Below are 106,335 nucleotides of genomic sequence, written 5' to 3' on the forward strand. Positions count from 1 at the left end.
GGCCCGGCGCCGCGCAAAGCGCGGCGCCGGGCCCAAATTCCGAAAGTGGAATCGGCGCAGCCGATTGCATGTATCGGGTGCGGGAGTGTTCGCTCACCCGCAGTGCTTAGACCTGACGGACGGCACCTTTTGCGGCACTGGTCGTCAATTTGGCATAGGCTTTTAGCGCGGTGGACACTTTACGCTTACGTGGTGCAACGGGCTGCCAGCCCTTCTCGTCCTGCTCTTCGCGCCGCGCGGCCAGGTCTTCGTCGGAGACCGCCAGATGGATGCTGCGGTTGGGAATGTCGATTTCGATCGTGTCGCCGGATTTCACCAAACCGATCTCACCACCTTCCGCTGCTTCGGGCGAGACGTGGCCGATTGATAAGCCCGAGGTGCCACCCGAGAAACGACCGTCAGTCAGCAGCGCGCAGGCTTTGCCCAGCCCCTTGGATTTCAGATACGAAGTCGGATACAGCATTTCCTGCATTCCCGGCCCACCACGCGGGCCTTCGTAGCGGATCACCACCACGTCACCTTCCTTGACCTTGCCGGTCAGGATGTCATTGACAGCCTGGTCCTGGCTTTCGCAGACATAAGCTGAGCCTGTGAATTTCAGGATGTTCTCATCCACACCCGCAGTTTTCACGATACAGCCGTCGCGCGCGATATTGCCAAACAATACTGCCAGACCGCCATCCTGGCTGAATGCATGCTCTTTCGAACGGATCACGCCGCCTTCGCGGTCAGTGTCCAGCTCCTTGTAGCGATTCGACTGGCTGAAGGCTTGTGTAGTACGCACGCCGCCGGGCGCCGCTTTGAATAGGTCCTGAGCCTTCGGGTTGTTGGCGACTTTGATGTCCCAGTTGGCAATTGCTTCGCCCATGGTGCCCGAATGCACTGTATGGCAATCCTCATGCAGCAAGCCTGCGCGGCTGAGTTCACCAAGGATCGAGAAGATGCCACCAGCGCGGTGGACGTCTTCCATGTGCACGTTTTCGATGTTGGGCGCGACTTTGCACAAACAGGGCACTTGGCGGCTCAGGCGGTCCATGTCGGACATGGTGAAATGCACTTCACCTTCGTGCGCGATGGCCAGCAAATGAAGCACCGTATTGGTCGATCCACCCATTGCGATATCCAAGCTCATGGCATTTTCGAACGCGTCGAACGTGGCGATTTCACGCGGCAGGAAGCCTTTCTCGTCTAGATCATAGTGGCGCTTGGTGATCTCGACGATGCGGCGACCAGCTTCCAAGAACAACTCTTTACGGTCGGCATGTGTGGCCAGGGTCGAGCCATTGCCCGGCAGCGCCAGACCCAGTGCTTCCGCCAGACAATTCATCGAGTTCGCGGTGAACATGCCCGAGCATGAACCACAGGTTGGACAGGCGTTTTCTTCAATGTGTTGCACCTGCTCATCGGTAAATCGATCATCCGCTGCGGCAACCATCGCGTCGACAAGGTCGATCTTCTTGGCGTCCAGATCGGCGATGTCGATCTTGCCCGCCTCCATAGGTCCACCCGAGACAAAGATCGCAGGGATGTTCAGACGCATGGCCGCCATCAACATGCCGGGCGTGATCTTGTCGCAGTTCGAGATACAGACCATAGCGTCCGCGCAGTGGGCGTTAACCATGTATTCAACAGAATCCGCAATCACCTCACGCGAGGGCAGCGAATACAGCATCCCGTCATGGCCCATGGCGATGCCGTCATCGACCGCGATGGTGTTGAACTCTTTGGCGACACCGCCAGCGGCCTCAACCTCACGCGCAACCATCTGTCCCAGGTCCTTCAGGTGGACGTGACCGGGTACAAACTGGGTGAACGAGTTGACGATGGCGATGATCGGTTTGCCGAAATCGTCGTCTCCCATACCGGTGGCGCGCCACAGGCCGCGGGCACCGGCCATGTTACGGCCATGGGTGGAGGTTCTGGATCGGTACATTGGCATGATGCTGTATCCCTATTGCCCAAACTGCGATATTGGGTGTGTACGTTATAGCGCACGTACCATATGTACGTTATAACGCACAAGGCAAATCGCAGGGCGCGGCTATGGAATCGGACGAACTAACGCTGAAACTAAGGGATGTGCGGGCGGCATCAGGGCTGAGCCTGTCAAAAGTCGCGGAACTCACCGGGGTCAGCAAAGCTATGCTGGGCCAGATCGAGCGTGGCGAATCAAGCCCGACCATCGCAACCCTGTGGAAGATCGCGAAGGGTTTCCAGCTCCCGCTGAGTGCTTTGATTGGCACTGCTGCAATGCGTGACACGACAGATGCCGATGTGTTCAGTACCGTGAGATTTCCGGGAAGCATCGAAGTCAAGATTGTCTTTCCTTTTGATCCCGCATTGGGGGCCGAAACATTTCATGTCGAGTTGTCACCCAATCAAAGCCACGAATCTCCGGCCCATGCAGCAGGCGTAACCGAAGAGGTTTTTGTTCTGAGCGGAGCTTTGGACGTGCTGCGAAATGGAAACTGGGTTCCGCTACAATCCGGTCAAGGGTTGCGATTTTCTGCGGATGTGCCGCATGGATACCGCGCTGGTGATCAGGGAGCTGCTTTTCTAAATATGCACCACTATTCGCAACCAGCGGAAGTTTCAGAATCGGAAAGCCCCATACAATGACCGCACTACTGGACAGTTTGACCGTCGTCGATGCCATCGGCTCATTCGGGGCTTTGATCGTTGTTGCGGCATATTTTGCGACCCAGATGCGAGTGATGAACTCGGAGGATCTGGCCTTTCCGCTGGTGAATCTTATCGGTTCGGTGCTGATCGTGTTCTCACTGCTGCAGAACTTCAATCTGGCGTCGATGCTGATCGAAGGCTTCTGGATCATCATCAGCGTTATTGGGATCATCCAGTATTATCGCCTGCGTCGTTTGCGATAAATCCAGTGTGGTCGGGACGCTAGCGCTATCCAGCCTTGAACCTGCATCCTGCCAAGTATAGGGAAAACCCAAGCTCGCTTAGGGGAGGCATAGATGCAGGACGATCCAAAAACCCTCGTTTCTACCGAATGGCTTGCCGCACATCTCAAGGATCCGGATCTAAGGATTCTGGATGGGTCGTGGTACCTGCCGCAGCAAGCGCGAGACGCCAAGGCAGAGTATGACGCTGCCCACATCCCTGGTGCGCGGTTCTTTGATATTGATGAGATATCCGACCATCGTTCCGACTTGCCGCATATGGCACCTCCGGTCGAGAAGTTCATGTCGCGCCTGCGCGCGATGGGCGTTGGCGATGGCCATCAGGTCGTGGTCTATGACGGTGCGGGGCTGATGTCGGCGGCGCGGGTCTGGTGGTTGTTCCGTCTGATGGGACAGGACAATATTGCCGTTTTGGATGGTGGACTGCCAAAATGGCAGTCCGAAGGGCGCGAGATCGAAGACCTGCCCCCCATTATTCGCGACCGTCATATGACGGTGCGGGTTCAGAACCACCTTGTCCGCGATGTGACGCAAGTTTCATCAGCCGCGAAGCTTGCGGATCACGAGATCATCGATGCCCGTTCGGCGGCCCGTTTCTTCGGGACCGAAGCCGAACCGCGCGAGGGGTTGCGCTCGGGTCATATCCCAGGCTCGCGCAACGTGCCTTTTGGAATGCTGTTGAACAAGAATGGCACGATGAAGTCGCCCGAAGACTGCCGCGCGGTTTTTGAAGATGCCGGCGTCGACTTATCGAAACCCGCGATCACATCCTGTGGCTCTGGTGTGACTGCCGCAATTCTCAGCCTTGCATTGGAACGCATGGGCAAGAAAGACCACGCGCTTTATGACGGCTCCTGGGCTGAATGGGGTGCCTTCCCAACCCTGCCCGTCGCAACCGGAGAGAACTGATGTTCGAGAACCTTAAACCGCAGCCAGCAGACAAGATTCTGGCATTGATGCAGATGTACCGCGACGACCCACGTGATCACAAGATCGATCTGGGCGTTGGCGTCTACAAGAATGCCGAGGGGGTCACTCCGGTGATGCGCGCGGTGAAAGCAGCTGAAAAGCGTATTCTCGAAGAGCAGGAGAGCAAGGCTTATACCGGTCTGGCTGGTGATCCAGCCTTTGCGGACGCGATGATCGACTTGATCCTCGGAAATTCTGTCCCGCGTGGCAACATTGCAGCCGTAGCCACCCCCGGTGGTACCGGAGCCTGCCGTCAGGCGTTTGAGATGATCCGTATGGCCAACCCCACCGCGCGTGTTTTCGTGTCGAACCCCACATGGCCGAACCATTTGTCGATCCTGAACTATCTAGGGATCGAGACAGTCCAATACCGTTATTTCGACGGAGAATCGCGTGGCGTCGATTTCGACGGTATGATCGAGGACCTGAAAACTGCCAATGCAGGCGACGTGGTTCTTCTGCACGGCTGTTGCCACAACCCAACGGGTGCCAACTTAAATATGGTGCAATGGCAAGAGGTCGTGAGCCTGATCAACGCGCGTGGCCTCGTCGCAATGATTGACATCGCCTATCAGGGCTTTGGCGACGGTCTGGAAGAAGATGCGCAGGCAACCCGTCTGGTCGCATCGTCAGTGAAGCGCTGCCTGATCGCGGCGTCTTGTTCGAAGAACTTCGGCGTCTACCGCGAACGCACCGGCCTGCTGATGGCGATCAGTGACGATCCGGCACAGACTGCACTGAACCAGTCTACGCTGGCATTTCTGAACCGCCAGAACTACTCATTCCCGCCTGATCACGGCGCGCGGGTGGTGACGACGATCCTGAATGACGATGCTCTGCGGGCAGATTGGGCGACCGAATTGGAAGATGTCCGCCTTTCCATGCTGGGCCTGCGTCAGCAACTGGCTGATGAGCTGCAGAGCCTTAGTGGATCGGATCGATTTGGATTTATCGCCCAGCATCGCGGCATGTTTTCGCGACTGGGTGCCGCGCCAGAACTGGTTGAAAAGCTGCGTGCCGATCACGGCATTTACATGGTCGGTGACAGCCGCCTGAACATCGCTGGTTTGAACGCCAATACTGTGCCCATTCTGGCGCAGGCGATTGTAGATGTCGGCGTCTGAGCGATATCTTTGAATGAAGGAAAACCCGGGCGCGAACGCCCGGGTTTTTTTGTTTTTACTTGGTTGGCTATTAGCCCTTGGAGAATTCCGGATACGCTTCCATACCCAGTTCAGCCATGTCGAGGCCGTTGATCTCGTCCTCTTCGCTAACACGGATACCTACGGTGGCCTTCAGGATCGACCAAAGGATAAGAGCAGCACCAAAGGTGAAGACACCATAAGCAATGATCCCGGTCAGCTGAGTGATCAGGCTGGCTTCGCCATAGAAGATCACGGCGATGGTGCCCCAGATGCCAGCGAACAGGTGGACCGGGATGGCGCCGACTACGTCGTCGATCTTGAACTTGTCCAGCATCGGAACCGCGAAGACCACGATGATACCGCCCACAGCACCGATCCACAGAGCGCCGAACAGGGTTGGGGCCAGCGGCTCAGCAGTGATCGACACCAGTCCCGCCAGCGCGCCGTTCAGCACCATGGTCAGGTCGGGCTTTTTGTACAGCAGCTGTGTCATGATAAGGGCGGCAACGGCTCCAGATGCAGCAGCCATGTTGGTGTTGGCAAAGATGCGCGATACGTCCGAGACATCTCCTACAGTGCCCATCGCCAGCTGCGAACCACCGTTGAAGCCGAACCAACCCAGCCACAGGATAAAGGTACCCAGAGTGGCCAGAGCCAGGTTCGAACCAGGCATCGGGTGCACTTTACCGTCCTTGTACTTACCGATACGCGGCCCAAGGATGAGAGCACCTGCCAGAGCCGCCCAGCCACCGACCGAGTGCACGATGGTCGAACCAGCGAAGTCCGAGAAGCCTGCTTCGGACAGCCAACCACCACCCCACTGCCACGAGCCCGAGATCGGGTACATGATGCCGGTTAGGACAACAACGAAGGCAAGGAAGGGCCACAATTTGATCCGTTCAGCCACCGCACCGGACACGATCGAGGCGGTCGCTGCGACAAAGACCAGTTGGAAGAAGAAATCCGAACCGATTGAGGCGTAGTCAAGCGCCGCAGCATCTGCACCGACACCCACTGGGTCAAGCACGGTGGTCGAGAAGAACGGGCCCAGCCAGCCAGAAATGGTCCAACCATCACCGGGGTACATCAGGTTGAAGCCGATCAGCCAGTACATGATCGCGGCGATTGAAAACAGCGCGATGTTTTTGGTCATCTGCATCGCGACGTTCTTGGACCGCACCAGCCCGCCTTCGAGCATGGCAAAGCCTGCAGCCATGAAGAACACCAGGAAACCGCCCATCAGGAACAGCAGCGTGGTGAAGATATATTGGGTGTGTTGCGCGGGCTCTCCGGTAGCGGCCTCTTGCGCAAGACCCATCTGCGGCAGTGCGACGATCGCAGCAGCAGGGATGAGAGATTTCATCAGGTTCATTGTTAGTCCTCGAGTGATTGTGAGTAAGCGCGCTTAAAGCGCCTCTTCGTTGGTTTCCCCGGTCCGCACGCGCAGGGCTTGCTCGACATCGAGGACGAAAATCTTGCCGTCGCCGATCTTGCCGGTCTTGGCGGTTGTGGTGATGGTTTCGACGATCTGGTCGGCCATGGTGGCGGGCACCACGATCTCAAGCTTGATCTTGGGAACGAAATTCACGGCGTATTCGGCACCGCGATAAATCTCGGTGTGACCCGATTGCGAGCCAAACCCTTTGATCTCAGTCACCATCATGCCGCGCACGCCTGCATTGGTCAGCGCTTCGCGCACCTCCTCAAGCTTGAACGGTTTGATTGTCGCAATGATCAGTTTCACGTCTTTCCCCTCTACTACTCCGGGCGGCCCGGTATTTTGCATCTGCAGAAAAATGCGCGACGGAGGTTCAGATGGAACGTTTTCGGGGGGTAAATGAGGGTAAAAAATCAGCAATTATGCACAATTTTTGCACAAAACACGCTATTTGGTGAAAATATAGGCAAACTTGTGAGGGGAAATACGGGTATTTCACACCTCTACATGGCCGTTCCGGCGGGGTATGGTGCCCCAAAAGCATAACCGGGCAGAGTTTGAGCATGACTGAGTCCAACCGTCGCAAATCGCGCCTTGTCGCGGATAAAAGGTACCCGTCCAAAGGTCGAAAACCTACGGCGACCAAGCGGGCTGCAAAACCCGCTGGTAAGAAGTCGACGGCCCGAAAAGCCGCTCCGCGCAAAACGGCGCGGAAGAAAACGCGGCGCAGTTCTGGTGGGAAGGGCGGTGGCATTTTCCGCCGGCTGTTCCGCTGGCTCTGGCGCATAATTTGGGGGATCACTTGGAGGGTCGGCGCAGTGGCGGGGTTGCTGTTGGCGCTGGCGGTGGGTGTTGTTTACACCTCATTGCCGGATGTCGATGCCCTGCTTGATGGGCGGGCACGTGGTTCGGTGACCTTGCTGGATCGCGACGGCAAGGTCTTTGCCTGGCGCGGCGATCAGTTTGGCGGCGTGATTACGGCGGATACAGTTTCGCCGCATCTCAAGAACGCCGTGATCGCAACCGAGGATAAACGGTTCTACCGCCATTTCGGCGTCAGCCCGCGCGGTGTCGCCAGCGCGGTACGCATCAACCTGAGTGAAGGACGTGGACCGCTGTCTGGTCACGGTGGTTCAACGATCACCCAGCAAACCGCGAAACTTCTATGCCTGGGTGTGCCTTATGAGCCCAGCGAATGGGAGTCTGAGGCTGCATATGAAGCCGATTGCCGTCAGGGTTCGCTATGGCGCAAGGCGAAAGAGGCAGTTTATGCCATTGCGATGGAGGTCAAATACTCCAAGGATGAAATTCTGACGATCTATCTGAACCGCGCCTTCCTCGGTGCGGGAGCCCGCGGCTTCGAGGCCGCCAGCCAGCGGTATTTCGGTATTTCAGCAGCCGAAGTGTCTCCGGCCGAGGCAGCAATGCTGGCAGGTCTATTGGTGGCCCCGACACGCTATGCGCCAACGAACAACCTGCAACGTTCACAAGATCGGGCACGTTTGGTGGTTGGGCTGATGGAGGCTCAGGGCTATCTGAGCAGCGCGCAGGCCAGCGAGGCCCGCAGCCGTCCGGCGCAGTTGTCCGAGGCCGCTGCCGCGCGTGCTGGTGGTTACTTTGCCGATTGGGTCATGGCCAGCGGGCCTGAGTTTTTCACACGTAACACAACCGAGGACGTGGTGATCCGAACCACACTGGACCAGCGCATTCAAACGTCAGCGGAAGAGGCGCTTAAATTCATCTTCCAGGAGAAAGTGCGCGAAGGCTCCAAAGCACAGGCCGCTATTGTGGTGATGTCAGCGGATGGCGCGGTTCGAGGTATGGTCGGTGGGCGCAAGACCCGTGTTTCGGGGGCGTTCAACCGGGCTACGCAGGCTCTGCGTCAAACGGGTTCGTCGTTCAAACCGTTTGTCTATGCGACGGCCTTGGAGTTGGGATATTCACCGCTGGACACGGTGATGGATGAACCAACTTGCTGGAACATCGCAGGTTCAGGTCAGTGGTGCCCGAAGAACTACACCAATAAGTTCTATGGCCGGGTGACATTAGCAGATGCGTTGAAGAATTCGTTGAATATTCCCGCAGTGAAAGTGGCGGATATCTCGGGGCTGGACAACGTGCGCACGGTTGCCAGTGGTTTCGGCCTTTCAAGTGATCTGGCCGAGGGACTCGCGCTGGCGCTCGGCGCATCGGAAAGCACGCTGATAGAGATGACGGGCGCTTACGCCGGTATCTTGAACGGCGGTTCAGCGGTGGAACCCTATGGTCTGACCGAGTTGAAGCTGCTTGGTGAGACCGATCCAGTTATGATCACGACAACCGGTATCGGTGAACGCGTCATCAACGACAAGGCCGCCAAACAACTGACCTGGATGATGGAGCGTGTGGTCTCTGAAGGTACGGGTGGGCGCGCGAAGCTGCCGGGCTGGCAGGTGGCGGGCAAGACCGGCACGACCCAGGCCGCGCGGGATGCCTGGTTTATCGGATTTACCGCGGACTACGTTACGGGCGTTTGGATGGGGTATGATGACAATACGCCGTTGTCAGGTGTCACGGGTGGAGGCTTGCCGGCGGAGATATGGAAAGAGACCATGCTGCGCGTGACAGAAGGGATGACGCCCACGCCGTTGCCCATGTTGGCGCCGGACCCACCGGTTAGAACCGCGCAGCCGCAGCAACAGCGCCGTAAGAATCAAACCGGTTTGGACCGTGCGATCAACAACCTGCTAAACAACATCTTCGGAAACTGACGAACAAAAAAAGGCGGTGCGCTGGGCACCGCCTTTGCTAGTCTGAATGATCGTAAGATCAGACGCTTTCGTCTAGCGCTGCCAGAATTGCATCACCCATTTCGCTGGTCGAAACCGGCTCAACCCCTTCTTCGGCCAGCAGGTCAGCTGTGCGAACGCCGTCGGCCAGAACCTTCTCGATCGCCGCTTCCAGACGATCCGCTTCGTCGCCCTGATCAAAGCTGTAGCGCAGTGCCATGGCGAAGCTGAGGATACACGCAATTGGGTTGGCCTTGCCTTGACCTGTAATATCCGGGGCCGAGCCATGAACGGGTTCATACATGGCCTTAGGGCGGCCATTCGCCATCGGTGCGCCCAGCGAGGCAGACGGCAGCATGCCCAAAGACCCGGTCAGCATCGCTGCGCAATCGGATAGTACATCGCCAAACAGGTTGTCGGTGACGATCACGTCAAACTGTTTGGGCGCGCGCACAAGCTGCATCGCGCCGTTGTCTGCATACATGTGTGACAGCTCGACCTCGGGGTATTCCTGACCGACACGTGTCACGACCTCGCGCCACAGGATGCCCGATTCCATCACATTGGCTTTTTCCATCGAGCACAGTTTCTTATTCCGGCGCATCGCCAACTCAAACGCGGAACGTGCGGCGCGTTCGATCTCGGATTCGGTGTAGCGCTGGGTGTTGATGCCAACGCGCTCATTGCCTTCTTCAAAGATGCCGCGCGGTTCACCGAAGTACACGCCAGATGTCAGCTCGCGCACAATCATGATATCGAGGCCAGCGACCACATCCTTCTTCAGCGACGAGAAATCCGCCAGCGCGTCGAAGCACTGAGCTGGGCGCAGGTTGGAATACAGGTCCATTTCCTTGCGCAAACGCAGCAGTCCGCGTTCGGGTTTCAGGCTGAAATCCAGATCGTCATACTTAGGGCCGCCAACAGCCCCCAGCAGCACAGCGTCGACCTCTTGTGCCTTGGCCATGGTCTCATCCGATAGGGGCTTCCCGTGCGCATCATAGGCAGCGCCGCCGACCAGATCCTCGCTCACGTCAAATTGAAGACCGCGATTGGCGCCGAACCAATCGATGATTTTGCGCACTTCGGCCATAACTTCCGGGCCAATTCCGTCTCCGGGCAGGATGAGGAGCGAGGGGTTGGACATCGACAGTCTCCTTGCGTTTTGTCGCACAGGCCCTAGCGTTTGCGGCGCATCGGGTCAATGAGACGAACCCATCAAATCACGAGGAAACCACATGCTGACACCCGGAAATCCGGCCCCATCGCTAAAAATCGAAACAGTAAGCCATGGCACCTTTGATCTTGAGCGCGACACTGGCGAAAACGGAACGCTGGTGATTCAGTATCGCGGTCTGCATTGCCCGATCTGCGTTCGCCAAATGGGTGAGGTCGAGGCTGCGCTGGATGAATTCGCCGAGCTGGGGATTGAGGTGATCATGATCACCACGGATACCGACGAACGTGCGGCCGAGACGGTTGAGAAGGCCGGAGTGTCGAAGCTGCGCGTAGGATACGGCCTGTCCATGGCCGACGCGCGGGATGTCTGGGGCCTGAACATCTCGGTGGCTCGTGAAGGTAGTGCCGAGCCAGCGTTGTTCGCTGAGCCGGGACATTTCTATATCAAACCTGATCAGACCCTCTATTACGTCTGGCAGCAGACAACGCCTTTTGCGCGGCCGCCGATGTCGGACATCGTCGGCGGTTTGAAATTCACCTTGGCCAATAACTATCCTGCGCGCGGCACCTATACCGGCGCGCTGTAGGCGGTTTTAAAGCCGGGCCTTCAACCCGTCGGCCAGCAGATCCCAGACTCTGCGAATGCGCGGGGTCTGTCGCATCGCCTGAGGGGCAGCCAGCCAGACCGGCAGCACCGGTATCTCGACATCAATATCTAGCACTTCGACCAGAGGATCGGACTGCGCGATGCTGAGTTGGCTGAAGCCAACACCACACCCTGCGCGGATCAATTCCCAGTAGGCAGTCTGGTTGTCGCATCGCGTGGCAAAGCTGTCCCGGCTGGCAGGCCAGCCCTTGTTCCGCATAGCGGTGATAATGTCTTCATTGGTGTCAAATCCCACAAGGTCGTGCTGCATCAGCTCTGTCGGCGTTGTTGGTCGCCCCGCACGATCCAGATAGCTTTGGGCGGCGCAGAAACATAACGGCACCTCGCCGATATGCTTTGCCACGATGTCGACCTGTTCGGGCCGATACATGCGCACGGCAATATCGGCCTCGCGGAACAGCAAGTTTTCGCTGGCATCCGAGGCGACCAGATCAAGCTGAATCGCCGGTTCTGCCTCACGGATTGCGGCAAGTATCGGCGGCAACAGGTGATGCGATACAAATACCGAAGCGGTGATCCTGACCGACCCTTCCAGCTGTTGCGCCTGACCCGCTGCCGTCAGCCCCAGGGCATTGACTGCGCTGTACATCTGCTGCGCCATTGGCAGCACTTGCTGCCCCACCTCGCTGAGCGTCAGTCCACGCGCGTGACGATCAAACAGCGAGACCCCCAATTCTTCTTCCAGCGCATGCACCTGACGACCAAGCGTCGGCTGGCTGCGACCCAGTTGCTTTGCGGCTGCGGATAGTGAGCCGGTTTCGGCAACCGCCAGAAAGCTTTGAACTAAGGACCAGTCGGATAGTTGGAGTGTTTTAGCCATTCAAAAACGAATACATAATCTGCGATTTTTCGCAATTTCCAAAACATCGTGAATGAATAGATTGATCCGGAACGGAGGGATCAATGCCACAAACGGTACTTATTCTCGGGGCCACCGGTCGATTTGGACGCAACGCTGCAAGAGCTTTTTCGGATGCGGGATGGATTGTGCAAAAGTTTGATCGACGCAGGGAGGAATTGCGCGCGGCGCTACATGGAGTAGACGTCATCGTGAACGCCTGGAACCCGCTTTACCCCGACTGGGCGGAGCAGGTGCCAGAGTTGCATCGTCAGGTAATCGCCGCTGCATCAGAGCGTGACTTGACGGTCATTGTCCCGGGGAACGTTTATGTTTTCGGTGCGGATACGCCCGGCCCCTGGTCTACCAGGACACCGCATCTTGCGCGAAATCCGCTGGGACGCATTCGGATCGAGATGGAAGAGGCTTATCGTGCCTCGTCGGTTCGGACCATCATGTTGCGGGCAGGTGATTTCATAGATACCACGGCTTCTGGCAATTGGTTCGATCAGATTCTCATCAAACACTTGCGGCGCGGGCGCTTTGTGTATCCCGGCAATCCGGATATCGAGCATGCTTGGGCCTATCTGCCCGATTTAACTCGCGCTGCTGTGGAATTGGCAGAAATGCGCAACCTGCTACCGCGTTTCTGCGATGTCCCCTATGCTGGATACACCTTGACCGGCAATGAAATGGCATTGGCGCTTTCGCAGGTTGTGGGGCGTGAGCTTACCCTTAAACAGATGGCGTGGTGGCCCCTGCAACTGGCCCGCCCGTTCTGGCGGATGGCACCGCATTTGCTCGAGATGAGGTATCTGTGGGACACACCGCACCGGCTGGACGAGCACTTCTTTGATGCGCTGCTGCAGGAATTTACACAGACTGATCTGAGCGAGGCGTTGAGGAACGCCGTTCCCGCACCCGTGTCTGCTGAATCTCCCCAACGAATGGGCACAGCGTTGCGGTCATGACCGTGGTCTAATTGTCGATCAGATCGACCCAGACAAGCCGGTGACGGCTTGCGGCAACAGCCGCGTCACGGGATGCAGGTTCCGGCCAGTAGATGCCCGCATCGTGCACGCGCCAATCCGCGGAAGGCAGGACATAATCCACTCTCATCTCGCCAACGCCCTTCCACAAAACTGTTGAAGTTGACCCCGCAGGGTCAACAGGCATCGGATCCTGCAGTTGCGGATTGGCCAGAAGATCACGGATTGCCGATTTGCGACCCTCGCCATTGTAAGGATCCTGGTTCGCATCACCTGCGATGACAAAACGCTCCATAGGTTTCTTACCCAGATCACCGTTCAGCAAAAGCGACCAGAGCCGAATTTCATCCCGGTTGCGCAGTCCGTTCCGATCTTCAGGTCCATCAAAGACAGGCGGGCTGGCGTGAAACGTCATCAGGTTTAGGCGACCACTCGGGGTGTCGACCGGAACGACCCAATGCGATGTAGAAGACAGCCGCTGAACAGCCTGCGCTTGTGGTGATGGGAAGGGCTCTCCATCCTCGGCTGGCAGCTGGGCATTCGGCAAGTCGCGCCACCGCAACTGGGTGAATGACCGCACTTGATCGTTAGCGATAGGATAGCGGGACAGCACTGCCAGCCCATTCTGGCCGGTGAACCGCCCCCAGCCTTGTGCATCGCCCGGGCCGCCCGTCTCGCCGTCCCCATCCAGATCCAACGCGGTTTCGATCCCGGAATTGGGTTGCTCGGCATAACTGTATCGATAATCCAAGCCGTTGCTTTTCAGCGCCTCGACCAGCGCAGCAAGGGCAAGCCCGTCTAAATCCCAATCGATGCCTTGCAGCGCGACGATATCGGGACGGGTTGTCATCAGCACCTCGATCACCGCAGCGACCTGAGGGTCGTTCCGCCGAATATCACGCAGCAGCAGGCCGGGACCTTCGCGACTGAGTTCCGTATTGAAACTTGCGATGCGCAATGTCTCTGCCTGTGCCGTAAACGGCAACAGCAACAGAACCAGCAGTCGGATCATGCGATCTGAGTTGACTCGGAAGTTGAGTATGCGCGGCGCTTCTCAACGATCAGGCCGGCAATGCGCAGTGTCGCCATGCCTCGCATGATCATGCTGGCAGGCAGGAATGCCCATGCGCAAAGGGTCCAGATCAATGTCTGCGGATTGCTGAGCGCGATCGGCGTGATGAAAGCAGCCATCAGTTTGATCAGGGCGGGAATCAGGAAAGGCAGCAAAGCCCCAATTGCGATGTTGAGCCGCCCGTCACGCTGCAGACGGGTGACCACATCACCACCCTTGGTTGGGTCAAACAGCGGTAGATTGGTCCAGACGTTGAACGCGCCGTTGCCTGTTGGCCATCCCCGAAGCTTCACTGCATAGGCAAAGCTGGCGATGGTAACCAAGGCCGCGACATAAGCGACGCTGGCGGAGATACGCACCAAATCTACGAGGGGCTGGCTGGCATCGGCGGGCAGCATCAAAACCACAAGACGAACGGGGGAGTAGGGGAAATCCACCACATTCGCGACCATCAGGCCAACTGAATAAAACAGGCCAGTAAGTTCCGAGGGGGCATAGGCGTTTTTGCAGATCAGCGTCAGGAAGGTAACCATCGACATCAAACCGACAAAGCGCAGCCTGTTCACAGGTGGTGCGTCACGAAACTCGATAAAGCTTGGAAAGGCCGAGTTGTATTCCGAGAAAGTCAGGATAAACGCAAGGATCGCCAGAAAGACGACAATCTCAGTCCCATTCGACGTCGATGTAGGCAGGTACAACGCAGGGGTAAGCACCATAAGTGCTACCAATAATCCACGTATCGCCGCCCCCGTTGTGCGTGCAATCACAATCCGAACCCTTTTTCAAACCGGCGTAGTCGATTCTGTGCCGACTTATCGTCCAACTTGTGCTCACCGCTCGTTCGTTGGCGGCTACCTCATGGGTGCCAACTTTGCCGATAAGCGGTATTTCGCTCAAGCCAATGAGCAAATAACACGCAATTTCGGGCAAAATGATGGCGCAACTGGTGCGGGATTGCATCAATTTCGACGCAAATCCGACGTGTATCTCAAATTGATACCTACATGTTGTGGTGCTCTGGGTTTTTGCCCCAAGAATGCGAACAGGGCCGCGCTTGCGACCCTGTTAGGTTGAGTATCAACAGATTCGTCCCCAGAATCATACCCAGGGGCGGGCCTGACTCGCATGATCTTCGAACTTGTCGATGTGATGGTCTTTTTCCATCGTCAGGCCGATATCGTCCAGACCGTTCAGCAGGCAGTGCTTGCAGTGTGGGTCAATGTCGAACTCGATGACCATGCCATCCGAAGTGGTAATCTGCTGATCTTCCAGATGCACGGTCATGCGGGCGTTTTCACCCTTGTGCGCGTCATCCATAAGAATCGCGTGATGCTCTTCTTCGACTACGATGGGCAGGATGCCGTTCTTGAAGCAGTTGTTGAAAAAGATGTCGGCGAAGCTGGTCGAGATCACCACCTTGATGCCGAAATCCTTGATCGCCCATGGCGCATGTTCCCGCGACGAGCCGCAACCGAAATTGTCGCCGGCCACCAGAATCTCGGTGTTGCGATAAGCGGGTTTGTTCAGAACGAAATCTTCGTTCTCGCCGCCATGATCGTGATAGCGCATCTCATCAAACAGCACGACACCCAGGCCAGAGCGTTTGATGGTTTTCAGGTGCACTTTGGGAATGATCATATCGGTGTCGATATTGATCAGTGGCATTGGGGCGGCCACCCCGTGGACTTTTTCGAACTTTTCCATTTCTACACTCCTGCGGGGTAGGGCCGCGCCCGTGCTCCGCGTTTAAGCTTCTTTCGCTTCTGTTGTTTCGTCCTTGGGTGCGTTCTTGACGAAGAACGCCATGAAGACCAATCCGAATCCGTTGAACAGCATCTCAATGCCCAGGAAGATCCCGAGTATGCTCAGCAGAGCAGCCGGTTCCTTGCCCACATAGGTCCAGATGATGCCGGCGAGGATGATCGACAAGATGCCCGAGATCATCGTGGGCCAGAAAAACTGCGTTCCTTTCATCTGGAACGACAGAATGACCCGCGCGATGCCGCCTGCCATGAACAGGATCAGCATCACAGTTGCCAGCGTCAGCGTGCCCTGCAGCGGGTGATCCAGAAAGGACCAGCCCAGAAACAGCATGACCGCACCCATGATGAGTGACAGGATCTTGTTGCCAGTGCCTTCAACCGTGAAGCCACCAACGATCTGCATTCCGCCCGCAATCAATAGCAACACACCGGTTACTACTGTTACGGCAACGGACGCCACGACCGGTGCGCCCAATACGAACACCCCGAATGCTATGGACAAAAGTCCAAGCAGTAGCCATTTGACCCAATCACTCATGTTAGTCTCTCCATCAAATATCTAGATATGAGAGACTCTTACATCAATTCACGGACGTCTGTCAGCCGTCCTGTGATTGCCGCAGCGGCAGCCATTGCAGGGCTCAGCAGATGGGTACGCCCACCGCGACCCTGACGGCCTTCGAAGTTGCGGTTCGAAGTCGCGGCACAGCGCTCGCCCGGTTGCAGCTGGTCGGGGTTCATCGCCAGACACATTGAACAGCCCGCAAGACGCCACTCGAAACCGGCATCTTTGAAGATCTCGGCCAAACCTTCTTCTTCGGCCTGTGCACGCACCAAGCCCGAGCCTGGTACGACCATGGCGCGCATGCCGTCCTTGATCTTCTTGCCTTTCAGGATTTCCGCCGCAGCGCGCAGGTCTTCGATCCGACCGTTGGTGCAAGAGCCGATGAAAACAGTGTCGATTTCAACATCGCTCAGCTTTTGACCGGCTTCCAAGCCCATATACTCGATCGAACGGCGGGCCGCGTCGACTTTACCGCCTTCGAAATCTTCGGGATGCGGTACGGATGCGGTGATCGGCAGCACATCTTCGGGACTGGTGCCCCAAGTGACGACCGGCGCGATATCTTCACCACGCAGCGTGATGACTTTATCGAAATGCGCATCTTCGTCGGTGTAAAGCGTCTTCCACCAGTCCATCGCGGCTTCCCACTGCGCGCCTTTGGGGGCATGCGGGCGGCCTTTGACATATTCAAAGGTGGTCTCATCCGGCGCGATCAGGCCAGCGCGGGCACCGCCTTCGATGGCCATGTTACAGACGGTCATGCGCCCTTCCATCGAAAGATCGCGGATCGCTTCGCCGCAATACTCGATGACATAACCTGTGCCGCCAGCAGTACCGGTCTCGCCGATCACAGCCAGAGTGATATCTTTGGCGGTCACACCCGGCTGCAGTTTGCCGGTGATTTCGACCTTCATGTTCTTGGACTTCTTCTGGATCAGAGTCTGGGTGGCCAGAACGTGTTCAACCTCGGATGTGCCGATGCCGTGCGCCAGAGCGCCGAATGCACCATGAGTCGCCGTGTGGCTGTCGCCGCAAACAACGGTCATGCCGGGCAGGGTCCAGCCCTGTTCGGGGCCGACGATATGCACAATGCCCTGACGGACGTCGTGCACAGGGTAATAGTGAATGCCGAAATCCTTGGCGTTCTTGTCCAGTGCCTCGACCTGAATGCGTGATTCCGGGTTTTCGATACCATTCACACGGTCCGGCGTGGTCGGAACGTTGTGATCCGGCACGGCGATGGTTTTTTCTGGCGCGCGCACCTTGCGGCCCGCCATGCGCAGGCCTTCGAACGCCTGTGGGCTGGTCACTTCGTGAACCAGATGGCGGTCGATATACAGCAGGCAGGTGCCATCATCGGCCTCGTGGGCGACATGGGCATCCCAGATCTTGTCATAGAGTGTTTTGGGGGACATCGGTCCTCTCCCGTATGTAATGAGAAATAGCTGGCGAGTTGGCTTAGGCCGCCGATAGGCGGGCCAAGACCGTGCGGGCAGCCCCAAAGAACCGTTCACGCAGACGCGCGCGATCTTCCAGATTCTGTTCTTGGGCCACATTGAGTCTCATACGCACCAGATATAACGGGCATTCGTGTCAATCAAGGTTCAATCCCAACCGTCTCACTGCGGGCTTGCATCATCCAGCATCGCTGTCCAAGCTGACCTGCAGGAGAGGTGAATGAACCAGGATTTACTACCGGAGACGCTCTCGGAGCTTTACGCCAACATGACGGCGGCGTTTTCCTCGCAAATTGAAGGTCTGGTCGAGTTGATCGTCACCCCAGGATGGCGGCAGTATCAACTCATCATCATCCTGTTTCTCTGGGCAATCTCATTCTTGCTGAAACTGCTGACGCAGGGCCGATGGGAAACCTGGGCGAGGGCCCGGGTGGGATGGCCGAAATGGCGTCTGCGGATATTGATACAACTGATGCGCCGTCTGACATTGGTCTATTTTGTGTTGCTGTCTGGTGGGCTTTATCTGGTGATGCAACAGGTCACATGGCCGTCGCGGAGCTATATACTTGGTGTCTTCGCAACGCTGGCTGTTGCATGGCTGGCCATCGCGTTGGTTTCGCGATTGGTGAGAAACCGGACGCTGCGACAAATATTTAAATGGTCTATGTGGGTCTATGCCACGCTGATTGCGTTGAACCTGACGGATGATGTAGCCGGTTTCCTTGATGGCGTCGCCATTTCAATCGGTGATCTTCATATCTCGGCGCTGGGCATCATCAAGGCTGTACTGCTGATCGGCGTCCTGCTGACTTTGGCGCGTGTCGGCACACGCGCGGCTGAGCGCGGCCTTACGAACAATCAAGACATAACCCCATCGATGCAGGTTCTTCTGGCCAAGGGTATTCAGGTGCTGCTCTACGGGGCGGTGTTCATGGCGGCGATCCGCACCCTCGGGTTTGATCTGACTGGCATAGCGTTGCTGTCCGGGGCCATTGGCGTCGGGATCGGGTTTGGCCTGCAAAAAGTGGTTTCGAACCTGATCTCAGGCATTATCATCCTGATGGACCGGTCGATCAAACCGGGCGACGTGATTTCACTCGGGGACACATTTGGTTGGATTAACGCGCTGGGCGCGCGCTATGTCTCGGTGGTTACGCGGGATGGTCGGGAATATCTGATTCCAAACGAAGATCTGATTACCAATCAGGTTGTAAACTGGTCGCATTCCGACCGTTTCGTGCGGTTGGATCTTGATTTCGGCACCAGCTACGACGACGACCCGCACAAAGTCCGCGCGACAGCGATCCGTGCCGTCAAGACGGTTGGTCGAGTGCTGAGTGGAGGCAAACATGAACCTGTCTGCCATATCACTGGTTTCGGTGACAGCAGCGTGGACTATGTGTTGCGCTTCTGGATCAGTGATCCGAACAAGGGTCTGACAAACATTCGAGGCAATGTCTTCCTGGCGCTGTGGGATGCGTTCAAGGTCGAAGACATCTCGCTTCCGTTCCCGCAGCGTGAAATCCGTGTATTGGGCGGCCTGGAGGCCGACGCCGAGGCGCAACATCTCGCCAAAGATTGACTGGATGTGGGGCGCAGCGTCGGCCCTTTCATTGAAATGTTGCAATCCCCTTGTTACCTTATTAGTACCCCGGCGCCGGGGTTTCACGGCGCGCAGCAAAGGAGGACTATGTCCTGTCTCTACATACACAGGCGGGTTTGCCCGCCGATGATGGGGCCGGTGTAATGGCCCACTCTCAGTCAATCAGCGACAAGCTGCTTGAACGTATCCTTTCCTCACTTTCCGATGACAAGGCCGAAGACGTCGTGCAGATCAACCTGCAAGGTAAGTCTTCTGTTGCGGATCACATGGTGATTGCCTCGGGTCGGTCGACCCGCCAGGTCTCGGCCATGGCGGAAAAGCTGACGGATCGCATCAAGCAGGAATTCGGTTTCACCTCGAAGGTCGAAGGCAAGGATGCCGGCGACTGGGTGCTGATCGATACGGGCGACGTGGTCGTTCATATCTTCCGCCCCGAAGTGCGTGAATTCTATCAGCTGGAAAAGATGTGGCTGCCTCAGGGCGGCAGCGCCTCGGCGAATTGAGGCGCTATCCCGGCCTGTATTGAGGGGTCGGAGGCGAGAGAGACATGCGTATCAGCATCGTTGCGGTCGGGCGATTGCGCGCCGGACCGGAGAAATCCCTGCTTGACGACTACCTGACCCGATTTGACAGGACCGGCCGCGCGCTGGGCCTTGGTCCTGCGAAGGTGATCGAGGTCGAAGACAAGAAAAACGCAGGCATGGGGGCCGAGGCGGCCCTGCTGCGCAAGGCGCTGCCTAAAGGTGTGGTGATCTGTACGCTAGATGAGCGCGGACGGGTGTTGTCCTCGCCTGAATTTGCAAAAAAGCTGGGTGGATGGCGCGACGCGGGCCGACAGGATCTGGCGCTGATCATCGGCGGAGCGGACGGAATAGACCCTAATCTGCGGGCGGAGGCTGATTTTTCCCTATCCTTTGGGTCAATGGTCTGGCCCCATATGTTGGTCCGTGTGATGCTGGCCGAGCAACTTTACCGGGCCGCGACCATCCTTTCAGGCGGCCCTTATCACCGGGTCTGACATGGCGCAGCTATTGATCGTCTACCACTCGCGCACCGGCGGCACCCGGCAAATGGCTGAAGCCGCAGCCGAAGCAGCGCGGGATGAAGCGAACACCATCCTGAAAACCGCCGATCAGGCCGGGCCAAACGACCTGCTGGCCGCCGATGGCTATATCTTCTGCGCACCCGAGAACCTGGCTGCGATTTCGGGTCTGATGAAAGAGTTTTTCGACCGCTGTTATTATCCTGTGCTGGGGAGGATCGAAGGTCGACCCTATGCGCAGATGGTCTGCGCCGGATCAGATGGTGAGAATGCCGCGCGACAGATGGCTCGGATCGCAACGGGGTGGCGGTTGAAAGAGGTGCAACCGCCCCTGATCATCTGCACTCATGCGCAAACACCCAAAGCGATCTTGGCCGAAAAGATCATTCCTGGAGAACAACTTGAAAACTGTCGTGAGGTTGGAGCGGCCTTGGCCGCAGGTCTCAGCCTCGGGGTGTTCTGAGGGTCAGTTCAGATCGACCACGGTCGTGTCTTCGCTCCAACCACCGACATTGTCGCGCGCCTGAATTTGCACCTGCGTGGTCCCGTCCGGAATCACCACCCCGCCAAGTGACCGTGTAAAGGGCTGCTCATCGACATGAGGGTGATGCAGCACACGCATCCCCAGCTCGTTCCCCTGCATATCCAGAACACGCCAGCCATCGGCATAGTCATCCCATCCGGTGTCGGAGTGGCGGATCGTGACGTCGAACCGCCAGGTATCCCCATTTGATTGGGCTGAAACCTGTTCGACCATCGGAGGGTCGGCGAATGCGGGGCTGGCCAGTAAGGCGCTGAGAATCAGATATCGCATGGGGTCAAACTATGCGCTCGCGCATCGCATCGCGATCACGACTCTGTGTTTGGTGGCGCAGTCATGATTACGGTGCGTGAATGCGAGGCGAATTCGCGACGATAGAGCACACCGAATGTGACGATTGAGCTTAGGATCAGGGCTACCGGTCCAAGTATCCATGCGATTGAAGCCAACGCAAAATATGTCGCCCGCAACGCGCGATTGAAACTACGAGCCGCCGTGATGCAGATATCAGCAGATTGTGTGGCGCGTGGATAGGCCTGTGGATCATCGGGATCATTTGGAACAGCGGCCATCAGAATTGCGCAATACCCAAACAGGCGATGCGACCAGACAAATTTCAGAAAAGCGTTCGACAGAAAAAGCAGAATAATCAGTATCTTGATTTCCCAAACCATGGCAGGCGCACGGCCGATGGCAAGATCTTCAGCAACCCCAGCAAGGCGTTCGGTATTGCCAAGCAATGCCAAGCCGCCGCCTATTGCAATCATGATTGTCGAAGCGAAGAACGTGCTGCCCTGGCGCATGGCCGAGATCACTTGTGCATCGAACACACGCGGCTGGCGCGTCACCATTTCACGCATCCAGACCTTGCGGAAATCATCCATCATCAATGAAACCGACGGTTTCTGAGAGGACGGATTTTCGATCCTCCATCCAATCCCTAGCCATGTCGCGAACAACAGCAAAACGGCAGCATAGTCCAGCGAGGAAAACAGTAATGTGCGGTCGATCCAGGTCATGCCGCGACACTATTGTTGGATTCGGCAACTTGCCAGTCGATAAAATTGGTAATATAATTTTACCAAATGGAGGATCAGCGATGGAAATGCCCAAGCCAAATCCGGATGTCTTAGCACGCAAGCAGGCATTGGTTGCGCGACTACAGCAAGTGCTGCCGAAGTATGCTGTTATCCATGAAGAGGCCGAGACCAGGGCTTATGAATGTGATGCGCTGACCGCCTATAAATGCCCGCCAATGCTGGCTGTACTGCCTTCGACCACGCAGCAGGTTTCCGATGTCTTGCGCATTTGCCATGAACTGGGTGTGCCGGTTGTACCGCGCGGCGCGGGCACGTCATTGGCCGGTGGCGCCCTGCCGACGGCAGATTGTGTGATTCTAGGCGTTGCACGGATGAACGAAGTTCTGGAAATCGATTACGACAACAGGTTTATCAAAGTGCAATCCGGCCGAACCAACCTGAGTGTAACCGGTGCCGTTGAAGAAGAGGATTTCTTTTACGCTCCCGATCCCTCATCCCAGCTTGCCTGCGCCATTGCCGGGAATATCGCGATGAATTCCGGCGGCGCGCATTGCCTGAAATACGGGGTGACGACCAACAATCTGATGGGTGTGACTATGGTTATGATGGATGGCAGCGTGGTCGAAATTGGAGGTGCCTATCTGGACGCTGGCGGGTTGGACCTGTTGGGTGTTATCTGCGGATCCGAAGGGCAATTGGGTGTCGTAACTGAAGCAACGTTGCGCATCCTGCGCAAACCTGAGGGCGCGCGTCCCGTTCTGATGGGCTTTGACGATAATGAAGTAGCCGGTCAATGCGTCTCTGACATAATCAAATCGGGCATATTGCCTGTCGCGATCGAGTTCATGGACCGCCTTTGTATTCGAGCCTGCGAGAATTTCGCCCAAGCGGGTTATCCTGATTGCGAGGCGTTGCTGATTGTCGAAGTTGAAGGATCAGAGGCAGAGATCGATAGCCAGTTGTCGAAGATTATCGAGATCGCCAAGCGGCATAATCCGGTTGAGCTGCGAGAAAGCCAATCGGCTGATGAAAGCGCCCGTATCTGGCTGGGGCGGAAATCGGCCTTCGGCGCGATGGGGCAAATCAACGATTATATGTGTCTGGATGGGACGATCCCGGTCTCATCGCTACCCTTCGTCCTGCGCCGGATCGGGGAGCTGAGCAAAGACTATGGCCTGCCAGTCGGCAATGTGTTCCATGCTGGTGACGGCAACATGCACCCCTTGATCCTGTTTGACGCCAACAAACCCGGCGATCTTGAGAAATGTGAGGCGTTCGGGGCGGACATCCTGAAGCTTTGCGTTGATGCGGGGGGCTGCCTGACTGGTGAGCATGGGGTCGGCATCGAAAAGCGTGATCTGATGACACACCAATATGAACCACAGGATCTTGAGGCGCAGATGGCGGTGAAAGATGTGTTTGACCCGAATTGGCTGTTGAACCCAGCCAAGGTGTTTCCGCTAAAGGCGTCTGCCACGCGCAGGATGGCCGCGGAATAGATGAGCCTTCCCCATCAATACCCAGAGTATTTGCGAAAAGATGAAGTGCCATGACACCTGAAACCGAGGCTGAACTTGCGGACATCGTTGCCGGCCTGGATGGCCCAGTGCATATTGCCGGAGGCGGCACGCGCGGCCTTGATGGGCCCGAGCCTGTGCTGAACCTGTCAGGACTGCACGGAATTACACAGTATGAGCCGGGCGCATTGACTCTGGTCGCGCATGCCGGGACTCCAGTGACTGAGATCGAAGCGGCTTTGGAGGCCGAGGGCCAGCAACTGGCGTTCGAGCCGATGGATCATCGCGGTTTGCTGGGCACCACGGGGGAACCGACAATCGGCGGTGTTGTCGCGGCCAACATCTCGGGGCCGCGTCGAATTCAGGCTGGCGCGTGCCGAGATTTCCTGTTGGGCGTACGTTATGTCGACGGGTTGGGGCAGGTGATCAAGAATGGCGGGCGGGTGATGAAGAATGTCACCGGTTACGATCTGGTCAAGCTCATGGCGGGTTCCTGGGGCACGCTAGGGGTGCTGTCCGAGGTCTCACTGAAAGTGCTGCCTAGACCTGAGATCGAGACCACTCTGGCAGTCGGGGCCGCTGATGTAGGAACCGCAGTTGATCTCATGTCCACTGCCCTGAAATCCCCCTTCGAGGTGAGCAGCGCAGCCTATGATCCACTGGGTGGGCAGGCGCTGTTGCGGATCGAAGGATTTGCCGACTCGGTTGCCTATCGGGTAGGTCGATTGCGCGAAATCCTTGGGGGCGAATGCACCGAGTTAGAGAATTCGAGGAACCGCTGGGTCGATCTGCGTGATCTGCGTGCGTTTAAGGATCTGCAAGGTGATGTCTGGCGCTTATCGGTGAAACCCGGCGATGCAGCCAGCCTTGCAGAACGGATAGACGCGGATCGAACCCTATTTGACTGGGGCGGGGGCTTGATCTGGGTATTGGTGCCAAAGGGCACCGATCTGCGTGCACGACTGGGTCACTTTGAAGGACATGCAACGCTGGTACGTGCAGAGGCTGACACCATTGTTGAATTTGGGCGGTTCCAACCGGAGAGCACGCAGATTCAGGCTCTAACAAAGGCAATTCGGAAGAGATTTGACCCTCGGAACGTGTTCAATCCGGGTCTGATGGGGTAGGCGATGCAGACGAAATTTACCGAAAAGCAGTTGCAAGACCCAGCGATTCAGCGATCCAACGAGATACTCCGAAATTGTGTTCACTGTGGTTTCTGTACAGCAACCTGCCCGACTTATCAGGTGCTAGGCGATGAGTTGGACAGCCCTCGCGGGCGCATCTATCTGATCAAGGACATGTTGGAGAATGAGCGTGTTCCGGACGAAAAGACTGTCAAGCATATCGATCGCTGCCTATCCTGCCTCGCCTGCATGACCACGTGCCCCTCGGGCGTGCATTACATGCACCTCGTGGACCACGCACGGGAATATATCGAAGACAACTACCAACGCCCGTTCTCGGATCGGGCTCTGCGCTGGATATTGACCAGAATCCTGCCTTATCCGGCTCGCTTTCGCTGGGCTCTAATCGGGGCAAAGCTGGGTCGTCCGTTCCGGTTTCTGATGCCGGATGCCCGGCTAAAGGCGATGCTGGACATGGCGCCGAGATATATTCCACCAGTCAGTCGCAATGATGACCCTCAGAGCTTTGCAGCAAAAGGCGCTAAGAAGAAACGCGTCGCCCTAATGACGGGCTGTGCGCAAAAAGCGCTGAACACCGACATCAACGACGCCACGATTCGCCTGCTGACCCGATTGGGCTGCGAGGTCGTTGTCGCCGAAGGTGCCAGCTGTTGTGGCGCATTAACCCATCACATGGGTAAAACCGGTGAAAGCCATGCGTCTGCTGCAGCCAATATCCGGGCTTGGACACGCGAAATGGATGGTGATGGTCTGGACGCGATCGTGATCAACACCTCGGGGTGTGGTACCACGGTCAAAGATTATGGGCACATGTTCCGCAGTGATCCGCTGGCGGCGGATGCGGGGCGTGTATCCGCCCTGGCGATGGATATCAGTGAGCTTTTGGTGCAGCTGGAGATGCCGGACAGCGACAAGAAAGAACTGGTTGTTGCCTACCACGCGGCGTGTTCATTGCAGCATGGGCAAAAGGTTACCTCTTATCCCAAGAACCTGCTGAAATCTGCTGGATTCACAGTGTTAGAGCCTAAAGATAGTCATTTGTGCTGTGGCAGTGCAGGAACCTACAACCTGATGCAGCCTGAGATTTCGGGTCAGTTGAAACAACGAAAAGTGCGCACGCTTGAGGCTAGGAATCCTGATGTTATCGCGGCAGGTAACATCGGATGCATGATGCAAATCGGCTCTGGGACTGACACGCCCGTTGTCCACACAGTCGAGTTGCTGGACTGGGCCACCGGAGGGCCGGAACCGCGCGCATTGCGCGGCGGCATGGCTGGGGTACCCCAACTGCGTTGATCGATTGCTGCACCCGCGCATCAGGTCCGGTTGAATTTCATCCAAGGGGCAATTGCCCTATTTTCGCCGCACCAACGGCATACGAATCTTGGTCGGACCCCATGACCGGAGACCCGCGTGCGCAACTGGATCACGGCTATTGTCTTCAGCTTGCTGCCCTTGGCAGGACAGGCGCAGGATACTGGGCTTAGGAGCCTGGAAACCACCGATGCTGGGCGCGAGTGGATGGCAGTTGGTCGGCTGGATATCGACGGCACCGGGTTTTGTACCGGATCGCTGATATCTCCGACTCTGGTACTGACGGCTGCGCATTGTCTGTACGACAAGACCACGAAACAGCGAATTAATCCGGCCCGGATAGAGTTTCTGGCCGGTTGGCGCCTCGGTTCCGCCTCGGCTTATCGTCCGGCGCGTCGAACAGTGGTTCACCCCGACTATGTTTATGAAGGCAATGTTTCAGCAACGCGGGTGCGTCATGATATTGCGCTGATCGAGCTGTGGCAGCCGATCCGCAACACCTCGGTCATTCCTTTCGAAACCGGACGCCGTCCTACCCGCGGTCAAGAGGTGGGGGTTGTCTCGTACGCGCATGACCGCGCCGAAGCGCCAGCATTGCAGGAAGTCTGTTCCGTCATTGGGCGACAGGCTGGAATTCTGGTTATGTCCTGCAACGTGGATTTCGGGGCATCCGGCGCGCCGATCTTTTCGTTTGACGGTGAGCGGCCCCGCATTGTGTCGGTCGTTGCAGCGAAGGCCGAATTGCAGGGTCAACGCGTTGCGCTGGGCACCGCCTTGGATGAATCGCTGGAATTGTTGCGGGCCGAGCTTTCGCAGGGGCGGGGTATGAACGCCACATTGGACAACAACACCAAAAACCTCGGAGCAAAGTTCCTTAAGCCATGATGCGTGTTTTTCTAAGTATCACCTTGCTTGTTTCTATTCTCGTAACTGCCGCGCAGGCCCAGACCAGTAGCAAGCGCCGACTGACGGATCGCGATGATCTGTATGGGTGGGAGGCGGTCGGACGTCTGGATATCGGCGAACAGGGCTTTTGCACCGGTACTTTGATCGCAAAGGACATCGTGCTGACAGCGGCGCATTGCGCTGTGAGCAAGGCCACTGGAAAACCCTATGCCCCCGGTGAATTGACCTTTCGCGCCGGTTTGAGCGACGGTCAGGCGCTTGCGGATCGCAAGGTCATCCAGATTGCGACCCATCCCGATTTTGTTGCCAATGCGCCGGTATCGGCGTCACGTGTTCGAATTGATGTGGCTCTAATGCGGCTAGAAGAGCCGGTTCCCTATTCGATTGCTGATCCGTTCGCCCTGCACAGCGGCCGCGTCAGCGACAGCGAAATCAGCGTCGCCTCGTATGGTCGCGGTCGGGCCGAGGCGATCACGCGCCAACGCTCTTGCCGCATCCTGCAACGCGGGCAGGGGCTGATCAGCTTTGATTGCGATATTACATTCGGTTCGTCGGGCTCCGCTATTTTAGCAAAAAAAGGCCCGCGTTGGCAGATCCTGTCGGTTGTTTCGGCGGGCGCATCGGATGGTCAACGCAAGATCGGCTACGGGATGGAGCTGTCGGGGATTGTCTCGGAACTCAAGGCGATATTGCGTCGTGACGCGCCCCGACCCACGGCAACAATCCGCAGATTGCAGCCGGGTTCAGCCAAGTCCAGTTCGGGTGCTAAATTCCTCAGCGCGGGCGGGTCTTGAACCCAGTCCTTTTACTTCCCATCTGAGTTTTACTGGATCGCCAAAGCTGGGGTCCGGCATAAATCACCGCCCGTCCATTTCGGAGGGCAATTTCGTGAATCGCTCAAAGATGAGGATACGACATGCGTACATTTGACTTCGCACCACTTCACCGCGCAACCATCGGTTTCGACCAGATTGCAGACATGATGGACCGGGTTTTGACCAATGACGTGGCTCAGCCCAGCTATCCCCCTTACAACATCGAAAAGACCGATGCTGATACCTACCGCATTTCGGTCGCTGTTGCAGGGTTTTCCGAGGCCGATCTGTCGGTTGAGGTAAAGGAAAATTCTCTGGTGGTTTCCGGCAAGAAAGCTTCGGACGAAAAAGAGCGCAGCTACCTGCACCGTGGCATCGCCACCCGCGCGTTCGAGCGCCGCTTTGCTCTGGCCGACCACGTTCGTGTCACCGGCGCGAGCCATGAAAACGGCATGCTGAACATCGATCTGAAGCGCGAAGTGCCAGAAGCGCTGAAACCGCGCCGGATCGAAATTTCGTCTGGCAAGGCCATTGAAAAGGACGTGGTTGACGCCAAAGCCGTGAACTGAGGCTGTTGATCACTTAGCGACAGTCCCGCCTCTCTGGATTGTCGCACCACACGCCCCGCGTTCCTCCAGGCGCGGGGCGAAGTTGTATCCATCGCAACAAGGACTTGGTGGGCAACACGTTTTCACGAAAATCTGGCAATAGTTTAGGTCGTCAGGCTAGTCTCTTCTGGAACACTTCAATGAACTGAATTTTGTTCACTGCCTACAGAGGGAGACGAAATAGATGCGAATGAAATCCGTTTTTGCCGCTATAGTCTGTGCCGTTGTTGCATCGACCACACTGACCGCGACACCAACCCGTGCCAACGATACCGGAGCGCTTATCGCTGGGGTCGCGTTGGGTGTGCTGGGAGCGTCGATCGCCAAACACCATCACAAGCACGGATCAAAATACCAGAAGCACCCGCACGTTTCGCCCGAGGAGAATGCGATCGGGCTTTGTATGCATCGGACCCACACCGCCATGAGCAATCAAGGCTACTATGCCGTCGATTTTGAGCGGACGCTTTCCTATACGACGAATTCTGATGGCATCGATCTGATTGATTTGGAGGTCGCGCGCTCAAAGGACAGCAATGATGCGCGGAGCCACATAAAAGCCCATTGCGCTATTCAAGATGATTCTGTGGTTAATTTCCGGTATTCGAACTACTGAGCTTGCCCATCGGCAGCTTCAACTTAAGAAAACCAAGCGCTTCTATTTTCCCTTCTGAAAACCAGCAGGCAATGTGTCTCGGCCTTGTCTCTGCGTCTATCTTTTTGGCGTCGAGTTTGTCACAGTCTTGGTGATTTGGAGACCCAAGGGGATGTAAATTGCCATAACATTCTCTATGTCATTGGATGATAAGAAGAATAGGGATAGCAGATGTCGAACCAGCAATTCGAAGCATTGATTCAAGAGACGCAACAGAAAGTCCGCGAAAGCCAGTCGCAGATTGAAGGCTTGACCTCACGGATCGAAGCGGCGCGTGCCAAGATCGGAACCGCAGAGGCAGATATCGACATTGAAAATGCCACTTTGGAAGATGTGCACGCCCATACCGAGGTGATGAACGCCAACATCGCTGAGCTGATCATGGGGCTCGACGACGTGACCAACGCGTTTTCCAAGGATTTCGACGAAATGCGTTCGAAAACCGGGTGGGAGTCGTTCGTCGGCATCTTCGCCAAGGCCAAATCCGAGTCCATGCGGCAGGAACGCATGCGCACCGCCAATATTGATGACAAGCTGCAGGACCTGATCGCCAAGTCCGATGTGATCGTAAAGTTGCTGGAAGGGCAGTTGTCGGTACTGGAGGAACAGCGCGTCAAGGTCGAAGACAACCTGACTGTCACTCTGGATGACCGTGAGGCTACGGTGGCCGAGTTGGAAGCACTGCGCGCCGAGATTCAGGGTATGGACCCAACGATCATTACTCTGGAAAACAAGATCAGCGTTGAACAGGACGCCGCCGCGCGCACCCAGCTAGAAACCGAACTGGCCGAGTTGAACAAGCAATACAACGCCAAGGTTCAGGAAGAGCAGGTCAAGTTGGCCAAATCCCAGACGCTGGAACGCTATATCGAAAAGGGCAAAACCTGGGTCGACTCACTGCAAAACCAGGCGGCGACGCAGATGGTGCTGATCAACAAGCTGCAGACAGACACGCAACAACGCGTGGTGCTGTATGATGCCCTGACCAAGTCTTTGAAAACCGCGCAGCAACAGGACGTGGCCCACCGCATCAACGAGATCGGCGTACAAACCGACCAAGAGGCTCAGACCGCCATGGCCGCCATCGGCACCGCGACCAACCAGAAAATGGCCGACATGCTTGAGGCACATGAGGACCACATGGTCTTTGCCCGCGACGTGCTGGAGAAAAAGGCCAAGGCGGATGAACGCTTTGCCCGCCGGTTCGCCTCGATTGTCGAGAAGCATGATAAGAATTTGTATGGGGGTTGAGGAAAGGGTCGGGAGTTACAATGAAAACAACGACTCTTTTGCTTGCGACGGTCCTGTTTCTGACGGCGCTAACATGCCTGGTAGTAGGTTTCGTGACTTATCAATCTGCAGGTTCCCCCAATTGGCAACTTGTTCAGATAGTTTCGGCTATTGGGTTGGGACTGCCGATATTCGTATGGCTTTGGGTTAGGATGGTCAACGTATTCTTCCCGCTACTTCTTTGGGTATCTTGGAAATACTTCTGTCTGATCGAATGGGCCTTCGGAATTCGAATTGGGGCTTGGTTCGGCAAGCAACTCATTGGCGATCCAATGATCCAAGGTAACGAAAGAGGATTCTGGCCTTTTTTGCATCGAGAAGTAGCGGGACCATTTGAGCCAAAAGAATCGCATGACTGACCCCACCCAAGACCATATCGGCCTGACCGACACCTTCGCTTCGCGCCGTTATTTCCGCAAATTCGAGGTGATCACCGTCCACCTCCTGCGCGTGGCCGCGACGATGGAGGCTGAGGGTGCCATCTCGAAGCAAGAGGTGCGGATCGTGTCGCGCTACCTCTCGGGGCTGCTCTACACCTTCCGGGCGCTCAGTATGAAATACCTGCTGGTCGGGCGCGATACGGGGCGGTTCTTTGGCAGCCTCGCCATGGACAAGCGCGACAGCGGATTTCCGGTTGCGGCCGAGCTGTTGACGATGGCCAATGACGCGCAGCAGGCGCAGGTGCATCTGGCGAATATGCCCTCCGAGGATGATCTGAAAACCGACATGGTCCGCACGATCATCGGTGATCAGGAGATCCCGACCAAGCTGCAATTCGCGCTGTCCCAAAGGCTCTATTATGAGGAATTGCTGAAGGGTCAGCTGTTCTGGGCCCGCAATGATCCCGAATGTCACTGGATCGGGAATGAGGGCGAACGGCGCAAGTTCATGATCCACTGGGCGGTCTATGACAGCCAGATCAACCTGCCGGTCATCTATCTGATGCAGTTGGAGGACAGCGGCAAAACCGCCCTTCCCAAAGACCAACGCCGCTGGCCCGAAGTGCAGGCGCATCTGATGGCGCAGTCTCTGGGCGGGTTGAAACTGGTGACCATAGCCAAAGGGTTCGATCAGGATTTCGACGACCTGCACCCCAAACACCTGCGCCGCATTCATGTGGGGCCAATGTATTCCTCGGCCTATACCGAACAATCCGGCCCCCTGCGGCAGGTGCTGGAGGATGCGCAATCTCCGCAAGGTCAGGATTGGGCGCTGGCCTGGACCACGGAAGAGCTGGAAAGCGAAGATGTGATCGAAGAGCGGGCCGGATGGTTCTCGACCGTCGAACGCGAGGTTTTTGCCTTGGATCCGTTCGGCGGGCAGGGGGCCGAAACCGGCGCTACCCGTACCCAGCGGTCGATCATCCTGCCCCAGCGTCCGTTTCAGGTGCTGGCCGAACGCAATCCGCTGGGTTTTGCCGATGTGCGCAAGTTCGTGGTCAGCAAGGCCGGACAGGTGTTGAGATATTGAGACCAGAGGCGGGCTGAAGCCCGCCCTACGTGATAAGAGTAGGCCGGGCTTCAGCCCGGCATTGCGAGGAAAAACATGAGTTTGACGTCAGATCAGATGGAATTGCGCGAAGACGACATTCGTAAGCACTATCCGGCAGCGACCGCTTTGCTGAGCGGTTTCGAGCACGCTCCGCGTATTGCCAAAGCGGTTGAAACGACTGTCGAACGATCCCCTGGTGTCTCTACCGGGCGGCGGTTTCGGTCGACGACGCCGGGTCTGGTGACACGCCGTACTGCCCGCAGGGACGGGGTGCATCTAGGCGAACGGATCGAAGCGTCAGATGACGGGGATACTCTGGTCTCGCCGCCACAGGCGACTTTGCAACAGGCGATACGACGTGCCATCGCAATCGCTCTGGCCGTGGCCGAGGCTTATGCGGAACAGACTCCGCTGGCGGATCTGAAGCGCGCGAATTTGGCCGGAGATCTACCTGCCGCCCGCAAGACCGAATTCTCGGAACTGCTGACTGCCGAGGCTCTGATCACCTCGCACACCTTCGGCAATGCGCTGGCGTACTTGATCTCCTCGCATCTGGGAGAGACCACTGTCGATATCGGTGAGATCGAAGAGGTCCTGACCGACAACGGCCAACTCGCCTTGCACGGCGCGCTGTGGGAGTTGGACCAGACCATTGCCAAACACGCCCCCGATGATGCCCAACTGATCGCGGCCACCAGCGCCTATGCCGAGCAATTGATGGAGAAAGCCGCCCTGCGCGCGCAATCGGCCGGCCATCTAGCCCCGTTCCAGAATGCCGCGTGGCATATCGAGGCCGATGACCTGACGATCCGAGGGTTTGAACCGGCCTCCAAGGCCAAATCCACCACTCTGACCATGACGTTCAAGAAACCGAACGAGGTGGTGGGCAACCATATCGCCAAGTATCAGGCCATGAAGCTGGCCAAGATGGTCATGGCCTATGATTTCGACCGCCGCCTGAACCCGTTCGCCGAGCTTGGCGGGTTCATCTTCACCTTCATGGGTGACGGTAAACCGGGCACCGGTAAAACCACGCTGATCCAGATGATGGCCGGGCTGATCAACGACTATTGCCAGAACGCGGGCTATCCGTTCCGCTACCAGAACCTGAGCACCGACAACATCGACAGCTATCAGGGCAAATCCGGCCAGAACGCCAAGGCATTCATAAATACGATCATCGACCCCTCGGTCATCGGTTTCGGCACAATCGACGATATCGACCAGCTTGCGGGCAAGCGCGGCGATCGGCAGTCGTCAGCCGGGCAGCTGGAAATCACCGCCGTGCTGATGGAGAGCTTTGCAGGCGCCAACACTGTCGTGCGCGGCAACTGCACCTTTGGCATGTTCTCGAACTACCCCGAGAATGTGGATGACGCCCTACGCCAGCGGGCGGGCGCGCGGTTTCTGGTGGACGGGCCGCAAACGCGCGAGGATTACATCGACATCCTGCACCTGCTGATGGGCCGCAACCACGACATCCCGCTGGGCGAGCACGAAGCCTATGCCGCGCAGGAAATCAAAAAGGCCGTCGCCGCCAGTTTCGAAAGTCATTCCCGCCCGCATGAGGACGCCTTGTTGCAGGTCTATGACCGGGTGTCCGGCGACATCGGCCAGATGGACACGATCGCTAAGCTAGGCACCTACCTCAAAGCGATCCAACAGGCGGATGAGCGGTTCACCGGCCGCGCCATCAAGAACATCACCGACGCGGTCAAGGTCCGCGCGATGGATTTCGAACTGCCCGACGAGTGGATGGAAAACCCCGACCTGTTCCTGTTCCGCGACTACGACACCAAGAAGGCGATGATCGACGACCTGCGCCAGCCGATCACGGTGGAAATGGTAATCCAGGAGATCAACCGCTACGCCGACAGCGAATTCCGCTATGCCGACAAGAGTGACGAGGTCGCCATCGAAAACGCAGTGCGTGAGATGGGTCGGATGGAAGAGGCCAAGCGGCGGTATCTGGAGGGGAAGGGGTGAATTATTTGATCGCTATAGGTCTGCCTCTTCTACTGAGCACTGTGGTTGCTATTCCAATAGGGTTCCGAGCCTATCGAACATCTCGTGCGGCTAAAGAAAGCGGAAAGAAATGTTTTCTTCCTTTCTTCGTATATGGCGCGGTTTGCGCTGTTCTGGCAATTCTTACCAGCTACACTTTGATGGATTTTTTTGTCGACCGATTTGCCGTGGACGTTGGCAACGCAAATCCCGCAGATGTAATGGTCTATTTTCAGCTACAGTTCTGGTTGATTGCAGTACCCCTTGGTTTCGCGATCATTTTTGCATTTGCAAAAGGACTGCGAGCATGAGTTTCGAATTCTTGGAGTACAGGTTTCTGTTTGAGAGTGATATCGCGGCGCAGCCGCGACGCGCCCGACCCGGCCCCCAGGGCGGGCGCGTTCCGCACCCACCCTCAGGCCGGGCGCATCGCTACCGTTGCGCGGGAAGGCAATTGTTATGATCCGCCTCATCGAAAAAGGCCTGATGTTCGGCAATCTCATCCACATCTCCAGCCCGGCTCTGGTCAAGCGGTATAACCGCGCGCTGCAGCATCTGACGGGCAAGACTACGGCGTTAACGGATTTCCATGTCGATATCTCGGGCTATTCGCCAGAGGTGGGGATTGAGCTGGAGGATGAGCTCTACCTCAACCCCAACGGGGTTAACCGGCAGTTCATCCTGCTGACGACCGAGCAGAAACGCGCGCCTTTGCTGAACGTCAAATTCTCGACCTCGCGCGATATCCTGCGCGAATTCATCGATATGAACGAGGCGCAACTGTTTGCCTTGACCGCCGCCGATGCGGTGGCCGGAGAGCTGGTGAACTCGGTCATCAAACTCAGCACGCCGCGCGACCTGTTGAACCTGAGCAAGATCGAGATCGAGGCCGACACCGCAGGCGGCACCCTACGCAAGGCCCAGCAGCTAGCGGGCATGGTCGAACGTTTCAAAACCGAAGAGGATGCATGGTTCGACGATGTGCTGATCGCCAAGATGATCGAAACGGCCAAGGAAACCGGCGACGTCACTCGCAATCCCGTTCGCCTGCGCCATACCGCATTCGAGCAGCGTAATTTCTGGACGGCACACTTTGGCGGGCTCTACCTGTTCTCGGATATGGATCACCCGGCGGCGATTTGCATGGGCGAAAAGCCTGACGATATGCCGATCAAATATGTCTTTGGCCCGTCGCAGCGGAACCAGATCGCAAAGTTTCTGGACTACAACGATCTGGTTGAACCGATTGTCAAAGCGCGCGGCGTGGATGCTGCTGCGATACTGCAGCAGAAAATGGACTTTCTGACCATTGCTGCCGCAGCAGATGCCGATGTCGATCTGACCGGGTTGGATCGCAGCGATATGCGCCGCCTCGCCCGCAACCACTCGGACCGGCTGCCCGAAGCCTATCACGGCCTCGCGCAACTGTTGCGCTGGGCGACGGATGGCGGGCGCTGGCCACGCATCACCTCGGATCATCCCGCTTATTTCTACACATTGCGCGCAGCCGATACGCCGAACCGCGATCTGGTGAATATGCTGTTGACCGAATTGGCTCCGCTGGATCCGCGGCAGATGTTCATCTGCCACAAGGAATTGTTTTATAGTACTTACAGGACCTGGCCCGAGACCAAGAAAGCCTATGTTGCCGACTTCCTTGCCCGCGAGTATCAGGTGGACAAGGCAGGCGCGCGGGCGGCTCTATTTGGTCATGAACCGGACATGACCGGCAATGACCGGGTCAGCGAAACAGTGATCGCACGGGTCGGCCCTTGGGGCGCGGTCAGGAGAGATTAAGATGTTCGGAGCGATGCGCCTGTTTCTGATCCTGCTGGTGATCCAGACGATTGCCTATTTCGCGCTGTCCTTTTATTCGCGAGGAGTTAGGCGGCGAAAGTTGGAGACGTGGTGGGACGAAAAGGGCAAAACCGGTAACAAAGAAGCGTTTGTTGCGCGTGGTTTGCACGTCTACGACAACTCATTCCGGCGCAAACTGATTTTGGGTGTCTATATTGTACCTTGGGTGGCGATTGGCGCGCTGATCTACATCGTGAATTACATGTGAGGGTTAAGGCATGGCCTATGTGAAATGGGCGTTCATTATCATCTTCTGGGGCACGATCGCCGTGATCTTGCAGTATTCCCTACCGCAGCACGATGTGGTGCGGATCGTCAACACCTATGAGGAACGTCAGGACCTGACGGACTGGACGCGAATTTTCTGGTCCGAGCCTGAAGATCAATCCACCAGCCTGTCAAACCGCGATGTACAGTTCATTCAGGCCGTACGCGCCAACGGGAAGCCCATTGTCTATCGCAACGAAGACACCGGTTGGGGCTGGCCGCCTTATTTCAAGTTCGACACTGCGAATCTTTACACCGAGGCCAACGATGCCAAGTCGACCAAAGATAACCCCGATTGGGTGGTCGTAACGCATTACGGCTGGCGCAATGAGTTCATGTCGATTTTTCCCAACGCAATTTTCATCCGGCATGTCGAGGGGCCGGATGTCCGCATCATCCCGTGGTTCAATATCGTCTTCCTAACTGTGTTTGCTGCGCTGGTTTGGGCCATCTGGGTTCGATGGCGGCGGTTTCGGCAAAAGAAGATCGATCCTGTTTTGGAGAACATGGAAGATGGTCTTTACGCCGCTGGTGATGCAATAGATGAAAAGCGCAAGGGCTTTCGCCGCTGGCTGGACAGTTGGAAATCCAAGTAAAGTGGTACACCAAAAGGCGTGCGCTGTGGTCTGACTGCTCATCTCACGATGAACTCTGCATGAAGTGCCCCGGCAGCTTTGATGGTTTTCAGGATGTCGATCATATCGCGTGGCGACACGCCCAAGGCGTTCAACCCGGCGACCACTTCGGACAAGGTGGTTGCCTCGGGGATTTCTGCAAGCCCCGTTCCTTCTTCCTCTTCGATCCCAGCGTAGGTGCGCGGAACAACGACTGTTTCGCCTCGCGCAAACGGATTTGGCTGAACAGCAATCGGGGCTTCCTCGACTGTGAGGGTCAAGTTGCCCTGCGATACCGCGACGCGTGAAATCCTGACGTCCCGACCCATAACAATTGTGCCGGATCTCTGATCCACCACGACGCGGGCCTTGCTTTCGGGTTCGACCAGTATGTTTTCAATACGTCCAATCGCATGCGCGGTTGATACGGCCCGCGTCGCCTCAATGCTCAACTCCACAGTGCCGGAATCGCGCATGAGTGCGACGGCGCGGTTGAATTCTCTGTTGATGGCGGCCTCAATGCGGCTTGCGGTCGTGAAATCCGGTTCTCTCAGCGCCAGTCTGAATTGAGTCAAATCAGCAAGCTGAAAATCGATCTCGCGCTCCACACGCGCGCCCGAGGGTATGACGCCCGATGTCGGCACCCCGCTTACAACCGACGCTGCTTCGCCTTCAACCGCAGCGCCTCCGGCTAGCACTGTCCCTTGCGCCACGGCATAAATCTGACCATCTGCTGCATTCAGGGGTGTCATGATCAATGTCCCCCCAAGAAGTCCTTTGGAATCTCCAATGGCAGAGACGGTGACGTCAATCTGACCGCCGACGCGCGCGAAGGGTGGTAGGGTGGCGGTGACCAAAACGGCGGCGACGTTTTTGGGGCGAAAATCTTCGCCATTCACGTTTACACCCAGCCGTTCGAGAATGTTGGACATAATCTCTTCGGTGAACGGAGAATTGCGCAAGCCGTCGCCGGTGCCATTCAGGCCAACCACAAGGCCGTAGCCAACCAGATCATTGCCGCGGACACCGTCGAAATCCACCAGATCTTTCAGGCGTATTGCCCCGGCATTGGCAATGCACGGTAAGACTATCAAAAGGAATGCGAGTATCTTCATCTTAAGAAATTCACCAGTGACAGGTTGGCATTGCGAACGGTCACGGAATACAGACTCTCCAGTTGGAACTGCACGGTTTGCAACTGTGCCGCAGTCTCATAGGGATCTGCAGCGATCAACGCATTGCGCGCATGCTCAGCGCTGGTCTTTGCGGCGGCGTTGCGCGTTGCGGCTTGCTCCACACGCGCCTCAGCCGCGCCGACCTGGGCGCGCAAATTGACCGTCGCATCCTGTGTATTGGCCAGCTCAACACCAAGCTGCGTGAACATTGCGGTTCGTAGATCAGGCGTCCATCCAAGCGCATCATTTGTGGCCAGAGCCGCAACCGCAACATCGCGCAAAGCGTCCTTGAGCGCGGGGTCTGTCGCAATGATCGGAAGCGTGATCCGCTCGTTCTCGGAAATCTGCATCGGAGCCAAGGTGCCCGTACCACCTTGATATATCACCGCATCAAATCCGGCGGGGTCGTTGAACCAATCCTCAGCGGCCTGTTGGATATCTGTTAGGGAGGTCAGCCCTATCAATTCGGCCTGCAGCGCTGTCAATAATGTTTCAGCGGAGGTCAGAGGTGAGACGTCAGTCGATGTTCCAGAATACAGGCTGCGCCCTCCCGCCCGCGTATTCAGGGCTGAGATCATTGTGTCGAGCTCATTTCGTGCCTGAACCGATGCTTGTTCATGTGTCACGGTCTGGTTCGCCGTGCCGAATGATAGCAGCGACGCTGACATCTCGGCGACCGAGCCGCTTAGCGTTGTCAAGCTCAATTGCATTGCGTCCGTGAATAGCTGCGCCTCGGCGGTGGCGATGGAAAGCGCGTCCAACCGTTCCAGGCTGCGATCTAGATCCAGTAGGTGCGAGTAATCACCACCAAGACGACCCGAGATATCCTGTACCTTGCCGGTGGACATCTCATACGACAGTGTTTCGATTTGTGATTTGATCTCGGCGCTGCGAGTTCTGAGGGTAAGGCCGCGGGCCAGATCCCCGATCGAATTCAGTGTCATGTTCATAACCTCAACAGGGTATCCATCAGTTCATCCACGACAGCGACGATGCGTGCGTTTGCGGCATAGGCCTGCTCGATCTGCATCAAGCGCTGCAGTTCCGCGTCACTGTCAACACCTTGCTCCGCGACGACTTTTTGCATTTCCAGCTGCGCGTTTGCTGCAAAACTGCTGCGCTGGTCAGCTGTGTGTGCGTTTGCCCCGGCTTTGGAAAGCAACGCCTCGGCGATCTCGGCCGCGCGCATCGTGCCTGTCCCAAATCCCACGCTGGGGGCCGGGCGTGAGTCGGTCAGAACGGCCCCAAATGCTTGCAACTGGCTGGCATCACCCGGCGCACCGGGGGTCAAAGCCTCCAGACCCGCGCGCAGTTTCCAGCTGTCACCCCCTGCATCCGGGTCGACCACAACATTTAGTGAGATGCGCGACGCAAGACCGGTTTCAGAAACCGGATCAAAGCGGCTGCCGTCATCCGTGAAGACGCCCGGATCGGTCGCGGCAGCGGTCGGGTCCAACCCGGTGGTTTCAAACCGCTCGATTAGGTCGCGGGCGACGGCGTCCAGATCGGCTTGCGCTTCGACGGTTAGTTCGTCGCGGACCGAGAACTGGGCCATCAATGCGCCGCCTCGGATTTGGGCGAACTCTCCGCTCACGCGAACGGGTCGGCCGTTGATCTCAAGCCCGGACAGCAACCCGTTGCCAACGGTCATATGCGGCATGGTATCGCCTGTGGTCGAGAACGAAAACTCGGCCGCGGTTCCTTCCAGCAGGATCAACCCGCCATCGGAATAGAGGGAAATCTGATCATTATCGCGCGCGATCGCGTTGACAGGCACCAACTCGTTGACTTGATCGACCAGAATCTGACGATGATCCAACAGCGCGCCAATATCACCGCCCGAATTGCGGACAGCGGGGATACGAGCATTCAGTTTCTCGATGTCTTTCAGAGTCTGATTCAGCGTATCGACCTGTTTGCCTATCGTGCGATCCGCATCGGATCGCATTTGCCGCACCCCTTCGGACGCTGTATTGAGCGCTGTGCTCAATGTACCGCCTGCACGGGCGGCATGATCCAACCGTTGGGCTGAGCCGGGCAGGCTTGCAGCTGTAATCAGGCTGCTTTCGAATTGGGCCAGTCTGGCCGAGATCGAAGTGGCATCGTCGGCTGCCCCCAACAGTTTCTCGTAACCTGAATGAAATTGCGCCACGGTTTTGGCTGCCATCAGGTCTGCATCGGTCGCACGGCGGTTTGCGATCAGTACCGGATCCTGGTGCCGAGTGATACCAACGACACGAACGCCATTACCGGAAACTGTGCTGGTCGCCAGTTCAAGCGATCTGCGGGCATATCCCGGGGTCAACGCGTTGGCGATGTTTCCTGAAACCACCGCCGCACCACGGCTGGCTGCGCTCAGCCCGCCCAGAGCGTTGTTCAGTGCTGTCGACATATTCATCGGACGCATCCCTTTCGTTGATCAATCATCAGATCAGCGTTTGATATTAGTGGTTTCCTGCAGCATCTCATCCACAGTCTGAATGACCTTGGCGCTTGAGGAATAGGCCCGCTGGGTCTGGATCATTGAGGTCAACTCGGTGGCGACATCGGTGGTCGATTCCTCGCGTGCAAAAGAAACAAGATCTCCTGTTGGACCTTCACCCGCGTTCCATAAGAAAAAGGTGCCGCTGTCACGCGAGGGGGCATAGGTCTGACTGTCCAACGCCGTCAGACCGTTTGGATTCGGTACATCGGCCAGTGGAATCTGGAACATCCGGCGGCTGACCCCAGTATCATAGAAAGCATAGACATAGCCGTTCTCATCAACCTGTACGCTTGTCATCGTGCCAACGGCCGAACCATCGCGTGTGATCGAAACCGGAGCAAAGGTATCGGAAAGCTGTGTAATGCCGTCCGCATCGCCGATCTGGCCGATGTTGATCTCCATCGGTCCGCCGGCGACGTTGACGACAACGCTGCCGTTTGCCGGGTCATAGGCACCGCCGGTCACGGCGGTGACGCTGGCTAGTGTACCACCGGCTGTACGGCTATCGGTGAAGGTCAGGGTATATTCTCCGATGACAGCGCCGCCCGAGGCTGAATCGCGCAATGTCATGGTCCATTCATTGCTGCTGCCGGTTGCAGGAACGGTGGGGACCAATTCGATATCGACGCTTTCAGACTTGCCCAAATTGTCAAAATACTCGACCGACAAGGGCTGCGTGTCACCCGGAGCACCGGCGTCGGTCGCTGTTGCAGGCAGGTTCATCCGCAGGTTCATGGATGTTGTGGGGGCGCCCGAAAGTTGATTAACGCTTAGCTGAATGGGTTCCAGAGCGGCGGGCGTATCCCTCGGGACGCTGGGGATCGAGCCATCTGGATTGGCACGCCAGCCAAGAAGTACAAGGCCGGATTGTGTGACCAGATACCCCTCCTCATTGGTGCGGAATGAGCCTGTCGTGGTCAGCAGCATCTCATTTGAACCTGACGCGATCTGCGAACTGGGATGGACAGGCAGCATGCCTCTACCGCGCACGGCCAGATCGGTTGAATTGTTGGTGGTTACCAGCGATCCGCGCTGATCTATCAGGCGTTGGCTGGTGGTTCTGACCCCGCCTGCCGAATAGCTGCCGCCCTGACCAGATGTGACCATGGAGTGAAAGTCGGTCTCGACCCTTTTATAGCCAAATGTCGATGAATTGGCGATGTTGTCAGAGATCGTGGCCAGCCTGTTGGCGTTGGCCTTCAACGCTGCCACACCGGCATTCAGCGAAGAGGATATGGTCATCGGTACGCCCTTTTGTTGCGTCATTCGTTGATGCAACACGTACCGCACTGGCCCTTAACAGCCGGCTAACAGCTAAAATGCTGTCTATCCTTTACCCCCTAAGGGTTGCGTAAAAAGATGATCTCAATCCGATTATTGCGTACCGCCATGGGGTTTTTATCCGAAAGCTCTCGGTCCGCGTGCCCAGTCACGCGGTCCAACCGCTGTGGCTGGATGCCTTTGTTCTGCAGCAGTTGGCGGGTGCTTTGCGCCCGCGCGGTCGACAGATCCCAGACCGGGTTATTCGCCAACACGACGGGCGCAGACCGCACATGCCCTTCAACCGCGATTGCGTTTGTCACCAGGTCAGAAGACCGCGCTACCAAAAGGGTCAGCGCGCGCATCATTTGGGTTGGCGTGTCTGTCCCCGATTCGAACAACGGTTGATCCTCAGTGGCGAACAGCTCGACCACCAGCCCTTCGTCGGTGACGCGGGTCACGATGTGCTTGCGCATCTTATCGGACACCAGGCTTTCCCCAGCGCGCCCCAGCAACTGCGCCTCGAGCGACGAGAAATCTTCGAACGCACCCTTACCGCCGCCTTTCGCATCCACGCCGGTTGATCCGCGCGCCTGTTTCGCCTCGGTGGGGTTCCGATTGCTGGCACCTGATCCATCCATAACCATGGTTTTTTCCGAAAACATGTTGTCACCGCCGAAGGCACCATCGCCGCCGCCCGAGACCGGATTGACCGGAATCGTGGGCGAAAAATAATCCGCCAGACCCTTGCGTTGCGTCTCGGTCGTTGCATTCAGCAGCCACATCAACATGAAGAACGCCATCATGGCAGTGACAAAGTCCGCATACGCGACCTTCCACGCACCACCGTGGTGAGCATCGCCACCCGATACACGTTTCTTCTTGATGATGATTGGCGCCACATTGGATTGCGCACCCATCTCCACCACCTTCTATTCACCCGCTTACTGGCCTAGCAGGGCAGGTGTTAAGGTGGGCTTAACACTTAAAACTGTTCTGAATTCTAAGACTGCGACACCGGGTTTACACCAGCGCGCCTTAAAATCAGAGATAATCGATTAAAGCTGTTTTCGATACCATCGGGATCAGCCTTCGCAAAAAAGCTATCTAGCTCTTCGTGGACCCGGACGGCGCGATCCAACAAAGGATCTGTTCCTTCGGCATAGAGACCGGCTTTGATCATCACCTCAGATTGCTCATAACTGCCGACCAGCTTGCGGGTTTCTGTAATCAACTGGTTCTCATCTGCGGTCGCCGCACCTGGTAGGCTGCGTGATACGGATCGGCTGAGGTCAATCGCTGGGAAGCGCCCGCGTTCGGCGATGTCTCGGCTCAGCACGACATGTCCGTCCAAGACGCCGCGCAGAATGTCCGTAATGGGCTCGTCCATGTCAGAACCCGCGACAAGAACACTGAAGACTGCGGTGATGTCACCTTGATCGGCAGTTCCGGGACCCGCCCGTTCGCACAGGTTTGCAATCAGCGGCTTGACCGATGGCGGGTAGCCACGTAGCGATGGGGCCTCACCCATTGCGGCGGCAATCTCGCGATGCGCTTCGGCAAAACGAGTAACTGAATCGGCCAGAAACAGAACGTTTAACCCTTGATCCCGCAGGTATTCCGCCACCGACATGGCCGACCATGCGCACCGTCTGCGTATCAGGGCCGATTGATCCGAGGTTGCGGCCACGACGACGGATCGTTTCAGACCTTCGGCACCCAGGGCGTTCTCGACAAACTCATTCACTTCGCGCCCGCGTTCGCCCACCAATGCAACGACCACAGCATCCGCCTGGACTGAACGGGCAAGCGTCGCCAGAAGTGTTGATTTGCCAACGCCTGAACCAGCGAACAGGCCGATTCGCTGACCTTGGACAATGGGCAGCATCGTATTGAGGATGGCCAACCCGGTTTCCATACGACAGCCCAGCGGCTTGCGCGATACCGCAGATGGCGGGGCCTGCATAAGTTCACGTTCAAGCGTGCCAGGCAGCAGGGGCTTGCCGTCCAGAGGTTTGCCAAACGGATCGATTACCCGCCCAAGCCAGTGCATTCCGGGCGCAAAGGCAGGCATCTGGTCGAGAGAGACCTGATCCCCTAGGCTCACGCCATCGGGCGCAGTGGCAGGAAGCATATAAATAGCGCTCGTTTCGACATTCAGAACTTCGCCCGGCAACTCTGGACCGCATCGTCGGTGTAGGGTCAGATGATCCCCGATCCGGGCTTGCGCGGCCAAACCGTCAATTTCAACCACGCCGCGCGCTACACTGGTTACACGCCCGATATGGTGTACCGCCGACATCCTATCGAATTCGCATTTCAGACGCATCGGATCGAGATCGGCCATCGCAGGTCCTCCAAATAGATTTGTTGAAAACGGTTTCTAAAGGAATCGGGGTTAAGCCTTGATTGAAATTGATCGAGGGAGAAGCCCCGATGTTCAATGACCTGAACGTCTTTAAGACTGCGTACGCAATGGCAACCCATGCCGGACAACGGCAAGCGGTTGTCGCGCGCAACATGGCCAACGCGGATACGCCGGGATACAAGCCCCGCGATATTGAAGCCTTCCAGACAGCGTTTGAAAACACGAACCGAGAGGTCGCGATGACCGCGACTCGGACGGGTCATCTGAATGGTGATGTGCGCGCTCAGCCTTGGGCTGAATTCACGTTCGCGGCTTCGAGCGATCCGAATGGCAATGGTGTTTCATTGGAGGAAGAGATGCTGAAAGCTGTCGAGGTCAAGCGACAACATGACCGGGCATTAGCGATCTACAAGTCTTCAATCGGTGTGCTGCGCACGAGCCTGGGCCGGGCATAGGGGAATTCACGATGAGCGATTTTTCCTACTCGTTGGACGCGTCGGCTAGCGCACTGCGTGCGCAAGCAGCGCGGTTGCGTCATGTGTCCGAGAACATCTCGAACGCCGATACGCCGGGATACCGGCGTAAGACAGTCCCGTTTGAGACAGTCGAACGGGACGGAAAAGAGATGGTTCAGGCGGGGCGCGTCAAACTCGATCGTCGCGACCTGAGCCGAATTTATGATCCTGGCCACCCTATGGCTGATGAGACTGGCCATTACAGAGGATCAAACGTCGATCTGATGATCGAAATAGCAGACGCCCGAGAGGCGCAGCGCAGCTATGAAGCCAACCTCAAGATGTTCGACCAGACCCGGCAGATGTCATCAAGTCTGATGGATCTACTCCGAAAATAAAGGAATACCAGAATGGATGTTCGCTCACTTACCGCCGCACAGAACTATACGGGTGCGCGCCCTGCAACGCAGGCCGACCCCGAACATCAGGGGACAGCGCAAGGGCTGCGATCCTCGTTTCAGGATTTCGTGGCGACGCTGAAACAAAGCGAGCAAGTCACGCAATCTTCGATGGTTGGGCAGGCCGACCCGCACGCTTTGGTTCAGGCGCTGGCGCAGACAGAGTTGGCAGTGGAAACGGCTGTGATTGTTCGGAACAAAGTCGTTGAAGCCTATCAGGAAATCTTGCGGATGCCGGTCTGAACGATGCTGAGCGAAGGTCTGTTCTACGACATTGTGCGCCAGGCGCTTTGGGCTGCAGTCATCACGTCGGTTCCGATTCTGGCGGTGGCGCTGATCTCGGGCCTTACAGTTGGTTTGTTTCAGGCCCTGACCTCGGTTCAGGAGATGACTCTGACCTTCGTGCCTAAGCTGATTGCAATCGTGGTCGTGTTCTGGATGTCGATGGGCTTCATGACCCAGACCCTTGTTACGTTTTTTACCGGGACATTGGTCCCGCTTATTGCCGAAGGTCGCTGATGGACACCACTTATGTCACCTTGTCCCGCCAATCCGGTCTCATGGATGAGATGCGAATGGTGGCCAACAATATCGCCAATGCCAACACGACCGGGTATCGTCAGCAGGGGTTGGTTTTCTCCGAATTCGTCCGGGATATGCCGGGCAATCCTTCACTATCGCTCAGCCGTGCGCAGGTTCGAAACACTTCTCTGCAACAAGGTGTGCTGACCGAGACAGGCGGGTCCTTCGACTTTGCAATCGAAGGGGACGGGTTCTTTATGATCGAAACGCCCGCAGGGAACCGCCTGACGCGTTCCGGTAGTTTTTCACCCAATGCTGAGGGCGATCTGGTGACGATGGACGGGCACCGGGTTCTGGACAGCAATGGCGCGCCGGTCTTTGTCCCGCCCGACGCCGCAACGATCGATGTTGGCAGCGACGGCACGATGAGCGTCGATGGACAACTTCTGAGCCAGATCGGTGTCTACAACGTCGCCGATCCCGAAAACCTGGTGCGCGAAGGAAGCACACATTTTCGTGCAGGCGGGCAGGTGGAACCGGTGGGCGAGCCGGTCGTGCTGCATCGGTTCCTCGAAGGATCGAATGTCAATGCCATTGGTCAGGTGACCCGGATGATTGAAATTCAGCGGGCCTACGAGCTCGGGCAAAGTTTTCTTGAGGCCGAAGACGAACGGGTTCGCGGGGCGCTTAAGGCATTGATGCGCTGATTACCGGAAGGAGAATACGACATGCGAGCATTGAAGATCGCGGCTACGGGCATGACCGCACAGCAGATGCGGGTTGAGACAATTTCAAACAACCTCGCGAATATGAATACAACCGGCTACAACACCCGCCGGGCCGAGTTTGCCGATCTGCACTATCAACAGATGGCGCGCGCCGGGGCGGTCAATGCCTCGGATGGAACGGTCCTTCCGACAGGTATTCAGTTGGGGTTGGGCGTGCGCCCTGCCGCCGTCACCGTACAGCTGGAACAGGGCGGGCTTTCGGCAACAGGCAGTGATCTGGATGTCGCCATCGAAGGGCGGGGTTACCTTGAGATCACCATGCCGAATGGCCAATCCGCCTTTACCCGAGACGGAAGCCTGAAACGTTCGGCCGAAGGTCTGATCGTAACTTCTGATGGGTTTGCCGTTGCCCCTGAAATTACCATTCCAGACGATGCCAGATCGATCTCGATCAATGCGGCGGGTGAGGTCTATGCCTATTTCGATGATACGGCCGAGGGGCAGTTGCTGGGCGAGTTTACGCTGGCCAGCTTCTCGAACGCCAAGGGTCTTGAGGCCATTGGTAGCAACCTCTTCAAGGAAACCGAAGCCTCGGGTGCACCGGTGGTCGGCACCCCGGGCGAAGATGGGCTGGGCACATTGCGGCAGGGCTATCTTGAGGACAGCTCAGTCGATGCGGTGCGCGAGGTCACGGAACTGATCGAAGCGCAGCGTGGCTATGAAATGAACGCCAAAGTTATTTCCGCCGTCGACCAGATGATGGGCGCGACCACGCAGGTCCGGTGATGCGCCTGTTAACCCTCATACTATGCATGATGCCGATGCCAAGCTTGGCCGAGATCGTTGTGCCGACCCGCACGATCCGCGCCAAAGAGGTCATTGTCTCATCCGACCTCGAAATCAAAACCACTGAGGTCAATGGGGCGGTTCGTAGGCCAGAGGATCTTATCGGTCAGGAGGCACGTGTTGCGCTTTATCCAGGTCGGCCAATCCGCCCTGCCGATGTCGGTCCGCCTGCGATCGTGGACCGAAACGATCTGGTGACGCTGGTGTTCGATCACGTCGCGCTATCGATCACTGCCGAAGGCCGCGCGTTGGGCCGGGGCGCAGCAGGCGAGCGTATCCGTGTCATGAATCTGGCGTCTCGCACAACAGTAACGGGCGTAATCCGTCCCGATGGACAAATTGAGGTTAAATGATGCCGAGCCTTTCGAAACCCCTGCTATTTGTCGTTCTGAGTGTTGCGGCGTGTGGACGATTGGACCACCTTGGCAAGCCGCCCAGCCTGACACCAAACACGGAATCGCCCGAACATGTTGCCATGCTGTGGCCCGGGCTTCCGCTGCACAGCCAGCCGCAGCGAACGGTCGACCAGTCCTCTTTGTGGAGTGGCGGTCAGCATTCCTTGCTTGGGGATCAGCGCGCGATGAAAAAAGGCGACATTCTAACGGTCGTGATCGAGCTGGATGAAAAGGCCGAAATTTCCAACGATACCAATCGATCGCGCGCGGGGTCGGAAAGCCTTGCAGTGCCGGAACTCTTCGGCCTGCCGCAGCGTGCGGGTGAACGCCTGCCGGAAGGCGCCTCACTTGATGATGCCGTTTCAATTGACTCGGCTTCGGTCAGCAAAGGGAAGGGATCGGTCAAACGCAAAGAGAAACTGACCTTGCGCGTGGCGGCAACGGTCGTCGACGTGCTGCCTAACGGTGTGCTTTCGATTTCTGGATCGCAAGAACTGCGGGTGAATTTCGAACTTCGGGAACTGCTGGTCTCGGGCTATGTCCGCCCCGAAGATATCTCGCGCCAGAATGAAATCACCTATGACAAGATCGCGTCAGCGCGGGTGTCTTATGGTGGCCGCGGGCAGATCACGGATGTGCAGCAACCACGCTATGGACAACAGATACTTGATACCTTGCTACCTTTCTGAGGGCTGCGCTGATGGGAAAACTACTACCGATCGTTTTTCTGGTTTTCGGCCTGGCTGCCGGTGCGGGCGCCCGGATCCTATTGTCCCCTTCCGGGGAAGCTGAAGATCTTGCGGAGGCTGGGCAAAAACCCAATGAAGACAAGAAAAACAAAACTAAACCCGGCAAAGATGATCAATCAGAAACACATGAGTATTTGAAACTCACCAAACAGTTCGTGGTCCCCGTGGTTTCCGAGGACGAGATATCGGCGCTCGTCACCATGTCCCTCAGCCTTGAGGTGAGGCCGGGGATTGCCGAAGCGTTTTATGAGATCGAGCCAAAATTAAGGGACCGGTTTCTGCAAGTTCTGTTTGATCACGCCAATATCGGCGGGTTTGACGGCGCATTCACGCGGTCAGACAACCTGACGGCTTTGCGCAATGCGTTGCTGGAGGTTGCGAGAAAGGATCTGGGCGAAGATGTCTCGCAAGTTCTGATCATGAGTGTCAGCCGACAGGATACCTGAACGGGTTGGGGTTACGATTCCTGAGCTTTAGATTGTCGCACGCGTCGCTTGTGTTCCTGCAGGCGGCGCGACAGATCGGCAACGGCCAGTTTGCGCCCAAATGCCCCACGCAATTCTTCCATTGCCGCAAGCTTTTGTGATCGCAGGCGCGCCAACTCGGTGTTCAGGTTGCGCCGTGTCAAAGATTCCCAGCCGTGCCACAACAGGTCTGCGCCGGTGACCTGATAGCCATCCGACTGTGAACTCGTCGATTTTACTTCGGCTAATTGAGAATCCAGACGCGTCAATTGCTGAAGCAACTGGGCTTCGCGCTGCAACAAAGGGTGCAATTTTTGGTGTTCCCGTTGATAAACAGCTTCGGCGACGGTCAAAAGGTTGCCCATGCGATCTTGCGTCATCCGACCTGACCCTTCGCTCGTTTGCGCATGGCTTCGGCAAACCGAATAGCTGCTGCAACGGGTCGGTAGTATTCTTCGGTAATTTCCTGTCCGATCCCGACGGTCGCGTGCAATGCGCGTGCTGTTGGTGGATCGGAATGAATAGGAATGCCTGCGTCTCCGGCCGTGGCCCTGATTGTTGCCGCGATTTCATCTACCCCTTTGGCGACGCAAACCGGAGCGCTGCCATTTGCTCGCGACCATTTCAGCGCCACCGCATAATGCGTCGGGTTGACGATCACCACATCGGCCTTGGGCACATCCGCCATCATCTGCTTGGTTGCTATGTCCTGCGCGCGTTGGCGACGCTGCTGTTTGACGTGCGGATCACCCTCGGAATCCTTGGTTTCATCCTGAATTTCTTTGCGTGACATTCTGTTTTTGCGAAGGTGTTCGGCATGTTGCCACAGATAGTCTATCACGCCGATCGCCAGCGCGATCATTATGACGATAAACAGAAATTGGCTGAGTAAGTTCATCATCAACAGAATTGAGGATCTCGGGGCGGCTGCACTGGCTGTCAGAATCTCGGGCAGGTGGGCGTGCAAAAATAGGGTCAGGCATGTTCCATAGATCAACAATTTAACAAAGCTCTTGGCGAATTCGAACAACCCGCCCCGGCCAAACTTGTTCTTTGCGTTTGAGACGATCGAGATGCGTGAACCGCGTGGTTTCAGCTTTTCCGGCGCGAAGATCAGTGCGCGCTGGGCGATCAGGCTGAGCAACACCGCGACTGCCGGAACGATAAACAATGCGGCGATTGGTGCCAGAGTTGATCTCAGAATCCCAGCGACGGTGCATGTCGCGGGTCCGACGGTCAGCAAGCTTGCGAATTGATCTGATTGGTCGATCAAGACCACGAACACAGTCCCCAGATGCTCTGCCGTGAATTGCCCCGTGAGCAAAAGTGCGACGAGCAGTCCCATGTATGCAGCCACCACCGACAGATCATTGGACTTCGCCACCTCGCCTTTTTTGCGGGCTTTTTCCAGCTTTTGCGGGGTCGCCTCAAATGACTTATCACTGTCGTCGTCTGATGCGCTCATCGCAGCCCTCCAAGCGGGTTTTGGAAAAAGGTGAACAAAGCGTCAGACCAGGTTGCCAGGATCAATGGTGCCCCGGCGAAAAGCAGGAAAAGGCCTGCGAAAGTGATTGCTGGGGCACCGACAAAAGCGACCATGAGCTGCGGCATGGCGCGGTTAATTACGCCCAGTGCGAGGTTGTAGATCAGCGATGCGATGACAAAGGGCATCGCCAGCGCAAAGGCCAGTCCAAAGCTGCGGGCGACTTGCGCAACGCCCCATTGCGATAGATCAGGCGCAGTTGGTAGCGCGCCCATCGGAAACAGCATATAGCTGTGGATCATGAACTGCGCTGCACGGATATGAAGGCCAAGCAATACCGCCAGCGCCAAGCCGGCCAGCGTCAGCAGATACCCCATCGCCGGGACAGGTTCTGCGGCCGCTCCGCCAAGGATCTGAGACAAGGATGTCGCTTGCGCCGCGATTGAACCTGCAGTTTGTAGTGCAAGGACAAACAGGCGCAACCCGATGCCGAGCATAAGACCGATCAAGACTTCGATGGTGATTAATCCAATCATTTTGTGAAAGCCCGGCATAACACCCGATGCGGGTATGGCGGGAATGACAATCATTGTGAAAGCAACTGACACGCCCAGTTTGACCCGCACAGGGACGCTGCGTTCACCAAAGGCCGGTAGTAGCGAAACCAATGCGGACACACGAAGAAATACGGCAAACAGATGCCACAGGTTTTGCCCCAGATGTGGCCAAAGCTCTGACGGGACTGAGATCACGCGGGCACCGTTCCGACCAAGGCGGGGCGCGCCTCAAGCCCGATCTCTTCAAAAGACAGGACGGGGTTGGCGACGCCGCGCGCGTGCATAATGGTCCTGAGCAATCTGCGTCGGCGGGTCGTGGTTACGACCGCCGGGAACAACCCGTGATCTGCTGATTTTGCGACGCTATCGACAACTCCATCGGCCAGCTTATTGAACAGGTTGGGCGGTAGTGCCACGTCGATACCGGCGTTCGCGGCGTCGATCTGGTAGGTGGCAAATGTGTCCTCCCATTCCGGCGCGAGTTGGATCAGAGGGATCGAGCCGTCCTCGCGCTTCATGTCGGCAACCAGTTGAAAGCCCAGCCGCTGGCGGACCAGTTCGCAGATCCCTTCGGGCTGGGTGGTGGTCAATCGTGCTTCGGCCACGCTTTCAAGGATCAGCGCCATGTTTCGGATCGAGACCCGTTCGTCTAGCAACAGCCGCAGAACAGCATGCAGTGTGTCGATCGGCACCTTGTCCGGGATCAATTCGTCCAGCATTTTGCGGTTGGCTTCAGCTCGGGTCGGATCGCTGAGCCGCGTCATCTCGGACAGCAGGCGGCGAAGGGATTTCAGGGTCATAAGGCGCGAGAAATTCTGTTTGATGATCTCTAGCAGATGGGTCGCCAGAATTTCAGGAGGGGTGACGATGGTGGCCCCATTCAGTGCGGCGACCTCCTGGTCCTTGGGCAATATCCAGCGCGCCGGGGCACCGTAGACGGGTTCGGTCACATCGGTGCCATCAGGTAGAAAGTCGTGCCCGTCCTGTACCAGTGCGAGCACGAGTTCAGAATTCAGAACACCACGCGCCTGTTCGACCCCTTGTACTTTGATCACATAAGTTCCGGTCGGAAGATCGGCGCGGTCAGTCAATCGAATTTCGGGCAGGATAAGCCCAAAGCTTGAGGCGACATAGGTCCGCATGTTGGCGATCCGCGCGTCAAGGCCGGTACCGGGATTCAGCACCATGCTGACCAGATCGGGGGCGAATTCCAAGTGAACGTCGTCGAGGTCAAGGATATCACCGATGGCCTGTGAAACCGGAGTGTCAGACTCGGCCTCGGGGGTCTGAGCCTCTGCCTCGCTGGCGTTGCGTTTTCTGAGGCCTGAATAAGCCGCATAGCCCAGCACCCCGGCCCCAAGAATGAACGGTAAGAACGGCAAACCGGGCACCAGGGCGAACAGCACCATTAGAACCGCTACGGTGCCCAACGCCGCCGGGTGGCGTCCAAGCTGCGAGAAGATCGCATTGTCAGTTGCACCCTGCGTACCGCCACGCGCCAACAGCAAGGCAGACGCAATCGAGATGATCACTGCTGGTATCTGCGATACCAACCCGTCCCCAACGGTCAGGATTGCATAGGTTTCGAAGGCGGACGATACCGGCATCCCATGCACGATGACCCCCATGACCAATCCCATCACGAGGTTGAGAAGTGTGATGAGCAACCCGGCAATCGCATCGCCTTTGACGAATTTCGACGCGCCGTCGAGCGAACCAAAAAAGGTGGTTTCCTGCTGCTCGCGCTCGCGTCGTTCTTTGGCTTGCTGGTGATCGATGGCTCCAGCCGACATGTCACTGTCGATGGCCAACTGTTTGCCCGGCATCCCGTCCAGCGCGAACCGGGCACCCACTTCGGCCATGCGGGCCGCACCCTTTGTGATGACCATGAAGTTCACGATCAGCAGAACGCCAAACACCACAAGGCCCAGAAAGATGCTGCCGCCCATGACAAACTGGGCGAAACCTTCGATCACGTCACCAGCGGCGTTGGTGCCGGTGTGCCCCTGACCGATGATCAGCTTGGTTGAGGACACGTTCAGCGACAAGCGCAACATCAGTGAGGCCAGCAGGATCGTCGGGAAAGATGAAAAATCCAGAGGCCGCTCAATGAACAGCGTCAAGGTGAAGATCAGGATCGCCAGCGCAAAGGACGCCGCCAGCCCCACATCCAGGACCCAGGCTGGCATGGGCAGGATCATCATCACGATGACCGCCATCAGCGCCAGCGCCAGCAATATGGTCGGAGTGAACAAGGTGCGGGGATCGATACGGGGCACTATCTGCTCCTAATTGAAAGCGATAAAGGCGGTGGCTGTAGAGGTTTCGGGAACCAGTGACCCCAGCGCGTTCTGGCCGACCGGATGAGCGTTCAGCGGGATGAGTGGGCTGGCAGATGCGGTGAATGGATCGCGTTCGTGGGCTGTGCCCGAGCCATCCAGCTGCGCCAGGACGGTCTGAAAACGGTCAGAATATGAGGCCGCAAGGTGCTGCGTGCGCGAGTGGTAGGCCCCGGCAGCGGCAGGCCATGATCCAAGTTCCGCATAAAGCTGGGCCAGAAACCGTGCTGCATAGGTTGCGTTTTCATCCGGATCGAACATCGCGTCGATCGAGCGAAAAGCCTTACCATGCCAACGATAATTGATCTGAAAGCAACCGACATCAAAGCTGCGTACACCGGATTTGAAGATGTCGAACACGTAAGACTTTGCCTCAACCTCGGAGGCAAACCAATATCCCTGTCCTTCACGATTGACGGTCCATGGCCAGGGTTCCAGTAATCCGTTCTGCGTGCGGCCTGTTTCTACGCGGGCAATTGCCTTGAGAACATCGAGCGGGACGCCTTCGGCCTGCGCAGCCCGCCGGGCCGCTTGATCACACAGCGCCGATGTTGGCGATGCGTATCCGGCCTGCGCCAGAAGGGCCTGCGCCAAGAGCGCGGAAACTAGTAGGTTTTGAGTTGGCATTCTGCCGGTCCGGAATTCTAATCAGTCCGGGCCAAGCTATCCAATCATCTGTTTACAGAGAGTTAGCGCGCCTTAGTTTCGATCAATCTTTCGGCCAAAAACCACACTGGTGTTGGTACGCAATACGCCGGGGATGCGCGCAAGTTCGTCGACCAGAATGTCGAGATCTTCGATCCGTGGCGCTTCGGCGGAAAGCAGCAGGTCAAATTCGCCATTGATTGATAAACACAGTTTGACCTCGGGATAAGCTTCAAGCCGCTTGATGATCCGTGTGGTTTCTTTCTGCTGCACTTCAAGCAGAACGATGATCTGAACGCGTGGCGTATCTTCGGTTTCGCGCAAGACAACCGAGTACCCTGCTATAACGCCTCGCTCCTCCATGCGATTGATGCGTTCATGCACCGTTGTTCGGGCGACGCCAAGCTTAGAGGCGATGAGGGTCGTCGAATCGCGTGCATTGTGTTGCAAAGCGGCGATGATGCGTCGGTCAAGCTGGTCCATTGCGGCTCCGGGTTCAGGCAACTTCGCCTCGGTTTAGGGTAGTTTGGTGTTCGGGCTCAAGGCTGGTGCGGATAACGGGGATGCAGTTCATCAATGATGATCGGATGCGCATGAGGTTTTGGCCCAGACAGGTGGGGGTGATCCTGTGGGAGGTCAGGGTGGCCGTGAACCACCGCATTGTCTTCGCGCCGTGGCCAGGCAATGAGCACAAGAACCAGACCCAGAATCGCTGCGGTCGCCATTCCGGCCATGGCCACAGTTACGCCAAAGCGGGTCATCAGCCACCCGGCCAGGGGATAAAGCACCAGCCAGCAAGCATGAGACAGAGTGAACTGTGCGGCAAACACAGCGGGTCGATCTTCGGGGTGGGCGGATCGGGTCAGCAGGCGGCCCGAGGGCGTCAACGTGCTGGAGTATCCAAAGCCGACCAATAGCCAGGTCGTTGTCAGTAAGCCCAGCGTCATCGGTAGGGTGGCAGATAGCAGCGCCGCTGCTGCCATGGTGCCCGTCGCCAATGATGCACCTCCCAGCATGACGCGACGCTCTGGAATGTGATCCAGAAGGCGTGGCAGTGCAAATGCTGCGAGCATCGAACCGCCACCGAACCCGGCCAGCGCGACGGCAACGGCGCTTTCAGAAAGACCAAGATCGCCGCGCACGATCACGACCGTGTTGACGATGACCATCGAACTGAGCGCGGCCGCGCTCCAACTCAGCGCCAGCAGGCCGCGCAGGCGCGGGGTTTTAAGGTAAATTCGAATGCCGCGCGTTGTGCGGTCATAGATGCCACGCGGCTGGGATGGTTTGGGTGAGGGCAAAGTTGCAGACACCACAAGCAGGGCCGAGGCGACAAAACCGACACAGGTGCCCAGAAACAGGCTGTCGAAACTGACGAACAGCAGCAAGGTGGCGGCCAGCATCGGGCTCAGCAGGCTTTCCAGATCGTAAGCCAGCCGCGACAGGGACAAGGCTTTGGTATAGTCCTGTTCGTTGGTCAGCACATCCGGGATGGTGGCCTGAAACGCGGGTGTAAATCCGGCTGAGGCGGATTGCAGCACAAAGATCAGCACGTAGACCTGCCAGATTTCGGACACGAAAGGCAGGCAGAGCGCAACCACAGCGCGCACCAAATCCATTGCGACCAGCATCCGACGACGATCCAGCCGCTCGGCAAAGGCAGCAGCAAGCGGGGCAACGGTGACATAGGCGATCATTTTGATCGTAAGAGCGGTACCAAGGACCATCCCGGCGGCCTCTCCGGCCAGATCAAAGGCTAACAGCCCCAAGGCAACCGTCGCCAGCCCTGTTCCGGTCAGCGCCACGATCTGCGCGGCCAGCAGATGTCTGTAGGTACGGTTTTTCAGGATGCTGAGCATTGTCGGAATTTCTCAATCGCGGTGTCGCATCCATAGTTCTCGTGTTGGCCATAAGGTCAAGGGTGCCGCTTTTCCAAGGACGGCGTTGAGTTTGCGGGCCAAACCGCCTATCTCGGGGCCGAAAGCGCACAAAGGACATTTCCGTGGCGAACCACTTGTATAAAAATGACCTGCCGGACGGGCTGGATCTGGGCCCGGTTGTGGCCATTGACTGTGAAACCATGGGGTTGAACCCGCATCGAGATCGCCTGTGCGTGATCCAGATGTCAGGAGGGGACGGCAACAGCCATATCGTTCAGGTCGAGATTGGGCAGACGCAGGCGCCGAACCTCTGTGCGATGCTGGAAAACCCGAATGTTTTGAAGCTGTTCCACTTTGGCCGCTTCGATATTGCTGCGATGTATCACACCTTCGGCGCTTTGGCCGCCCCGGTCTATTGCACCAAGATCGCCAGCCGTTTGGTGCGCACCTATACTGATCGTCATGGTCTTAAGAACCTGTGTCAGGAACTGATTGGCGTCGATATCTCGAAGCAGCAGCAGATGAGCGATTGGGGCGCTGAAACGCTGACTGATGCCCAGTTGGACTATGCGGCATCGGATGTTTTGTACCTGCACCAACTGCGGGATGCACTGGACGGACGTCTGGCCCGCGAAGGCCGCACCGAAATGGCGCAGGCGTGTTTTGACTTCCTGCCGATGCGTGCGAAGCTTGACCTCGCAGGCTGGCCCGAAACTGATATTTTTGCGCACTCATGACTGACACCGAAGCATTCCTCAGAACCGCCCGGCAGGTCGTTACCGACGAAGCCCGCGCATTGGAGGTCCTTGCCGAAAGCTTGGACGAGCATTTCGCCGAAGCCGTGCAACTGATCCTGCAGGCCACTGGCCGCATCATTATCAGCGGTATCGGCAAATCCGGCCATATTGGCCACAAGATCGCGGCGACTCTGGCCAGCACTGGTACGCCCGCCTATTTTGTTCATCCCGCCGAAGCCAGCCATGGTGATTTGGGCATGGTCTCGAAAGGCGATGTGGTCCTTGCGATCTCGAACTCAGGTGAAGCGCCGGAACTGGCGAACTTGTTGGCCTTTACGCGTCGCTTTGGAATTCCGCTGATCGGGTTGTCGAGCAAGCCGGAAAGCACCTTGATGAAACAGGCGGATGTGCACCTGCTTATCCCGTCACTGGGAGAGGCCTGCGGCTTTGGGATGGTGCCTTCAATTTCGACGACGCTGACCCTTGCGATGGGCGACGCGCTGGCGATTGCGCTGATGAAGTACCGGGATTTCAAACCCGAAGATTTCCGCGCTTACCACCCCGGTGGAAAGTTGGGGGCGCAACTGTCAACTGTGCGTGATCTGATGCATGAAGATTTGCCCTTGGTGACCGCTGGCACCCCGATGAGCGAGGCGCTGCTGGTCATGAGTCAGAAGAGCTTTGGTGTTGTGGGAGTCACTGATCAGGCAGGTCGTTTGCTGGGTATTGTGACCGATGGCGACCTGCGCAGGAACATGGACGGGCTATTGAGCAAAAACACCGAAGAGGTGATGACCGAAAATCCAATGACCATTGCGCCAAGTGCTATGGCGGAGGAGGCGGTTGCAATCATGAACGATCGCAAGATCACGTCACTCTTTGTGGTTGATCCTGACACAAATGGCCCAGCCTTGGGTCTGCTGCACATACATGACTGTCTGCGTGTAGGATTGGGTTAAGACGATGGCTGAGGTTGATCGCCATTCCCGATGGGTACAGTTCCTGAAGGTGCTGTTGCCGCTGGTGGCGATTTTGTTGCTGTCTTCCGTCTTTCTTCTTTCCCGCAGCATCGACACCAATGTCTCGGTGCCGTTCGGCGATCAGGATATTGGCGACCGGCTGACAGATCAGGTGGTCACGCGACCCGACTACAAAGGTGTCACTCGCAAGGGCGAGGAAATCCGCGTCGAAGCCCGACGGGCCAGTCAGGGTGGCGATGGCGACACGCCGACCGCTGCCGAAGTGCAGGGCCGCTTTGGACTAAGCGATGGGGGTGAGATTACGCTCGAATCCAATACAGGGATCATCAGGCCAGACAAAGGGACCGCAACCTTTGTTGGGGATGTGGTCATCACCACCCGGGACGGCATCCAGGTCACCACCGAGCTGTTGAATACATCGCTGGATGAAATACGTGGTGATAGTCCCGGCCAGATTGACGGAACCGGTCCGATTGGCGACTTTACTGCGGGGCGAATGACTTTCGGAACCGAAAAAAAGGACGGTCCGGTTCATATTCTTTTTACAGGCGGCGTGAAGTTGATATATGAGCCGCAAAAAGCAGAAAGATAACTTGTGTTCGATTTACGTGTCGCCTTTTTGTGTCTAGCCGTGGCTGTCGGAGCCACACCTGTTTCTGCACAAGAGGCTCAGGTGGCGTTCGGCTCGGTCAATGCCGACCCGACGCTGCCGGTCGAAGTGACGTCCGAGACATTGAACGTGAATCAGGAAGATGGATCGGCCGAGTTTATCGGCAACGTCATTGTCATCCAGGGTGAGATGCGCCTGACGGCAGACCGGGTTCTTGTCATCTATAACGAAGAACGCTCGGCCATCGAACGGATGGAGGCCACCGAAAACGTGGTTCTGGTCAGTCCGCCCGACGCAGCCGAGGGCGATTGGGCAGAATACACCATCGACTCCGGCGTGATTGAGATGAAGGGCAACGTGTTGCTGACGCAGGGCCCAAGTATCATCAGCGGCGACGAGATGATTGCAAATCTGACGACGGGAACCGCGACGATGTCAGGGCGTGTCAAAACCATTCTGCAACAAGGTGGCAACTGATGAACCGGCCCGAACTCTCCATCGCTGAAGGTTCTTCCGGTCTGAAGATCGAAAAGCTACGAAAGTCTTATCGCAAGAAGACCGTCATTCGCGATGTGTCCATGGAATTGAACCGCTCCGAGGTCGTGGCGTTGCTAGGCCCGAACGGATCGGGCAAGACCACCACTTTTTATTCTGTCGCGGGTCTGGTTTTCCCCGAAGCAGGCACGGTCACGATTGATGGGCAGAGCGTCACGACCCTGCCGATGTATCGTCGTGCCCGGATGGGGATCGGATATCTGCCGCAGGAGATGTCGATTTTCCGCGGGATGAGCGTTGAAGACAACATCGCTTCGGTTCTAGATATCACGGTTAAACATGCCCATCGCCGCAAGGAGCGGCTGGAAGAGCTGCTATCGGACTTTTCCATCGAACACCTGCGCCGAGCGCCTGCATTGGCATTGTCCGGCGGAGAACGCCGCCGGGTCGAAATAGCGCGCTGTCTGGCCGCCGATCCGAAATATCTGCTGTTGGACGAACCATTTGCGGGTGTCGACCCGATCAGTGTCGGTGATATCCGGCATCTGGTGGCCGATCTGAAAAAGCGTGGCATCGGAGTGCTGATCACGGATCATAACGTCCGGGAAACGCTGGAGATTGTGGATCGGGCCTATATCTTGCATGACGGCCAGGTTTTGATGTCAGGCACGCCCGACGAAGTTGTCGAAAACGAAAATGTTCGCCGGGTCTATCTGGGTGAAAACTTCCGTATTTCATAAGGTTGTGCGGAGATGCGCCTGACGCATGACGGAAATCACGTATATACACACCTGTTTTGATTGACTCTTCCCTCACCTCTTGGCTCAATTGGCATATGGCATTTCTTCGGTTCCAAACTGGATCTCGATCTCCCTTCGTTGAAGGGCCGGGCCAACGGCAACCGCAGAACATGCCGATACCCCCCACCCGATAAAAACAAGTCAGTCGCGTTACGCGACGTCAGAATGGGTGTGAATTGTGAAGGAGATCACATGCGTTACCAAATCAGCGGAAAACAGATCGACATCGGTGCGGCCCTGCAGACCCATGTGCAGACCGAACTGGGCGAGGTCGTGGGCAAATATGCCCAGCGGCCTACAGACGCCAACGTCGTCTTTTCCCGTTCGGCGCATGAATATGTATGCGAAACCACCGTGCATCTGTCGACCGGCCTGACCGCACAGGCCAAGGCGCACGCGACCGAGATCTACGCGGCATTCGAAGGCTGCTGCGACAAGATGGAGACACAACTGCGACGCTATAAGCGCCGCCTGAAAGACCACCATAAGGATCGGTCCGAGCCGGTTGAACTCTTTGGCGCGTCCTCTTATATCCTCGCCTCTGACGAATCGGAGACGGCAGACGAACCCGAATCGCTGCAGCCTATGATCGTGGCTGAGATGGAAACCAAGATCCCATCGCTCAGTGTTGGTGAAGCCGTCATGCAGATGGAACTCGCTGGTGCTCCGGTACTGGTGTTCCGAAATGAGAACAAGGACGGATTGAATGTCGTTTATCGCCGCGAGGACGGCAATATCGGTTGGATCGATCCGTAACAGGCAAGACAAATCGGCCTGCCCCCGAATAGCCGGGGGCACGGCTTAGGAGCAAAATGATGGAGCTTTCGAGCATTCTAAAGCCAGAAGCGGTGCGTGTACTGTCCGCTGCTTCCAGCAAGAAGCGTTTGTTTCAGGAAATTGGCGATGTGGGCGCCGCGACGCTTGGGCTGGATGCTCAGACGATCGTAGACAGCCTGCTTGAGAGGGAGAGCCTTGGCCCAACTGGTGTTGGACATGGTGTTGCACTTCCGCACGCACGGCTTTCCGAACTAGAATCGGTTTCGGGTGTGTTTGTCATGCTGGAAAAGCCCATCGACTTCGGCTCGGTCGATCGTCAGCCGGTCGATTTGGCGTTTTCCCTGTTTGCGCCAGAAGAGGCGGGGGTTGAACACCTTAAGGCGCTGGCGTTGGTCTCGCGCACGCTGCGCGAGCAATCGGTCTGCGCCAAGCTGCGGGCCAACCCTGACCCGGTAAAGCTGTATGCCATTCTGACTGAAGCGCAATCGATGCAAGCTGCCTGATTGGCCCACTTATCAACAAAAAAAGCCCCCGATTTGTCGGGGGCTTTTTTTGTTTCTTTAGCTGGCGTGATCAGCCGCCGGATCCCATCTCCAGCGTCCACCAGATCTTGCCACCGCCTTCTTGGTGCCAGGCGAATCCCATCTGGGTGGCGCGCGGGTCCATGATCACAGCACGAGGACCGGGTTCCTGCATCCATGCGGCCAGCGTTTCGGTCTCGGTCTCAAAGGTTTCCGAGATCGCTTCACCCAGGAATGTACCGAAGTAACCGGCGCGCGCCGCGCGATCCAACGGAGACGAACCGTCCGAACCGAAATGCCATGGCCGATTCTGTCGCGCCATGTCTTTCGCATGAGTGGCGGCAGCTGCATTCAGTTGCGAGTTCAATTGGACCTGTTGCAGGCCAGATGCTTGCCGCAAGGCATTCACCGAATCCAGCATTCTGAACTGCAGCTTTTCAGGGTTGCCACGAATTTTGTACACAGATGGCAGCGGTCTGCCATCGGCGCCAATAGCGGATGTGCCCGAATCGGTACATGCCGCAAGTGCGACAAAACAAATCGCTAGTAGAGAAAGAATACGTGTCATGATCGGCCTAAATATTGTGTCGAGAAGGGAAATAGCCTGCTTGACCGCCCGGAGCAAACCTACAATGCCCCAACCTTGCGTGATTCTGCCGGTTTGATTTGCGACTGAAGCATTCTGGCCATAAAATGCCTTAGATTTTGCATTTGCTGTTAGCAGAGGACCGATCTCCATGGTCAAGAAACATATTCTTACATCGACGCGCCGGGGATTCCTGGCCGGTGCAACCGCCAGCTTGGCCTCGCCTGCGTTGGCTCAGTATATTCCGGGCGACCCGCTACGCCCCGCCCCGGAACCGGAAGCTCCGGTACGCCGCAATGTGTCGGGATTCCGTGCGCTGGACTGGCAGCCCTATTTTTCGAACACTCGAAACGGTGCTATTCTGGTGGATACCGTATCCAGAGCGCTGCATTATTGGTCAGATGATCAATCCGTATACAAACTGTACCCCTCTTCGGTGCCTCTGACCGAGGAATTGACCCGTCGCGGACGCACCAGTGTCATTCGCAAGGTGGAAGGCCCAAGCTGGTCACCGACGCCATCGATGAAGAAGCGCAACCCTGAATGGCCGGATTATATTCCGCCGGGTCCTGATAACCCGCTGGGAACACACGCTTTATATCTGAGCTGGAAGTATTATCGCATCCATGGCACCCACGATACGCGTAAAATTGGACGCCGGTCGTCGAACGGGTGCATTGGCTTGTTCAACGATGACATCGCCGAACTGTTTTCTATGGCTAAGGTCGGCACGCAAGTGTTGCTAATTTGACGACATTTTCGCGCACGAACCCGCTTGCGGGACAAGTTGCAATTGCAATCCGCCTGCATTGCTGATTAGAAAAACTCACGAGGTAAGTCTTAGATGCGTGGTTTCGCTATTGGGAATCGCGCAAATTCTGGAGGTTAATATGAAGAAACTCGTTCTCGCTGCTGCTCTGACTGCTGCTGCTTCGACCGCATATGCTGGCAATCTGGAAGAGCCGGTTGTTGAAGCACCTGTTGTTGTCGAAGAGACCCAAGGTTCGTCGCAGGGCATCATCCTGCCGCTGATCCTGCTGGTTGTTGTTGCCGCAGCTGTTGCAGCAAGCTAAGTCGACGAGACTTTATGCACTTAAAAGGCGGTGGTGCAAACCACCGCCTTTTTTCGTGTCTGGTGAAAGCGCGATTAGTCTAACCAACCACGCAGATTGTCTTCGATCACCTTACTCAGCGCGGCGATATGCGAATCATCGTCGTTAAGGCAAGGGATATAGGTGAACGATTCACCACCTGCCTCTTCGAAGCTCTCTTTGATCTCTTCGTTGATCTCTTCCAGCGTCTCAATGCAATCGGCAGAGAAGGCAGGTGCGATGACGGCGATGTTCTTCTTACCCTGACGCGCCAGATCAGCCACGTGATCAACGGTGTAGGGCTTCAGCCATTCTTCAGGTCCAAAGCGCGATTGAAAGGTCGAGATCAGCTGATCATCCGTCCATCCCAGACGCTCTTTCAGTAGCCTTGATGTTTTCACGCATTGGCAGTGGTAGGGGTCCCCTTGCTGCAAATAGCGCTGGGGCATCCCGTGATACGAGCAGACCAGGACATCCGGTTTTGTCTCCATATCTGCATAGGCGCGCTCGACAGAGCTCGCCAACGCATCGATATAGGCAGGTTCGTCGAAATAGGCCGGAACAGTTCGGCTGGCAGGCTGCCATGTCTCTTTCATCAACGCGCGGAAGAACTGATCATTTGCTGTAGCAGTCGTGGCACCGGCGTATTGCGGGTAGAGCGGGAAGAACAGGATGCGATCACAGCCTTCTTCTACCATCTCTCGGACCTTCGACGGAGTTGAAGGATTGCCGTAACGCATGCAAAAATCCAGCATCACCCGATCGCCATACCGCTGCTGCATCGCTGCGCGCAGCTTGGCAGTCTGATCTTTGGTGATCGTCATCAACGGGCTTTCGCCCTTATCGTGATTCCAGATTGACTTGTACGCCTCACCCGAACTGAAAGGCCGCTTGGTCAGAATGATGCTTTGCAGAATCGGCTGCCACTTCCACGCCGGGTAGTCGATCACGCGCTTGTCCGACAGGAACTCGTTCAGATACCGCCGCATAGGCCAATAACTGTAGTCATCTGGAGTTCCCAGATTAGCCAGCAGGATGCCGACGCGGCCCATCTTGACCTTGGGATGGTCTGCAGGGGCATGGGTTGGACGAGTGGCATCAAACATTGAAAGCTTCCTGATTTGTGGTGTCTGGCCTGAGATATAGGGAAAAGGCCGGTCGTCAATCGGGCAGTTTGCCCTCATCCGTACCTAGCGCATCAGCCAGCCGCATCTTGGCGGATCCCGGACGCAATGGTTTGAGTTGGCTGTCATCGGGGGTCCAGCCCGTCAGACAGATCAATTCAAATGTTGCCGTCAGGCGGCCCTGTGGCGATTTGTAATGTCCGGCATAGATGTCTTGCGCTTTGTCAAAAACAGCACGTCGGGTCGCGTGTTTCAGGCGATCGGCCAATGCGTTGGTTTCTCCCATTGCACGCAGATCACGCATCAAATGCAGCAGATCGCGGTATTCCGCAGACAGTGTCGCCTTGTCGGCGACGGGTAAAGCCAGCCCGGCCCGCTGCAGCAGCCCCCCCAGATCACGAAGCTCGGCCATAGGAGCAATACGGGGGCTGAGACCGCCAGTCACCTCGATCTCGGCTTGACCCAAAGCCGCGCGTAATTCCTTAAGGGTGTCGCCCCCTAAACATACCGCTAACAGCAATCCGTCGGATTTTAGGGCGCGATGGCATTGGATCAGTTGGCCGACCGGGTCGTTTGCCCAATGCAGTGCCATCGCATGTATCAAGAGATCATGCGCTCCTGGAGTTAGGTCGAGAACATCTTCATCCCTGATCACCCGGGCCTCGGGCCACAACCCCTCCCAGATATGAGGGAAGGGGGTCACGACGGCGGGGGCCTTAAAGGTTTTGTTAACCATGGACAGACGATCCTGCACTTCGTCGACAGCGACATGGTGCAGGAAAAGCGCGTCGTCCCGCGCGCGGCTGCGGTGAAGCGCAAGGACGGCGCGGTCAAACAGAGAGGGTGTAGTGTCGGACGGAAGCTTCATAAGCCGCAAGTATCGCATTCGTCAGGGGATTCAAACCGCTGTCGAGATGATCTACCCACCGCGTTGCCTGTCCTGCGGAGCACTGACCGAATCCGATTTCGGCCTCTGCGGCGCATGCTGGCGCGACACGCCGTTCATCGGTGGCACCGTCTGCGAAAGCTGCGGCATGCCACTTCCCGGCGCGCGGGACGGACACCGGATTGAATGTGATGACTGCCTCAGGGCACCACGCGCGTGGCAGCATGGTCGGGCAGCGTTGCTGTATCAGGGGCGCGCGAAGGCACTCATACTTGCCTTTAAGCACGGGGATCGGCCTGAGTTGGCCCGCCCTGCCGCACGCTGGATGGCTCAAGCCGGGCAAGAGCTGTTGCACCCGAACATGCTGATCGCGCCGGTTCCGCTGCACTGGACCCGGCTGATCAAGCGTCGCTACAATCAATCGGTGCTGCTGGCGGGGCATCTGGGCCGGGAAGCGGAGTTGAGCGTCTGCCCCGATCTTCTGGTACGCACGGTACGCACCCCTGTTCTGGATGGAAAAACTGCGGTTGAGCGATCCCTTGCGCTGTCCAACGCCATATCTCTGCATCGAAAACGTGCACCCATGATCAGAGGCCGGGATATTCTTCTGGTCGATGATGTTATGACCTCGGGTGCGACGTTGGACGCCTGCGCGCGTGTCTGTCGCGCGTCAGGGGCAAATCATATTTTCGTGTTGGTACTGGCGCGCGTTGCCAAGGATGCCTAATTCGCCCAAGAATGTGCGAAACCCAAAGGGACGGAATATGAAGCCGGTAGAAATCTACACCTCGCCGCTGTGCGGCTTTTGTCATGCGGCCAAGCGGTTGTTGAAACAGAAAGGCGTCGAATTCAAGGAAATCGACGTGCTGATGCATCCGAAACGCAAACCTGAAATGATCCAGCGCGCGGCAGGAAAACGCACTGTGCCGCAGATTTTTGTGGGCACCACCCATGTTGGTGGGTGCGACGATCTTTACGAGCTTGAACGTCAGGGCAAGCTGGACCGCCTGCTGGCGGCTTGATGAAAACCGCTTTGCTGCAGATCACCGCGTCGGATGATCCGGCTGAGAATCTCGAGATGGTGCGTGCCATGATGGCCCACGCGGCAGCGCAGGGTGCGCAGTTCATTCTGACGCCCGAGGTCACGAATTGCGTCTCCACCAGCACCACACGCCAGCACGAGGTTCTGCAGCACGAAGAAGATGACATTACTTTGGCGGGTCTGTGCGAACAGGCCGCCAAATTGGGTGTCTGGCTGCTGATCGGGTCACTTGCGATCAAAACGCATGACTCGGACGGGCGCTTTGCCAACCGTAGCTTCATGGTCAACCCGCAGGGGCAGATCGTGGCGCGGTACGACAAGATTCACATGTTCGACGTGCAGGTCACGGAATCCGAGACCTTCCGCGAATCGAAGAACTATCGCCCCGGTCAGAAAGCGGTGATTGCCGACACCGATTTCGGTAAAGTCGGCCTGACCATCTGCTATGATATTCGATTTCCCTACCTGTATGCCGCTTTGGCGCAGGCGGGCGCGCGGATTCTCACCGTCCCGGCGGCGTTTTCGCCGGTCACCGGTGCTGCCCATTGGGAAGCACTGCTGCGCGCGCGGGCCATTGAGACCGGCTGCTGGGTGCTGGCTCCGGCACAAACGGGTGAGCACCCTAAAACTCGCGGCAAGACGCGATATACACACGGCCACAGTATGATTGTCGCCCCGTGGGGAGAGGTGCTGATCGACGCAGGCACCGATCCGGGCATTCACTTTTTTGATTTGGATGATAGGTCTGTTACAGAGGCGCGACGACGCGTGCCTTCACTAACACATGTCCGCCCCTTTGACGCACCCTGATTCAGAACCGGACCATGACTGACGAAAAAAATGCCCTTGCGGTCACGCTGTTCAGCGAGATCCTGACCGCCGATCAGCTATTGCGCAACCGGCTGAGCCGGGTGCTGCCCAAGGGCATGGAAATCTCGCATTTCTCGGTGCTGAACCATCTGGTGTTTGTCGGCGACGAGCGCACCCCGGCGCAACTTGCCAACACGTTCCATGTGACGCGCGGGGCGATGACCAACACTTTGGCCAAGCTGGAATGGGCCGGTTATATCCACATCCGCCCCGACTGGGACGACGCCCGCCGCAAGATGGTCGCCATCAGCCCCGCAGGCCGACGCGCACGCGATCAGGCGATTTCCTCGATTGCCCCGCTGATCAACCGCGTGGTCGGAGAGCTGGGGCTGGAGCGGGTGCGCAGCACGCTGCCCGTGCTACGGGATTTGCGGTTGCAGTTGGAGGGGGAGTAGGGGCTTTACGCCAACTGCGCCAAAGGATCTTAAAAGATGACGGATGAAATTTGGGTTTCAGACATTACCGTCGGGATGGACCTGCAGAGGCCATTCCGGGCGCTTGTCCCCGATGATTTTCCTGAAGAACCAAGTGAACGCTTCAAGGCCTTCAGGTGGCAACCCGGATCAGGTTATCATGCGAATCTGTATCGTTGGCAGCGCCACGGGGAGCCGCTGGAGCAGCAGGATATCTTGCCGGATTTCTTTCAAGAGGTTGCACCTGAAGATCATGATTTTGAGCCTCACTACGGCAAGTATTCTGCTGTAATCACGTTGTTTGGAATTCTCGCGGTTCGATCAGATGTTGCCGATGTCCTCAAGAACTTCGACTTGGGGCAAGGGGGGCTTTATCCCGTCAACCTATTCGAAAAAGACAAGATCACACCGATTGAGCAGAACTACTCGATCCTGTGGATCGCAAACAAATCAGGCACGCTGAACATTGATGAGTCAAAAGGCCTTCTGCGTCGCCGACCCGATCGGGATGACCTTTTCCGACTTCCTGAATGGAAGGATGCCAAGCCCGGGGATGTTTTCTGCAATGCGGATGCTGCGTCCGGGATCGACATTTGGCGCGACCAGGGCGTACCACATCGTGTTTTTCTAAATGGGCTTCTTAAACAAGCGTTAGACGAAGCTGGGTTTGCTCCAGCATTCAGTTTTCACCGTTTGGCCGTCAAATAGGCAATTGTAAGATGGGTGCAATCGCCCATCCTACCTCGGCTTCACACTCGCCGTCACATAGTTCACACTCAAATCCCGGTCCGAGATCGACCAGCTCCACAGGATCGGGTTGAAGACGAACCCCTTGCGGTCCACCGGTTCCAGCCCGGCCTGGCGCAGCAGGTCGAACAGCTCATCCGGGGTGATGAACTTGTTCCACTCGTGCGTGCCGCGCGGCAGCCAACGCATGACGACCTCGGCCCCGATGATGGCCATCGCGTAGGATTTCGGGTTGCGATTGATGGTTGAGCAGATCAGTAACCCGCCCGGTTTCAGCAATTGCTGCGATGCGGTCAGGAAACCCAACGGATCAGCGACGTGTTCGACCACTTCCATATTCAGCACCACATCGAACTGTTCGCCTGCGGCGGCCATGTCTTCGGCGGTAGTGTGGCGGTAGTCGATCTGCAGCCCCGATTGCTCGGCATGGATGCGAGCGACCGGCAGGTTGCCTTCGGCGGCGTCGGCGCCCACGACCGTGGCGCCCAAACGCGCCATCGGTTCGCTCAATAACCCGCCGCCGCAGCCGATATCCAGCAGGCGCAAGCCTTCGAAGGGACGCGGAGCTTTCAGATCACGGTCGAACTCGCCTGCGATCTGCTGTGTGATATAATCCAGGCGACACGGATTCAGCATGTGCAGAGGTTTGAATTTCCCATGCGGGTCCCACCATTCTGCGGCCATCGCCTCGAATTTTGCGATCTCGGACGGGTCAACCGTGTTCGGATGCGCTTGCATTCCTGTCTCCGTGTGCTCTTTTACGCTTAAGGACTATATAGGGCCGTAATGGATAAGTACCCGGACCAAAAGCGCGCAGTTCAATATCTTTACCCGCCGATCGATCCGTTCGATCAGCGCGTGGTCGATATGGGCGATGGGCACCGTATTTATGTGGAACAATGCGGTAATCCCAATGGGATACCAGTGGTGATCCTGCATGGCGGGCCGGGCGGCGGCTGCAGCCCGGCGATGCGACGGTATTTCAATCCGGATGCCTATCGGGTGATTCTCTTTGATCAGCGCGGATGTGGCCGGTCGCGGCCAACCGCGTCGGTCGAAAACAACACGACATGGCATCTGGTGGCGGATATCGAGCGTCTGCGCAAATTGTTCGACATCGAAGATTGGATCGTCTTTGGCGGCAGCTGGGGCGCGACACTGGCATTGATCTATGCCCAAACACATCCAGATCGGGTAAATCGGCTGGTATTGCGCGGCGTGTTTCTGGCCACACAGGCCGAGCTGGACTGGTTTTATGGCGGTGGTGCGGGCAAATTCTGGCCTGAACAATGGGCCAAGTTCACCTCTCTCTTGCCCGAACATGAAGTAAATGACGCAATTGCGGCCTACAACAAGCGCCTGTTTTCGGGCGACCGCGCGACCGAGATCCTATATGCTCGCGCCTGGTCACATTGGGAAAACGCTTTGGCCTCGATCCACACCAACGGGTCGGTCGGGGAAAGCCCCGGCGAATACGCGCGAACTTTTGCGCGGCTTGAGAATCACTATTTCACGAACAAGGCGTTTCTTGAGTATGACGGGCAAATTCTGGATCAGATGGACCGGATTGCCCATATTCCCGGTCACATCGTTCAGGGACGCTATGACATGATCTGCCCACCGCAGGCTGCATGGAACCTGTCCGAGCGCTGGCCCAATGCCGAACTGAAGATGGTGCGGCAAGCCGGTCACGCCCTGTCAGAACCGGGCATCAGCGCGGAACTGGTTCGGATCATGGATCGCGTGTCGGAGGAAACGGTATGACTCGCATCGACCGTCGCGCATTATTTGCCTCGGGCGCCGCCGCCGCTTTGCTGGCGGCGACAGGAGCGTCTCTGGCCGATACGCCGAAACAGGGCGGCACCTTACGGCTGGCGGTGCCACGCGACAATAGTTTGGAACAGGTGGCTCGGGGCGCAGTCTTTGACAGCCTGACCGAGATCGCGCCCGATGGTACCCTGCGCGGAGAGCTGGCTACAAATTGGCAGACCGATGCTGATGCGCGGGTCTGGAACTTTGATCTGCGCGACGATGCTGTGTTCCACGATGGCACCAAGCTGGACGTGAACGATGTACTGGCTGTTCTGGAAGATATTGGACAGGCCGAGGCCATTGCACCTGATCGTGTGCAGCTGCAATTGGCCGAGGGTAACCCGGGACTACCATTCTTGCTGGCTGGGTCACGGTTTGTCATTGCGCGAGGGGGCGTGACGCCACTGGCTCAGGCCAACGGCACAGGATGCTACCGGGTTGAGCGGGCCGAGGATGAACGCCATTTCCGCGCACGCAGGGTGTCCAATCACTACAAAAGCGGAACGGCAGGATGGGTTGATACGCTTGAGATTATCGTGATCCCGGACGCCGGGGTGCGGGCCGAAGCATTGCGCGATGGATATGTAGATATCGCAGCGCTCCCGGCTGGTGAGGAGCTGACCGCGCAACGCGGGCTGCGATATCATCCGTCTGAGACCGAGATGGCGTTGGCAATGGCCTCTCATGTCGGTATGCCGCGCCAGATCAGCCGGGCTGCGCTGGATGATGGGCGCATCGCCGAACGGTGGTGGCTGGCGTAAATTTGATCACGATTTGCGCCGGGGGTTGCAGACTCAGGAACTCCTGCGTATATGCAGTTGCAACAGCGGCGCGTCGGACTTCTGGTCCGGGGCTCCACCGGAAAATTCGACGGGCCGCGCGCCCGTTTTTTTGTGCCCGATAGCAGGGTAGAGAACCTGAATGACAAACGACCTGATAGCCAAAGCTGCCATCGACCGGCGACTGGCCGAGATCATCACTCCTGTGATCGAGGATCTGGGGTATGAGCTTGTCCGCATTCGGCTGATGAGCGGCAAGACCACCACGATGCAGATCATGGCAGACAAGCCCAATGGCGGCATCGAAGTGGATGACTGCGCCGAGATTTCCAATGCGGTCAGCGCCACGCTGGACGTCGAAGACCCCATTTTGGACGCCTACACGCTTGAAGTTTCCAGCCCTGGAATTGACCGCCCTCTGACCCGTCTCAAAGATTTTGAGACGTTCGAAGGGTATGAGGCCAAGATCGAAACCGCAGAACTGATCGACGGTCGCCGCCGCTTCAAGGGCGAATTGGCCGGGATCGAAGGGGATGAGGTTCTGATCAACATCCCCGAGGGAGACGAGACGATCACCATCGGTTTGCAATTCGACTGGCTGAGCGATGCCAAGCTGGTCCTGACCGATGATCTGATCAAGGAAATGCTGCGCCAGCGCAAAGACGCTGGTGCCCTGAACGAAAACGCTTTCGACGAGATTGAGACCGAAGGGTCCGAAGAGGAGACGAACTGATGGCAATCACCTCAGCCAACCAGCTGGAGCTGCTGCAGACCGCCGAGGCCGTGGCCCGCGAAAAGATGATCGACCCCGGTCTGGTTGTCGAAGCGATGGAAGAATCGCTCGCCCGTGCCGCCAAGAGCCGTTACGGCGCCGAGATGGACATCCGCGTCAGCATCGACCGCAAGACCGGCAAGGCGACCTTTACCCGTGTCCGCACCGTGGTCGAGGATGAAGAGCTTGAGAACTATCAGGCCGAGATGACCGTCGAGCAGGCCAAGCAGTACATGGAGGCGCCCGAGGTTGGTGACGTCTTCGTTGAAGAAGTCCCGCCCGTGGAAATGGGCCGTATCGCTGCTCAGTCCGCCAAGCAGGTCATCTTGCAAAAGGTTCGCGAAGCCGAGCGTGATCGTCAGTACGAAGAATTCAAGGATCGTGCAGGCACCATCATCAACGGTGCGGTCAAGCGTGAAGAGTTCGGCAATGTGATCGTCGATCTGGGCGGTGCCGAGGCTGTTCTGCGCCGCAATGACAAGATCGGTCGCGAAAGTTATCGCCCAAACGACCGTGTGCGTGCCTACATCAAGGAAGTCCGCCGCGAGGTTCGTGGCCACCAGATATTCCTGTCGCGCACTGCGCCGGAATTCATGGCCGAGCTGTTCAAGATGGAAGTACCGGAAATCTATGACGGCATCATCGAGGTCAAGGCCGTTGCTCGTGATCCCGGCTCGCGCGCCAAGATTGCCGTGATTTCTTATGACGGCTCGATTGACCCCGTCGGCGCTTGTGTTGGTATGCGCGGCAGCCGCGTGCAGGCCGTTGTGAACGAGCTGCAGGGCGAAAAGATCGACATCATTCCGTGGAACGAAGATCAGCCGACTTTCCTTGTCAACGCTCTGCAGCCCGCCGAAGTTTCAAAGGTGGTTCTGGACGAAGAAGCCGGCAAGATCGAAGTTGTGGTTCCCGAGGAGCAACTGAGCCTCGCCATTGGCCGTCGTGGTCAGAACGTGCGTCTGGCCAGCCAGCTGACCAATCTGGACATCGACATCATGACCGAAGCCGAAGAATCGGCGCGCCGTCAGAAAGAATTCGAGGCCCGTACCCAGTTGTTCATGGAAACGCTGGATCTGGACGAATTCTTCGCTCAGCTGCTGGTTTCTGAAGGCTTCACCAACCTCGAAGAAGTGGCATACGTTGAAATCGACGAACTGCTGGTCATCGACGGTGTGGATGAAGGAACCGCGCAAGAACTTCAGACACGTGCACGCGAATTCCTGGAAGCTCAGGCCAAGGCGGCGCTGGATGCAGCCCGTGCACTGGGTGCCGAGGACAGTCTTATTGAATTCGAGGGCCTGACACCCCAGATGGTAGAGGCGCTGGCCAAGGATGATGTGAAGACTCTGGAAGACTTCGCAACCTGCGCCGACTGGGAACTGGCCGGTGGCTGGACTACGGTCGATGGCGAACGCATCAAGGATGATGGTGTACTGGAGCCCTTCGGCGTGACGCTGGAAGAGGCGCAGGATCTGGTCATGACCGCGCGCATCATGCTGGGTTGGGTCGATCCGGCCGAGCTGGAGCAGGCCGAAGAAGAAGGTGAAGCAACAGATGAGGAGGTCGAGGCCTGATCTCAGGCCTCGGGTGGCTGACATGGGTCGCGGTGGCGTCCATAAGGATCGGTCGGAAGGCCCTGAACGCAAGTGCATCGCCACGGGCGAGGTTCAGCCCAAATATGGCTTGATCCGCTTTGTGACGGGGCCGGATGGTCAGGTCTTTCCCGATGTCGCGGCGAAATTGCCGGGGCGTGGGGTTTACGTGGCGGCGGATCGTGCGGCGCTGGACAAGGCGGTGAACAAGAAACTGTTCTCGCGCGGGTTTAAGGCACAGGTGAGTGCCGCCAAGGACCTGACCGATGAGGTCGAGAAACAGGTGGCGCGTCGTGTGATCGAGCTGATCAGTCTGGCGCGCAAGTCCGGTGACGCGGTCGCCGGGTATGAAAAGGTCAAGTCGTGGCTGGACCGGGAAGAGGCCCAGGTGCTGATTCAGGCCTCAGATGGATCGGGGCGCGGCAAGTCGAAACTCAGCACGCCGCACTTCGGGAAATACATCGGCTGGCTGACCGCAGACGAGCTTGGGGCGGCATTTGGGCGCCAAACCGTGATTCATGCGGCCTTGGCCTCTGGCGGACTCGCCAAACGTGTTGTAGAGGAAGCGCAGCGCCTGCGTGGCTTGCGCGAAAAGGATGACGGCGGCAAGGGCCGCTCGGAAGGGTAAGAAGCTTTATGAGCGATAGTGACGGCAAAAAGACATTGGGTCTTCGTGGCGGGGCACGCCCCGGAAATGTGAAACAGAGTTTCAGCCACGGACGCACCAAGAATGTCGTGGTGGAGACCAAACGCAAACGCGTGGTCGTACCCAAGCCGGGCGCGACCAAACCAAGTGGTGGTGCGACACCTTCGGGTGATCCTTCGCGTCGCCCAGCGGGTATTTCCGATGCGGAAATGGCGCGTCGTATGAAGGCGTTGCAAGCCGCCAAAGCGCGCGAGGCTGAAGAGGCCGCTGCCCGTGAGGCGCAGGAAAAGGCGCGCGAAGAAGAACGCGCACGCCGCCGGGCCGAACAAGAGGCCAAGGAACGCGAGCAGCGTGAAGCTGAAGAGCGTGCCCGTGCCAAGGCCGAAGAGGAAGAACGCAAGCGTAAAGAGGCCGAGGAAGCAGCCCAGCGTGCTGCCGCAGCCCCGGCACCCGCCGAGCCCAAGGCCGCACGCAGCCCATCCAGCAAGCCTGCACCTGCTGCGGCACCGCGCAAGCAGGATCGCGAGCGTGAGCAGCGTGGCCGTGGCAAGGGCCGTGACGACAACCGCCGCTCGGGCAAGCTGACACTGGGTCAGGCCACTGGCGGCGAAGGCAATCGCCAACGCTCGATGGCCGCGATGAAACGCAAGCAAGAGCGGGCGCGCCAGAAGGCCATGGGCGGCACGGTCGAGCGGGAAAAGGTGATCCGCGACGTTCAGCTGCCCGAGGCGATCATGGTCTCGGAATTGGCCAACCGTATGGCCGAGCGTGTCGCTGACGTTGTCAAATCGCTGATGCAGATGGGCATGATGGTCACGCAGAACCAGACCATCGACGCTGACACCGCTGAACTGATCATCGAAGAATTTGGCCACAAGGTCACGCGTGTCTCTGATTCGGATGTTGAAGACGTCATCAAAGAGGTCGAAGACAGCGATGACGATCTGCAGCCCCGTCCGCCGGTCATCACCATCATGGGTCACGTTGACCACGGCAAAACCTCGTTGCTGGATGCGATCCGCGACGCGCGTGTTGTTGCCGGCGAAGCTGGTGGCATCACCCAGCATATCGGCGCCTATCAGGTGAAAACCGATGGTGGCACCACGCTGACCTTCCTGGATACACCGGGACACGCGGCCTTTACCTCGATGCGCTCGCGCGGGGCTCAGGTCACGGATATCGTGGTTCTTGTTGTTGCCGCCGACGACGCGGTGATGCCGCAGACGATCGAGGCGATCAACCACGCCAAAGCGGCCGAAGTGCCAATGATCGTGGCGATCAACAAGATCGACAAGCCCGACGCGAACCCCGACAAAGTCCGCACTGACTTGCTGCAGCACGAAGTGATCGTCGAGAAGATGTCGGGTGAGGTTCAGGACGTTGAGGTCTCGGCCATGACTGGTCAGGGTCTGGACGAATTGCTGGAAGCCATTGCACTGCAGGCCGAGATTCTGGAACTGAAAGCCAACCCAGATCGCGCCGCCCAAGGTGCCGTGATCGAGGCGCAGCTGGATGTGGGCCGTGGTCCCGTCGCCACCGTTCTGGTTCAGAACGGCACGCTGCGTCAGGGCGATATCTTCGTTGTGGGTGAGCAGTACGGTAAGGTCCGTGCGCTGATCAACGACAAGGGCGACCGCGTCAAAGAAGCAGGTCCTTCGGTTCCGGTTGAGGTTCTGGGGCTCAACGGCACGCCCGAAGCAGGTGACGTTCTGAACGTGACCGAGACCGAAGCGCAGGCCCGTGAGATCGCTGCTTATCGTGAGCAAGCCGCCAAGGACAAACGCGCCGCCGCCGGTGCCGCGACCACCCTTGAACAGCTGATGCAGAAGGCCAAGGAAGACGAAAACGTCACCGAGCTGCCAATTCTGATGAAAGCGGATGTGCAGGGCTCTGCCGAAGCCATCGTTCAGGCGATGGAGAAGATCGGCAATGACGAAGTGCGCGTACGCGTTCTGCACTCGGGTGTTGGTGCGATCACCGAGACGGATGTCGGCCTGGCCGAAGCCTCCGGCGCTCCGATCTTTGGTTTCAACGTGCGTGCGAACGCATCGGCGCGTAACACTGCGAACCAGAAGGGCGTCGAGATCCGGTATTACTCGGTGATTTACGATCTGGTGGATGACGTGAAAGCAGCCGCATCCGGCCTGCTGAGCGCCGAGATTCGCGAAAAGTTCATCGGTTACGCCGAGATCAAAGAGGTCTTCAAGGTTACCGGCGTCGGCAAAGTTGCTGGCTGTCTGGTCACCGAAGGTGTTGCCCGCCGCTCGGCTGGCGTACGCCTGCTGCGCGACAACGTGGTGATCCACGAAGGTACGCTGAAGACCCTCAAGCGCTTCAAGGATGAAGTGGCCGAAGTTCAGTCGGGTCAGGAATGCGGTATGGCGTTCGAGAACTACGACGATATCCGCGCTGGCGACGTGATCGAAATCTTCGAGCGCGAAGAAGTCACGCGCACGCTGGACTGATCCGGTTTTAGAAAAAAGCTTGAAGCAGCGGCCCCACGAGGCCGCTGTTTTCGTTTGCCGGTTACTCGCTGCGCGACGACAGAAACGTGCCCGACGGCATGATGATGTCAAAATGATGCTTGCCCTTCTGCAGATCGAAACTGACCGAATGTCCGGCCTTGCGCAGTAGTTCAGCATAGTCACGGCTTTGGCGGATAAACTCGGGCGTATCCCGCTCGGCGACTGTCACCCTGTAACGGGGTCCTGGCGCGGGCAGGTTGAGGCAGGGTGAGAAATCGTGAATCTCGACCTTGGTCAGTTGCAGCGGATCATTCACCGAGGTCAGGCTGATCGGAACAAGGTCATAGATCCCGCTAATCAGGATCACATTGCGCACCCGCAGGCCAGCCTGCGCAAATGCCTTCGAAGACGTCGCCATCACCATCGCAACCAGATGGGCACCTGCACTGTGACCCGATAGCGTGATGTTTGATGGATCAAAACCCAGTGTTTCGGCCTGTGACGCAAGCCACAACAAGGCGGTACGGCATTCTTCGACCATCTGCCCCAATCTGGCATCGGGGGCGAGCGTATAATTCAGCGTGGCAAAGGCTTGCCCGTTCTCATGCAATACCGGTGCCATAGGGGCCGACTCACGCTGGCTAAGCGCCTGCCAATAGCCACCATGAATAAAGACATGCAAAGGCGCGTTGGCGCCAGGTGCGGGGAAGAAATCCAGAACTTGCGTCGGGCTGTCGCCATAGGAACGGTTTTCCTGCATCCTAATTTCAGACCGTGCCTGTGCGCTGAGGGCAGAATAGCTGGCTAGATATGGCGTCAGATCACCGCCAATCATTGAGCTAGGGGAATACTCCTGCTCAAGCTCTTCTTGGGTGAATCCGCGATATAGCATGGCCTATTCCCCAGTATACATCAGCTGGGTCCGCACGTCGTAGAGGTCGTGGAAGAACCGCAACTCCAGCGCCTTGCGCAGGAAGGCCACGCCGCTAGATCCACCCGTTCCGGGCTGCATTCCGATCACGCGCTCAACCGCGGTTGCATGATCGAATCGCCACCTCTGGAACAGAGATTCCACATCCATCAGTTTTTCGGCCAGCGCGTAAAGATCCCAGTATTGTTCCGTGTTGCAGAACACTTCGACCCAGATTTTGACGATACGCGGATCGCCGGAATAGGGCTTTGCGTAATCCCGCTCGATCAGATCATGCGGCACGTCAAACCCTTGCCGGGCCAGCATCCGCAGCACTTCGTCATAGAGCGAGGGTTTGGTAAGAGCCGCGTTCAGCATCTCCATCACTTCTGGGTCATGCGCATGCACTTTCAGGGTCGCGGGATCTTTGTTGCCCAGAATGAACTCGATTTGGCGATAGCCATAGCTTTGAAAGCCTGACGAACTGCCTAATGCGTCCCGAAACGTCATGTAGTCCGCGGGAGTCATAGTCAGTAGCGTCTCCCACGCGGCGATCAACTGCCGTTGGATCGCCTTGATCCGGTCGAGGTTCTTCATCGCGGGACCGAAATCGTCCTGCTGCAAGAACCGGCGGACTTCGACAAGTTGATGGTGCATCAGTTTCAGCCACAGTTCGCTGACCTGATGAATGATGATGAACAACATCTCATCAGGTTGGGCCGGGTCCTGAAAGGTCTTTTGCAGGTTCAGCAGAGTCTTAAGTTGCAGAAAATCCCCATAGCTTTTGCGGTGAGTTTCTGTGAAATCGGTGACCAGAGACTCTTCGATTCCCCGTTCTGTATACCTGTCTTTGTCGCCCATGTGCTCCTCCAGACGCGCGGGTTTATCCATGTTTAGGGACAAAACCCGCACGGTTCCAGAGCGTTAGGTCCAGTCCAGAACCACCTTGCCTGATTGACCGGATTTCATGGCCTTGAATCCCTGAGCAAAGTCATCGACCGCAAACTGGTGGGTGATTACGCGGCTGACATCCAGCCCGTTCTGCAACATGGCGATCATCTTGTACCAGGTCTCGAACATCTCGCGCCCATAGACACCCTTGATGGTGATAGCTTTGAACACGATACGCGACCAGTCCACCGGAGATTTTCCGGGCGGAATCCCCAACAGCGCGATCTTGCCCCCCATAACCAGCGCTTCGACCATCTGGTCCAGCGCGGCTTGCGAGCCCGACATTTCAAGCCCGACATCAAAGCCCTGAGTCATGCCCAGTTCCGCGATGACATCCTGCAGATCCTCTTTGGACACATCAACGGTGCGTACCGTAGGTACCACGTGTTCGGCCAGTTTCAGGCGGTCGGGGTTGATATCGGTGATCACTACATGCCGGGCACCGGCGTGACGGGCAACGGCGGCGGCCATGATGCCGATAGGGCCTGCGCCAGTAATCAATACATCCTCGCCCAGCAGATCGAAGCTGAGTGCAGTGTGCACGGCATTGCCCAGCGGGTCGAGGATCGCCCCGATCTCATCCGGTACGTCGTCAGGCAGGGGCACCACGTTAAAGGCAGGCAGTTTCAGGTATTGCGCAAAGGCACCCTGTTCATTCACACCGATACCGCGCGTGCCGGGATCAAGGTGGAACTTGCCCGCACGGCTCTGGCGGCTGTCAGGGGTGATCAGATGGCCCTCGCCTGAACAGCGCTGGCCGACCGTCATCCCTGTCACGTTGCGACCCAATTCAACAATTTCACCCGCGAACTCGTGGCCGGTGATCATCGGGATCGGCACGGTGGCCGCAGCCCATTCATCCCAGTTCCAGATATGAATATCCGTGCCGCAAATCCCGGTCTTGTTGATGCGGATCAGAACCTCGTCTGGGCCGATCTCGGGTACCGGGGCCTGCACCATCCACAGACCTTCCTGGGGCTTGGATTTCTCAAGGGCTTTCATCGTGTTGGGCCGCATCAGATTATCCCCAATTCTTTGCCGACCCTGCCAAATGCCGCGAGCGCCCGGTCTAATTCGTCGCGTGTTAGAGCTGCATTCATCTGCGTTCTGATTCGGGCCTGACCACGCGGCACGACAGGGAAGAAAAAGCCCGAAACATAGACGCCTTCGTCAAACAATCGCGATGCCATATCCTGCGCCAGGGTCGCTTCACCCAGCATGACCGGGATGATCGGGTGTTCGCCGGGAAGTAGGTCGAAGCCGAGATTCTCTAACCCGGCGCGCCAGTACTTGGCATTGCCGAACAATTGGGCGCGCAGCATGTCACCTTCTTCAACCAGACGGATTGCCTCAAGCCCTGCGGCAACGATGGACGGCGGCAGCGAGTTTGAGAACAGATAGGGCCGCGCCCGCTGCCGCAGCAGGTCGATCACTGGCTGCGGCCCGGCGATATAACCGCCGATTGCCCCCCCAAGTGCCTTGCCCAGAGTTCCCGTCAGAATATCCACGTCGACGCCGAAGTGGTCCGGCGTGCCCGCTCCGTTTGGCCCCATAAAGCCGGTGGCGTGGCAGTCATCGACCATCACGATGGCGTCGTATTTGTCGGCCAGCTCGCGAATCTTCGGCAGATTGGCCAGATAGCCATCCATTGAGAACACGCCATCGGTTGCGATCATGATATGCCGCGCCCCGTCCTCGCGCGCTTGTTTCAGCCACGCTTCGAGGTCGTTCATGTCGTTGTTCATGTAGCGATAGCGTTTTGCCTTGCACAGCCGTACCCCGTCGATGATCGAGGCATGATTTAGACTGTCAGAGATGATGGCGTCTTCGGGCCCTAACAAAGGCTCAAACAACCCGCCATTGGCGTCGAAGCAGGCAGCGAACAGAATTGAATCGTCCTTGTTCAGGAACTTTGCCAGCTTCTGCTCAAGTTCGCGATGAATGTCCTGCGTACCGCAGATGAACCGGACCGAGGCCATGCCGAACCCCTTGGGCTCCATGACGCTTTTGGCGGCGTTGATCAGCGCGGGGTGATCGGCCAAACCCAGATAGTTGTTGGCGCACAAGTTGATCACCTGCTTGTCGCCCACCGTAATCTCACCGCCCTGAGGCGAGGTGATCATTCGTTCGCGCTTGTACAGACCCTCTGCCTCAATCTGCGCGAGTGTATCCGAAATATGGGACAGGAATGCATCAGCCATGGCGACCTCCGTTAATCTGAGTCGCACGTCTAACATAGCGGATGAAATTCCCAAATAGGAGAATTACAGTATTTGGGAAAAATATCCGTGAAGGCGGAATCTTGCCCGTTCAGGCGTTTTTTACGATCAGGAAAACGCGGGCCGGGTTTTCAGCGCTTATCGAATGCGTAATATCGGCGGCATACCGGGCGGTATCCCCTTGTTTCAGATCGCTGGATGCCGTTCCCGAAGTGACACGGACGGCGCCTTCCAGCACAGTCAGTTGCTCTCGTGCGCCGCGCGCATGAGGCTGGCTGTTCAGGCTCCCATTGGCCTGAAACTGAATATCATAGACCTCGTGTCCTCCGGCCTCTTCGGGGGGAGAGAGGATGCGAATCCGGCATTTCTCGCCCATATTGTCGATACTGGGCACTTCTGCTTGACGCAGCACTTCGATCTGGTCGGTCGTTTTGGCGTCTTCCAAAAGTCCGGCGAAATCCACCTGCAGAGCGCGTGTCAGGTTCCACAGAGTCGAAATTGTGGGGCTGCTTTCGCCACGCTCGATCTGGCTGACCATGGAACGCGAGACGCCGCTGAGGTTGGCGACCGCCTCAAGCGACAGGCCTTTGGCGCGGCGTGCCTCTTTCAATCGGGCGGGCAGGCGCGTCAGAATATCGTCTGTGTTTTCCGTCATGACGGAATCCATGGGTGTTGCGCAACGTAATGTCAATTCCGGCGTGACAGTGAGTCTAATATGAAGATCATGCTGCAGGTGCATAATGGGCGCGAGACTTGGAGGAGAAAACATGACGGACATAGTAATACTGGACGGTGCGCGCACAGCCATCGGGACCTTTGGCGGTGCGTTGGCCTCGACCGCTCCGATTGATCTGGCGACCGTGGCGACCGAGGCGGCAATGGAGCGTTCGGGCGTTGAAGGCGCGCAGATTGATCATGTTGTCTTTGGTCATGTGATCAACACCGAACCGCGCGACATGTATCTATCGCGAGTCGCCGCAATGCAGGCGGGTATTCCGAACGGGACTCCGGCGATGAACGTGAACCGGCTGTGCGGTTCAGGGGCGCAGGCAGTAGTGTCGGCGGTGCAGGCGCTGATGCTAGGCGATGCCGAGTTTGCCGTGGCGGGCGGTGCGGAAAGCATGTCGCGCAGCCCTTATGTCGTACCGCAGGCCCGTTGGGGGGCGAAGATGGGCGATGTCAAATCGCTCGACATGATGCTAGGTGCGCTGAACTGCCCATTCGGCACCGGGCATATGGGGGTGACCGCCGAGAATGTGGCAGATGAACACCAAATCAGCCGCGAACAGATGGACGCGTTTGCGCTGACCAGCCAGACCCGTGCGGCTGCGGCGATTGAGGCCGGGTATTTCGACAGCCAGATCGCGCCGGTGCAGGTCAAGGTCAAGCGCGACATGGTCGACTTCAAGGTCGATGAACATCCCAAGGCCACCACTGCCGAGGCGTTGGCCGGATTGCGCCCGGTATTCCAGAAAGATGGGCGGGTGACGGCGGGCAACGCCTCGGGCATCAATGACGGCGCGGCGGCGATGGTGTTGGCGACAGCGGATGCTGCAGAAAAGGCGGGCTTGAAACCCAAAGCGCGCGTGATTGGCTATGCGCATGCCGGCGTGCGACCCGAGGTGATGGGCATCGGCCCGGTTCCAGCTGTGCAGAACCTGTTCGCAAAGACGGGTTTGTCTGCGGATGATTTCGACGTGATCGAAAGCAACGAGGCGTTTGCGGCGCAAGCTCTGGCCGTCAATCAGGAATTGGGTCTGGACGCTGCAAAGGTGAATCCGAACGGTGGGGCTATTGCACTGGGCCATCCGGTGGGCGCCACAGGGGCGATTATCACGCTTAAGGCGTTGTATGAGTTGGAGCGTATTGGTGGATCAAAAGGTCTGATCACCATGTGCATCGGCGGAGGGCAGGGGATTGCCCTCGCCATCGAGCGGCTCTGAGTTGGGTCGGGGCAAGGGGGCTGTCTGCCCCCCATCGCGCCGGGGCGCGATTCCCCCCGAATGTATTTTTAGCCAGATGAAGCGGTCGGGTTGGTTTAGCTGAGTGCGAAGATCACCAGCGTCGCGGCTATGCCTGCGGCCGCGCCGATCGTTGCTGGCAGAAGGTTTGCGATCAAACCCGGGGTCTTTGGGTCGTCTTTTTGAGTCTGGGCAATAAGGGCATTTTCCACCAGACCGGGCAAGCGGGGGCCGAAACGGGCAAGCACCAGGGCGGTTTTGCCGAAATCGCGCAGGGCGGCGCGGGGGCCGATGGATTGTTTGATGTAATCCTCGACCACCGGTCGGGCGACCTCCCAGATGTTCATGTGATCATCAAGCGAGCGGGCGACGCCTTCGACCACCACCATGGTGCGTTGCAGCAGGATCAGCTCGGTGCGGGTTTCCATGCCAAAGCGTTCAGTGACTTCGAACAGGTAGCTTAGCAGCCGACCCATCGAGATATGGGTGGCGTCCATGCCGAAGATCGGCTCACCTACCGCGCGCAAGGCGCGGGCGAATTCGTCGACGTCCTGATTGGCAGGCACATAGCCTGCTTCGAAATGGACTTCAGCCACGCGTTTATAGTCGCGGCGGATGAAACCAAAGAGAATCTCGGCATAGACCCGGCGAGTGTATTCATCGATATGGCCCATGATGCCGTAGTCGTAGGCGATGATGTCCCCGTTCGCAGCGACCTTGAGGTTGCCTTGGTGCATGTCGGCGTGAAAATAGCCGTCGCGTAGCGCGTGCAACAGGAACAGGCGGAGCACGCGCTCAGCCAGATCGCGGCGATTATGTCCGGCAGCGTCCAGCGCGTTGTTATCTCCCAAGGGAATGCCATCAGCCCAGCTGAGTGTCATGACGCGACGAGCGGATAGCGACCAGACCACCGGAGGCAGCCAGAATCCGGCATCATCCTTGGTATTGGCAGCGTATTCCGAGGCGGCGGCACTTTCCAGACGCAGGTCCAACTCGCCGCGTACTACGCCGTCGAAATGCTCGATCACTTCCATCGGGCGTAGTCGGCGCGCTCCGGGGGCGCAAAGTTGTACCATACGCGCGGCGAAATAGAACGCGTCTACATCCTTGCGGAAGGCGCGCTCGATACCCGGTCTCAGGACTTTGACAGCAACGTCTTCGCCTGTGCTGGTCAGCTTGGCCTTGTGAACCTGAGCAATCGAGGCAGCGGCGATGGGTTCACTGAACTCGCTGAATATCTCTGACGTCGGTTGGCCTAACTCTTTCTCGACCTCTGCCATTGCTTCAGCTTTGGAAAAGGGCGGCAGCTTGTCTTGCAGAACACGCAGTTGCTCGGCCAGTTCATTTCCCACCACGTCGGGGCGGGTCGAAAGCACCTGCCCGAATTTGATGTAAGCCGGACCCAATGCGGTCAGGGCACGGGTGGCGGGCGGCATCTCGGGGTCGCCCTTGTAGCCCAGCCATTGGAACGGTTTGCCCAGCGTATGCGCCAGAATACGTACGGCGCGCGGCGCTTCAAACGCGTCCAGCACCACATTCATGGCACCGGTGCGTTCCAGCGTGGCGCCCGTCCGGACCAGGCGAATGATGTTGTGGGGGCCGCGCATCTAGATCTTCCAGCCAGAATGCAGTGCGGCAATGCCCATGCTCAGGTTGCGGTATTTGGCGTTTTCGAACCCGGCGGTGCGGACCATGTTCAGGAATGTCTCCTGGTCTGGGAACTTGCGGATCGATTCCACAAGGTACTGATAGCTGTCGTAGTCGTTGGCGATCAGCTTGCCCATACGCGGGATGACATTGAAACTGTAGAGGTCGTAAAGCTTCTGCAGCCCGTCATTGGGTAACTGGCTGAACTCAAGCACTATCAGACGACCACCGGGCTTCAGAACGCGATAGGCCTCGTTCAGCGCCTCTTGCGGGCGGGTGACATTCCGGATGCCGAAGGAGATGGTGTAGACATCGAAGGTGTTATCCTCGAAGGGCAGCGCCATCGCATCGCCCACCACCCAATTCAGGCTGTCGGACATCTGGTCGGCCTCGGCGCGCTGGCGGCCTTCGACCAGCATCGGCTCGGTCAGGTCCAGCACGGTAGCATGGCCGTGGCCTGCGCGCTTAAGAAAGCGGAACGAGATATCGCCGGTGCCGCCCGCCACATCCAGAAGCCGCTGACCGGCGCGCGGGGCAAGCCAGTCCATCATCGCGTCTTTCCAGACCCGGTGGATGCCCATCGACATCACGTCGTTCATCACGTCGTATTTCGAGGCGACCGAATTGAACACGCCCTGTACGCGGCCGGCTTTTTCAGCCTCGCGCACGGTTTCGAACCCGAAATGGGTGGTCTTGTCGTTTGTGTCGGACATTTGCCTTGCCGTTTGTCGAATTTCGCCTCTGTTATAGGGCGATAAGAGGCGGGCACAATGCGGCCCTTTGGAATAGGAGCCCTGTAATGCCCGAATTGCCCGAGGTCGAGACAGTAAGACGCGGCCTGAGCCCTGCAATGGAGGGCGCAGTGATCGAAAGGGCGGATGTGAATCGCCCCGATTTGCGTTGGCCTTTCCCGGCTCGCATGGCCGAGCGGCTGACGGGGCAACGGGTGGATCGGCTGCGGCGACGGTCGAAGTACATTCTGGCGGATCTCAGCAGTGGCGAGACATTGTTGATCCATCTGGGCATGTCGGGGCGGATGACGGTCTCTGGCGATCCGCTCGGACAGTATGCGCATGAGCATCCGATGGCGCAGAAACATGATCACGTGGTGTTACATATGGCTAATGGCGCACGCATCACCTTCAACGATCCGCGCCGGTTCGGGGCAATGGACCTGCTGCCGACGGCAACGGCGGAGCAGCACAAGCTGCTATCGGTTCTGGGACCTGAACCGTTGGGTAATGATTTTCACGAACAGCACCTGATAGACGCCTTCAAAGGCAAGAACAGCCCGGTCAAATCGGCGTTGTTGGATCAGGGAATCGTTGCCGGTTTGGGTAATATTTACGTCTGCGAAGCGCTTTATCGCGGCAAGGTGTCGCCACGTCGCAAAGCGGGACAGATTTCTGCGCCACGCGTTGCGGCCCTTGTGCCGATCATCAGAAAAGTGTTGCAGGACGCGATTGAAGCGGGTGGGTCATCGCTGCGCGATTTCCGCCAAGCCGATGGAGAACTTGGATATTTTCAACACAGTTTCGACGTCTACGGCCGCGAAGGAGAGCCTTGTCGAACTGAGGGTTGTGGCGCTGAAATCAAGAGAATCACCCAGTCCGGTCGCTCATCATTCTATTGCGCGCAATGCCAAAGATAACTTGATCCAGCGAAATCGCGTGATAAGGAATCGTACCTGAACGGAACAACCGGAAGCTTACACCTCATGGCTTTTGAGACGATCATCGTCGAAATCGAAGACCACGTCGCCCTTATCAAGCTCAACCGTCCCGATGCGATGAACGCGCTGAACACCCAGTTGCTGGGTGAGCTGTGCGAGGCGCTGGAAGATGCGGATAGCAATGACAAGGTGCGCTGCATCGTCATCACCGGCTCGGACAAGGCCTTTGCCGCCGGTGCGGACATCAAGGAAATGTCCGAGATGAGTTTTGTCGATGTATTCGACGTCAATCTGTTTGCAGACGCCAACGATAGGGTTTCCGCGATCCGTAAACCTATTATCGCCGCCGTTGCCGGTTACGCGCTGGGCGGCGGGTGTGAACTGGCGATGCTGTGCGATTTCATCATCGCTGCCGACACCGCCAAGTTCGGCCAGCCCGAGATCAATCTGGGAGTCATCGCGGGGCTTGGTGGCAGTCAGCGTCTGACCCGCTTTGTAGGAAAGTCCAAATCGATGGACATGAACCTGACAGGCCGCTTCATGGACGCTGAAGAGGCCGAGCGCGCCGGATTGGTCAGTCGTGTCGTGCCCGCCAAAAAGCTGATCGAAGAGGCAACCGGTGCGGCGCAGAAGATTGCAGAGAAATCGCAGATCACGGCCATCGCGGCCAAAGAGGCTGTGAACCGCAGCTATGAGCTGCCGCTGAGCGAAGGCATGCTGTTTGAGCGTCGGGTGTTCCATTCGATGTTCGCGACAGAGGACCAGAAAGAAGGCATGGCCGCGTTTCTGGAAAAACGTGCGGCTCAGTTCCGCGACAAGTGATCATAATCGTCGCTTAGTGATATTAGGCGGGCAGACCCCGCCTTTTTCCCTCATCACATACTGGAAGAATCAGCTTGGCAAACCTGCCAAACTTGGTTAGAGACCGCCGTCATACATGCGCGTGCGGCCCGCTTGGCCCGACTCACACTCGTGATTTCTGATCGGGTGCGGATATGTCCGTGGCGCGCAACCCAAGATAAACGTACCGAACAAAAGGTCAGAGACACATGGCAAATTCGCCCCAGGCAAAGAAACGCGCCCGTCAGAACGAAAAGCGCTTCGCCGTCAACAAAGCGCGTCGTTCGCGCATCCGTACCCACCTGCGCAAAGTTGAGGAAGCGATCGCATCCGGCGACAAGGACGCAGCTACCGCAGCCCTGCGCGCCGCTCAACCCGAGTTGATGCGTGGCGTCACCAAAGGCGTCTTCCACAAGAACACCGCAGCCCGCAAAATGTCGCGCCTGTCGGCGCGCGTCAAAGCGCTGGGCTGATTCTTTGGGAAAACGCGTCAAGCGTTGATTTACGAAAAAGGCGTCGCTGATTGCGACGCCTTTTTCATTGTTGCCGGAAAGCCGCGTCTTCACGAAGCCGAGAGATTCTTTCGCCCAGAACCCCGAGTCAATATCAGAGTTTCGTTGCCCGGACCCTTGGGCTCTTGCTACGACTTAGTCAGCGATTCACTCGCTTGGGGGGACAGGCTGTTCCAAGGATCTGACCGACGGGCATCGGGAAGATTTAGGAACGAATATTCGAAAGCTGGCTTCGGTCAGTTGGACGATCTGCTCTGGGTCTCGGGTTAGCCGAAGATCCTGGCCCTGTCGATAAATTGGAATATCATGCGCATCCCGGATTCCGGGTGTGCCCCCATTTTGGGGCCGTGCTGTATTGGACTGCGATGATATTCGAGCGTACCCGCCAGACCATCAGGTTTGGCGAAACGTTCCCTTGTGTGTGAGCGCCATAAAGGCCCGTAATTCGGGACACATTAAAAAAGGCCTTAAGGCCAATAATGAATGGGATGCGTGAGGCGCCGAATGACACAAGAGAAATGGGGACAACTGCGTAGCAAATTGATGAAGGCGGTTGGGAAGAACAATTTTACCACCTGGATTGAACCCTTGGAGTTTCAGGAGTTGCAGGATGGTGTAGCGGTGTTCTCGGTGCCGACCAACTTCATGGGCAACTATGTCAGTCAGAATTTTGCGGACCTTATTCTCTATGAGCTGAATACCTCGGGCGAAAAGGTTCAGCGCTTGGCGTTTCGCACAGCGGCCAATTCGTCAGCCCGTCCCACATTGGTGGAAGAGTCCAAGCCATCTCCCGCGCCAGAAACCCGGCCCGCTGTTACAGATACAGCCAATGATGCACTTGAAGCACTACAGGCTGCGCCACTGGATGCACGGTTTACCTTTGATAGCTTTGTTGTTGGCAAACCCAACGAACTTGCACATGCCGCAGCTCGCCGCGTATCCGAGGGCGGCCCGGTAACTTTCAATCCGCTCGTGCTCTACGGCGGTGTTGGACTGGGTAAAACCCACCTTATGCACGCGATTGCGTGGGAGTTGAAAACCAAGCACCCCGAGTTGAATGTGCTTTATCTGTCAGCAGAACAGTTCATGTATCGCTTTGTGCAGGCTTTGCGTGAACGCCGCATGATGGATTTCAAGCACTTGTTCCGTTCGGTCGATGTGCTGATGGTCGATGACGTGCAGTTCATCGCTGGCAAGGATTCGACGCAGGAAGAGTTTTTCCACACGTTCAACGCGCTGGTGGATCAGAACAAGCAGATCATCATCTCGGCCGACCGCGCGCCGGGCGAGATCAAGGACCTTGAAGACCGCGTAAAGTCACGCCTGCAATGTGGCCTTGTCGTCGATCTTCATCCCACAGACTACGAATTGCGTCTGGGAATCCTGCAGAACAAAGTGCAGCAGTACAGCAGCACTTATCCCGATCTGACCATTGCTGATGGTGTATTGGAGTTCCTTGCACACCGCATCTCGACCAATGTGCGCGTGCTGGAAGGGGCGCTGACCCGCCTTTTTGCCTTTGCCTCGCTGGTCGGGCGCGAGATCGATATGGAGCTGACGCAGGATTGTCTGGCCGATGTACTGCGCGCCTCCGAGCGCAAGATCACCGTCGAAGAGATCCAGCGCAAGGTCTCGGATTATTACAACATCCGCCTCAGCGATATCATCGGCCCTAAACGCCTGCGGTCCTATGCGCGTCCGCGTCAGGTGGCGATGTATCTGTGCAAGCAACTGACCAGTCGGTCGCTGCCTGAGATTGGCCGTCGATTTGGCGGGCGCGACCACACCACGGTCATGCATGGCGTGAAGCGCATCGAAGAGCTGAAGTTGACCGATGGCCAGATTGCCGAAGATGTTGAGATGCTGCGCCGGGCCTTGGAAGCCTAAACCGCACTGAATCCTTGAAAAACACCCCGGACTATTGCGTTCGGGGTGTTTTCTTGTGCGCTATTGTCCACGGTTGAGAATGATCTGGAGTGTTTCACGCGCGCTGCTCTTGACCACCGAGGCAATCCGACCCAGAAATCCGTAAAAAATCCTTGTGCCTCAGGGCTGAGACGCTAACGTGCCAGTCCCGCCTATTTCGGCACGCAAGTCAAAGGAACAGAGGGTATGAAGATCAGCATCGAACGCGGCACCCTTCTCAAGGCCGTTTCGCAGGCCCAGTCAGTTGTCGAACGTCGCAACACGATTCCCATACTTGCCAACGTGCTGATCGAGGCCGAAGGCGATCAGGCGCTGTTTCGTGCCACCGATCTGGACATCGAAGTGGTCGACAAGGCCCCCGCGCAAGTCGAGAAAGCGGGCGCTACGACTGTTGCGGCCACAACGCTACATGAGATCGTACGCAAGCTGCCCGATGGGGCGCTGGTGACCCTGACCGCAGATAGTGCAGCTGGGCGGTTGACCGTGGAAGCGGGGCGCTCGAATTTTTCTCTGGCGACGCTGCCGAAAGAAGATTTCCCGGTTATGGCGTCTTCAGAATACCAATCGAACTTTACGGCGTCGGCGGCATTGTTGCGCCGGCTGTTCGATAAATCGAAGTTTGCCATTTCCACGGAAGAGACGAGATATTATTTGAACGGCGTTTACATGCACGTTGCGGATGGTTCCGAGGGCGGCAAGGTATTGCGTTGCGTGGCGACTGATGGTCACCGCTTGGCACGGATCGATGCGGATCTGCCGGATGGTGCAGCGGATATGCCGGGCGTGATCGTGCCCCGCAAAACCGTGGGCGAACTGCGCAAGCTGCTGGATGATGACGAGATGGACATCGCCGTCTCGGTCAGCGAAACCAAGGTGCGGTTTGCAACACCTGACATCACGCTCACCTCGAAAGTGATCGACGGAACGTTCCCGGATTACACACGCGTCATCCCGCAAGGCAACACGCGCAAGTTAGAAGTGGACGCGGCTGAATTCGCGCAGGCTGTGGATCGTGTGGCGACAGTTTCGTCCGAGCGGTCGCGGGCCGTCAAACTGCAATTGGATGCGGATAAGCTGGTTCTGTCAGTGAATGCACCCGACAGTGGTGCGGCTGAGGAAGAGCTGGCAGTTGCTTACGGGGATGAGCGCCTGGAGATCGGGTTCAACGCTAAGTATCTGCTCGAAATCGCGTCTCAGGTGGATCGTGAAAATGCGGTGTTTATGTTCAACTCGGCAGGTGATCCGACGCTGATGCGCGAAGGCAACGACCAAAGCGCGGTATATGTCGTAATGCCGATGCGCGTCTGATTGCCTCGACTGGGTGATCTCTAACGAAAGAGAGGGGTCATGGGATTGGCCCTGACCGAGCTTACGGTCTCGCATTTTCGGTCTCATAAGCTGGCGCGCCTGTCGTTGGACGGGCGGCCAGTCGCGATCCATGGGCCAAACGGTGCCGGTAAGACCAACATCCTGGAAGCGGTTTCTCTGTTTTCACCCGGGCGCGGGATGCGGCGGGCAAGCGCCGCTGAGATGACACGGCGCCCCGAGGCGCTGGGGTGGAAGCTGATTGGGCTATTGAATGCGCAAGGACAGAATTTCGAGATTGAAACCTGGTCCGAAGGTGGTGCGGCGCGGCAAGTGCGGATTGATGAGAAAACCTCAAGCCAGATTGAATTGGGAAAGCTGGCGCGGGTAGTTTGGTTAATCCCATCGATGGACCGTCTCTGGATCGAAGGGGCTGAAGGGCGGCGGCGGTTCCTCGACCGGATCGCGCTGAGTTTTGATCCGGCACATGCCGAGGCATCTCTGACCTATGAAAAAGCGATGCGCGAGCGGAACCGGTTGCTGAAAGAACAAGTTCGCGATGCCCATTGGTACGCGGCGCTGGAAGGGCAGATGGCCGAGATGGGGCATCGCATCCACGCCGCGCGGTTGAGTACGTTGGAGTATCTGCGCGCAGCACAGGACAAAGCTGAGACGGCCTTTCCGTCAGCGGATCTTGAATTGGTCCAAACCGAAGGTGCAATGCCTGAGACGGCGGAAGACTTGCGAGAAGCTTTGGATGAAAGCCGGTTTCGCGATCTGGCCGCCGGGCGGACTTTGGTCGGCCCGCATCGATCAGACCTGTATGGTGTATATTCCGCCAAGGGCGTTCCTGCCAAAGATTGCTCGACCGGTGAGCAGAAAGCATTGCTGGTGTCGCTGATCCTATCAAACGCGCGAGCGTTGGCGGAGATGGTTGGAGCACCTCCTATTGTATTGCTGGATGAGGTGGCCGCGCATCTGGATGCGGGTCGGCGCGCTGCGTTGTATGATGAGATTTGTGCGCTGGGCGCACAGGCCTGGATGACGGGCACCGGGCCTGAGCTATTTGCGGAATTGGGGGATCGAGCCCAAACGCTGGTCGTTACCGAAGGCGACGAGGGCTCGGTCGTCCGCGTTTAGGCAGGCTCGCCGACTTTGCGTTCCCAAAGGAAGCCGCGCATCACTTCGTCGACCGGGGTTTTGGCCATGTGGTTGACGTAGTTCGACATGGTTTTTTGTGCCAGACCCAGCACGACATCCAGGACCGCACGGTGGGAATAGCCAGCGTCAAAGAAGGCCTGCAACTGTTCTTCAGTCGGGTTTCCACGGGTTTCCATCACTTGCAGGGTAAAAGTGCGTAGCGCTTCCAGCTTGGCCGTGGGCAGCGGCGTTTCGTTGCGCAGCGCCTCGGTGATCTCGTCAGAGACCTTCATCATCTTTGCGATGCCGGTATGCGCAGGCACGCAGTAATGGCATTCGTTTTCGACATTGATGGTTTGCCAGACAACGGTTTTTTCGTCGTTGTTGAAATCGGTCTGCAGAAACAGGCCGTGCAGAACCTGATAGCCTTCCAGATGCTGGGGGCTTTCAGCCATTACTTTATGAAGACCGGGCAGGCGGCCGAATGCAGCCTGAGATTTCTCAAGCAGCGGCTTGGACCCTTCCGGGGCGGTTTCTAGGTCGTGAGACGGGAAATTGGCCATGTCAAAACTCCTGTTTCTGGCGCGATGAGTCGTATTTAGGGTTTCTTGAGCGATCACTCAAGTATATATTTGAGCGAACGTTCAAGAATTGGTGAAACGATGCCCCGCAAACCCTCATATGACCGAGACGCGCTTATCGCGCAGGCGCGAGACATTTTTTGGCGTCACGGCTGGGCGGGGACATCGCTTAAGGATCTCGAGCGAGAGCTGAAGCTTAAACCGGGCAGCTTCTACGCGGCGTTCGGGTCGAAAGATGCGCTCTACGCCCTGGCGTTAGAGCGGTATACTCGGGAAGGGGTTGCCAATATGAAGGCTTTGGCGCAGGAATTGGGCCCGCTTGGTGCTCTTAAGGTGCAACCTCGTCGTGTGATCGAGGCGTCGGAACTGCCAACAAAAGCCTGCATGTTGGCGAAGACTTATGCGGAATTGCAAGCCAAAGACCATGATTTGGCTGATCAGGCGCAAACCCATATGGCTGACATGAAAGCTTGTTTTGCGGACCTCTTTCGCAGCGCGCAGAAGGCCGGAGAAATCGCGCCAAGTCATGACCCGGATCGCTTGGCGGCGCGCTATCAATCCGACCTTCTGGGGTTGCGATTGTCAGCCGAACGGGACGATGTGAACGCGGCAGAAATTGCCGAGGATATTGCAGCAGACCTTGATCGGCTTTGATCCGCAAATTAAGCGGATCAGAACCACAAAATATGGGGGGAGCACGTGACAATCCCCACCAGAAAACGTATAAGTTACCAAAATAATATAGGTACTAACGGCATGTCCGAAGACGCACAGGCACCCCAAGAATACGGCGCTGATTCCATTAAAGTTCTCAAAGGCTTAGAGGCAGTTCGCAAACGTCCCGGTATGTATATCGGGGATACGGATGATGGTTCGGGTCTGCACCATATGGTGTACGAGGTTGTCGATAACGGAATTGACGAGGCACTGGCCGGTCATGCCGACCATGTGACTGTAAAAATTCACGCTGATTCCAGCGTTTCGGTCAGTGACAATGGACGTGGAATCCCGGTGGATATCCACCCCGAGGAAGGCGTTTCAGCGGCTGAAGTCATCATGACCCAACTGCACGCTGGCGGTAAATTCGACAGCAACTCGTACAAGGTGTCAGGCGGTCTGCATGGAGTGGGCGTCTCGGTGGTGAATGCGCTATCCGATTGGCTGGAACTGCGCATTTGGCGGGCCGGCAAGGAACATGTGGCGCGTTTTGAGGGCGGTGAGACGGCGGAACATCTGAAAGTCGTCGGCGAGTGCGGCGATCGCACGGGAACCGAGGTACGATTTTTGGCCTCGACCAACACGTTTTCGAACCTCGAATACTCGTTTGAGACGCTGGAAAAGCGCTTGCGCGAGCTGGCTTTCCTGAACTCGGGCGTGCGGATCATCCTGATCGACGAGCGCCCTGCTGAGCGGCTGGAAACCGAGCTGTTCTACGAGGGCGGCGTCAAAGAGTTTGTCAAATATCTCGACCGGTCCAAGACCCCGGCGATGCCCGAACCGATTTATATCAAGGGCGAGCGTGACGATATCGGCGTGGAAATCGCCATGTGGTGGAACGACAGTTATCATGAGACCGTACTGCCCTTCACCAATAACATCCCGCAGCGCGATGGCGGCACCCATGTGGCTGGGTTCCGCGGCGCGCTGACCCGGACGATCAACAACTATGCGCAGTCCAGCGGCATCGCAAAGAAGGAAAAGGTCAGCTTCACCGGTGACGATGCACGCGAAGGCCTGACCTGCGTGTTGTCTGTGAAAGTGCCCGATCCGAAATTCTCGTCCCAGACCAAGGACAAGTTGGTCAGCTCTGAGGTGCGCCCGGCGGTCGAAGGTCTGATGAACGAGAAGCTGGCTGAATGGTTCGAAGAGAACCCGAATGAGGCTAAGGGGATTGTCGGTAAGATCATCGAGGCAGCTTTAGCGCGCGAGGCCGCCCGTAAAGCCCGCGAACTGACCCGCCGCAAGACTGCGATGGATGTGAACTATCTGGCTGGTAAGCTGAAGGATTGCTCTGAAAAAGATCCGTCCAAGACTGAAGTTTTCCTGGTCGAGGGGGACTCGGCTGGTGGTTCTGCCCAGACCGGTCGGGATCGGCTGACTCAGGCTGTTCTGCCTTTGCGTGGCAAAATCTTGAACGTGGAACGGGCGCGGTTTGACCGGATGTTGTCGAGCCAAGAGATCGGTAACCTCGTGATGGCGTTGGGCACCGGCATTGGCCGCGACGAATTCAACATCGAAAAACTGCGTTACCACAAAATCGTCATTATGACGGACGCAGATGTTGACGGCGCGCATATCCGCACCCTCTTGTTGACCTTCTTCTACCGGCAAATGCCAGAGTTGATCGAGGGCGGGTATCTCTACATCGCTCAACCACCACTATACAAGGTTTCTCGCGGTAAATCAGAGGTTTACTTGAAGGACCAGGCCGCGCTGGATGATTATTTGATCAATCAGGGCGTCGAAGGCGCAGTACTTAAATTAGGCTCGGGCGAGGAAATCATCGGCCAGGACCTGACCCGCGTAGTGGATGAAGCGCGCCAGCTGAAGCGTGTGCTGGACGCCTTCCCAACGCATTATCCGCGCCATATTCTGGAGCAGGCTGCTGTAGCCGGTGCTTTCGTGCCCGGCGCTGTTGATGCCGATTTGCAGGGCGTGGCCGACAAGGTCGCGGCGCGCCTTGACTTGATTGCACTGGAATACGAACGCGGGTGGCAAGGCCGCATCACACAGGATCACGGCATCCGCCTCGCGCGCATCCTGCGCGGTGTGGAAGAAGTACGCACACTGGACGGCCCCATGTTGCGTTCGGGTGAGGCCCGCAAAACCGGCAGTTTCACCCAAAGCCTGCAAGAGGTCTACAACACCCCCGCAACGTTGGTGCGTCGCGATCGGGGTCAAGTCATACACGGCCCGCTCGACCTGCTGCGCGCGATTCTGGAAGAAGGCGAAAAGGGCTTGTCGCTGCAACGCTACAAAGGTTTGGGAGAGATGAACCCCGATCAACTCTGGGAAACAACGCTGGACCCGGACGCACGGACCCTTTTGCAAGTACGCGTGGATGATATGGTCGAGGCCGATGATCTGTTCACCAAGCTTATGGGTGATGTGGTAGAGCCACGCCGTGAATTCATTCAAAAGAATGCTCTGAGCGTGGAGAATTTGGATTTTTGAGCGGTTGTAGGTACGCACATAACACTGCATTCCTATCATTGATTTTATTCAAAAAATCTGGGTGTCTTCGCCCATAATTTTTCACAGCAATTGCGCATAAGTTTGCACGATTCGCCTAAAAGTTTGCACGGTTCACTATACGCGCTCAATTTTCGATTGTCTTAGCGTAGCTCGATCTACGTGAACGCACCAAAACTCAATCAAAAGCGCATTCTAGTTGGCAAACTCAACCCAAACCATGCTTGGGCACCAAAAAATCCAAAATGAAGTGCACAAGAGCGGCATGGCAGACCCTATCATTCCGATGAACCGGCAAGCGGAAAAGGCAACCCAGGCGCTCTTCACCGCCTACGGTATGGAAGGTATGATGAAGCTCAAGACCAACGTCGCCAACGTGGCCTAACAATAATAGCAGGTCTGGGGTTTTCTGGGCCTGTCTATCCAACACGGGAAAAGAGGAGCCTAGCCGATGACACACCCCGCATTTACCTCAGACTCTGTGGCCGTGATCACCGGGGGTGCTTCCGGCATTGGCCTCGCCGCAGCAGTGAAGTTCGCTCAGATGGGCATGCGCATTGTTATTGTTGATCAAGACACCGAGAAACTGGCTACTGCGGCAAACACGGTGTCTGCCGCCGGTGCGGCCGATGTGATGACGTCTGAGACAGATGTCAGTGATCGAGCACAGTTAGAAGCGTTGGAACGGAGGGTAGCAGACCGTTACCGCGGGGCAGACATCTTAATGAACAACGCTGGTGTCGGCGGCAAATCATCGACCATTGGGGACGCCACGGCTTGGGATAAGATGCTGGGCGTAAACCTTTGGGGTCCGATCCATGGCACTCAGGTATTCGCGCCAAATATGATCGCGCGAAACAGGCCAGGTGCAATAATCAATACAGGGTCCAAGCAAGGTATCACCACACCTCCGGGCAACCCGGCTTACAACGTCTCAAAGGCAGCTCTGAAAGCATTCACCGAGGCGCTATCACATGAGCTGAGAAACGGTCCCGGCCATCAGATCACAGCGCATCTCCTTGTGCCTGGCTTTGTTTATACTGGTATGATCTCCCTGCCTGAAAAACCTGCCTCCGCTTGGACCGCAGAGCAGACGGTCGACTTCTTTGTCGACAGCGTGAACCGCGGGGACTTTTACATCCTCTGCCCAGACAATGATGTCTCACGTGATATCGATGAGAAACGCATTGCCTGGAGCGTGGGAGACGTCATCGAAAATCGCCCCCCACTAAGCCGATGGCATCCAGACTATAAGAAAGCTTTCGAAGCGTTTATGGCGAAGGCTGACTAATCATCGTAATAGTCCAGCACTCAGTACGAGCTAAAGATCGGAGACTGTTCGGCGGCCCTACGGGTTAGGCGGTGCCTTTCAATTCGCGTTTAGTCTATCGTGAACAGCTCCTGCCTTTCAGCAACACCGCGCAATCTGTATTGCCCCAGGGAAACAAGACTTGGAATGGAGTTCACCAAGTCGCCGGCCACCTTGTTGGAGACGATAATGTTCTGATCTAGTGCGCTGCACATGCCAAGAATGCGCGACGATGTGTTGACTGCCGGGCCGACCACTGTGAAGTCCAAGCGGGTTCTGCCGCCAATGTTTCCATAAAGAACATCGCCGGCGTGCAGCGCAAGAGTGAAGCCGGTCGTTGGTAAACCGTCCGCTTGCCGTCGTTGGTTGAGTTCGTCAAAGGTATCTCGCAACTCCGCTGCTGCGTGAATTGCAACGCGGCGCGCATCCGGAACTTGATTGATATCGAAGATGGCAAGCATTCCATCTCCCATGAACTTCAGAACATTGCCGCCATGACGTTCAACAACGTCAACAGCTTCCGCAAAGTAATCGTTTAGCAATTCTATTATTGAATGTCCCGGAAGCGCCTCTGACAATTTGGTAAATCCTTGTAGATCAAAGTACCAAATCACCGCTGAAATCGTTTCGGATGAACCTCGGGTGATGTCCCCGGAAAGAACCCGCCTGCTGGCGTCTTTTCCCAAGTACGCGGCGGTTATGTCTTCAGCCATCAGCCTGTTTGCCCCACATTTCAGCGTCAGGCAAAGTGGAGATATCAGTTGACGCAAACCGTCAAGTTGCTGGCTTGTGAAACCCCCGCTCGCGTCGGTTGCCAATGAAATAATGGCACCTTCCTCGGCCTGCATTGGATCGACAGGTGTAGCATTATTTGGAAGAAGGAAGAACCGTTTGACAGCGAAGTAGTCTGTGGCACCGCGCTCGCGAAGTTCGTCGAAGATCGGAAAGTTGAGCGCGGGTTCTTCGACTGTCAGATCTTGCCTGATCTCTTCAACGTTGTTTGCCAAAAGATAGTAAATCGGGCTTAGTACGTATTCCTCAGGCGCATCCGTTCTTCGGACAAAGTTCTCTCGCTCGTTGCCGCCATCCCTGTGCCAGCGAAAAGCGACGGTTCCAATCTCGGGATGATGAGCGCGAACAGTGATGTTTGCTCTTTGAAGTGGAATTCCTGCCGAAACAAGACGGTTGCAGAATGCTTCAAGCCAGAGCTCCACAGGCGCATTCTCCAAGCCCTGTTGAACCAGCCAATCGGCTATGTCCTTAACGGCGGCGGTCAGTTCCCAGTTTTGGACTAATGGAGCTGCCATGATGACCTCACAACGGGTTGTCTCAACAGTTAGCTCCCAGTCTATTTCACTTCAAGGACACCTCAACTTCAATTTCCAGCGGTTCTCACTGCCCAAAGCGGACAAAGCTGCCGTCTTCATTCATCTCACGCTTTTTTATTTGAAGGCAAACACAGAAAGAGCAATTTTCAAGGCACCCAGATTCCGAAAGATCGCTTGGATACAGCGGGGGTCGAAACGTCAATCTTATCCTATTGCCTCAGTTGATCTATATCCGGAACACAGGATCTTCGGTTTTCGGGTAACTCTGTCGCTCCGTCCGCGCGTTTCTGGAAAACGTTGTGGTGAAGAAGCTTGATTTTCGGATGCGTCAGCGTCCCAACGACCTCGAACGGCCACGCGCTCCGCGACAAGGGCCTGCCGAGTTTTCGGGCCTCGGCCTGAATTGAAATCGTGTTTTTTATCCAATCCAGATCGCCGCGAGCAACTAGCTGTACCTTTTTGGCTTCCGCGACAAACGAGCTGAATGAAACGTCGCCAGCATCGATTTTAATGGGAGCGGCGAGGCACGTGATCTTGCTGTAACCTTTTCTCAGTTCTTCAGAAATTAGCCAAGGAAAAATGCCAAGTCCGGACAGTTCGAGAAGACTGGTTGATATTCCACCATTTGTCATCAAGATAGATGCAGAGCCTCTCATCGAGTTAAAAAAGGTCTCAACCGAGCGCCTGTTTCCGGTAAACTCAAAATTCCCATGAAGCTGGCCTACTGCCGAGTATTTGGTATTAAACTCGTTGAACAAGGTTGCCAGATTCCAATCCTTTATTGTGCCTTGAAGTGAAAGCAACTGCGGGCTCTTCACCATATTCAGTTTTGCCGTAGCGGAGAAATGACCTCCATCATATGCGACTTCGACCGGCCCAAGCTGGGCAATGCCGTTCATTGCCTTGAGATGGCTGGACAGGCTGGTTATTCCCTGTTCGCCCTCGATTTTTTTGATGTCAATGGACACATCGACATCCTGATCGAGCAGAAAGTCTTCTACCTCGACAAGATCACTGACTTTGCCTTTCGACACCTTGTGCTTTACGCCACTGGTTCCGGGTTGGCGAAAGCTTGTTGCAATGCGTGAGACAAAAGCAAAAGCGTTTTTAACGTCTTGAAGTTCGATACTCTGACTGGAAACCATGCCTTGCGTCAGTGGACGCGCGCCAGACGTGGATGTCTCAAGTTTGGCACTCAGTTGCGACTTTCCAGATGTTAGTGCGAGTACGCTTGAGTAGTTGTCTTGTTTTCCGTTTGCGGACAGGCTGACCTTTAATTGTCCGGCTTTGATTGTTTTCTGCCCGATGGCCGCTAGGAAACGGGCGCTGTCTTTGACATCTAGATTGAAATCGAAAGACAGGTTTTCAAATTCGTTTACGTTCCCGAGCTTAGCCTGGGTTTTAAGCTCCCACATTTCGGTATCAACGGTCTGCGCATCGAATTTGTTGAGGCTTAAGAACCCCTTTAGATCGTCCACCGAAAAACTGCCTTCGACGATGCCAAGCGATTTTGCGCTTAGGCCTCGGAAAAACAGCGATGACGGTATCGACATCGTACCGCTAAAGTCGACCTCTTTTAGGCGTAACAGGTCTTTAATGTTGCCTTTGGCCAAAAAGTAGGGTCGATCCTGTGGTCCCGCCTGCAAGCTAATATTTTCCAGCATCAGATTACCATTGCCAGCGCGAAACAGGCGGCCAAAGCGAACCGGACCTATCTGTTTTAATTCATTGTCAAACGCATTGGTCGTCAGAGTCAGATCCTGAAACTCCAGCGCGTTTTCAGTGCCAACAACGTGGGTTGAAAGGTCGGTGAGCTTTAAGTCCTTTAGATCCGTGGCCGTTTCAGGTGGATCTCCCTGCGGATAGAGGCGTCCGTCAACTGCAAGATCGATACCTTCAAAGCCGATCAGATTTTCGATAGAGCCTTCCACTGTCAGCAATTGACCTTTTGAAAGGTTTAAGGCCGTGCTGAGATCTGAGACTTTCAGCTTTGGGTTCTGGCTTTCTATGTCGGCCGCTAGATTTGCCCGACCTTCAATATCGCGATCCAGTCGGAGAAGTGCCAGAAGATCGCCGATTTCACCAGTATCCAACGTCAGTTTGCCTTTGAAACCGCCACCATTCTCCTCCGAGATAGGGCTGCCGTTGAGGTCAAGCTGCATCGCTCCGAAATTCGCGTTTGTCCTGAATGGCTGGCCTCGTGGATAGTCACCTTTGATCTGAAAGCTCTGCCCGTTTACGGTTCCGTGGCTTGTGACTGTTGCACCGGAATTGTCACCGAGTTGATCCAAATGCAGATTTTCCAATTCGAAATCGAATTCGAAACCAGTTGTCTCATTGTCCGCGATCAGAGAAACAGACGTGAAAGCTGCTGTCTTGTCGCTCAGGAAATCTAGAATACCACCCGTATCATCCTGTATTCCTAATGCTGTCGTACTAACCTGAGGCCGATTGGTCGCAATCCAGCTTTGCATCCCGTCTGCATCGGTCAGTAGTCGAACTTTCAGTCCATCGATGATCAAGTTGTCGATGCTGATCTGACCTGAAATCAACGCTGGCAGGTTTAGTTCAAGCTCCAGAACTTCTAGTGCTGCCAAACTCACGTTTTCTATTGTCTCGCTGGGCACTTCCACTTTGGTTGCGCGGACGTGGGTTGTTGGTCCCAAAACGACGCTCACATCTCCTCTTATTTTCACTGTCTGTCCGATTTGTTCTGAAAGCATCTTTTCGAGAACCGGCGTTCGAAAGCCGGAGAAAACAGGCAACGCTAAGGCAGTCCAGAAAAGCGCAATGACGACAACAATGAGCAGGGCGGCATGTCCAGCTATTCGCAAAATCAGTTTCATGGAACCCAACACCTTCGCCTCACATCGCCCAAGCTAACAAACGTCTGCTCAAAGAGACACTGCCTTTGGCAGTTGTGGAGACGTCCATCGAAATGCCAAATTCATTTGTTCCAAAATAAACAACGTGCATGTTTTTTGGACAATGCATCAATCTGAAGACGAGAAAGAGCGATGGGCCTTTGGAAAATCGTTTTGATCTCAGCCTTGCTTGCTTTCCCGTTTGCGATGGGCTTGCTTGCTTTGTTTGGCGCTTTCACCACTGTGGTTGAGTTGGAAGACTATTCGATTTCAGGGTTGCTTTTTGCTTTATTCACAGCCCTAGTGTTTGTCCTTTCGGCACCCCTCTTTTTGCCGCTGTTTTTCGTAATTGTGCCTTGGGTCGCCTTGATACCGATAATCGCTGTTCTCGCGTCATCCGTTGCTGTCCGAGTACAAAATCAGCCCAAGAAAATCCTTTTTGCAATCTGGCTTTTTGCTTGGATCGCTGTTTTTGCCGCCGCGATTTCAACAGGAAAGATATCTGCTTGACACAAGTGTGGACCAAATCCACTGAAAGTGGGTCTCTTTGCTTTTCGAACTGACAGCGCAATCCTGGTTCAAGGGAGCGATACGGCTCCACGAAAAGAACGAATTGTTGTCTAAGCTTTGGCTATCGACCGATAGCTCATTTAGGAATGTCAGATGGTTGTGAAATCGAAATTTGATTGCGATGGTATAAAACTAGATGTGCACGGCGAGTTCACAGATGACACCATGGTGTTTCAACACGGCTTGTGCGACACCGCTGAATATCCAATTGAGGCTTTTCCGCAAGATACAGATACAAGTGTTGTAGCGATGGAGTTTCGCGGACATGGCAACTCAGAAGCCGGGCCTGCTGATGACTTCTCGATCAGACAATTCACAGACGACGTGATTGCGCTCATAGAGGCAAAAGCTTCCCGGCCTGTCGTAATCGGTGGTATTTCCATGGGTTCCGCCGTTGCTCTGCGTGTGGCCGTTCAGCGACCTGAGCTTATCAGAGCCTTGGTCGTGGGTCGACCAGCCTGGCTGCTGTCTCAAGCACCATCAAACTTGCTTCCACTACTGCTTATCGGACGGTCTCTTCGTCAGGATCACCAAAAAGCACTGAGCAAATTTCGGAGAAGTGAACTCCATAGCATGTTGTCGGAGCATTTTTCTCACAATTTGAGTGCACTTCTCGAGCTTTTCGACAGACAACCGCTCGATATCACTGCGGAACTGCTTACGCGGATTTCCATGGACGGACCAAGTTTGAGTGTCGACGATGTCGCTTCGATAAATGTGCCGACGCTGGTGGTTGGAACTGACAATGACATCATTCACCCGCTTGATTATGCGTCGTCGCTTTCAAAAATGATCCCTAACGCAGAATTGGCAGTTATTACCCCAAAGTTTGATGATGTAGACCAATATCGAGTAGATTTTCAAAGTGTCCTATCAAGCTTCTTGCGCAGGCTTTGAACAGAGCAACGATTGCAAAAACAGCGTGATATCACCTAAAGCGTCGTCTGATTTTCGTTAGGCAGATCCCTTGAGACCAAGTCGTTTGCGATAGCGAGAGTTCCCGTAAGGGGATGAGTAGAGCACTTAAAACTGGGCTAGCCTCGCCGCAGGAGAAAACCGTTGCGCCGCCGTTCTGATGCGGAGATAGTCGAATGAATCTAGCAAAAGGGCGGCCTTTTGAAACCTTCTGATCTGCTTGGTTCAATACTCTTTTACTTGTTTCTGCCGGCAATGGCAGTGGCTCAGTCCGAAGCGACTGTTCCCAGCGTGATGGTGGCATCAGCGACGCTAGAGGATTTGCAAAAACAAGATCAGTTCGTCGGTCGCGTAGTTGCAGATCAAAGCGTCGATCTGCAAGCACGGGTGGAAGGTTTTTTAGAGGAGGTCAATTTTGTCGAGGGTGGAACGGTGTCGAAAGGCGATGTTCTATTCCGCATAGAAAAGAATAAATATGCTGCCAGCGTAGATAGGGCTTCGGCCGCGCTAAAAAGCGCAGAAGCCAGCGCTCAGGCGGGTAAGACCGAATTGGATCGGCAGAAGGCCTTGTTCGATAAGGGAGATATACCGCAGTCGGTGCTGGACACTGCGTTAGCAGATTACGCATCAGAGCAAGCGGCGGTAGATGAAGCAAAGGCAAATCTAAAGATTGCGCAGATCGATCTGAATTATACCGAAATCGTCAGCCCGATTGATGGACGCATCGGGTTGTCTGTTGTTGATGCAGGCAATCTCGTGAGTTCGGACACTGGTGTTCTGGCGACTGTAAACAGTATTGATCCGATGCTAGTTAGCTTTTTTATCTCTGAGCCTATTCTACAGCAGGAGCGTCGGAAAGGGCTCATTGACAAAGGCAATATCAAGCTGACGACCCAAATTAGATTGGCAGATGGAGAGACCTATCCAGCGGAGGGTAAGGTCATTTTCGTCGGCGACAGCGTCAATCAGGATACTGACACCATTGAACTACGCGCTAGCTTTGACAACCCGGATGGAGTTTTGATTCCAGGTCAATTCGTGAGTGTTGGTCTGACTGGATCCGACGACCTGAAGGTGCTGACCGTGCCGCGTAACGCTGTGCAATTTGATAAGCAGGGATACTTTGTGTTTTTAGTCGATGATCTGAGTAAAGCGAACCGACGGAATATTGAGATCGGCACCCAAACGTCTACCAAAACCGAGGTCACAAATGGTCTGACCCAAGGTGACCGTGTGGTAGTCCAGGGTCTTCAAAAAATTCATGATGGTTTGGTCGTGAAAGCGGTCGAAAGTCAAGGTTAGGGTCCGGCTTGATCGCGCGCTACTTCATCAACAGGCCGCATTTTGCAGCAGTTATAGCGATATTGATGGTTATATTCGGAGCGGTCTGTGTCCGTCTCATCCCGATCACCGAATATCCGCATATCACGCCTCCACAGATCTATGTTGATACCTCTTATCCGGGCGCCGATGCACAAGTCATTTTGGAATCTGTGGCTACTCCCATTGAAGAACGCGTAAACGGTATACCGGGTATGTTGTCTTTGGCCTCCAAAAGCGCGAACGACGGCACCTACATGCTGAATGTGTCCTTTGAACTGGGCACTGATCCCGACGTAGCCGCTGTTGAGGTTCAAAACCGAATCGCGCTAGCCAGCTCCGAACTGCCATCGGCCGTTTTGCAGCAGGGAATTGAGGTAACCAAGCGGTCTGGGAATATGATCGTTGTTATTAACCTGACCTCGCCAAACGGATCGCGAGATGAATTGTATCTTAGCAACTATGCCGCTGATTTCCTTCACGATCCTTTGCAAAGGTTGCCAGGGGTAGGCGCAGTTCGGCAGTTCGGCCAGCTGGAATATAGCATGCGGGTCTGGATCAATCCGGTGCGTATGGCTGCGCTAGGTATTACTGCGGCCGAGGTGGCCGACGCGATCAAGGATCAGAACGTCATCGCGGCCGCTGGACAAGTTGGAGCACCACCGTTCGCAGATGGCCAAACGGACTTTCAGTTCAAGCTGCGGGCGGAGGGCTTGCTGCGGGATGCAGAGGAATTCGGGCGAATTATCGTCGCTTCGAACGCAAATGGGTCAGTAACTCGACTAGAGGATATCGCTCGGGTCGAGTTAGGTTCCGCAACCTATTCCGGTTCGACTAAATTGAACGGAAAAGACTCTGCAACCGTCGCCGTATATCAAGAAAGCTCAGCCAATGCGCTAGAAATCTCGAACAACCTGCACGCATTGATGAAGGACTTGTCAAAAAAGTTTCCGCCGGGCGTGTCCTATGAAATTACGTATGACGTCACGGATGCAGTGCGTGTTTCAATCCGGGATATCTTGAAAACTTTGGCTTTGACAGCCGGACTTGTTGTCACGGTGACCTTCTTGTTTCTGGCCAGCGTGCGCGGCACCATCGTACCAGCCATTGCTATTCCCGTTTCGCTTTTGGGGACGGTAGCGCTGATCTATGGCATCGGTTTCAGCGCAAACATGATAACGCTATTTGCTCTCGTGCTGGCAATCACGTTGGTTGTGGACGATGCAATCATCATTGTCGAGAACGCAGAGCGAATCCTGTGTGAGGAGGAATTGGATCCTCGTGAAGCGACGTTAAAAGCGATGTCTCAAGTGAACCGCCCAATCATTGCGACCACATTTGTTTTGGCGGCTGTTTTTGTGCCGGTTTGCTTCTTCCCTGGTGTAACCGGCACAATCTATTTCCAGTTCGCGCTCACTATCATTTTCGCTTTTGTCTTATCCGCAGTTAATGCGCTAACTCTGTCGCCGGTATTGTGTGCAATAATGCTGAAGACAGGCAGAAAGCCGTTTGGACCTCTGGCTTTAGTACCGGCTGGGCTTTATTGGTTGCGGCGTCAGTATCTGCGCCTTGTCGCTTTCATGCTTCGTTACATGGCGATGTCGCTACTGGCTTTCGCAGGAGCCGTAGGTTTGACTATTTACTTCTTTGTTTCTGTTCCGACTGGCCTGATCCCGCAAGAAGACAACGGCGTTTTGATGGCATCAATGGAGTTGCCCGACGGTGCCTCATTGCAACGCACACAAGCGTTTATGGATAAAGCAGGTGCGCTGATTGAGCAGACACCTGGAGTTGAGTCAGTCACAATTGTTTCTGGCCACTCGATGCTGGCCGGAGGTCGCTCGAATGCAGGGATGGCAATAGTCACTTTAGCACCATGGGATCAGCGAACCAGCAGGGACTTGCAATGGTTCGCGATCATGCATCGATTGGAACGCCAACTCGCGACACTGCCTGAGGGGGTTTCATACGTCTTTCCTTTCCCGACCATTCACGGGCTTGGTTCAACCGGGGGAATTTCTCTGGAATTGTTAGATATCGAAAACGGCGACGGGGCAAAGCTTGACTCGGTGATGAATGGTTTTGTAACTGCGCTGAATGCGGCTCCTCAGTTTTCGCGGGCACATGGCAATTTTTCAGCCCAAAGTCCTCAGTATAAACTGTCGATTGACCGCGACCGAGCAGAGACCCTCGGCGTAAATGTGGCCGATATCTTTTCGGCTTTGCAATCCAACCTAAGCTCGTACTTCGTCGACAACTTTGTTCTGAATGAGCGGGTTTATTGGGTTGTAATATCCGCAGACGCTCAATTCCGGCAGACATTGGATGACGTCGACAATATCTACGTAAAAAACAGTGCTGGAGACTCTCTGCCGGTTCGAAACTTCGTCAGTAGTGAACCGGTTCTCGCACCGGATACTGTCCCGCGTTACAATCTTTTTACAGCAGCCTCCGTCAGCGCTCAGCTGGCTGATGGAGTCAGTTCAGGCGATGGGATCGCTGCTATTCAAACGATTGCCGACGAAACCCTTCCCGATGGATTTCAGATCGAGTGGTCGGGTGTGACCCAGCAAGAAGTGAAGGCAAAGGGTCTTGTGCCGTACATCATGCTTTCAGCCATGGTGCTGGCCTACCTTTTTCTTGTGGTTTTATATGAAAGCTGGATTTTACCCCTATCGATAATCTCATCTGTTGTTTTCGCACTTTTGGGTGCATTGATCCCACTAGCGCTATTGCCTTTCCTCACCAGCAATATTTTTGCTCAGGTTGGGATGGTTTTATTGATCGGTTTGGCAGCCAAGAAAGCAATCATGGTTGTCGAATTCGCCAATCAGCAGCGATCTAATGGTGTAAGCATTCAAGATGCGGCCCTAAAAGCAGCAGAGATCCGGTTCCGGCCGGTTACAATGACAGGTCTGTGTTTCATAGTTGGTGTTTTACCTCTGGTATTGTCCAGCGGAGCAGGAGCAGCTGCAAGAATATCAGTGGGCTATCCGGTATTGTTCGGAATGATCCTCGACAGCACTCTTGGGCTGATTATGATTCCTGTACTCTATGCAGCGTTCCAGAGTTTTCGAGAACGGTTGGTTGGGCTGGGTCGTTCTGTTCGCAAAATTTGAAACCAGTGAAGCCTTTTGGGTTTCTCCTTGGATGCTAGCGATTTAGAAAATTGATCGCGTAAGCGTGGAATAGAACGCTTTTAAAGCACCAAGAGATGTGTCGCGTTGTGCCACGATCTCAAAAATGTGCGCTATGATCGCTGCGAACAGGACTGCTCAGTAAACCGCCCTGCTGTCCAGGTTGGTTTTAGCGGAGCCGCGCGTCTGCTGGTCATGACCCGTATCGAGAAAGCAGGTCGAGTTGCGCCGTACGTGGACTCAAACCGTCTTTTACCGCCCAAAAACTATCACAAAATCGTCATATCGCGCGAAAAGTAATATTTTTACGCACGTAGATTGATTCTATGTGAAGTGGTTCGCATCACCAGGCAAAAAACGGCGCATAAATTCTGCCGGAATCCAAAGTATCCAGGGCTATCTCACGACGCTTTGTTGCTGGTGCTACAACGACTACCTTCAAAGTCGGTTTGAAGGCGCTGAGGCGAGGTGGCCAACAGATCTTGAGCTCAACGTAGCAAATCGCTTTCCAGACCTGGTGAGCGCTGATACGGCGTCATTGTGGCCAAGCATTGGTCCGGACAGGCTGGTCTTGCTTGGCCGGTTCCTCGCAGAGGCGGAGCATCTGGTTCGAGAGACCTGTGAGACACCGATTCAAGTGTAGATGTCGGATGTGACGACGGGCTCAGACGGTCCAATCCAGATCAACTTCCTTCGGTACGATCAATGCCTGGATCTCCCGCTCAAACGTCTCGTACTGGATAGCAAGCGCACATGTGCAAGATGTGGTCATGTCGGGGATATTGTACGGAAGAAGAACAAGGCAACTGCCCTGTGCGCGCGCTGTCAGGAGCAAGGCGATTGGAATCCCTTCGATGAGTGATGAGCTTTCCGATGAAGAGACCTTTGGACGTCGGTTGGAGTCCATCCCTGTGAATCGGCATGCGAAATTGACCCACTTGGGTGGGTTATGAGCGATTAAAATTGACCCACCTGTTTCGTTAGCATCCGCGCTTCAAG

General features: G+C 56.5%; 109 protein-coding genes. 69 read left to right on the top strand and 40 right to left on the bottom strand.

The annotated features are described in order from the left end of the window. Nucleotides 1-106: 106 nt before the first annotated feature. The gene (gene ilvD, locus ACR0MJ_RS19275) at nt 107-1,939 is read right to left on the bottom strand and encodes a dihydroxy-acid dehydratase (RefSeq protein ID WP_170636495.1); all 1,833 of its coding nucleotides are present in this window, start codon (nt 1,937-1,939) and stop codon (nt 107-109) included. A 104-nt stretch (nt 1,940-2,043) separates the two neighbouring features. On the opposite strand from ilvD, the gene ACR0MJ_RS19280 reads away from it, so the two are divergent. The 4 genes from ACR0MJ_RS19280 to ACR0MJ_RS19295 all read left to right on the top strand — a co-directional run bounded on the left by ACR0MJ_RS19280 (nt 2,044) and on the right by ACR0MJ_RS19295 (nt 5,017). Further along, nucleotides 2,044-2,619, top strand: a complete 576-nt coding sequence (locus ACR0MJ_RS19280; protein WP_480762216.1) for a helix-turn-helix domain-containing protein — start codon at nt 2,044-2,046, stop codon at nt 2,617-2,619. Further along, nucleotides 2,616-2,885, top strand: coding sequence for a CBU_0592 family membrane protein (locus tag ACR0MJ_RS19285; RefSeq protein WP_170395139.1), 270 nt, complete (start codon nt 2,616-2,618; stop codon nt 2,883-2,885). The genes ACR0MJ_RS19280 and ACR0MJ_RS19285 overlap by 4 nt, the downstream gene beginning before the upstream one ends. Before the next feature lie 93 nt (nt 2,886-2,978). Next, complete coding sequence (gene sseA / locus ACR0MJ_RS19290) at nt 2,979-3,833, top strand: 3-mercaptopyruvate sulfurtransferase (RefSeq protein ID WP_170395143.1); 855 nt, start codon at nt 2,979-2,981, stop codon at nt 3,831-3,833. Further along, nucleotides 3,833-5,017 (top strand): amino acid aminotransferase, encoded by a 1,185-nt coding sequence (locus ACR0MJ_RS19295; protein WP_480762217.1) that lies wholly within the window; start codon nt 3,833-3,835, stop codon nt 5,015-5,017. Before sseA ends, ACR0MJ_RS19295 begins: the two co-directional genes overlap by 1 nt. Nucleotides 5,018-5,087: 70 nt before the next feature. Here the strand turns inward: ACR0MJ_RS19295 and ACR0MJ_RS19300 are convergent, their stop codons facing one another. Together ACR0MJ_RS19300 and ACR0MJ_RS19305 are read right to left on the bottom strand one after the other, a co-directional pair. Further along, on the bottom strand, nt 5,088-6,410 hold the full coding sequence (locus ACR0MJ_RS19300; RefSeq protein WP_170395150.1) for an ammonium transporter: 1,323 nt from the start codon (nt 6,408-6,410) through the stop codon (nt 5,088-5,090). 33 nt (nt 6,411-6,443) lie between these two features. Further along, entirely contained in the window at nt 6,444-6,782 is a 339-nt protein-coding gene (locus ACR0MJ_RS19305; RefSeq protein ID WP_039541190.1) for a P-II family nitrogen regulator, read from the bottom strand. 257 nt (nt 6,783-7,039) lie between these two features. Here ACR0MJ_RS19305 and ACR0MJ_RS19310 point away from each other — a divergent pair, with 257 nt between their 5' ends. Then, a complete protein-coding gene (locus ACR0MJ_RS19310) occupies nt 7,040-9,226 on the top strand; it encodes a transglycosylase domain-containing protein (RefSeq protein WP_480762218.1) in 2,187 nt (728 codons plus the stop codon). A 58-nt stretch (nt 9,227-9,284) separates the two neighbouring features. Here the strand turns inward: ACR0MJ_RS19310 and leuB are convergent, their stop codons facing one another. Next, complete coding sequence (leuB, locus tag ACR0MJ_RS19315) at nt 9,285-10,388, bottom strand: 3-isopropylmalate dehydrogenase (RefSeq protein WP_170626350.1); 1,104 nt, start codon at nt 10,386-10,388, stop codon at nt 9,285-9,287. Between the two features lie 91 nt (nt 10,389-10,479). Between leuB and ACR0MJ_RS19320 the strand changes: the two genes are divergently transcribed. Then, complete coding sequence (locus ACR0MJ_RS19320) at nt 10,480-11,007, top strand: redoxin domain-containing protein (RefSeq protein WP_170515492.1); 528 nt, start codon at nt 10,480-10,482, stop codon at nt 11,005-11,007. Between the two features lie 6 nt (nt 11,008-11,013). Here the strand turns inward: ACR0MJ_RS19320 and ACR0MJ_RS19325 are convergent, their stop codons facing one another. Then, nucleotides 11,014-11,907 carry a LysR family transcriptional regulator gene (locus ACR0MJ_RS19325; RefSeq protein WP_170395159.1) on the bottom strand — a complete coding sequence of 298 codons (894 nt, stop codon included), beginning with the start codon at nt 11,905-11,907 and terminating at the stop codon, nt 11,014-11,016. Nucleotides 11,908-11,990: 83 nt separating this feature from the next. On the opposite strand from ACR0MJ_RS19325, the gene ACR0MJ_RS19330 reads away from it, so the two are divergent. Continuing rightward, on the top strand, nt 11,991-12,896 hold the full coding sequence (locus tag ACR0MJ_RS19330) for a sugar nucleotide-binding protein (protein ID WP_170515489.1): 906 nt from the start codon (nt 11,991-11,993) through the stop codon (nt 12,894-12,896). A gap of 7 nt (nt 12,897-12,903) precedes the next feature. On the opposite strand, the gene ACR0MJ_RS19335 is transcribed toward ACR0MJ_RS19330, so the two are convergent. The 6 genes from ACR0MJ_RS19335 to ACR0MJ_RS19360 form a co-directional block, all read right to left on the bottom strand. Further along, nucleotides 12,904-13,926: an endonuclease/exonuclease/phosphatase family protein gene (locus ACR0MJ_RS19335; RefSeq protein ID WP_480762219.1), complete on the bottom strand. Its 1,023-nt coding sequence runs from the start codon at nt 13,924-13,926 to the stop codon at nt 12,904-12,906. Next, on the bottom strand, nt 13,923-14,753 hold the full coding sequence (locus tag ACR0MJ_RS19340) for a hypothetical protein (protein ID WP_170395166.1): 831 nt from the start codon (nt 14,751-14,753) through the stop codon (nt 13,923-13,925). Before ACR0MJ_RS19340 ends, ACR0MJ_RS19335 begins: the two co-directional genes overlap by 4 nt. A gap of 331 nt (nt 14,754-15,084) precedes the next feature. After that, nucleotides 15,085-15,690, bottom strand: a complete 606-nt coding sequence (gene leuD, locus ACR0MJ_RS19345) for a 3-isopropylmalate dehydratase small subunit (RefSeq protein ID WP_480762220.1) — start codon at nt 15,688-15,690, stop codon at nt 15,085-15,087. Nucleotides 15,691-15,732: 42 nt separating this feature from the next. Continuing rightward, on the bottom strand, nt 15,733-16,287 hold the full coding sequence (locus ACR0MJ_RS19350) for an HdeD family acid-resistance protein (protein ID WP_170395171.1): 555 nt from the start codon (nt 16,285-16,287) through the stop codon (nt 15,733-15,735). 38 nt (nt 16,288-16,325) lie between these two features. Further along, on the bottom strand, nt 16,326-17,729 hold the full coding sequence (gene leuC, locus ACR0MJ_RS19355) for a 3-isopropylmalate dehydratase large subunit (RefSeq protein ID WP_170395174.1): 1,404 nt from the start codon (nt 17,727-17,729) through the stop codon (nt 16,326-16,328). 43 nt (nt 17,730-17,772) lie between these two features. After that, complete coding sequence (locus ACR0MJ_RS19360; protein WP_260023663.1) at nt 17,773-17,868, bottom strand: isopropylmalate isomerase; 96 nt, start codon at nt 17,866-17,868, stop codon at nt 17,773-17,775. Between the two features lie 123 nt (nt 17,869-17,991). On the opposite strand from ACR0MJ_RS19360, the gene ACR0MJ_RS19365 reads away from it, so the two are divergent. From ACR0MJ_RS19365 to ACR0MJ_RS19380, 4 genes are all read left to right on the top strand, one after another. Beyond that, a complete protein-coding gene (locus tag ACR0MJ_RS19365; protein ID WP_170613609.1) occupies nt 17,992-19,353 on the top strand; it encodes a mechanosensitive ion channel domain-containing protein in 1,362 nt (453 codons plus the stop codon). Between the two features lie 164 nt (nt 19,354-19,517). Continuing rightward, nucleotides 19,518-19,877: a ribosome silencing factor gene (rsfS, locus tag ACR0MJ_RS19370; protein ID WP_039541351.1), complete on the top strand. Its 360-nt coding sequence runs from the start codon at nt 19,518-19,520 to the stop codon at nt 19,875-19,877. Between the two features lie 44 nt (nt 19,878-19,921). Then, complete coding sequence (gene rlmH / locus ACR0MJ_RS19375) at nt 19,922-20,392, top strand: 23S rRNA (pseudouridine(1915)-N(3))-methyltransferase RlmH (RefSeq protein WP_170515789.1); 471 nt, start codon at nt 19,922-19,924, stop codon at nt 20,390-20,392. A gap of 1 nt (nt 20,393) precedes the next feature. Next, a complete protein-coding gene (locus ACR0MJ_RS19380; protein WP_480762221.1) occupies nt 20,394-20,879 on the top strand; it encodes a flavodoxin family protein in 486 nt (161 codons plus the stop codon). 3 nt (nt 20,880-20,882) lie between these two features. Here the strand turns inward: ACR0MJ_RS19380 and ACR0MJ_RS19385 are convergent, their stop codons facing one another. Together ACR0MJ_RS19385 and ACR0MJ_RS19390 are read right to left on the bottom strand one after the other, a co-directional pair. After that, nucleotides 20,883-21,230 carry a hypothetical protein gene (locus ACR0MJ_RS19385; protein ID WP_223117432.1) on the bottom strand — a complete coding sequence of 116 codons (348 nt, stop codon included), beginning with the start codon at nt 21,228-21,230 and terminating at the stop codon, nt 20,883-20,885. Nucleotides 21,231-21,265: 35 nt separating this feature from the next. Further along, complete coding sequence (locus ACR0MJ_RS19390) at nt 21,266-21,976, bottom strand: DUF599 domain-containing protein (RefSeq protein ID WP_170395190.1); 711 nt, start codon at nt 21,974-21,976, stop codon at nt 21,266-21,268. A gap of 80 nt (nt 21,977-22,056) precedes the next feature. On the opposite strand from ACR0MJ_RS19390, the gene ACR0MJ_RS19395 reads away from it, so the two are divergent. The 15 genes from ACR0MJ_RS19395 (at nt 22,057) to ACR0MJ_RS19465 (ending at nt 36,465) form a co-directional block, all read left to right on the top strand. Beyond that, nucleotides 22,057-23,496: an FAD-linked oxidase C-terminal domain-containing protein gene (locus ACR0MJ_RS19395; protein ID WP_480762222.1), complete on the top strand. Its 1,440-nt coding sequence runs from the start codon at nt 22,057-22,059 to the stop codon at nt 23,494-23,496. A gap of 50 nt (nt 23,497-23,546) precedes the next feature. After that, nucleotides 23,547-24,641 carry an FAD-binding protein gene (locus tag ACR0MJ_RS19400; protein ID WP_170736840.1) on the top strand — a complete coding sequence of 365 codons (1,095 nt, stop codon included), beginning with the start codon at nt 23,547-23,549 and terminating at the stop codon, nt 24,639-24,641. A 3-nt stretch (nt 24,642-24,644) separates the two neighbouring features. Continuing rightward, nucleotides 24,645-25,958: a glycolate oxidase subunit GlcF gene (gene glcF / locus ACR0MJ_RS19405; RefSeq protein WP_480762223.1), complete on the top strand. Its 1,314-nt coding sequence runs from the start codon at nt 24,645-24,647 to the stop codon at nt 25,956-25,958. Nucleotides 25,959-26,075: 117 nt separating this feature from the next. Beyond that, on the top strand, nt 26,076-26,861 hold the full coding sequence (locus ACR0MJ_RS19410) for a trypsin-like serine peptidase (RefSeq protein WP_480762224.1): 786 nt from the start codon (nt 26,076-26,078) through the stop codon (nt 26,859-26,861). Continuing rightward, a complete protein-coding gene (locus ACR0MJ_RS19415; RefSeq protein ID WP_480762225.1) occupies nt 26,858-27,676 on the top strand; it encodes a trypsin-like serine peptidase in 819 nt (272 codons plus the stop codon). The genes ACR0MJ_RS19410 and ACR0MJ_RS19415 overlap by 4 nt, the downstream gene beginning before the upstream one ends. A gap of 122 nt (nt 27,677-27,798) precedes the next feature. Further along, nucleotides 27,799-28,266 (top strand): Hsp20 family protein, encoded by a 468-nt coding sequence (locus ACR0MJ_RS19420; protein ID WP_170395206.1) that lies wholly within the window; start codon nt 27,799-27,801, stop codon nt 28,264-28,266. 223 nt (nt 28,267-28,489) lie between these two features. Further along, on the top strand, nt 28,490-28,921 hold the full coding sequence (locus ACR0MJ_RS19425) for a hypothetical protein (protein WP_480762226.1): 432 nt from the start codon (nt 28,490-28,492) through the stop codon (nt 28,919-28,921). Between the two features lie 210 nt (nt 28,922-29,131). Next, nucleotides 29,132-30,211 carry a coiled-coil domain-containing protein gene (locus ACR0MJ_RS19430; RefSeq protein WP_170423295.1) on the top strand — a complete coding sequence of 360 codons (1,080 nt, stop codon included), beginning with the start codon at nt 29,132-29,134 and terminating at the stop codon, nt 30,209-30,211. 20 nt (nt 30,212-30,231) lie between these two features. Then, the gene (locus ACR0MJ_RS19435; RefSeq protein WP_480615160.1) at nt 30,232-30,609 is read left to right on the top strand and encodes a hypothetical protein; all 378 of its coding nucleotides are present in this window, start codon (nt 30,232-30,234) and stop codon (nt 30,607-30,609) included. Further along, nucleotides 30,602-31,720, top strand: coding sequence for a hypothetical protein (locus tag ACR0MJ_RS19440; RefSeq protein WP_480762227.1), 1,119 nt, complete (start codon nt 30,602-30,604; stop codon nt 31,718-31,720). Before ACR0MJ_RS19435 ends, ACR0MJ_RS19440 begins: the two co-directional genes overlap by 8 nt. A gap of 75 nt (nt 31,721-31,795) precedes the next feature. After that, complete coding sequence (locus ACR0MJ_RS19445; RefSeq protein WP_480762228.1) at nt 31,796-33,727, top strand: AAA family ATPase; 1,932 nt, start codon at nt 31,796-31,798, stop codon at nt 33,725-33,727. Beyond that, nucleotides 33,724-34,056 (top strand): hypothetical protein, encoded by a 333-nt coding sequence (locus ACR0MJ_RS19450; RefSeq protein WP_170408696.1) that lies wholly within the window; start codon nt 33,724-33,726, stop codon nt 34,054-34,056. The genes ACR0MJ_RS19445 and ACR0MJ_RS19450 overlap by 4 nt, the downstream gene beginning before the upstream one ends. Before the next feature lie 148 nt (nt 34,057-34,204). Beyond that, nucleotides 34,205-35,542 carry a DUF6638 family protein gene (locus ACR0MJ_RS19455; RefSeq protein WP_480762229.1) on the top strand — a complete coding sequence of 446 codons (1,338 nt, stop codon included), beginning with the start codon at nt 34,205-34,207 and terminating at the stop codon, nt 35,540-35,542. Between the two features lies 1 nt (nt 35,543). Further along, complete coding sequence (locus ACR0MJ_RS19460; RefSeq protein ID WP_170395242.1) at nt 35,544-35,810, top strand: hypothetical protein; 267 nt, start codon at nt 35,544-35,546, stop codon at nt 35,808-35,810. Nucleotides 35,811-35,820: 10 nt separating this feature from the next. Next, nucleotides 35,821-36,465 (top strand): DUF1523 family protein, encoded by a 645-nt coding sequence (locus ACR0MJ_RS19465; protein ID WP_170395244.1) that lies wholly within the window; start codon nt 35,821-35,823, stop codon nt 36,463-36,465. Nucleotides 36,466-36,503: 38 nt separating this feature from the next. Here the strand turns inward: ACR0MJ_RS19465 and ACR0MJ_RS19470 are convergent, their stop codons facing one another. The 6 genes from ACR0MJ_RS19470 to ACR0MJ_RS19495 form a co-directional block, all read right to left on the bottom strand. Continuing rightward, complete coding sequence (locus ACR0MJ_RS19470; protein WP_170395247.1) at nt 36,504-37,598, bottom strand: flagellar basal body P-ring protein FlgI; 1,095 nt, start codon at nt 37,596-37,598, stop codon at nt 36,504-36,506. Next, on the bottom strand, nt 37,595-38,602 hold the full coding sequence (locus tag ACR0MJ_RS19475; RefSeq protein ID WP_480762230.1) for a flagellin: 1,008 nt from the start codon (nt 38,600-38,602) through the stop codon (nt 37,595-37,597). Before ACR0MJ_RS19475 ends, ACR0MJ_RS19470 begins: the two co-directional genes overlap by 4 nt. 2 nt (nt 38,603-38,604) lie before the next feature. Next, the gene (gene flgK / locus ACR0MJ_RS19480) at nt 38,605-40,056 is read right to left on the bottom strand and encodes a flagellar hook-associated protein FlgK (protein ID WP_480762231.1); all 1,452 of its coding nucleotides are present in this window, start codon (nt 40,054-40,056) and stop codon (nt 38,605-38,607) included. Between the two features lie 33 nt (nt 40,057-40,089). Beyond that, the gene (locus ACR0MJ_RS19485) at nt 40,090-41,385 is read right to left on the bottom strand and encodes a flagellar hook protein FlgE (protein ID WP_480762232.1); all 1,296 of its coding nucleotides are present in this window, start codon (nt 41,383-41,385) and stop codon (nt 40,090-40,092) included. 98 nt (nt 41,386-41,483) lie between these two features. Beyond that, nucleotides 41,484-42,323, bottom strand: coding sequence for a flagellar motor protein MotB (locus tag ACR0MJ_RS19490; RefSeq protein ID WP_170613635.1), 840 nt, complete (start codon nt 42,321-42,323; stop codon nt 41,484-41,486). A gap of 83 nt (nt 42,324-42,406) precedes the next feature. Next, on the bottom strand, nt 42,407-43,732 hold the full coding sequence (locus tag ACR0MJ_RS19495; RefSeq protein ID WP_480762275.1) for a FliI/YscN family ATPase: 1,326 nt from the start codon (nt 43,730-43,732) through the stop codon (nt 42,407-42,409). Between the two features lie 107 nt (nt 43,733-43,839). Between ACR0MJ_RS19495 and ACR0MJ_RS19500 the strand changes: the two genes are divergently transcribed. Genes ACR0MJ_RS19500 through ACR0MJ_RS19540 form a run of 9 tightly spaced genes read left to right on the top strand, consistent with a single transcriptional unit; the run spans nt 43,840 to nt 48,370 of the window. Beyond that, nucleotides 43,840-44,226 carry a FlgB family protein gene (locus tag ACR0MJ_RS19500; protein ID WP_480762233.1) on the top strand — a complete coding sequence of 129 codons (387 nt, stop codon included), beginning with the start codon at nt 43,840-43,842 and terminating at the stop codon, nt 44,224-44,226. An 11-nt stretch (nt 44,227-44,237) separates the two neighbouring features. Continuing rightward, on the top strand, nt 44,238-44,624 hold the full coding sequence (gene flgC, locus ACR0MJ_RS19505; RefSeq protein ID WP_170395265.1) for a flagellar basal body rod protein FlgC: 387 nt from the start codon (nt 44,238-44,240) through the stop codon (nt 44,622-44,624). A gap of 12 nt (nt 44,625-44,636) precedes the next feature. Further along, the gene (gene fliE, locus ACR0MJ_RS19510; RefSeq protein WP_170734158.1) at nt 44,637-44,927 is read left to right on the top strand and encodes a flagellar hook-basal body complex protein FliE; all 291 of its coding nucleotides are present in this window, start codon (nt 44,637-44,639) and stop codon (nt 44,925-44,927) included. Between the two features lie 3 nt (nt 44,928-44,930). Beyond that, nucleotides 44,931-45,203, top strand: coding sequence for a flagellar biosynthetic protein FliQ (locus tag ACR0MJ_RS19515; protein WP_480762234.1), 273 nt, complete (start codon nt 44,931-44,933; stop codon nt 45,201-45,203). Continuing rightward, on the top strand, nt 45,203-45,913 hold the full coding sequence (locus ACR0MJ_RS19520) for a flagellar hook-basal body complex protein (RefSeq protein WP_480762235.1): 711 nt from the start codon (nt 45,203-45,205) through the stop codon (nt 45,911-45,913). Before ACR0MJ_RS19515 ends, ACR0MJ_RS19520 begins: the two co-directional genes overlap by 1 nt. A 21-nt stretch (nt 45,914-45,934) precedes the next feature. After that, on the top strand, nt 45,935-46,720 hold the full coding sequence (gene flgG, locus ACR0MJ_RS19525; RefSeq protein ID WP_480593038.1) for a flagellar basal-body rod protein FlgG: 786 nt from the start codon (nt 45,935-45,937) through the stop codon (nt 46,718-46,720). Further along, nucleotides 46,720-47,133 carry a flagellar basal body P-ring formation chaperone FlgA gene (gene flgA / locus ACR0MJ_RS19530; RefSeq protein WP_480571223.1) on the top strand — a complete coding sequence of 138 codons (414 nt, stop codon included), beginning with the start codon at nt 46,720-46,722 and terminating at the stop codon, nt 47,131-47,133. Before flgG ends, flgA begins: the two co-directional genes overlap by 1 nt. Continuing rightward, a complete protein-coding gene (gene flgH / locus ACR0MJ_RS19535; RefSeq protein ID WP_170395282.1) occupies nt 47,133-47,864 on the top strand; it encodes a flagellar basal body L-ring protein FlgH in 732 nt (243 codons plus the stop codon). Before flgA ends, flgH begins: the two co-directional genes overlap by 1 nt. Nucleotides 47,865-47,875: 11 nt before the next feature. After that, on the top strand, nt 47,876-48,370 hold the full coding sequence (locus ACR0MJ_RS19540; RefSeq protein ID WP_170408681.1) for a flagellar basal body-associated FliL family protein: 495 nt from the start codon (nt 47,876-47,878) through the stop codon (nt 48,368-48,370). A gap of 11 nt (nt 48,371-48,381) precedes the next feature. Here ACR0MJ_RS19540 and ACR0MJ_RS19545 read toward each other — a convergent pair whose 3' ends face one another. The 7 genes from ACR0MJ_RS19545 to ACR0MJ_RS19575 form a co-directional block, all read right to left on the bottom strand. Beyond that, nucleotides 48,382-48,741: a hypothetical protein gene (locus ACR0MJ_RS19545; protein WP_480437394.1), complete on the bottom strand. Its 360-nt coding sequence runs from the start codon at nt 48,739-48,741 to the stop codon at nt 48,382-48,384. Nucleotides 48,742-48,764: 23 nt separating this feature from the next. After that, nucleotides 48,765-49,853 (bottom strand): flagellar type III secretion system protein FlhB, encoded by a 1,089-nt coding sequence (gene flhB, locus ACR0MJ_RS19550; RefSeq protein WP_480762236.1) that lies wholly within the window; start codon nt 49,851-49,853, stop codon nt 48,765-48,767. Next, on the bottom strand, nt 49,850-50,623 hold the full coding sequence (locus tag ACR0MJ_RS19555; protein WP_480762237.1) for a flagellar biosynthetic protein FliR: 774 nt from the start codon (nt 50,621-50,623) through the stop codon (nt 49,850-49,852). Before ACR0MJ_RS19555 ends, flhB begins: the two co-directional genes overlap by 4 nt. Continuing rightward, on the bottom strand, nt 50,620-52,707 hold the full coding sequence (flhA, locus tag ACR0MJ_RS19560; RefSeq protein ID WP_480762238.1) for a flagellar biosynthesis protein FlhA: 2,088 nt from the start codon (nt 52,705-52,707) through the stop codon (nt 50,620-50,622). Before flhA ends, ACR0MJ_RS19555 begins: the two co-directional genes overlap by 4 nt. 9 nt (nt 52,708-52,716) lie before the next feature. Continuing rightward, nucleotides 52,717-53,394 carry a lytic transglycosylase domain-containing protein gene (locus ACR0MJ_RS19565; RefSeq protein ID WP_170423333.1) on the bottom strand — a complete coding sequence of 226 codons (678 nt, stop codon included), beginning with the start codon at nt 53,392-53,394 and terminating at the stop codon, nt 52,717-52,719. 72 nt (nt 53,395-53,466) lie between these two features. Then, entirely contained in the window at nt 53,467-53,895 is a 429-nt protein-coding gene (locus ACR0MJ_RS19570) for an Lrp/AsnC family transcriptional regulator (RefSeq protein ID WP_170626321.1), read from the bottom strand. 56 nt (nt 53,896-53,951) lie between these two features. Then, nucleotides 53,952-55,271, bottom strand: coding sequence for an MFS transporter (locus tag ACR0MJ_RS19575; RefSeq protein ID WP_480762239.1), 1,320 nt, complete (start codon nt 55,269-55,271; stop codon nt 53,952-53,954). Nucleotides 55,272-55,414: 143 nt separating this feature from the next. Between ACR0MJ_RS19575 and ACR0MJ_RS19580 the strand changes: the two genes are divergently transcribed. From ACR0MJ_RS19580 to ACR0MJ_RS19610, 7 genes are all read left to right on the top strand, one after another. Continuing rightward, nucleotides 55,415-56,029, top strand: coding sequence for a ribonuclease D (locus tag ACR0MJ_RS19580; protein WP_170597160.1), 615 nt, complete (start codon nt 55,415-55,417; stop codon nt 56,027-56,029). Further along, nucleotides 56,026-56,988, top strand: a complete 963-nt coding sequence (locus tag ACR0MJ_RS19585) for a KpsF/GutQ family sugar-phosphate isomerase (protein WP_170395309.1) — start codon at nt 56,026-56,028, stop codon at nt 56,986-56,988. The genes ACR0MJ_RS19580 and ACR0MJ_RS19585 overlap by 4 nt, the downstream gene beginning before the upstream one ends. A 4-nt stretch (nt 56,989-56,992) precedes the next feature. Then, entirely contained in the window at nt 56,993-57,601 is a 609-nt protein-coding gene (locus ACR0MJ_RS19590; protein WP_480762242.1) for an LPS export ABC transporter periplasmic protein LptC, read from the top strand. A 3-nt stretch (nt 57,602-57,604) separates the two neighbouring features. Next, on the top strand, nt 57,605-58,096 hold the full coding sequence (locus ACR0MJ_RS19595) for an LptA/OstA family protein (RefSeq protein ID WP_255611996.1): 492 nt from the start codon (nt 57,605-57,607) through the stop codon (nt 58,094-58,096). Then, the gene (gene lptB / locus ACR0MJ_RS19600) at nt 58,096-58,854 is read left to right on the top strand and encodes an LPS export ABC transporter ATP-binding protein (protein WP_170395315.1); all 759 of its coding nucleotides are present in this window, start codon (nt 58,096-58,098) and stop codon (nt 58,852-58,854) included. Before ACR0MJ_RS19595 ends, lptB begins: the two co-directional genes overlap by 1 nt. Nucleotides 58,855-59,106: 252 nt before the next feature. Beyond that, a complete protein-coding gene (gene hpf / locus ACR0MJ_RS19605; RefSeq protein ID WP_039541074.1) occupies nt 59,107-59,670 on the top strand; it encodes a ribosome hibernation-promoting factor, HPF/YfiA family in 564 nt (187 codons plus the stop codon). Between the two features lie 59 nt (nt 59,671-59,729). After that, nucleotides 59,730-60,194 (top strand): PTS sugar transporter subunit IIA, encoded by a 465-nt coding sequence (locus ACR0MJ_RS19610; protein ID WP_170395318.1) that lies wholly within the window; start codon nt 59,730-59,732, stop codon nt 60,192-60,194. Between the two features lie 70 nt (nt 60,195-60,264). Here ACR0MJ_RS19610 and dalA read toward each other — a convergent pair whose 3' ends face one another. Continuing rightward, on the bottom strand, nt 60,265-60,780 hold the full coding sequence (gene dalA, locus ACR0MJ_RS19615; RefSeq protein WP_255611997.1) for a divisome-associated lipoprotein DalA: 516 nt from the start codon (nt 60,778-60,780) through the stop codon (nt 60,265-60,267). Between the two features lie 169 nt (nt 60,781-60,949). Between dalA and ACR0MJ_RS19620 the strand changes: the two genes are divergently transcribed. Next, the gene (locus tag ACR0MJ_RS19620; RefSeq protein WP_170395325.1) at nt 60,950-61,549 is read left to right on the top strand and encodes a L,D-transpeptidase; all 600 of its coding nucleotides are present in this window, start codon (nt 60,950-60,952) and stop codon (nt 61,547-61,549) included. Nucleotides 61,550-61,688: 139 nt separating this feature from the next. After that, on the top strand, nt 61,689-61,871 hold the full coding sequence (locus tag ACR0MJ_RS19625; RefSeq protein WP_010442520.1) for a hypothetical protein: 183 nt from the start codon (nt 61,689-61,691) through the stop codon (nt 61,869-61,871). Between the two features lie 74 nt (nt 61,872-61,945). Here ACR0MJ_RS19625 and hemH read toward each other — a convergent pair whose 3' ends face one another. Both hemH and ACR0MJ_RS19635 read right to left on the bottom strand, forming a co-directional pair. After that, nucleotides 61,946-62,995 carry a ferrochelatase gene (hemH, locus tag ACR0MJ_RS19630; protein WP_170408671.1) on the bottom strand — a complete coding sequence of 350 codons (1,050 nt, stop codon included), beginning with the start codon at nt 62,993-62,995 and terminating at the stop codon, nt 61,946-61,948. A 55-nt stretch (nt 62,996-63,050) separates the two neighbouring features. Further along, nucleotides 63,051-63,881, bottom strand: a complete 831-nt coding sequence (locus ACR0MJ_RS19635; protein WP_480762244.1) for a methyltransferase domain-containing protein — start codon at nt 63,879-63,881, stop codon at nt 63,051-63,053. Between ACR0MJ_RS19635 and ACR0MJ_RS19640 the strand changes: the two genes are divergently transcribed. Genes ACR0MJ_RS19640 through ACR0MJ_RS19660 form a run of 5 tightly spaced genes read left to right on the top strand, consistent with a single transcriptional unit; the run spans nt 63,862 to nt 66,932 of the window. Then, nucleotides 63,862-64,626 (top strand): double zinc ribbon domain-containing protein, encoded by a 765-nt coding sequence (locus tag ACR0MJ_RS19640; RefSeq protein ID WP_480762246.1) that lies wholly within the window; start codon nt 63,862-63,864, stop codon nt 64,624-64,626. The two genes, ACR0MJ_RS19635 and ACR0MJ_RS19640, sit on opposite strands and share 20 nt — an antisense overlap. Nucleotides 64,627-64,663: 37 nt before the next feature. Then, nucleotides 64,664-64,921, top strand: coding sequence for a glutaredoxin 3 (gene grxC, locus ACR0MJ_RS19645; protein WP_170395334.1), 258 nt, complete (start codon nt 64,664-64,666; stop codon nt 64,919-64,921). Continuing rightward, entirely contained in the window at nt 64,921-65,751 is an 831-nt protein-coding gene (locus tag ACR0MJ_RS19650; protein WP_170408669.1) for a carbon-nitrogen hydrolase family protein, read from the top strand. Before grxC ends, ACR0MJ_RS19650 begins: the two co-directional genes overlap by 1 nt. A gap of 14 nt (nt 65,752-65,765) precedes the next feature. Then, nucleotides 65,766-66,206: a MarR family winged helix-turn-helix transcriptional regulator gene (locus ACR0MJ_RS19655; protein WP_170395340.1), complete on the top strand. Its 441-nt coding sequence runs from the start codon at nt 65,766-65,768 to the stop codon at nt 66,204-66,206. 36 nt (nt 66,207-66,242) lie between these two features. Then, complete coding sequence (locus tag ACR0MJ_RS19660) at nt 66,243-66,932, top strand: hypothetical protein (RefSeq protein ID WP_480762249.1); 690 nt, start codon at nt 66,243-66,245, stop codon at nt 66,930-66,932. Between the two features lie 30 nt (nt 66,933-66,962). Here the strand turns inward: ACR0MJ_RS19660 and ubiG are convergent, their stop codons facing one another. Continuing rightward, entirely contained in the window at nt 66,963-67,709 is a 747-nt protein-coding gene (gene ubiG / locus ACR0MJ_RS19665; protein ID WP_170408667.1) for a bifunctional 2-polyprenyl-6-hydroxyphenol methylase/3-demethylubiquinol 3-O-methyltransferase UbiG, read from the bottom strand. Nucleotides 67,710-67,757: 48 nt separating this feature from the next. Here ubiG and pip point away from each other — a divergent pair, with 48 nt between their 5' ends. From pip to infB, 6 genes are all read left to right on the top strand, one after another. Further along, nucleotides 67,758-68,735: a prolyl aminopeptidase gene (pip, locus tag ACR0MJ_RS19670; protein WP_170515365.1), complete on the top strand. Its 978-nt coding sequence runs from the start codon at nt 67,758-67,760 to the stop codon at nt 68,733-68,735. Further along, nucleotides 68,732-69,544 (top strand): ABC transporter substrate-binding protein, encoded by an 813-nt coding sequence (locus ACR0MJ_RS19675; RefSeq protein WP_170597166.1) that lies wholly within the window; start codon nt 68,732-68,734, stop codon nt 69,542-69,544. Before pip ends, ACR0MJ_RS19675 begins: the two co-directional genes overlap by 4 nt. Before the next feature lie 160 nt (nt 69,545-69,704). Further along, nucleotides 69,705-70,295: a ribosome maturation factor RimP gene (rimP, locus tag ACR0MJ_RS19680; RefSeq protein ID WP_170408664.1), complete on the top strand. Its 591-nt coding sequence runs from the start codon at nt 69,705-69,707 to the stop codon at nt 70,293-70,295. Next, a complete protein-coding gene (nusA, locus tag ACR0MJ_RS19685) occupies nt 70,295-71,908 on the top strand; it encodes a transcription termination factor NusA (protein WP_480762252.1) in 1,614 nt (537 codons plus the stop codon). Before rimP ends, nusA begins: the two co-directional genes overlap by 1 nt. Nucleotides 71,909-71,930: 22 nt before the next feature. After that, on the top strand, nt 71,931-72,554 hold the full coding sequence (locus ACR0MJ_RS19690) for an RNA-binding protein (protein ID WP_170395356.1): 624 nt from the start codon (nt 71,931-71,933) through the stop codon (nt 72,552-72,554). An 8-nt stretch (nt 72,555-72,562) separates the two neighbouring features. Beyond that, nucleotides 72,563-75,037 carry a translation initiation factor IF-2 gene (gene infB / locus ACR0MJ_RS19695; protein WP_170395359.1) on the top strand — a complete coding sequence of 825 codons (2,475 nt, stop codon included), beginning with the start codon at nt 72,563-72,565 and terminating at the stop codon, nt 75,035-75,037. Nucleotides 75,038-75,098: 61 nt separating this feature from the next. Here infB and ACR0MJ_RS19700 read toward each other — a convergent pair whose 3' ends face one another. From ACR0MJ_RS19700 to ACR0MJ_RS19720, 5 genes are all read right to left on the bottom strand, one after another. Further along, nucleotides 75,099-75,929: an alpha/beta hydrolase gene (locus ACR0MJ_RS19700; RefSeq protein WP_480762255.1), complete on the bottom strand. Its 831-nt coding sequence runs from the start codon at nt 75,927-75,929 to the stop codon at nt 75,099-75,101. Nucleotides 75,930-75,932: 3 nt separating this feature from the next. After that, a complete protein-coding gene (locus tag ACR0MJ_RS19705; RefSeq protein ID WP_170613675.1) occupies nt 75,933-76,808 on the bottom strand; it encodes a tryptophan 2,3-dioxygenase in 876 nt (291 codons plus the stop codon). Between the two features lie 63 nt (nt 76,809-76,871). After that, the gene (gene tdh / locus ACR0MJ_RS19710) at nt 76,872-77,900 is read right to left on the bottom strand and encodes an L-threonine 3-dehydrogenase (protein ID WP_170396071.1); all 1,029 of its coding nucleotides are present in this window, start codon (nt 77,898-77,900) and stop codon (nt 76,872-76,874) included. Between the two features lie 14 nt (nt 77,901-77,914). After that, the gene (locus ACR0MJ_RS19715; RefSeq protein WP_170408661.1) at nt 77,915-79,099 is read right to left on the bottom strand and encodes a glycine C-acetyltransferase; all 1,185 of its coding nucleotides are present in this window, start codon (nt 79,097-79,099) and stop codon (nt 77,915-77,917) included. A 109-nt stretch (nt 79,100-79,208) separates the two neighbouring features. Next, nucleotides 79,209-79,772, bottom strand: a complete 564-nt coding sequence (locus tag ACR0MJ_RS19720; RefSeq protein ID WP_170395365.1) for a helix-turn-helix domain-containing protein — start codon at nt 79,770-79,772, stop codon at nt 79,209-79,211. Between the two features lie 112 nt (nt 79,773-79,884). Here ACR0MJ_RS19720 and ACR0MJ_RS19725 point away from each other — a divergent pair, with 112 nt between their 5' ends. Then, complete coding sequence (locus tag ACR0MJ_RS19725) at nt 79,885-81,060, top strand: acetyl-CoA C-acyltransferase family protein (RefSeq protein ID WP_170408660.1); 1,176 nt, start codon at nt 79,885-79,887, stop codon at nt 81,058-81,060. Nucleotides 81,061-81,155: 95 nt separating this feature from the next. Here ACR0MJ_RS19725 and ubiB read toward each other — a convergent pair whose 3' ends face one another. Beyond that, nucleotides 81,156-82,685: a 2-polyprenylphenol 6-hydroxylase gene (gene ubiB, locus ACR0MJ_RS19730; protein WP_480762259.1), complete on the bottom strand. Its 1,530-nt coding sequence runs from the start codon at nt 82,683-82,685 to the stop codon at nt 81,156-81,158. Continuing rightward, nucleotides 82,686-83,438, bottom strand: a complete 753-nt coding sequence (gene ubiE, locus ACR0MJ_RS19735; RefSeq protein WP_170597173.1) for a bifunctional demethylmenaquinone methyltransferase/2-methoxy-6-polyprenyl-1,4-benzoquinol methylase UbiE — start codon at nt 83,436-83,438, stop codon at nt 82,686-82,688. Between the two features lie 86 nt (nt 83,439-83,524). On the opposite strand from ubiE, the gene mutM reads away from it, so the two are divergent. The 6 genes from mutM (at nt 83,525) to recF (ending at nt 90,120) form a co-directional block, all read left to right on the top strand. Next, on the top strand, nt 83,525-84,376 hold the full coding sequence (gene mutM / locus ACR0MJ_RS19740) for a bifunctional DNA-formamidopyrimidine glycosylase/DNA-(apurinic or apyrimidinic site) lyase (protein WP_170636530.1): 852 nt from the start codon (nt 83,525-83,527) through the stop codon (nt 84,374-84,376). A gap of 66 nt (nt 84,377-84,442) precedes the next feature. Continuing rightward, nucleotides 84,443-85,219, top strand: coding sequence for an enoyl-CoA hydratase (locus tag ACR0MJ_RS19745; protein WP_170395375.1), 777 nt, complete (start codon nt 84,443-84,445; stop codon nt 85,217-85,219). Nucleotides 85,220-85,446: 227 nt separating this feature from the next. After that, nucleotides 85,447-85,710 (top strand): 30S ribosomal protein S20, encoded by a 264-nt coding sequence (gene rpsT / locus ACR0MJ_RS19750; RefSeq protein ID WP_010442545.1) that lies wholly within the window; start codon nt 85,447-85,449, stop codon nt 85,708-85,710. 543 nt (nt 85,711-86,253) lie between these two features. Then, entirely contained in the window at nt 86,254-87,636 is a 1,383-nt protein-coding gene (gene dnaA / locus ACR0MJ_RS19755; RefSeq protein WP_170395377.1) for a chromosomal replication initiator protein DnaA, read from the top strand. 225 nt (nt 87,637-87,861) lie between these two features. Beyond that, nucleotides 87,862-88,983 (top strand): DNA polymerase III subunit beta, encoded by a 1,122-nt coding sequence (dnaN, locus tag ACR0MJ_RS19760; protein ID WP_010442547.1) that lies wholly within the window; start codon nt 87,862-87,864, stop codon nt 88,981-88,983. A gap of 39 nt (nt 88,984-89,022) precedes the next feature. Next, entirely contained in the window at nt 89,023-90,120 is a 1,098-nt protein-coding gene (gene recF / locus ACR0MJ_RS19765) for a DNA replication/repair protein RecF (RefSeq protein ID WP_170408655.1), read from the top strand. Here the strand turns inward: recF and ACR0MJ_RS19770 are convergent. Then, nucleotides 90,117-90,683 carry a carboxymuconolactone decarboxylase family protein gene (locus tag ACR0MJ_RS19770; RefSeq protein ID WP_170423365.1) on the bottom strand — a complete coding sequence of 189 codons (567 nt, stop codon included), beginning with the start codon at nt 90,681-90,683 and terminating at the stop codon, nt 90,117-90,119. The genes recF and ACR0MJ_RS19770 overlap by 4 nt on opposite strands. A 99-nt stretch (nt 90,684-90,782) precedes the next feature. Between ACR0MJ_RS19770 and ACR0MJ_RS19775 the strand changes: the two genes are divergently transcribed. From ACR0MJ_RS19775 to ACR0MJ_RS19785, 3 genes are all read left to right on the top strand, one after another. Next, entirely contained in the window at nt 90,783-91,355 is a 573-nt protein-coding gene (locus ACR0MJ_RS19775) for a TetR/AcrR family transcriptional regulator (RefSeq protein ID WP_170408653.1), read from the top strand. Nucleotides 91,356-91,457: 102 nt separating this feature from the next. Next, on the top strand, nt 91,458-93,875 hold the full coding sequence (gene gyrB / locus ACR0MJ_RS19780; RefSeq protein WP_170395385.1) for a DNA topoisomerase (ATP-hydrolyzing) subunit B: 2,418 nt from the start codon (nt 91,458-91,460) through the stop codon (nt 93,873-93,875). A gap of 469 nt (nt 93,876-94,344) precedes the next feature. Then, nucleotides 94,345-95,184 carry an SDR family NAD(P)-dependent oxidoreductase gene (locus ACR0MJ_RS19785; RefSeq protein WP_480762265.1) on the top strand — a complete coding sequence of 280 codons (840 nt, stop codon included), beginning with the start codon at nt 94,345-94,347 and terminating at the stop codon, nt 95,182-95,184. An 89-nt stretch (nt 95,185-95,273) separates the two neighbouring features. Here the strand turns inward: ACR0MJ_RS19785 and ACR0MJ_RS19790 are convergent, their stop codons facing one another. Both ACR0MJ_RS19790 and ACR0MJ_RS19795 read right to left on the bottom strand, forming a co-directional pair. Then, a complete protein-coding gene (locus ACR0MJ_RS19790) occupies nt 95,274-96,509 on the bottom strand; it encodes an adenylate/guanylate cyclase domain-containing protein (RefSeq protein ID WP_480762266.1) in 1,236 nt (411 codons plus the stop codon). Nucleotides 96,510-96,739: 230 nt separating this feature from the next. Continuing rightward, nucleotides 96,740-99,376 carry an AsmA family protein gene (locus ACR0MJ_RS19795; protein WP_480762267.1) on the bottom strand — a complete coding sequence of 879 codons (2,637 nt, stop codon included), beginning with the start codon at nt 99,374-99,376 and terminating at the stop codon, nt 96,740-96,742. Nucleotides 99,377-99,547: 171 nt separating this feature from the next. Here ACR0MJ_RS19795 and ACR0MJ_RS19800 point away from each other — a divergent pair, with 171 nt between their 5' ends. The 4 genes from ACR0MJ_RS19800 (at nt 99,548) to ACR0MJ_RS19815 (ending at nt 105,318) form a co-directional block, all read left to right on the top strand. Then, complete coding sequence (locus ACR0MJ_RS19800; protein ID WP_480762269.1) at nt 99,548-99,904, top strand: hypothetical protein; 357 nt, start codon at nt 99,548-99,550, stop codon at nt 99,902-99,904. A 153-nt stretch (nt 99,905-100,057) separates the two neighbouring features. Continuing rightward, entirely contained in the window at nt 100,058-100,861 is an 804-nt protein-coding gene (locus tag ACR0MJ_RS19805) for an alpha/beta fold hydrolase (protein ID WP_480762271.1), read from the top strand. Between the two features lie 219 nt (nt 100,862-101,080). Continuing rightward, complete coding sequence (locus ACR0MJ_RS19810; protein ID WP_480762272.1) at nt 101,081-102,181, top strand: efflux RND transporter periplasmic adaptor subunit; 1,101 nt, start codon at nt 101,081-101,083, stop codon at nt 102,179-102,181. Between the two features lie 8 nt (nt 102,182-102,189). Further along, nucleotides 102,190-105,318, top strand: coding sequence for an efflux RND transporter permease subunit (locus tag ACR0MJ_RS19815; protein ID WP_480762273.1), 3,129 nt, complete (start codon nt 102,190-102,192; stop codon nt 105,316-105,318). Nucleotides 105,319-106,335 lie beyond the last annotated feature (1,017 nt).

This window comes from Ruegeria sp. C6, from assembly GCF_056537625.1.

What these genes read in the sequence shown, in the direction of transcription:
- ACR0MJ_RS19435 (WP_480615160.1), top strand. Translation starts at nt 30,232, where the DNA reads ATGAAAACAACGACTCTTTTGCTTGCGACGGTCCTGTTTCTGACGGCG.
- sseA (WP_170395143.1), top strand. Translation starts at nt 2,979, where the DNA reads ATGCAGGACGATCCAAAAACCCTCGTTTCTACCGAATGGCTTGCCGCA.
- ACR0MJ_RS19470 (WP_170395247.1), bottom strand. Translation starts at nt 37,598, where the DNA reads ATGAAGATACTCGCATTCCTTTTGATAGTCTTACCGTGCATTGCCAAT.
- ACR0MJ_RS19725 (WP_170408660.1), top strand. Translation starts at nt 79,885, where the DNA reads ATGACGGACATAGTAATACTGGACGGTGCGCGCACAGCCATCGGGACC.
- infB (WP_170395359.1), top strand. Translation starts at nt 72,563, where the DNA reads ATGAGCGATAGTGACGGCAAAAAGACATTGGGTCTTCGTGGCGGGGCA.
- ACR0MJ_RS19460 (WP_170395242.1), top strand. Translation starts at nt 35,544, where the DNA reads ATGTTCGGAGCGATGCGCCTGTTTCTGATCCTGCTGGTGATCCAGACG.
- flgH (WP_170395282.1), top strand. Translation starts at nt 47,133, where the DNA reads ATGCCGAGCCTTTCGAAACCCCTGCTATTTGTCGTTCTGAGTGTTGCG.
- flhB (WP_480762236.1), bottom strand. Translation starts at nt 49,853, where the DNA reads ATGAGCGCATCAGACGACGACAGTGATAAGTCATTTGAGGCGACCCCG.
- ACR0MJ_RS19380 (WP_480762221.1), top strand. Translation starts at nt 20,394, where the DNA reads ATGGCGCAGCTATTGATCGTCTACCACTCGCGCACCGGCGGCACCCGG.
- pip (WP_170515365.1), top strand. Translation starts at nt 67,758, where the DNA reads ATGGATAAGTACCCGGACCAAAAGCGCGCAGTTCAATATCTTTACCCG.
- ACR0MJ_RS19570 (WP_170626321.1), bottom strand. Translation starts at nt 53,895, where the DNA reads ATGGACCAGCTTGACCGACGCATCATCGCCGCTTTGCAACACAATGCA.
- ACR0MJ_RS19330 (WP_170515489.1), top strand. Translation starts at nt 11,991, where the DNA reads ATGCCACAAACGGTACTTATTCTCGGGGCCACCGGTCGATTTGGACGC.
- ACR0MJ_RS19325 (WP_170395159.1), bottom strand. Translation starts at nt 11,907, where the DNA reads ATGGCTAAAACACTCCAACTATCCGACTGGTCCTTAGTTCAAAGCTTT.
- ACR0MJ_RS19520 (WP_480762235.1), top strand. Translation starts at nt 45,203, where the DNA reads ATGGACACCACTTATGTCACCTTGTCCCGCCAATCCGGTCTCATGGAT.
- ACR0MJ_RS19465 (WP_170395244.1), top strand. Translation starts at nt 35,821, where the DNA reads ATGGCCTATGTGAAATGGGCGTTCATTATCATCTTCTGGGGCACGATC.
- ACR0MJ_RS19720 (WP_170395365.1), bottom strand. Translation starts at nt 79,772, where the DNA reads ATGACGGAAAACACAGACGATATTCTGACGCGCCTGCCCGCCCGATTG.
- ACR0MJ_RS19745 (WP_170395375.1), top strand. Translation starts at nt 84,443, where the DNA reads ATGGCTTTTGAGACGATCATCGTCGAAATCGAAGACCACGTCGCCCTT.
- ACR0MJ_RS19585 (WP_170395309.1), top strand. Translation starts at nt 56,026, where the DNA reads ATGACTGACACCGAAGCATTCCTCAGAACCGCCCGGCAGGTCGTTACC.
- ACR0MJ_RS19500 (WP_480762233.1), top strand. Translation starts at nt 43,840, where the DNA reads ATGTTCAATGACCTGAACGTCTTTAAGACTGCGTACGCAATGGCAACC.
- ACR0MJ_RS19620 (WP_170395325.1), top strand. Translation starts at nt 60,950, where the DNA reads ATGGTCAAGAAACATATTCTTACATCGACGCGCCGGGGATTCCTGGCC.
- ACR0MJ_RS19300 (WP_170395150.1), bottom strand. Translation starts at nt 6,410, where the DNA reads ATGAACCTGATGAAATCTCTCATCCCTGCTGCTGCGATCGTCGCACTG.
- ACR0MJ_RS19800 (WP_480762269.1), top strand. Translation starts at nt 99,548, where the DNA reads ATGGGCCTTTGGAAAATCGTTTTGATCTCAGCCTTGCTTGCTTTCCCG.
- leuC (WP_170395174.1), bottom strand. Translation starts at nt 17,729, where the DNA reads ATGTCCCCCAAAACACTCTATGACAAGATCTGGGATGCCCATGTCGCC.
- ACR0MJ_RS19475 (WP_480762230.1), bottom strand. Translation starts at nt 38,602, where the DNA reads ATGACACTGAATTCGATCGGGGATCTGGCCCGCGGCCTTACCCTCAGA.
- mutM (WP_170636530.1), top strand. Translation starts at nt 83,525, where the DNA reads ATGCCCGAATTGCCCGAGGTCGAGACAGTAAGACGCGGCCTGAGCCCT.
- ACR0MJ_RS19440 (WP_480762227.1), top strand. Translation starts at nt 30,602, where the DNA reads ATGACTGACCCCACCCAAGACCATATCGGCCTGACCGACACCTTCGCT.
- lptB (WP_170395315.1), top strand. Translation starts at nt 58,096, where the DNA reads ATGAACCGGCCCGAACTCTCCATCGCTGAAGGTTCTTCCGGTCTGAAG.
- recF (WP_170408655.1), top strand. Translation starts at nt 89,023, where the DNA reads ATGGGATTGGCCCTGACCGAGCTTACGGTCTCGCATTTTCGGTCTCAT.
- leuD (WP_480762220.1), bottom strand. Translation starts at nt 15,690, where the DNA reads ATGGAAAAGTTCGAAAAAGTCCACGGGGTGGCCGCCCCAATGCCACTG.
- dnaN (WP_010442547.1), top strand. Translation starts at nt 87,862, where the DNA reads ATGAAGATCAGCATCGAACGCGGCACCCTTCTCAAGGCCGTTTCGCAG.
- ubiE (WP_170597173.1), bottom strand. Translation starts at nt 83,438, where the DNA reads ATGTCCGACACAAACGACAAGACCACCCATTTCGGGTTCGAAACCGTG.
- ACR0MJ_RS19390 (WP_170395190.1), bottom strand. Translation starts at nt 21,976, where the DNA reads ATGACCTGGATCGACCGCACATTACTGTTTTCCTCGCTGGACTATGCT.
- ACR0MJ_RS19280 (WP_480762216.1), top strand. Translation starts at nt 2,044, where the DNA reads ATGGAATCGGACGAACTAACGCTGAAACTAAGGGATGTGCGGGCGGCA.
- ACR0MJ_RS19565 (WP_170423333.1), bottom strand. Translation starts at nt 53,394, where the DNA reads ATGCCAACTCAAAACCTACTAGTTTCCGCGCTCTTGGCGCAGGCCCTT.
- ACR0MJ_RS19495 (WP_480762275.1), bottom strand. Translation starts at nt 43,732, where the DNA reads ATGCGTCTGAAATGCGAATTCGATAGGATGTCGGCGGTACACCATATC.
- rpsT (WP_010442545.1), top strand. Translation starts at nt 85,447, where the DNA reads ATGGCAAATTCGCCCCAGGCAAAGAAACGCGCCCGTCAGAACGAAAAG.
- ACR0MJ_RS19590 (WP_480762242.1), top strand. Translation starts at nt 56,993, where the DNA reads ATGGCTGAGGTTGATCGCCATTCCCGATGGGTACAGTTCCTGAAGGTG.
- ACR0MJ_RS19705 (WP_170613675.1), bottom strand. Translation starts at nt 76,808, where the DNA reads ATGGGCGACAAAGACAGGTATACAGAACGGGGAATCGAAGAGTCTCTG.
- ACR0MJ_RS19805 (WP_480762271.1), top strand. Translation starts at nt 100,058, where the DNA reads ATGGTTGTGAAATCGAAATTTGATTGCGATGGTATAAAACTAGATGTG.
- ACR0MJ_RS19485 (WP_480762232.1), bottom strand. Translation starts at nt 41,385, where the DNA reads ATGACCATATCCTCTTCGCTGAATGCCGGTGTGGCAGCGTTGAAGGCC.
- ACR0MJ_RS19770 (WP_170423365.1), bottom strand. Translation starts at nt 90,683, where the DNA reads ATGGCCAATTTCCCGTCTCACGACCTAGAAACCGCCCCGGAAGGGTCC.
- grxC (WP_170395334.1), top strand. Translation starts at nt 64,664, where the DNA reads ATGAAGCCGGTAGAAATCTACACCTCGCCGCTGTGCGGCTTTTGTCAT.
- ubiG (WP_170408667.1), bottom strand. Translation starts at nt 67,709, where the DNA reads ATGCAAGCGCATCCGAACACGGTTGACCCGTCCGAGATCGCAAAATTC.
- gyrB (WP_170395385.1), top strand. Translation starts at nt 91,458, where the DNA reads ATGTCCGAAGACGCACAGGCACCCCAAGAATACGGCGCTGATTCCATT.
- rlmH (WP_170515789.1), top strand. Translation starts at nt 19,922, where the DNA reads ATGCGTATCAGCATCGTTGCGGTCGGGCGATTGCGCGCCGGACCGGAG.
- fliE (WP_170734158.1), top strand. Translation starts at nt 44,637, where the DNA reads ATGGATGTTCGCTCACTTACCGCCGCACAGAACTATACGGGTGCGCGC.
- tdh (WP_170396071.1), bottom strand. Translation starts at nt 77,900, where the DNA reads ATGAAAGCCCTTGAGAAATCCAAGCCCCAGGAAGGTCTGTGGATGGTG.
- ACR0MJ_RS19795 (WP_480762267.1), bottom strand. Translation starts at nt 99,376, where the DNA reads ATGAAACTGATTTTGCGAATAGCTGGACATGCCGCCCTGCTCATTGTT.
- ACR0MJ_RS19775 (WP_170408653.1), top strand. Translation starts at nt 90,783, where the DNA reads ATGCCCCGCAAACCCTCATATGACCGAGACGCGCTTATCGCGCAGGCG.
- ACR0MJ_RS19365 (WP_170613609.1), top strand. Translation starts at nt 17,992, where the DNA reads ATGAACCAGGATTTACTACCGGAGACGCTCTCGGAGCTTTACGCCAAC.
- ACR0MJ_RS19690 (WP_170395356.1), top strand. Translation starts at nt 71,931, where the DNA reads ATGGGTCGCGGTGGCGTCCATAAGGATCGGTCGGAAGGCCCTGAACGC.
- dnaA (WP_170395377.1), top strand. Translation starts at nt 86,254, where the DNA reads ATGACACAAGAGAAATGGGGACAACTGCGTAGCAAATTGATGAAGGCG.
- flgG (WP_480593038.1), top strand. Translation starts at nt 45,935, where the DNA reads ATGCGAGCATTGAAGATCGCGGCTACGGGCATGACCGCACAGCAGATG.
- ACR0MJ_RS19420 (WP_170395206.1), top strand. Translation starts at nt 27,799, where the DNA reads ATGCGTACATTTGACTTCGCACCACTTCACCGCGCAACCATCGGTTTC.
- glcF (WP_480762223.1), top strand. Translation starts at nt 24,645, where the DNA reads ATGCAGACGAAATTTACCGAAAAGCAGTTGCAAGACCCAGCGATTCAG.
- ACR0MJ_RS19455 (WP_480762229.1), top strand. Translation starts at nt 34,205, where the DNA reads ATGATCCGCCTCATCGAAAAAGGCCTGATGTTCGGCAATCTCATCCAC.
- leuB (WP_170626350.1), bottom strand. Translation starts at nt 10,388, where the DNA reads ATGTCCAACCCCTCGCTCCTCATCCTGCCCGGAGACGGAATTGGCCCG.
- flgC (WP_170395265.1), top strand. Translation starts at nt 44,238, where the DNA reads ATGAGCGATTTTTCCTACTCGTTGGACGCGTCGGCTAGCGCACTGCGT.
- rsfS (WP_039541351.1), top strand. Translation starts at nt 19,518, where the DNA reads ATGGCCCACTCTCAGTCAATCAGCGACAAGCTGCTTGAACGTATCCTT.
- ACR0MJ_RS19700 (WP_480762255.1), bottom strand. Translation starts at nt 75,929, where the DNA reads ATGCTATATCGCGGATTCACCCAAGAAGAGCTTGAGCAGGAGTATTCC.
- ACR0MJ_RS19415 (WP_480762225.1), top strand. Translation starts at nt 26,858, where the DNA reads ATGATGCGTGTTTTTCTAAGTATCACCTTGCTTGTTTCTATTCTCGTA.
- ACR0MJ_RS19445 (WP_480762228.1), top strand. Translation starts at nt 31,796, where the DNA reads ATGAGTTTGACGTCAGATCAGATGGAATTGCGCGAAGACGACATTCGT.
- flgA (WP_480571223.1), top strand. Translation starts at nt 46,720, where the DNA reads ATGCGCCTGTTAACCCTCATACTATGCATGATGCCGATGCCAAGCTTG.
- ACR0MJ_RS19660 (WP_480762249.1), top strand. Translation starts at nt 66,243, where the DNA reads ATGACGGATGAAATTTGGGTTTCAGACATTACCGTCGGGATGGACCTG.
- ACR0MJ_RS19515 (WP_480762234.1), top strand. Translation starts at nt 44,931, where the DNA reads ATGCTGAGCGAAGGTCTGTTCTACGACATTGTGCGCCAGGCGCTTTGG.
- ACR0MJ_RS19430 (WP_170423295.1), top strand. Translation starts at nt 29,132, where the DNA reads ATGTCGAACCAGCAATTCGAAGCATTGATTCAAGAGACGCAACAGAAA.
- ubiB (WP_480762259.1), bottom strand. Translation starts at nt 82,685, where the DNA reads ATGCGCGGCCCCCACAACATCATTCGCCTGGTCCGGACGGGCGCCACG.
- ACR0MJ_RS19610 (WP_170395318.1), top strand. Translation starts at nt 59,730, where the DNA reads ATGGAGCTTTCGAGCATTCTAAAGCCAGAAGCGGTGCGTGTACTGTCC.
- dalA (WP_255611997.1), bottom strand. Translation starts at nt 60,780, where the DNA reads ATGACACGTATTCTTTCTCTACTAGCGATTTGTTTTGTCGCACTTGCG.
- flgK (WP_480762231.1), bottom strand. Translation starts at nt 40,056, where the DNA reads ATGAATATGTCGACAGCACTGAACAACGCTCTGGGCGGGCTGAGCGCA.
- ACR0MJ_RS19400 (WP_170736840.1), top strand. Translation starts at nt 23,547, where the DNA reads ATGACACCTGAAACCGAGGCTGAACTTGCGGACATCGTTGCCGGCCTG.
- hemH (WP_170408671.1), bottom strand. Translation starts at nt 62,995, where the DNA reads ATGTTTGATGCCACTCGTCCAACCCATGCCCCTGCAGACCATCCCAAG.
- ACR0MJ_RS19385 (WP_223117432.1), bottom strand. Translation starts at nt 21,230, where the DNA reads ATGCGATATCTGATTCTCAGCGCCTTACTGGCCAGCCCCGCATTCGCC.
- ilvD (WP_170636495.1), bottom strand. Translation starts at nt 1,939, where the DNA reads ATGCCAATGTACCGATCCAGAACCTCCACCCATGGCCGTAACATGGCC.
- ACR0MJ_RS19540 (WP_170408681.1), top strand. Translation starts at nt 47,876, where the DNA reads ATGGGAAAACTACTACCGATCGTTTTTCTGGTTTTCGGCCTGGCTGCC.
- ACR0MJ_RS19395 (WP_480762222.1), top strand. Translation starts at nt 22,057, where the DNA reads ATGGAAATGCCCAAGCCAAATCCGGATGTCTTAGCACGCAAGCAGGCA.
- ACR0MJ_RS19675 (WP_170597166.1), top strand. Translation starts at nt 68,732, where the DNA reads ATGACTCGCATCGACCGTCGCGCATTATTTGCCTCGGGCGCCGCCGCC.
- ACR0MJ_RS19790 (WP_480762266.1), bottom strand. Translation starts at nt 96,509, where the DNA reads ATGGCAGCTCCATTAGTCCAAAACTGGGAACTGACCGCCGCCGTTAAG.
- ACR0MJ_RS19625 (WP_010442520.1), top strand. Translation starts at nt 61,689, where the DNA reads ATGAAGAAACTCGTTCTCGCTGCTGCTCTGACTGCTGCTGCTTCGACC.
- ACR0MJ_RS19335 (WP_480762219.1), bottom strand. Translation starts at nt 13,926, where the DNA reads ATGATCCGACTGCTGGTTCTGTTGCTGTTGCCGTTTACGGCACAGGCA.
- ACR0MJ_RS19575 (WP_480762239.1), bottom strand. Translation starts at nt 55,271, where the DNA reads ATGCTCAGCATCCTGAAAAACCGTACCTACAGACATCTGCTGGCCGCG.
- ACR0MJ_RS19635 (WP_480762244.1), bottom strand. Translation starts at nt 63,881, where the DNA reads ATGAAGCTTCCGTCCGACACTACACCCTCTCTGTTTGACCGCGCCGTC.
- ACR0MJ_RS19310 (WP_480762218.1), top strand. Translation starts at nt 7,040, where the DNA reads ATGACTGAGTCCAACCGTCGCAAATCGCGCCTTGTCGCGGATAAAAGG.
- ACR0MJ_RS19320 (WP_170515492.1), top strand. Translation starts at nt 10,480, where the DNA reads ATGCTGACACCCGGAAATCCGGCCCCATCGCTAAAAATCGAAACAGTA.
- ACR0MJ_RS19650 (WP_170408669.1), top strand. Translation starts at nt 64,921, where the DNA reads ATGAAAACCGCTTTGCTGCAGATCACCGCGTCGGATGATCCGGCTGAG.
- nusA (WP_480762252.1), top strand. Translation starts at nt 70,295, where the DNA reads ATGGCAATCACCTCAGCCAACCAGCTGGAGCTGCTGCAGACCGCCGAG.
- ACR0MJ_RS19490 (WP_170613635.1), bottom strand. Translation starts at nt 42,323, where the DNA reads ATGGGTGCGCAATCCAATGTGGCGCCAATCATCATCAAGAAGAAACGT.
- ACR0MJ_RS19295 (WP_480762217.1), top strand. Translation starts at nt 3,833, where the DNA reads ATGTTCGAGAACCTTAAACCGCAGCCAGCAGACAAGATTCTGGCATTG.
- ACR0MJ_RS19425 (WP_480762226.1), top strand. Translation starts at nt 28,490, where the DNA reads ATGCGAATGAAATCCGTTTTTGCCGCTATAGTCTGTGCCGTTGTTGCA.
- ACR0MJ_RS19785 (WP_480762265.1), top strand. Translation starts at nt 94,345, where the DNA reads ATGACACACCCCGCATTTACCTCAGACTCTGTGGCCGTGATCACCGGG.
- ACR0MJ_RS19285 (WP_170395139.1), top strand. Translation starts at nt 2,616, where the DNA reads ATGACCGCACTACTGGACAGTTTGACCGTCGTCGATGCCATCGGCTCA.
- ACR0MJ_RS19715 (WP_170408661.1), bottom strand. Translation starts at nt 79,099, where the DNA reads ATGGCTGATGCATTCCTGTCCCATATTTCGGATACACTCGCGCAGATT.
- hpf (WP_039541074.1), top strand. Translation starts at nt 59,107, where the DNA reads ATGCGTTACCAAATCAGCGGAAAACAGATCGACATCGGTGCGGCCCTG.
- ACR0MJ_RS19655 (WP_170395340.1), top strand. Translation starts at nt 65,766, where the DNA reads ATGACTGACGAAAAAAATGCCCTTGCGGTCACGCTGTTCAGCGAGATC.
- rimP (WP_170408664.1), top strand. Translation starts at nt 69,705, where the DNA reads ATGACAAACGACCTGATAGCCAAAGCTGCCATCGACCGGCGACTGGCC.
- ACR0MJ_RS19350 (WP_170395171.1), bottom strand. Translation starts at nt 16,287, where the DNA reads ATGAGTGATTGGGTCAAATGGCTACTGCTTGGACTTTTGTCCATAGCA.